Annotated in this window: 109 protein-coding genes, 2 tRNA genes and 2 pseudogenes (2 of these 113 running past the window's edge); 88 read left to right on the top strand and 25 right to left on the bottom strand. The window is 40.6% G+C overall.

Going from position 1 to position 115,343, the window contains the following annotated elements; translation table 11 throughout:
• Both dnaE and CVT00_RS07510 read left to right on the top strand, forming a co-directional pair.
• A protein-coding gene (gene dnaE, locus CVT00_RS07515; protein WP_107914649.1) for a DNA polymerase III subunit alpha crosses the window boundary here: on the top strand, nucleotides 1–123 show its 3' portion. Its footprint begins 3,489 nt before the window's first position; the window shows 123 of its 3,612 coding nt (coding positions 3,490–3,612); its start codon lies off the left edge, out of view; its stop codon occupies nucleotides 121–123.
• 15 nt (nucleotides 124–138) lie between these two features.
• Nucleotides 139–846: a DUF6882 domain-containing protein gene (locus CVT00_RS07510; RefSeq protein WP_103558808.1), complete on the top strand. Its 708-nt coding sequence runs from the start codon at nucleotides 139–141 to the stop codon at nucleotides 844–846.
• Nucleotides 847–880: 34 nt separating this feature from the next.
• On the opposite strand, the gene waaF is transcribed toward CVT00_RS07510, so the two are convergent.
• Together waaF and CVT00_RS07500 are read right to left on the bottom strand one after the other, a co-directional pair.
• The gene (waaF, locus tag CVT00_RS07505) at nucleotides 881–1,834 is read right to left on the bottom strand and encodes a lipopolysaccharide heptosyltransferase II (protein WP_103558807.1); all 954 of its coding nucleotides are present in this window, start codon (nucleotides 1,832–1,834) and stop codon (nucleotides 881–883) included.
• Complete coding sequence (locus CVT00_RS07500; RefSeq protein WP_107914646.1) at nucleotides 1,831–2,862, bottom strand: glycosyltransferase family 4 protein; 1,032 nt, start codon at nucleotides 2,860–2,862, stop codon at nucleotides 1,831–1,833. Before CVT00_RS07500 ends, waaF begins: the two co-directional genes overlap by 4 nt.
• A gap of 189 nt (nucleotides 2,863–3,051) precedes the next feature.
• Between CVT00_RS07500 and CVT00_RS07495 the strand changes: the two genes are divergently transcribed.
• Together CVT00_RS07495 and CVT00_RS07490 are read left to right on the top strand one after the other, a co-directional pair.
• The gene (locus tag CVT00_RS07495; RefSeq protein WP_107914644.1) at nucleotides 3,052–4,101 is read left to right on the top strand and encodes a glycosyltransferase family 4 protein; all 1,050 of its coding nucleotides are present in this window, start codon (nucleotides 3,052–3,054) and stop codon (nucleotides 4,099–4,101) included.
• Nucleotides 4,098–4,868, top strand: a complete 771-nt coding sequence (locus tag CVT00_RS07490; protein ID WP_107804771.1) for a polysaccharide deacetylase family protein — start codon at nucleotides 4,098–4,100, stop codon at nucleotides 4,866–4,868. The genes CVT00_RS07495 and CVT00_RS07490 overlap by 4 nt, the downstream gene beginning before the upstream one ends.
• Before the next feature lie 9 nt (nucleotides 4,869–4,877).
• Here CVT00_RS07490 and CVT00_RS07485 read toward each other — a convergent pair whose 3' ends face one another.
• From CVT00_RS07485 to waaC, 6 genes are read right to left on the bottom strand one after another with little or no spacing between them, the layout of a single operon-like run.
• A complete protein-coding gene (locus CVT00_RS07485; protein WP_107914642.1) occupies nucleotides 4,878–5,675 on the bottom strand; it encodes a polysaccharide deacetylase family protein in 798 nt (265 codons plus the stop codon).
• Nucleotides 5,672–6,745: a glycosyltransferase family 4 protein gene (locus tag CVT00_RS07480; RefSeq protein ID WP_107914640.1), complete on the bottom strand. Its 1,074-nt coding sequence runs from the start codon at nucleotides 6,743–6,745 to the stop codon at nucleotides 5,672–5,674. Before CVT00_RS07480 ends, CVT00_RS07485 begins: the two co-directional genes overlap by 4 nt.
• Nucleotides 6,742–7,812 carry a putative lipopolysaccharide heptosyltransferase III gene (gene rfaQ / locus CVT00_RS07475; RefSeq protein WP_107914638.1) on the bottom strand — a complete coding sequence of 357 codons (1,071 nt, stop codon included), beginning with the start codon at nucleotides 7,810–7,812 and terminating at the stop codon, nucleotides 6,742–6,744. Before rfaQ ends, CVT00_RS07480 begins: the two co-directional genes overlap by 4 nt.
• Nucleotides 7,809–8,513 (bottom strand): glycosyltransferase family 2 protein, encoded by a 705-nt coding sequence (locus CVT00_RS07470; protein ID WP_107914636.1) that lies wholly within the window; start codon nucleotides 8,511–8,513, stop codon nucleotides 7,809–7,811. Before CVT00_RS07470 ends, rfaQ begins: the two co-directional genes overlap by 4 nt.
• On the bottom strand, nucleotides 8,507–9,400 hold the full coding sequence (locus CVT00_RS07465) for a lipid A biosynthesis lauroyl acyltransferase (protein WP_107914634.1): 894 nt from the start codon (nucleotides 9,398–9,400) through the stop codon (nucleotides 8,507–8,509). Before CVT00_RS07465 ends, CVT00_RS07470 begins: the two co-directional genes overlap by 7 nt.
• Nucleotides 9,393–10,367, bottom strand: a complete 975-nt coding sequence (gene waaC, locus CVT00_RS07460) for a lipopolysaccharide heptosyltransferase I (RefSeq protein WP_107914632.1) — start codon at nucleotides 10,365–10,367, stop codon at nucleotides 9,393–9,395. Before waaC ends, CVT00_RS07465 begins: the two co-directional genes overlap by 8 nt.
• 63 nt (nucleotides 10,368–10,430) lie before the next feature.
• Here waaC and CVT00_RS07455 point away from each other — a divergent pair, with 63 nt between their 5' ends.
• The 4 genes from CVT00_RS07455 to CVT00_RS07440 are packed head-to-tail and all read left to right on the top strand — an operon-like array spanning nucleotide 10,431 to nucleotide 13,947.
• A complete protein-coding gene (locus tag CVT00_RS07455) occupies nucleotides 10,431–11,441 on the top strand; it encodes a 3'-5' exonuclease (protein ID WP_107914630.1) in 1,011 nt (336 codons plus the stop codon).
• Between the two features lie 20 nt (nucleotides 11,442–11,461).
• Entirely contained in the window at nucleotides 11,462–12,520 is a 1,059-nt protein-coding gene (locus CVT00_RS07450; RefSeq protein WP_107914628.1) for an NAD-dependent epimerase, read from the top strand.
• Nucleotides 12,521–13,099 carry a DNA-3-methyladenine glycosylase I gene (locus CVT00_RS07445; protein WP_107914626.1) on the top strand — a complete coding sequence of 193 codons (579 nt, stop codon included), beginning with the start codon at nucleotides 12,521–12,523 and terminating at the stop codon, nucleotides 13,097–13,099.
• Entirely contained in the window at nucleotides 13,099–13,947 is an 849-nt protein-coding gene (locus tag CVT00_RS07440) for a DNA ligase (protein WP_107914856.1), read from the top strand. The genes CVT00_RS07445 and CVT00_RS07440 overlap by 1 nt, the downstream gene beginning before the upstream one ends.
• On the opposite strand, the gene CVT00_RS07435 is transcribed toward CVT00_RS07440, so the two are convergent.
• The gene (locus tag CVT00_RS07435) at nucleotides 13,944–14,984 is read right to left on the bottom strand and encodes an LLM class flavin-dependent oxidoreductase (RefSeq protein WP_107914624.1); all 1,041 of its coding nucleotides are present in this window, start codon (nucleotides 14,982–14,984) and stop codon (nucleotides 13,944–13,946) included. The two genes, CVT00_RS07440 and CVT00_RS07435, sit on opposite strands and share 4 nt — an antisense overlap.
• Before the next feature lie 195 nt (nucleotides 14,985–15,179).
• On the opposite strand from CVT00_RS07435, the gene galE reads away from it, so the two are divergent.
• The 26 genes from galE to CVT00_RS07305 all read left to right on the top strand — a co-directional run bounded on the left by galE (nucleotide 15,180) and on the right by CVT00_RS07305 (nucleotide 43,439).
• On the top strand, nucleotides 15,180–16,163 hold the full coding sequence (galE, locus tag CVT00_RS07430) for a UDP-glucose 4-epimerase GalE (protein WP_103558792.1): 984 nt from the start codon (nucleotides 15,180–15,182) through the stop codon (nucleotides 16,161–16,163).
• Nucleotides 16,164–16,171: 8 nt separating this feature from the next.
• Nucleotides 16,172–17,494, top strand: coding sequence for a UDP-glucose dehydrogenase family protein (locus CVT00_RS07425; RefSeq protein ID WP_103558791.1), 1,323 nt, complete (start codon nucleotides 16,172–16,174; stop codon nucleotides 17,492–17,494).
• Nucleotides 17,491–17,934: an ecotin gene (locus tag CVT00_RS07420; protein ID WP_103558790.1), complete on the top strand. Its 444-nt coding sequence runs from the start codon at nucleotides 17,491–17,493 to the stop codon at nucleotides 17,932–17,934. The genes CVT00_RS07425 and CVT00_RS07420 overlap by 4 nt, the downstream gene beginning before the upstream one ends.
• A complete protein-coding gene (locus CVT00_RS07415; RefSeq protein ID WP_002939912.1) occupies nucleotides 17,931–19,163 on the top strand; it encodes a nucleotide sugar dehydrogenase in 1,233 nt (410 codons plus the stop codon). Before CVT00_RS07420 ends, CVT00_RS07415 begins: the two co-directional genes overlap by 4 nt.
• An 8-nt stretch (nucleotides 19,164–19,171) precedes the next feature.
• On the top strand, nucleotides 19,172–21,301 hold the full coding sequence (locus tag CVT00_RS07410) for an STT3 domain-containing protein (RefSeq protein ID WP_107914622.1): 2,130 nt from the start codon (nucleotides 19,172–19,174) through the stop codon (nucleotides 21,299–21,301).
• On the top strand, nucleotides 21,301–22,818 hold the full coding sequence (locus CVT00_RS07405) for an MATE family efflux transporter (RefSeq protein ID WP_103558788.1): 1,518 nt from the start codon (nucleotides 21,301–21,303) through the stop codon (nucleotides 22,816–22,818). The genes CVT00_RS07410 and CVT00_RS07405 overlap by 1 nt, the downstream gene beginning before the upstream one ends.
• Nucleotides 22,819–23,580 carry a glycosyltransferase family 25 protein gene (locus tag CVT00_RS07400; protein WP_103558787.1) on the top strand — a complete coding sequence of 254 codons (762 nt, stop codon included), beginning with the start codon at nucleotides 22,819–22,821 and terminating at the stop codon, nucleotides 23,578–23,580.
• A complete protein-coding gene (locus tag CVT00_RS07395; RefSeq protein ID WP_103558786.1) occupies nucleotides 23,581–24,513 on the top strand; it encodes a glycosyltransferase family 2 protein in 933 nt (310 codons plus the stop codon).
• The gene (locus tag CVT00_RS07390; RefSeq protein WP_103558785.1) at nucleotides 24,510–25,568 is read left to right on the top strand and encodes a glycosyltransferase; all 1,059 of its coding nucleotides are present in this window, start codon (nucleotides 24,510–24,512) and stop codon (nucleotides 25,566–25,568) included. The genes CVT00_RS07395 and CVT00_RS07390 overlap by 4 nt, the downstream gene beginning before the upstream one ends.
• On the top strand, nucleotides 25,565–26,608 hold the full coding sequence (locus CVT00_RS07385; protein WP_107914620.1) for a glycosyltransferase: 1,044 nt from the start codon (nucleotides 25,565–25,567) through the stop codon (nucleotides 26,606–26,608). The genes CVT00_RS07390 and CVT00_RS07385 overlap by 4 nt, the downstream gene beginning before the upstream one ends.
• Complete coding sequence (gene pglJ / locus CVT00_RS07380; protein ID WP_107914618.1) at nucleotides 26,605–27,729, top strand: N-acetylgalactosamine-N,N'-diacetylbacillosaminyl-diphospho-undecaprenol 4-alpha-N-acetylgalactosaminyltransferase; 1,125 nt, start codon at nucleotides 26,605–26,607, stop codon at nucleotides 27,727–27,729. The genes CVT00_RS07385 and pglJ overlap by 4 nt, the downstream gene beginning before the upstream one ends.
• Nucleotides 27,722–29,821 carry an STT3 domain-containing protein gene (locus tag CVT00_RS07375; RefSeq protein WP_107914616.1) on the top strand — a complete coding sequence of 700 codons (2,100 nt, stop codon included), beginning with the start codon at nucleotides 27,722–27,724 and terminating at the stop codon, nucleotides 29,819–29,821. The genes pglJ and CVT00_RS07375 overlap by 8 nt, the downstream gene beginning before the upstream one ends.
• A 2-nt stretch (nucleotides 29,822–29,823) precedes the next feature.
• Entirely contained in the window at nucleotides 29,824–30,939 is a 1,116-nt protein-coding gene (gene pglA, locus CVT00_RS07370) for a N,N'-diacetylbacillosaminyl-diphospho-undecaprenol alpha-1,3-N-acetylgalactosaminyltransferase (protein ID WP_107914614.1), read from the top strand.
• A complete protein-coding gene (pglC, locus tag CVT00_RS07365) occupies nucleotides 30,932–31,537 on the top strand; it encodes an undecaprenyl phosphate N,N'-diacetylbacillosamine 1-phosphate transferase (RefSeq protein ID WP_021091777.1) in 606 nt (201 codons plus the stop codon). The genes pglA and pglC overlap by 8 nt, the downstream gene beginning before the upstream one ends.
• On the top strand, nucleotides 31,524–32,114 hold the full coding sequence (gene pglD / locus CVT00_RS07360; RefSeq protein ID WP_107914612.1) for a UDP-N-acetylbacillosamine N-acetyltransferase: 591 nt from the start codon (nucleotides 31,524–31,526) through the stop codon (nucleotides 32,112–32,114). Before pglC ends, pglD begins: the two co-directional genes overlap by 14 nt.
• Before the next feature lie 48 nt (nucleotides 32,115–32,162).
• The gene (pglE, locus tag CVT00_RS07355) at nucleotides 32,163–33,254 is read left to right on the top strand and encodes a UDP-N-acetylbacillosamine transaminase (protein WP_107914610.1); all 1,092 of its coding nucleotides are present in this window, start codon (nucleotides 32,163–32,165) and stop codon (nucleotides 33,252–33,254) included.
• Nucleotides 33,255–35,036, top strand: a complete 1,782-nt coding sequence (pglF, locus tag CVT00_RS07350; protein ID WP_107914608.1) for a UDP-N-acetylglucosamine 4,6-dehydratase (configuration-retaining) — start codon at nucleotides 33,255–33,257, stop codon at nucleotides 35,034–35,036. It begins immediately after the preceding gene.
• 2 nt (nucleotides 35,037–35,038) lie between these two features.
• Complete coding sequence (locus tag CVT00_RS07345) at nucleotides 35,039–35,935, top strand: PDC sensor domain-containing protein (protein ID WP_009294679.1); 897 nt, start codon at nucleotides 35,039–35,041, stop codon at nucleotides 35,933–35,935.
• Nucleotides 35,932–36,543, top strand: coding sequence for an imidazole glycerol phosphate synthase subunit HisH (gene hisH, locus CVT00_RS07340; RefSeq protein WP_107914606.1), 612 nt, complete (start codon nucleotides 35,932–35,934; stop codon nucleotides 36,541–36,543). Before CVT00_RS07345 ends, hisH begins: the two co-directional genes overlap by 4 nt.
• Nucleotides 36,543–37,253, top strand: a complete 711-nt coding sequence (gene hisA / locus CVT00_RS07335) for a 1-(5-phosphoribosyl)-5-[(5-phosphoribosylamino)methylideneamino]imidazole-4-carboxamide isomerase (protein ID WP_107914604.1) — start codon at nucleotides 36,543–36,545, stop codon at nucleotides 37,251–37,253. The genes hisH and hisA overlap by 1 nt, the downstream gene beginning before the upstream one ends.
• A 63-nt stretch (nucleotides 37,254–37,316) precedes the next feature.
• Nucleotides 37,317–37,682, top strand: coding sequence for a chemotaxis response regulator CheY (locus CVT00_RS07330; protein WP_002939933.1), 366 nt, complete (start codon nucleotides 37,317–37,319; stop codon nucleotides 37,680–37,682).
• The gene (locus CVT00_RS07325; protein WP_107914602.1) at nucleotides 37,682–38,515 is read left to right on the top strand and encodes a 50S ribosomal protein L11 methyltransferase; all 834 of its coding nucleotides are present in this window, start codon (nucleotides 37,682–37,684) and stop codon (nucleotides 38,513–38,515) included. The genes CVT00_RS07330 and CVT00_RS07325 overlap by 1 nt, the downstream gene beginning before the upstream one ends.
• On the top strand, nucleotides 38,508–40,433 hold the full coding sequence (gene ftsH, locus CVT00_RS07320; RefSeq protein ID WP_021087314.1) for an ATP-dependent zinc metalloprotease FtsH: 1,926 nt from the start codon (nucleotides 38,508–38,510) through the stop codon (nucleotides 40,431–40,433). The genes CVT00_RS07325 and ftsH overlap by 8 nt, the downstream gene beginning before the upstream one ends.
• 1 nt (nucleotide 40,434) lies before the next feature.
• Entirely contained in the window at nucleotides 40,435–41,052 is a 618-nt protein-coding gene (locus tag CVT00_RS07315; protein WP_107914600.1) for a phosphatidylserine decarboxylase, read from the top strand.
• A gap of 1 nt (nucleotide 41,053) precedes the next feature.
• The gene (gene pssA / locus CVT00_RS07310) at nucleotides 41,054–41,785 is read left to right on the top strand and encodes a CDP-diacylglycerol--serine O-phosphatidyltransferase (RefSeq protein WP_103558772.1); all 732 of its coding nucleotides are present in this window, start codon (nucleotides 41,054–41,056) and stop codon (nucleotides 41,783–41,785) included.
• Nucleotides 41,786–41,924: 139 nt separating this feature from the next.
• Nucleotides 41,925–43,439: a 2-isopropylmalate synthase gene (locus CVT00_RS07305; protein ID WP_103558771.1), complete on the top strand. Its 1,515-nt coding sequence runs from the start codon at nucleotides 41,925–41,927 to the stop codon at nucleotides 43,437–43,439.
• Nucleotides 43,440–44,227: 788 nt separating this feature from the next.
• On the opposite strand, the gene CVT00_RS07300 is transcribed toward CVT00_RS07305, so the two are convergent.
• Nucleotides 44,228–44,875 carry a tRNA threonylcarbamoyladenosine dehydratase gene (locus tag CVT00_RS07300; protein ID WP_107914598.1) on the bottom strand — a complete coding sequence of 216 codons (648 nt, stop codon included), beginning with the start codon at nucleotides 44,873–44,875 and terminating at the stop codon, nucleotides 44,228–44,230.
• Nucleotides 44,865–45,641 carry a 5'/3'-nucleotidase SurE gene (surE, locus tag CVT00_RS07295; RefSeq protein ID WP_107914597.1) on the bottom strand — a complete coding sequence of 259 codons (777 nt, stop codon included), beginning with the start codon at nucleotides 45,639–45,641 and terminating at the stop codon, nucleotides 44,865–44,867. Before surE ends, CVT00_RS07300 begins: the two co-directional genes overlap by 11 nt.
• A gap of 102 nt (nucleotides 45,642–45,743) precedes the next feature.
• On the opposite strand from surE, the gene lpxB reads away from it, so the two are divergent.
• From lpxB to CVT00_RS07170, 25 genes are all read left to right on the top strand, one after another.
• Entirely contained in the window at nucleotides 45,744–46,778 is a 1,035-nt protein-coding gene (gene lpxB, locus CVT00_RS07290; protein WP_107914595.1) for a lipid-A-disaccharide synthase, read from the top strand.
• Nucleotides 46,779–46,781: 3 nt separating this feature from the next.
• On the top strand, nucleotides 46,782–47,267 hold the full coding sequence (gene greA, locus CVT00_RS07285) for a transcription elongation factor GreA (protein ID WP_012001423.1): 486 nt from the start codon (nucleotides 46,782–46,784) through the stop codon (nucleotides 47,265–47,267).
• Between the two features lie 63 nt (nucleotides 47,268–47,330).
• Nucleotides 47,331–48,122, top strand: a complete 792-nt coding sequence (locus CVT00_RS07280) for a UDP-2,3-diacylglucosamine diphosphatase (protein ID WP_107914593.1) — start codon at nucleotides 47,331–47,333, stop codon at nucleotides 48,120–48,122.
• Nucleotides 48,122–49,075: a chemotaxis protein gene (locus tag CVT00_RS07275; RefSeq protein ID WP_107914591.1), complete on the top strand. Its 954-nt coding sequence runs from the start codon at nucleotides 48,122–48,124 to the stop codon at nucleotides 49,073–49,075. Before CVT00_RS07280 ends, CVT00_RS07275 begins: the two co-directional genes overlap by 1 nt.
• Before the next feature lie 8 nt (nucleotides 49,076–49,083).
• A complete protein-coding gene (locus CVT00_RS07270) occupies nucleotides 49,084–51,435 on the top strand; it encodes a hybrid sensor histidine kinase/response regulator (RefSeq protein WP_107914589.1) in 2,352 nt (783 codons plus the stop codon).
• Between the two features lie 10 nt (nucleotides 51,436–51,445).
• Nucleotides 51,446–51,943, top strand: coding sequence for a chemotaxis protein CheW (locus tag CVT00_RS07265; protein WP_021087872.1), 498 nt, complete (start codon nucleotides 51,446–51,448; stop codon nucleotides 51,941–51,943).
• Between the two features lie 8 nt (nucleotides 51,944–51,951).
• On the top strand, nucleotides 51,952–52,578 hold the full coding sequence (gene serB / locus CVT00_RS07260; RefSeq protein WP_103558764.1) for a phosphoserine phosphatase SerB: 627 nt from the start codon (nucleotides 51,952–51,954) through the stop codon (nucleotides 52,576–52,578).
• A gap of 4 nt (nucleotides 52,579–52,582) precedes the next feature.
• On the top strand, nucleotides 52,583–53,575 hold the full coding sequence (locus CVT00_RS07255; RefSeq protein WP_103558763.1) for a transaldolase: 993 nt from the start codon (nucleotides 52,583–52,585) through the stop codon (nucleotides 53,573–53,575).
• Nucleotides 53,575–54,735 carry a type IV pilus twitching motility protein PilT gene (locus CVT00_RS07250; protein ID WP_103558762.1) on the top strand — a complete coding sequence of 387 codons (1,161 nt, stop codon included), beginning with the start codon at nucleotides 53,575–53,577 and terminating at the stop codon, nucleotides 54,733–54,735. Before CVT00_RS07255 ends, CVT00_RS07250 begins: the two co-directional genes overlap by 1 nt.
• Before the next feature lie 67 nt (nucleotides 54,736–54,802).
• On the top strand, nucleotides 54,803–55,339 hold the full coding sequence (locus CVT00_RS07245) for a 50S ribosomal protein L25/general stress protein Ctc (protein WP_002939542.1): 537 nt from the start codon (nucleotides 54,803–54,805) through the stop codon (nucleotides 55,337–55,339).
• 11 nt (nucleotides 55,340–55,350) lie between these two features.
• A complete protein-coding gene (gene pth, locus CVT00_RS07240; protein ID WP_103558761.1) occupies nucleotides 55,351–55,899 on the top strand; it encodes an aminoacyl-tRNA hydrolase in 549 nt (182 codons plus the stop codon).
• Complete coding sequence (locus CVT00_RS07235; RefSeq protein ID WP_103558760.1) at nucleotides 55,896–56,960, top strand: LptF/LptG family permease; 1,065 nt, start codon at nucleotides 55,896–55,898, stop codon at nucleotides 56,958–56,960. Before pth ends, CVT00_RS07235 begins: the two co-directional genes overlap by 4 nt.
• A gap of 55 nt (nucleotides 56,961–57,015) precedes the next feature.
• Entirely contained in the window at nucleotides 57,016–58,239 is a 1,224-nt protein-coding gene (gene lysA, locus CVT00_RS07230) for a diaminopimelate decarboxylase (protein WP_103558759.1), read from the top strand.
• On the top strand, nucleotides 58,223–59,302 hold the full coding sequence (gene pheA / locus CVT00_RS07225; RefSeq protein ID WP_107914587.1) for a prephenate dehydratase: 1,080 nt from the start codon (nucleotides 58,223–58,225) through the stop codon (nucleotides 59,300–59,302). Before lysA ends, pheA begins: the two co-directional genes overlap by 17 nt.
• Entirely contained in the window at nucleotides 59,302–60,399 is a 1,098-nt protein-coding gene (gene hisC / locus CVT00_RS07220; RefSeq protein WP_103558757.1) for a histidinol-phosphate transaminase, read from the top strand. Before pheA ends, hisC begins: the two co-directional genes overlap by 1 nt.
• A gap of 4 nt (nucleotides 60,400–60,403) precedes the next feature.
• Nucleotides 60,404–62,101 (top strand): flagellar basal-body MS-ring/collar protein FliF, encoded by a 1,698-nt coding sequence (fliF, locus tag CVT00_RS07215; protein WP_103558756.1) that lies wholly within the window; start codon nucleotides 60,404–60,406, stop codon nucleotides 62,099–62,101.
• Nucleotides 62,101–63,132 carry a flagellar motor switch protein FliG gene (gene fliG / locus CVT00_RS07210; RefSeq protein ID WP_012001435.1) on the top strand — a complete coding sequence of 344 codons (1,032 nt, stop codon included), beginning with the start codon at nucleotides 62,101–62,103 and terminating at the stop codon, nucleotides 63,130–63,132. Before fliF ends, fliG begins: the two co-directional genes overlap by 1 nt.
• Nucleotides 63,129–63,995, top strand: coding sequence for a flagellar assembly protein FliH (gene fliH, locus CVT00_RS07205; RefSeq protein ID WP_107914585.1), 867 nt, complete (start codon nucleotides 63,129–63,131; stop codon nucleotides 63,993–63,995). The genes fliG and fliH overlap by 4 nt, the downstream gene beginning before the upstream one ends.
• A complete protein-coding gene (gene dxs, locus CVT00_RS07200; RefSeq protein WP_103558754.1) occupies nucleotides 63,988–65,814 on the top strand; it encodes a 1-deoxy-D-xylulose-5-phosphate synthase in 1,827 nt (608 codons plus the stop codon). Before fliH ends, dxs begins: the two co-directional genes overlap by 8 nt.
• A 71-nt stretch (nucleotides 65,815–65,885) precedes the next feature.
• Nucleotides 65,886–66,296, top strand: coding sequence for a Fur family transcriptional regulator (locus tag CVT00_RS07195; RefSeq protein WP_009294652.1), 411 nt, complete (start codon nucleotides 65,886–65,888; stop codon nucleotides 66,294–66,296).
• 134 nt (nucleotides 66,297–66,430) lie between these two features.
• On the top strand, nucleotides 66,431–67,837 hold the full coding sequence (locus CVT00_RS07190; RefSeq protein ID WP_230853737.1) for a CHAD domain-containing protein: 1,407 nt from the start codon (nucleotides 66,431–66,433) through the stop codon (nucleotides 67,835–67,837).
• A gap of 13 nt (nucleotides 67,838–67,850) precedes the next feature.
• Nucleotides 67,851–68,573: a bifunctional demethylmenaquinone methyltransferase/2-methoxy-6-polyprenyl-1,4-benzoquinol methylase UbiE gene (gene ubiE, locus CVT00_RS07185; RefSeq protein WP_103558753.1), complete on the top strand. Its 723-nt coding sequence runs from the start codon at nucleotides 67,851–67,853 to the stop codon at nucleotides 68,571–68,573.
• Entirely contained in the window at nucleotides 68,566–69,732 is a 1,167-nt protein-coding gene (gene xseA, locus CVT00_RS07180) for an exodeoxyribonuclease VII large subunit (protein ID WP_107914584.1), read from the top strand. The genes ubiE and xseA overlap by 8 nt, the downstream gene beginning before the upstream one ends.
• 2 nt (nucleotides 69,733–69,734) lie before the next feature.
• A complete protein-coding gene (serC, locus tag CVT00_RS07175) occupies nucleotides 69,735–70,814 on the top strand; it encodes a phosphoserine transaminase (protein WP_107914582.1) in 1,080 nt (359 codons plus the stop codon).
• Entirely contained in the window at nucleotides 70,814–72,274 is a 1,461-nt protein-coding gene (locus CVT00_RS07170; protein ID WP_103558750.1) for a class I SAM-dependent methyltransferase, read from the top strand. The genes serC and CVT00_RS07170 overlap by 1 nt, the downstream gene beginning before the upstream one ends.
• A 30-nt stretch (nucleotides 72,275–72,304) precedes the next feature.
• Here CVT00_RS07170 and CVT00_RS07165 read toward each other — a convergent pair whose 3' ends face one another.
• Complete coding sequence (locus CVT00_RS07165; protein WP_103558749.1) at nucleotides 72,305–73,045, bottom strand: sulfite exporter TauE/SafE family protein; 741 nt, start codon at nucleotides 73,043–73,045, stop codon at nucleotides 72,305–72,307.
• A gap of 144 nt (nucleotides 73,046–73,189) precedes the next feature.
• Between CVT00_RS07165 and CVT00_RS07160 the strand changes: the two genes are divergently transcribed.
• Nucleotides 73,190–74,461: an anthranilate synthase component I family protein gene (locus CVT00_RS07160; RefSeq protein ID WP_103558748.1), complete on the top strand. Its 1,272-nt coding sequence runs from the start codon at nucleotides 73,190–73,192 to the stop codon at nucleotides 74,459–74,461.
• A gap of 265 nt (nucleotides 74,462–74,726) precedes the next feature.
• Nucleotides 74,727–74,942, top strand: coding sequence for a hypothetical protein (locus tag CVT00_RS07155; protein WP_230853736.1), 216 nt, complete (start codon nucleotides 74,727–74,729; stop codon nucleotides 74,940–74,942).
• Between the two features lie 388 nt (nucleotides 74,943–75,330).
• On the opposite strand, the gene ychF is transcribed toward CVT00_RS07155, so the two are convergent.
• The 6 genes from ychF to rpiB are packed head-to-tail and all read right to left on the bottom strand — an operon-like array spanning nucleotide 75,331 to nucleotide 79,814.
• Nucleotides 75,331–76,434 carry a redox-regulated ATPase YchF gene (gene ychF, locus CVT00_RS07150; RefSeq protein ID WP_009294641.1) on the bottom strand — a complete coding sequence of 368 codons (1,104 nt, stop codon included), beginning with the start codon at nucleotides 76,432–76,434 and terminating at the stop codon, nucleotides 75,331–75,333.
• Nucleotides 76,434–77,885, bottom strand: coding sequence for a leucyl aminopeptidase (locus CVT00_RS07145; protein WP_103558747.1), 1,452 nt, complete (start codon nucleotides 77,883–77,885; stop codon nucleotides 76,434–76,436). Before CVT00_RS07145 ends, ychF begins: the two co-directional genes overlap by 1 nt.
• Complete coding sequence (locus CVT00_RS07140; RefSeq protein ID WP_021083652.1) at nucleotides 77,866–78,471, bottom strand: DedA family protein; 606 nt, start codon at nucleotides 78,469–78,471, stop codon at nucleotides 77,866–77,868. Before CVT00_RS07140 ends, CVT00_RS07145 begins: the two co-directional genes overlap by 20 nt.
• A 1-nt stretch (nucleotide 78,472) precedes the next feature.
• The gene (gene apt, locus CVT00_RS07135; protein ID WP_103558746.1) at nucleotides 78,473–79,021 is read right to left on the bottom strand and encodes an adenine phosphoribosyltransferase; all 549 of its coding nucleotides are present in this window, start codon (nucleotides 79,019–79,021) and stop codon (nucleotides 78,473–78,475) included.
• 20 nt (nucleotides 79,022–79,041) lie between these two features.
• Nucleotides 79,042–79,374 (bottom strand): hypothetical protein, encoded by a 333-nt coding sequence (locus CVT00_RS07130; RefSeq protein WP_002939538.1) that lies wholly within the window; start codon nucleotides 79,372–79,374, stop codon nucleotides 79,042–79,044.
• Nucleotides 79,371–79,814 (bottom strand): ribose 5-phosphate isomerase B, encoded by a 444-nt coding sequence (gene rpiB, locus CVT00_RS07125; protein WP_103570293.1) that lies wholly within the window; start codon nucleotides 79,812–79,814, stop codon nucleotides 79,371–79,373. Before rpiB ends, CVT00_RS07130 begins: the two co-directional genes overlap by 4 nt.
• A gap of 109 nt (nucleotides 79,815–79,923) precedes the next feature.
• On the opposite strand from rpiB, the gene CVT00_RS07120 reads away from it, so the two are divergent.
• Nucleotides 79,924–81,309 carry a DUF4139 domain-containing protein gene (locus CVT00_RS07120; RefSeq protein ID WP_107914580.1) on the top strand — a complete coding sequence of 462 codons (1,386 nt, stop codon included), beginning with the start codon at nucleotides 79,924–79,926 and terminating at the stop codon, nucleotides 81,307–81,309.
• 18 nt (nucleotides 81,310–81,327) lie between these two features.
• Here CVT00_RS07120 and CVT00_RS07115 read toward each other — a convergent pair whose 3' ends face one another.
• From CVT00_RS07115 to folD, 3 genes are read right to left on the bottom strand one after another with little or no spacing between them, the layout of a single operon-like run.
• Complete coding sequence (locus CVT00_RS07115; protein ID WP_107914577.1) at nucleotides 81,328–81,984, bottom strand: site-2 protease family protein; 657 nt, start codon at nucleotides 81,982–81,984, stop codon at nucleotides 81,328–81,330.
• Entirely contained in the window at nucleotides 81,971–82,876 is a 906-nt protein-coding gene (lepB, locus tag CVT00_RS07110) for a signal peptidase I (protein WP_107914575.1), read from the bottom strand. Before lepB ends, CVT00_RS07115 begins: the two co-directional genes overlap by 14 nt.
• A gap of 4 nt (nucleotides 82,877–82,880) precedes the next feature.
• Complete coding sequence (gene folD, locus CVT00_RS07105; protein ID WP_107914574.1) at nucleotides 82,881–83,732, bottom strand: bifunctional methylenetetrahydrofolate dehydrogenase/methenyltetrahydrofolate cyclohydrolase FolD; 852 nt, start codon at nucleotides 83,730–83,732, stop codon at nucleotides 82,881–82,883.
• An 83-nt stretch (nucleotides 83,733–83,815) separates the two neighbouring features.
• Between folD and CVT00_RS07100 the strand changes: the two are divergent.
• The 22 genes and pseudogenes from CVT00_RS07100 to CVT00_RS07000 all read left to right on the top strand — a co-directional run.
• Nucleotides 83,816–84,151 (top strand): annotated as a pseudogene (locus tag CVT00_RS07100) (c-type cytochrome); the annotation flags it as partial.
• Between the two features lie 269 nt (nucleotides 84,152–84,420).
• Nucleotides 84,421–85,704, top strand: coding sequence for a glutamate-1-semialdehyde 2,1-aminomutase (gene hemL, locus CVT00_RS07095; RefSeq protein ID WP_107914572.1), 1,284 nt, complete (start codon nucleotides 84,421–84,423; stop codon nucleotides 85,702–85,704).
• Nucleotides 85,704–85,985: an AtpZ/AtpI family protein gene (locus CVT00_RS07090; RefSeq protein ID WP_107914570.1), complete on the top strand. Its 282-nt coding sequence runs from the start codon at nucleotides 85,704–85,706 to the stop codon at nucleotides 85,983–85,985. Before hemL ends, CVT00_RS07090 begins: the two co-directional genes overlap by 1 nt.
• Nucleotides 85,969–86,487, top strand: a complete 519-nt coding sequence (locus CVT00_RS07085; protein WP_230853735.1) for a hypothetical protein — start codon at nucleotides 85,969–85,971, stop codon at nucleotides 86,485–86,487. Before CVT00_RS07090 ends, CVT00_RS07085 begins: the two co-directional genes overlap by 17 nt.
• On the top strand, nucleotides 86,477–87,721 hold the full coding sequence (locus CVT00_RS07080) for an MFS transporter (RefSeq protein ID WP_107914566.1): 1,245 nt from the start codon (nucleotides 86,477–86,479) through the stop codon (nucleotides 87,719–87,721). Before CVT00_RS07085 ends, CVT00_RS07080 begins: the two co-directional genes overlap by 11 nt.
• Nucleotides 87,722–87,724: 3 nt before the next feature.
• Nucleotides 87,725–89,371 (top strand): flagellar hook-length control protein FliK, encoded by a 1,647-nt coding sequence (locus CVT00_RS07075; protein ID WP_107914564.1) that lies wholly within the window; start codon nucleotides 87,725–87,727, stop codon nucleotides 89,369–89,371.
• Nucleotides 89,368–89,634, top strand: coding sequence for a FlhB-like flagellar biosynthesis protein (locus CVT00_RS07070; protein WP_223227339.1), 267 nt, complete (start codon nucleotides 89,368–89,370; stop codon nucleotides 89,632–89,634). Before CVT00_RS07075 ends, CVT00_RS07070 begins: the two co-directional genes overlap by 4 nt.
• Nucleotides 89,635–89,700: 66 nt before the next feature.
• On the top strand, nucleotides 89,701–91,401 hold the full coding sequence (locus tag CVT00_RS07065; RefSeq protein WP_107914562.1) for a methyl-accepting chemotaxis protein: 1,701 nt from the start codon (nucleotides 89,701–89,703) through the stop codon (nucleotides 91,399–91,401).
• 34 nt (nucleotides 91,402–91,435) lie between these two features.
• Nucleotides 91,436–92,002: a CheB methylesterase domain-containing protein gene (locus tag CVT00_RS07060; RefSeq protein WP_021092891.1), complete on the top strand. Its 567-nt coding sequence runs from the start codon at nucleotides 91,436–91,438 to the stop codon at nucleotides 92,000–92,002.
• A complete protein-coding gene (locus tag CVT00_RS07055) occupies nucleotides 91,992–92,816 on the top strand; it encodes a CheR family methyltransferase (protein WP_107914560.1) in 825 nt (274 codons plus the stop codon). Before CVT00_RS07060 ends, CVT00_RS07055 begins: the two co-directional genes overlap by 11 nt.
• 88 nt (nucleotides 92,817–92,904) lie before the next feature.
• Nucleotides 92,905–95,526, top strand: coding sequence for a DNA gyrase subunit A (gene gyrA / locus CVT00_RS07050; protein WP_087581027.1), 2,622 nt, complete (start codon nucleotides 92,905–92,907; stop codon nucleotides 95,524–95,526).
• A gap of 44 nt (nucleotides 95,527–95,570) precedes the next feature.
• The gene (locus CVT00_RS07045) at nucleotides 95,571–96,071 is read left to right on the top strand and encodes an LPP20 family lipoprotein (RefSeq protein ID WP_087582583.1); all 501 of its coding nucleotides are present in this window, start codon (nucleotides 95,571–95,573) and stop codon (nucleotides 96,069–96,071) included.
• Complete coding sequence (locus CVT00_RS07040) at nucleotides 96,047–96,439, top strand: hypothetical protein (RefSeq protein WP_084041423.1); 393 nt, start codon at nucleotides 96,047–96,049, stop codon at nucleotides 96,437–96,439. The genes CVT00_RS07045 and CVT00_RS07040 overlap by 25 nt, the downstream gene beginning before the upstream one ends.
• 12 nt (nucleotides 96,440–96,451) lie before the next feature.
• Nucleotides 96,452–97,606 carry a sigma-54-dependent transcriptional regulator gene (locus tag CVT00_RS07035; protein ID WP_107914558.1) on the top strand — a complete coding sequence of 385 codons (1,155 nt, stop codon included), beginning with the start codon at nucleotides 96,452–96,454 and terminating at the stop codon, nucleotides 97,604–97,606.
• Nucleotides 97,607–97,676: 70 nt separating this feature from the next.
• A complete protein-coding gene (locus CVT00_RS07030; RefSeq protein ID WP_107914556.1) occupies nucleotides 97,677–98,702 on the top strand; it encodes an aspartate-semialdehyde dehydrogenase in 1,026 nt (341 codons plus the stop codon).
• A 93-nt stretch (nucleotides 98,703–98,795) separates the two neighbouring features.
• On the top strand, nucleotides 98,796–99,302 hold the full coding sequence (locus CVT00_RS07025; protein ID WP_107914555.1) for a YqhA family protein: 507 nt from the start codon (nucleotides 98,796–98,798) through the stop codon (nucleotides 99,300–99,302).
• 92 nt (nucleotides 99,303–99,394) lie between these two features.
• Nucleotides 99,395–100,417, top strand: a complete 1,023-nt coding sequence (hemE, locus tag CVT00_RS07020; RefSeq protein WP_107914553.1) for a uroporphyrinogen decarboxylase — start codon at nucleotides 99,395–99,397, stop codon at nucleotides 100,415–100,417.
• On the top strand, nucleotides 100,407–101,321 hold the full coding sequence (locus CVT00_RS07015) for a radical SAM protein (protein WP_107914551.1): 915 nt from the start codon (nucleotides 100,407–100,409) through the stop codon (nucleotides 101,319–101,321). The genes hemE and CVT00_RS07015 overlap by 11 nt, the downstream gene beginning before the upstream one ends.
• Nucleotides 101,322–101,324: 3 nt before the next feature.
• The gene (locus CVT00_RS07010; RefSeq protein WP_107914549.1) at nucleotides 101,325–102,143 is read left to right on the top strand and encodes a pyridoxamine kinase; all 819 of its coding nucleotides are present in this window, start codon (nucleotides 101,325–101,327) and stop codon (nucleotides 102,141–102,143) included.
• A gap of 148 nt (nucleotides 102,144–102,291) precedes the next feature.
• A pseudogene (locus CVT00_RS10500) lies at nucleotides 102,292–103,086 on the top strand (cache domain-containing protein); the annotation flags it as partial.
• A 15-nt stretch (nucleotides 103,087–103,101) separates the two neighbouring features.
• Nucleotides 103,102–104,256: a methyl-accepting chemotaxis protein gene (locus CVT00_RS10495; RefSeq protein ID WP_430516361.1), complete on the top strand. Its 1,155-nt coding sequence runs from the start codon at nucleotides 103,102–103,104 to the stop codon at nucleotides 104,254–104,256.
• Between the two features lie 210 nt (nucleotides 104,257–104,466).
• Nucleotides 104,467–104,541 (top strand) — tRNA-Asn (locus CVT00_RS07000).
• A 185-nt stretch (nucleotides 104,542–104,726) separates the two neighbouring features.
• Here the strand turns inward: CVT00_RS07000 and CVT00_RS06995 are convergent.
• Complete coding sequence (locus tag CVT00_RS06995; protein ID WP_107916027.1) at nucleotides 104,727–105,515, bottom strand: hypothetical protein; 789 nt, start codon at nucleotides 105,513–105,515, stop codon at nucleotides 104,727–104,729.
• A gap of 363 nt (nucleotides 105,516–105,878) precedes the next feature.
• On the opposite strand from CVT00_RS06995, the gene CVT00_RS06990 reads away from it, so the two are divergent.
• The 4 genes from CVT00_RS06990 to CVT00_RS06975 are packed head-to-tail and all read left to right on the top strand — an operon-like array spanning nucleotide 105,879 to nucleotide 109,044.
• Entirely contained in the window at nucleotides 105,879–106,364 is a 486-nt protein-coding gene (locus tag CVT00_RS06990; protein ID WP_103559104.1) for a PepSY domain-containing protein, read from the top strand.
• Between the two features lie 46 nt (nucleotides 106,365–106,410).
• Nucleotides 106,411–107,025 (top strand): hypothetical protein, encoded by a 615-nt coding sequence (locus CVT00_RS06985; protein WP_103559105.1) that lies wholly within the window; start codon nucleotides 106,411–106,413, stop codon nucleotides 107,023–107,025.
• Nucleotides 107,026–107,057: 32 nt separating this feature from the next.
• Nucleotides 107,058–107,717 (top strand): response regulator transcription factor, encoded by a 660-nt coding sequence (locus CVT00_RS06980; protein ID WP_103559106.1) that lies wholly within the window; start codon nucleotides 107,058–107,060, stop codon nucleotides 107,715–107,717.
• Nucleotides 107,701–109,044 carry a sensor histidine kinase gene (locus CVT00_RS06975; RefSeq protein WP_103559107.1) on the top strand — a complete coding sequence of 448 codons (1,344 nt, stop codon included), beginning with the start codon at nucleotides 107,701–107,703 and terminating at the stop codon, nucleotides 109,042–109,044. Before CVT00_RS06980 ends, CVT00_RS06975 begins: the two co-directional genes overlap by 17 nt.
• A gap of 74 nt (nucleotides 109,045–109,118) precedes the next feature.
• On the opposite strand, the gene CVT00_RS06970 is transcribed toward CVT00_RS06975, so the two are convergent.
• The 3 genes from CVT00_RS06970 to CVT00_RS06960 form a co-directional block, all read right to left on the bottom strand.
• Nucleotides 109,119–109,194, bottom strand: a tRNA-Phe gene (locus CVT00_RS06970).
• A 126-nt stretch (nucleotides 109,195–109,320) separates the two neighbouring features.
• The gene (locus tag CVT00_RS06965) at nucleotides 109,321–114,624 is read right to left on the bottom strand and encodes a hypothetical protein (protein WP_107916025.1); all 5,304 of its coding nucleotides are present in this window, start codon (nucleotides 114,622–114,624) and stop codon (nucleotides 109,321–109,323) included.
• 105 nt (nucleotides 114,625–114,729) lie between these two features.
• On the bottom strand, nucleotides 114,730–115,343 hold the 3' portion of the coding sequence (locus CVT00_RS06960; RefSeq protein ID WP_107916023.1) for a hypothetical protein. The gene runs 1,270 nt beyond the window's last position; 614 of the gene's 1,884 nt are visible here — the last part of the coding sequence; its start codon lies beyond the right edge, outside the window; the stop codon is at nucleotides 114,730–114,732.

Raw genomic sequence — 115,343 nt, 5'->3', positions numbered from 1 at the left:
CAAAAACGGCTAATCTTGAAGATAAAAAATGAAACGACAGGCGAAATTTTCATCTATAAGACTGAGTTTATCATAAGCGACGATGTGGGCGAAGAGATAGAAAAGCTCGCTGCTTCAGCGTAAATTTAAGGACAAGAAATGTTTGATATTTTTAGAAAAAAGAGCCATTTTTTAGATGAGCTTGGCATAGATAAAAGTAACTGGAGCGAGCTTTTTAGCGCTTGCCTTGGCAGAGCGAAGCTGCTTCAAAAACGGCTTTTTAAGCAAGTGGTTGAGGCTAGCAAGTGGCAGGCTGACTTTGAAAGTGGCAAAATTTGCTTTGACAAGCAGGAGTTTTATATGCAGTTTATCGGCTCTGAGAGCTTTTCGTCAAACACTTGGCTTTGGGGATATGAAAATATAAATGGCTTTGATGAGCGCTTGCTTAGCCTTGCAAACAGGGCGCGCAAGTTTGGCGAGAAATTTGGACTTGAAGCGTTTAGCACGGCGCAGTTTGAGCTAGATGAAGAGATAAATGGTCACACGATTAGCTTGGTTGCTTGCGTGGCGCTTGGCGAGGAGCTAAGCTACTATAAGATCGATTACGACGGAGGCGCGGCATACGTTGCATTTAGGGCTGAGGCTATCTTTAAAGAGCCAGTTTTAGCAAATGAAGTAATAAGCGTAGTAAATGAGTGTATAAGTGCCTATGAGCTTGATCACAAGCTTTTTATAAAAGGGCTTTTGCTGGGTTGTGAGATAAAATTTAGTGAAAACAAGGATGAGATAGTAGCTAAGCTTAAAGATGAATTTAGCTTTAAATTTGATGATCTTAATAGGCTAACAGATATCTCCGCGAAGTTGTAAGCTTATATTTTGGCTGGGTTATTAGGCGCTTAGCTTAGTAGCCCAGCTCTTTTCTTAGTAAATTTATCTCATCTATCACCATTTGTGGCTTTAGCTCTTTCATGCAAGCATGCGTTTTTAGTGGGCAAACTCGCTTCATACAGGGCATGCACTCTAAGTTTAGATGTACTATTTTTGCAAATTCATTTCCCCAAGGCGAGGTTTCGCTAAATTTTGTCGGTCCAAAAAGAGCGATAGTTGGCACATGAAAGGCGGCAGCTACGTGCATAGGGCCGCTATCGTTTGTGATGAAAATGCCATTTTTACTAAGCCCAGCTATGCGTTCACAAAGCTCTTTGACGCTTGTTTTGCCAGCTAAATTTTGGCAAGCAATGCCGTTTTCTTTTAAAATTTGCTCAATTTTCTCGCAAATTTCTTGCTCGCCTTTGCCACCAAAGATTACGATCTCAAACTCATCTTTGTAATTTAGCGCCACCTGCGCAAAATACTCTGGATACCATCTTTTCGCACTTCCGTAGCTCGCACCTGGATTTAGTGCTAGTGTTTTTTTAGCTGAAATTTTAGGGGTAAAATATAGCTTTAAATCGGTATAAATTTCGCCCAAGCCAAGGGCGTTTTTTACAAAATTTGCATATTTTAGCACCTGGTGAAGGACGGTTTTGCTCTTTTTAAAGATGGCTTTTTGTCTAGCGTTTATAAAAAATAGCATAAATTTGCTAGCAAATGAGCTTCTAAAGCTAAGCGCTAGATCAAATTTGCCAAGACTTTTAGCACTTTTTGCAAGTGATAAAAATCTAAATTTTGCCTTTTTGCTCTCATCAACGACCACTTTTTCGCAGTTTGGATGGTTTTTGTAAAGCTCGCAGGCTACAAATGAGCCAAAAAAAACGATTTGTAAATTTTTCTCATTTTGCACCAAATTTTCTATCGCAGCGCTTGCCATCACGCTATCGCCAAGCCAGGTTGGAAGCTCGATAAAAACTCTCATTTTAAAAGACTTTGTATTACTTTAAGAGTGAGCTCGGCGTTTTTCTCGATACTAAAATTTAAAGAAAGCTGGTAGGCCTTCTCTTGCAGGCTCGCCAAAAGCTCGTGGTTTGTGAGAATTTCATCTATAAACTCCAGCGCGCTCTCGTCGTTTGGATTTTGAAGCACAAATTTATCTTCAAGTATCTCGCTAGCTCCATTTTGAGCCGTCGTAAAGACCACGTTTTTAAAGCTAAGTGCCTCTAGCACGACATTTGAAAATGGTTCATAGTGCGTTGGAAAGATGAAAATATCGCTCGCTTCATAAAATTTCGCCGTGCTCTTTTGCTCGCCGACAAAATAGGCGTTTAGCCCAAGTTTTTTAGCTAGGCGTTTGTAGCTTGAGATGTTTTTGTCTTTGCCGACAATGAGCGTATTTACGGGCGTTTTTAGCTTTGAGGCAAGGAGTAAAAACTCTTTTAGCCCCTTTCTTTTAAAGCCATTTCCCACAAAAAGCAGGGTCGCAAGCTCAAATTTAAGTCCAAATTCCTCACAAAGTGTGAGCTTTGCCTCGGCTTTTTGCACCCTTTGGGGTAAATTTACGCCGTTATAAATGGTCGTGATCTTTTCAGGCTCTATGCCGTAAGTCGCGATGATCTGCTCTTTGATGAAATTTGAGTTTGTGATGATCTTTTGGGAGTTTTTAAAGCACTTTTTCTCTAAGTATGGATAGACGAAATTTAGGGGGTTTAGCCACCAAAAGCTTTTTGTCGCCCTATAAACCTTATGCACGCCGTCTCCAGCCCTGTAGATGTCAGCACAGCTTACTCGCTCTAGGCTAAAATAAAACTCGTCCTCTCTTTTTTGGCGTTTTACTTGGCGGTTAAAATTTAGAGCTTTTTTCCAAGAAGAGACGCTGGTGTCTCCAAGATACGAGCGAATCTCAGTTTGGATACCAAGCTCATTTAGGGCTTTAACAAGCCTTCTTAAGTATCTTTCAGCACCTCCAACTGCGTTTGGATTAGTTCTTAAAAATACTATTTTTTTCATCTATAACTCCTAAAGCCAGTGCCCAGATAGGTAGTATTAATAATTATTAATAAGGCATTTGATTTTTATTTTAAGGGATTTATTTTATCAAAAACAAATAGTAAAATACTTAAAAATAAAATTAAAAATTTTTTAGCTATAATGCCCTAAAAATCGCTAATTTAAGCGGTATTAAAGCTAGGAAAAATAATGATAAATATACTTGAGCTTGAAAGCTCTCTTGGATTTGGCGGGCAGGAGCACCGCACACAGCGTGTGATAAACGGACTAGATAAGAGCAAATTTAAGGTTTTTTATGGGCTAAACCCTGGCTCAAAAAGCCTTGAAAAGCAAATAGAGTGCGAATTTGTCGAGTTTAACCTTAAAAGGTCATTTAATATCTTTGAAATTTTAAAAATTTGCAAATTTGTAAAACAAAATAATATAAAAATCATCTCAACTCACTCAGGCAAAGACGGCACAATAGGCGCACTTGTGGGCAAAATTTGTGGAGTTAGCGTGGTTCGCACTAGGCATTTGCAGCTACCTATAAGCTCTCCCATACCTTACAACCTAAGCACCAAAGTGGTTGGCGTTTGCAACTCAGTTTGCACTGATCTTATCAAAAGAGGTGTGAAAAAAGAGAAGGTGCTAAAAATCTACACAGGCATCGACACGCAAAAATACACGCCAGAATTTAAGATAAATATGAAAAAAGAATTTGGCCTAAGTGATGATGTAGCGGGCGTTTGCATCGTTGCAGTGCTAAGAGCTGCTAAAAATCATAAGCTCTTAATCGATGCATTTAGCGAATTAAATTTAGAAAAATCAGCCCTTTTTATCGTGGGAGACGGTCCTCAAAATAAAAATTTACACGAGTATATAAAAGATAAGAAAAATATCTTCATGCTTGGCAACAGAACCGACGTGAGCGACTTTTTAGGCTCGCTTGATATCTGCGTGCTCCCATCAGACATGGAGGCTATCGGCGGAGCGTTACTTGAGGCATCTTCGTGCAAGCTAGCTACCATTGGGAGCAATGTGGGCGGTCTTGGTGAGGCAGTGAGTAATGGCAAAAGCGGATTTTTATTTGAAAATGGCAACAAAGAGGAGCTAAAAAAGGTGCTTGAAAGGCTCATTTTGGATGAAAATTTAAGAAAGCAGATGGGTGAATTTGGCAGAGAGTACGTCAAAGAGACATTTAGTATCGAAAAAATGATAGAAAACACACAAAATTTATATATGGAGCTTGTAAAATGAGCGTACCAGTTTTGATGTATCATCACGTGCTTGAAAAGAGCGGATTTATCGCTAGTAGCGTTGATGAGTTTAGATCGCACATGAAATTTCTAGCCGAAAATAGCTATAAAACGCTAAGTATAAATGAATTTATCGCATACAAAAAGGGTGAGCTTGAGGTGCCTAAAAAGAGTGTTTGCATAACATTTGACGATGGCTGGATGGATAACTACATCTATGCCTATCCTATCGTGAAAGAATTTGGACTAAAAGCAAATATATTTATAATAACTGGCTGGATAGAGGCAGCGCAAAAGGCCCATGAGTTGAGGCCTGCTAGCTTTTTAAACGTTGATCACAACGAGTGTAAGAGGCTTGCTCCAAGTAGGCCGCAAGATGTGATCTTAAATTTAGAGCAGATCGAGAAGATGAGTGATTGTTTTAGCTTTCATTCGCATACGCACGGGCATTTTGATGGATATTTTGGGCAGCTTAGCTTGGATGAGGAATTTGGTCTTTGCCGTGAGTTTATGAAGAAAAATTTTGGCTTTGAAGATGACACACTTTGCTGGCCAAGAGGCAAATATAATGACGAGTATCTAAATGCTGCTAAAAAGCATGGCTACAAGGCATTTTTCACGACAAAGCGCGGCATAAATAAGGCCGATGGCAACCTTGAGGAGATAAAACGCATAGTGACAAAGCGCGATGAAAAATGGCTTAAAAAGACTATGTTTATCTATCAAAATGACTTTTTGGGATCTATTTATGCTTTTCTAAGGAGTTAGGACTAAGTGCTATTTAAAGCTTCTATTTCTAAAGTCTGAGTAAATTTTGCCTATAAATGGCGTTGAATAGATAAAAAGCTTCTTTTTGATCCTAAAAATGTAGTCGCTCTCACTCTTTGCGTTGTTTGAGATATCGATACGCCTTATCTTAAATTTATCATCTCTCACGCAAAATCCGCCATCTATCACGCTAAAAGCAAAGCCATAATACTCTCTAACTATCCTTTGCGAAAGTTCGTTAAAATGCCCTTTTGGAAAGCAAAAGCCAAATTCTTTTTTTTCTGGAAATAGCTCTTTTATCTTGGCAAGCGAGCTAGAAAACTCCTCTCTTAGCTTTGCCTCATCGTCACTTCTGCAAGAAAAGTGGCTCGCTGTGTGGCTATCAAATTCAAAAAGCCCACTCTCTTGCATCTGCCTGATCTCATCTAAATTTAAAAAATACTCTGCGTCTTTGTCGTAGTCGATCTCTTTGTGTTTTTTAAATGAAAAATCGTAATCCTGCCTTTTAAAATCCTTGATCTTATCTGTTATCAAAAAGCAAACGGCTGGGATGTTTAGCTCTTTTAAGATAGGAAAAGCAAATTTGTAATTATCAAAATATCCATCATCAAAAGTTAGCAAAATGCTCTTTTTATGAGCCTTTGCTCTGCCAGCCACGATATCTTTAAATTGGGCATAATTTATAAATTTATAGCCCTCGTCAAGTGCCATGAGAATCGCTTTTTTAAATAGCTCTGGCTTAATGGCAAAGTCGTTTTCATTGTTATTGCAGTGGTGCATCGTTAGCACGCAAACTGGGTGGTTCATTTTTGCTCCAGTAAATTTCTTATAGCCTCTTTTAGTGCCTTGTGGCTAAAGTTTTCATCCACAAATTTAAAGGCGTTTTGAGAGTAAATTTTGGCTTTTTCAGGCTCATTTATCAGTTCTAAAATGCACTCTTTTAGTGAAGCTTCATCTAAATTTCTAGCACAAAGCCCACGCTCTTTATCTTTAACTAGCACATTCATCGGGGCATTATCATAGACTACTACTGGCACCTTTGAGCTCATCGCCTCAAGTAGTACTGTGCCAAGCCCCTCAGAGTGCGAGGCAAATACGTAGATATCAAAGCTTTTTATAACATTTGCCGCGTCATTTCTAAAACCAGTGAAGATGATCTTATCTTTTTCGTCAAACATAGAGGCGATCTGCTCTTTTGTGCCGTCACTAATGTTGCCAGAAAATACAATAGTCGCATCCTTTGTCTTTAAAATTTCTTTTGCAGCACTTGCAAAGTCAAAGACGCCTTTCTTGCGGTAAAGTGAGGTAAAAGTGCCGATGACTAGCTCATCTTTGGCGATATTAAACTCATCTCTAAAAGTGCTTTTTGTGCTACCAATCTTTTCAACATCAACCGTGCTTGGCATAAAAAAGAGCCTATCTTCGCTAACGCCGATGCTTAGAAGATACTCTTTGACGCTACCTGAGATATATAAAATTTTATCAAAAAGCTTTTTATGCATAAATTTAGAAAGAAACCCCTTTATAGGGAAAAGATTATGTCTTTCTTTATAAAATTTAACACCTCTTTTGCGGTACTTTAGCCCAGCTATGGCACCAACCCAGCTATCAGTCGAGCCATGCGTGATCACGACATCTATCTTGTTTGAGTTTATCGCCTCACAAAGTGCTGGTACGCTTTTGTGAAAATTTTTCTTATTCATCTCTTGTGTGATGACCTTAAATCCATCTTCTTTTGCGATGCTTTCGATCTGCGAATTTGGGTTGCAAAAGAGCATCACTTCATGACCCATTTCACGCATGAAACGCATCTCATTTAGCGTCTTGTTTTGCTCGCCACCCCAGTTAAAAAGCGTCTGCGTGTGGAGGATATTCATTGCGCTAGCTCCAAATTTGATCTTATTTTCGCCTTTATATGTCCCATTTCATCGCTAAAGTCCATTAAAGTCTTCTCGATGCCGTGCTCTTTTATGCCCTCTTTGTCGCAAGGCACAAAGTCCCAATCTTTTTGATATACGATATGCTTGCCCATGCTTTGGATGCCATTTTGCGCTGTGTAGCCATTTTGCATCAAGCCATTGTCCCAAGGTCCCCATTCAAAAGCGTTACTTGGGCCAAAAAAGGCGATCACTGGCACGTCATTTGCAGCGGCTATATGCATGATCGCAGTATCGACGCCGATAAAGAGACTTGAGCGCTTTGAGAGGGCGATCGTTTGTTTTAGGCTTAGCTTGCCACCTAAATTTATAGGCTCGCTTTTGCAAATTTTTAGCACATTTGCAAGCTTATTTAGCTCATTTTCTTTGTTGTCGCTTGTTAGCACGACCTTTACATTTAGCTCGTTTTCGCAGTAGTCGATGAGCTCTGCCATACTCTCGTCGTTTGCGCATTTAAACATCCAGCGGCTTGTTAGATGCACGTGTACAAAGCGTTTTGGTAAATTTAGATGCTCCATGCTCTCGTCTGAAAAAACGCTCACTTTTTTACTCACTGGCTCAAAGCCCAAAGCCCTTAGCGCGTTTAAATTTAGATCAACCGTATGAGAGAAATTTTCGTAGTATTTTGCCTTTACGCTTAAAAGCTTGTTTATCGCATTGTGCTTGCCTAAAAAGCCAACTATCTTTTTGATCTTGGCGTATTTTGAGATGATGACTCCGCGGTCTCCAGTGGTCGTTTGCACCGCCATATCGTACTTCTCTTTTTTGATCGCTCTTATAAATTTTAGCTCGGTAATTAGCTTTTTAAAAAAGCCAGAATTTGCACTTTGCCTATCGTAAATGTGGATTTTATTTATATAAGGATTGCCTTCTATCATCGCTTCTGTGCCTTTATTTAGGGCGAAGTCGATGGTCGCATCTGGGTAGTAGTGGTGCAAATTTTCAATGAGTGGCGTTGTCAAAAGTACGTCGCCGATGTTTCTAAATTTAATCACAAGTATTTTCATTTTATATATTTCCAAAATGTGTACTGGGCGTAAAGTCTAGCGATAACATAGCCTGCAAAGCCCTCTTTAAAGCCGCCTTTTAGCACGTAAAGCTTAAAAAATGTCCATGCCGGGCTTGTAAGCGCCTTTAGCAAATTTCTTTTTGCGCCCATGCTTGAGTAGCGATTTTGCTTGGCGATAAACTGCTCGATGCTCTCATACGCGTAGTGCAAGAAGTGATTTTTAAGCGCTCCAAGCCTTTGTGAGCTGTCATTTAAAACAACCTTTTCATGCACAGCTCTGCCATCAAATTTGGCAAAATTTTTGTTAAAAAGTCTCACCGTGTAGTCTGGATATAGCCCCATGTTTTTTATCGCTTTGCCAAAGAAAAAATTTAACCTAGCAACGTTGTAAGCCATAAATTTAGGCTCTTTTAGCGTGCTAATGATCTCATTTTTAAGCTCGTCTGTTATCACCTCGTCGCTATCAAGCACAAAGACCCACTCGTTTTTGGCTAGATCCACGCCCTTTTGCTTTTGCGCGCCAAATCCAAGCCAAGCTTGCTCGTGAAATTTCACATTGCTAAAGCCATCACAAATTTGCCTTGTGCTGTCTCGTGAGCCGCTATCAACCACGATGATCTCATCAGCAAATTTAGCGCTCTCTAGCACCTCTTTTAGGTACTTTTCGCTGTTAAAAGTCAAAATGACAACGCTTAGCATTTATACTCATTTTCGTAAAATCTCTTAAACCTTTGGTGAAACCAAAAGTATTCTTCTGGCCTTGCTCTAACCATCTCTTCGCACGCACTGCACTGCATCTGCGTCGCTTTTTGCACAGCATCTTCTTTGTCAAATGTGCTTATATCTATTGGCTGCTCAAAGCAAATTTCATTTAAATTTTCACCTTTTTGGTAGATAAATGCGTTTATGATAAGAGCATTTGTCTTTTGCGCTAGCACGCTTGCAGCTGGTGTGTGAAGCACATTTTTGCCAAAAAACTGCACCTTTATGCCATCTTTTGGTGCGGTATTTTGATCGACTAAAATTCCTACTATTCGCCTAGCTTTTAGCGCTTTTAAGATATCTTTTGCGCCGCCATTTTTGTCGATTAGCTCCACGTCAAACTGCGCTCTGTTTGCCCTTAAAATTTTATCCATGACGCTGCTATCAAGCTTTCTGCCAAGCACTGAAGATGGCCCAAAATGCGCTGCAACTGCTAGAGGAAATATCTCCCACTGCCCAAAGTGCGCAGTCGTGACGATGATAGGTCTGTCAGATTTTATCGCGTCAAGTAAAAAGTGCTCATTTTTAAAAACAACTTGTTCAAGTATCTTTTGCTTTGTCGTGTTTTGATTGAGGATGAAATTTATACCAAGATATTTTGCAAAGTTGTAGTAGCATTTTTTGGCGATCTCTAGCTTCTCTTCTTTAGTTTTTGTCTCGCCAAAAGCGAGGTCTAAATTTGTCATCACGATGTGAAAACGCTTTTTTTTAAGCTTCATAAACGCAAATGCTAAAAATTTAGCAAGCAGGTTTTGAAGCGAGCTTGGCAATATAAATATAAGAAATTTCAAAGTATAAAAGCCAGCTAGATATAGCCTATCCATTTAGCAGCCTTTTTGCGAAATTTGCAACCGTTTCAGGGTAAATTTCTCTTATGCAAAAGTCGTTTTTATCGATGCTTCTAGCATCTATCTCCTTACCCATATCAACGACAAGATTTTTGTCTGTGACGTAGGCATTGCGGTGGCTTGGTCGGTTACCAAAAAGCGTGATAGAAGGCCTATTTACAGCCCATGCAAGGTGCGTTAAGCCGCTATCGTTGCCGATTACTAGATCGCAGCTTGCGATAAAATCTATCATATCTTTTATGCTTAGCTTTTCAAGCAGTTTTGCAAAAGTGCCTGAAATGATCGCCTCAGCCCTTGTTTTTTCGCTCTCACTCCCGTAGCAAAGGTAAATTTCGCATCCCTCAAGCAGTCTGATCACATCTTTAAATTTATCATAAATTTTGCTCTCTTCGCTTGCAAAGGCAGCGATTAGTACGCGTTTTTTGCCGCTTTCATTTTTAAATTTTTTGCAAATTTCAAAGCAGGGCGATTTTTTTAAAATTTCACTTTTGTCAAAGCTAAAATTTAAGGCGTATCCAACAAGGCTTAGGTTTCTAACTATGATATTTTCATTGTAGTCGATCTTAAATTTATGCCTATAAAGCCTGGCTGCGATCTTTTCTTTGACGCTCTCTCTGCTAAAGCCATAAATTTCTTTGCCTAGTAGTTTTGCGACGACGGCTGATTTGAAAAGTCCTTGCAGGTCGATGATCTTGTCAAATTTGCCAAGTGTTTTTATGATCTTGTAGCTCTTTTTAAAGCTCTCTTTAAGTGGCAAAATGACTAGTTCGTCGATTAGGGGATGATCTTTTAAAAGGCTTGCAAAACGGGCATCAACCAGCCATGTGATGTGAGTATTTGGGCAGTGCTTTTTGATAAACTGAAGCACGATGGCTGCATGGACGATGTCCCCAAGTGCCGAAAGCTTTACGATGGCTATTTTTAGTTGATTTTTATCTTGCATAAAACACTTTAAATATAAATTTTTGGTATGATTTTAAAAAAAAATGCTTAAAAAAGGGCTAAAATGGCGAAAAGTTACATCTGCGTCTTTGACTGTGAGACGATACCTGATGCAAATTTGATAAGAAAAATTTACGGCATCGACGGAAGCGACGAAGATGTGAGCGTGCAGGCGATGGCCTTGCAAAAAGAGGCTAGTGGGAGTGAGTTTTTGCCTGTGATGTTTCATAGAGTGGTCGCGATCTCTGCGGTGATGGCCGATGAATACGGCAAATTTTTAAAAGTTAGCACGATGGAGGGCAAGGATGAGCGCGAGATCATCGCTAAATTTTTAAAATTTATAAATGATTACAACCCAAGGCTCGTTAGCTTTAACGGCCGTGGCTTTGACCTGCCAATGCTTATGGTGCGTGCGATGCGCTACAACCTAAACGCAGCGGCATATTACGAGAGCGAAAACAAAGAGCTAAACAAAAACAAATGGGAAAATTATAGGGCAAGGTATTCGCCTAAATTTCACCTTGATCTGCTTGATTTTATAAGCGATTTTGGAAGTGTTAGAGGGCTAAAGCTTGATACACTTTGTGCTAGCTTAAATTTACCTGGCAAATACGACGTGCACGGCGATCAGGTGCTTGAGCTATACTACGCAGGCGAACTTGATAAGATAAACGAATACTGCGAAAGTGACGTGCTAAACACATACTGGCTATTTTTGAAATTTGAGCTTTTGCAGGCAAATATCTTGCAAGATGACTACATAAATCACCTAAATGTGATGAGCGAATTTCTAGCTAAAAACTGCGCTCACAGGGGATACACTGAGGTCTTTTGCTCTGCGATAAGCGACGAGCTAGCAAGGCTTAGCGGACAGCTAGACTACGAGATAAAGATAGATAAAGAGGCTTTGGAGTTTAGCGAATTTGATGATGTAAGGCCCATTAGCAAAGAGGAGCTAAATCGCGATATGCTGGGCGGTCTGCTTAAAAAAGCAAGCGATCTAAAGCCAAAAGAGCCAAAGAGCAAGACACTTTTTGAAGAGAAAGTGCCTGAGATAAATTTAGACGACGAATAAGTCAAAATGAAAGGAAAAATATGAAAATTTTAGTAACTGGAACAGCTGGATTTATAGGATTTCACCTTGCAAATGCCCTTGTGGCTCGTGGGGATGAGGTCGTTGGGTATGACGTGATAAATGACTATTACGACGTAAATTTAAAGCTTGCACGCCTAAAAACGGCTGGCTTTGACGTGAGCGAGATAGACTACGGCAAGCTTATCGTCTCAAAAACGCATCCAAATTTAAAATTTATAAAAGCAGACCTTGCTGATGAAAAGACGATGAAAGAGCTTTTTGAGAAGCAAAAATTTGATGTAGTGGTGAATTTAGCCGCACAAGCTGGCGTTCGCTACTCGCTCATAAACCCAAAAGCCTATATAGACAGCAACATCACAGGCTTTATGAACATCCTCGAGTGCTGCCGCCACAACGAGATCAAAAACCTAGTCTATGCAAGCTCTAGCTCGGTTTATGGCCTAAATGAAAACATGCCATTTTCTACGCACGAGGGGGTCAATCACCCTATAAGCCTCTACGCAGCGACCAAAAAGAGCAACGAGATGATGGCGCACACTTATAGCCACCTATTTAACGTGCCAACGACTGGACTTCGCTTTTTTACGGTTTATGGACCATGGGGACGCCCTGATATGGCGCTATTTTTGTTTGTTGACGCGGCACTTAAAGATAAAACCATCGACGTCTTTAACTACGGCAAGATGAAGCGCGACTTTACCTACGTAGACGACATAGTAAAGGGCATAATTAAGTGCATCGACAACCCAGCTAAACCTAATCCAGCTTGGGACGCAAAGCACCCAGACCCTGCCACCTCAAAAGCGCCGTTTAAGGTCTATAATATCGGCAACAACAGCCCAGTCGAGCTCATGGACTACATCAAGGCAGTTGAGATAAAGATCGGCCGTGAGATCAAGAAAAATTTTCTCCCACTTCAAGCAGGCGACGTGCCAGCGACATTTGCTGATGTGAGCGACTTGGTAGCTGACTTTGACTACAAACCAAATACAAAAGTAAACGACGGTGTGGCTAAATTTGTCGAGTGGTATAGCGAGTTTTACGGGATCAAGATCTAAATGAGACGTTGCGAGTGGGCCAAGGGCGAGCTTGATATAGCCTACCACGATAATGAGTGGGGCAAGGTCATAAAAGATGATAGAAAATTTTTTGAGATAATAGTTTTAGAGGGCTTTCAAGCAGGACTTTCGTGGCATGGAGTGCTTCAAAAAAGAGAGGCTATGAGAGTGGCATTTGACGGCTTTGATCCTGAAAAGATCAAGCTTTATGGCGAGGCCGAGATAGCTAAATTTATGCAAAACGAAGGGTTGATGCGCAATAGACTAAAACTAAAATCGCTTGCCACAAACGCACTTGCTTTTTTATCAGTAACGCAAGAATTTGGCAGCTTTTATGACTATTTGTGGGGGCATCTGCTAAGAAAATTTGATCCCAAATTTGACGGCAAACAGATCATCAATCACTATCAAAATATCAAGCAAGTGCCGGCAACCACGCCGATGTCTGACTTTGTGGCAAAGGAGCTAAAAAAGCGAGGGTTTAAGTTTCTAGGCTCTGTTAGCACCTATGCCTTTTTGCAAAGTGTGGGCGTGGTGGATGATCATATGGATTATTGTTTTTGCAAGGCAAAAGGCTGATTAGGATAGTTTTTGCACTTTTGGTGCTTTTAAATTTTGCATTTTCTCTTGAACTGCTGCGCCTTAGCGAATTTAAAGATCAAAATGTCTCAGGTTGGCTAGCTAGCGAGAAGCTTGATGGCGTGCGTGCCTACTGGGACGGAGAGAATTTGCTCTCAAGGCAGGGCAAAAAGTTAAATGCACCACTAAGTTTTACTAAAAATTTCCCTAAATTTGCACTTGACGGTGAGCTTTACGCAAAGGAGCTTAAATTTGAAGAGATTCAAGCAAGCGTGATGGATAAGCTGCCAGATGAAAAGGCGTGGAGCAAGCTTAAATTTCACGTTTTTGACGTGCCAGAGGCAAGTGGCGGCTTGCCTCGTAGGCTTGAAGTTTTGGCTAAATTTCTAAAAAATGAGCCAAATGACAATTTAATCATCATAAAGCAGATAAAAATGCGCGATAACGCTCAGTTTTTAAAATTTACTGAAAGTATCATCGCAAAAGGCGGCGAAGGAGCTGTGGTGCGTGAGCCAAATGCGCCATACGAGCGAAAACGAAGTAAAAATGCGCTCAAATTTAAGAAATTTAAAGACGCCGAGTGTGAGGTTATCACTATAAATAAAGGCAGCGGCAAATACGCAAATCTTGCTGGCTCGCTCACCTGCAAGGCACTTGGTAGCAAAGATGATAAAGAAAAAGCTGGCGAGCCAAAAGAGGGCACTATCTTTAAAATAGGCTCAGGACTAAGCGATAAAAACCGTCAAGATCCCCCAAAGATAGGCTCTATCATCACATATAAATTTCAAAATTTAACCGCCAACGGCAAGCCAAGATTTCCTATATTTTTAAGGATTAGAGAGGATTAAATTTCGTCCGCGATCTCTTTTAACGCCCTAAAAGAGTCAAGCTGCGCCTCCTCATCAAAGATGAAACTTTGAGCCATGATCTCATCGACTTCAAGTCTGTTTTGAAACTCTAAAATTTGCTCTTTAACGCTTTGCTTTGAGCCTATGAAAGAGCACGCCATCATCTCTTCTGTGACGCTTCTTTCTCTATTTTTTAGCTCTATTTGCCTAAAGTCGATCGGCCCAAAATGCGGAGCCTTGGCACCTGTTTTGTAAGACGCAGCAAAGACCTCGTCGTTATCCTTTTTTGGCGGCTGCAAATACTCTTTTTCGCCAGTTACTACGTTTAAGAAAAACTGCGTTTGCGTAGTTGCCAAGCTCTTTGCTAGCTCGTCACTTTGGGCTATTATCACATTTGCTCCTGCGATGATATAGGGCGCTTTTAAAAAAGGCGATGGTTTGAAATTTTGACGATAAATTTCTACCGCTTTTTCTAGCGCACGTGGTGCAAAGTGCGACGCAAAGGCGTAAGGCAGACCAAACTCAGCCGCCACGTATGCGCTATATATGCTTGAGCCAAGTATGTAAATAGGCGGAAATTTTTCAATTTTTGGATAGGCTTTTACGGCTCTTTTGGCGTTAAAATAGTCCATTAGGTCGTTTATTTGCATATCAAATTCTATCTCTCTGGCACCGCGTCTAAGCACTGCAGCTGTCTCTTGGTCAGTCCCTGGAGCTCTGCCAAGCCCAAGATCGACGCGGTTTGGAAATAGCGTCTCAAGAGTGGCGTACTGCTCTGCGATGGAGTAGGGGCTGTGGTTTGGTAGCATCACTCCGCCAGAGCCCACACGCAAACTTTTTGTATGCTCTAAGATGTGCGCGATGATGAGCTGCGTGGCTGAGCTTGCTAAATTTTGCATATTGTGATGCTCTGCGACCCAGTAGCGATTTATGCCGATATCCTCGGCAAATTTAGCCAGTCTAACGGCTGCGTCTATGGCGGCTTTTGCGTCACCGCCTTGTTTTATCGGTAGTAAATTTAAGATTGAGAGATTCATTTTTTATCCTTTTTTATTTTGTAGATGAGAGATTATAAAGATTAAATTTAAAATAGATTGTAAGTCTATTTTAAATTTATAAAGGCAAAGACCTATCCACGCAGCCTTCAAGCAAATTTTAAAAACTAACCTTGCTTTACTTTTGCTTTACTCTATTTTTGATAAAATTAACCACTTTTAATGAAAGGCTTAAACTTGAAAATTTTAGTAACAGGTGGAGCTGGATATATCGGCAGCCACGTAGTAAAAGCACTTTTAAAGCAAGGCAAAGATGAGATAACCATCATCGACAATCTCTGCAAGGGCTCACAAAAAGCACTTGAGGCACTCCAAAAGATAGGAAATTTTAAATTTATAAATGCAAATTTAGAAGATGATCTAAGCGAAATTTTTGCAAATGGTAAATTTGATGCGATCATCCATTTTGCAGCGTTTATCGAGGTCTTTGAGAGCATGAGCGAGCCGCTAAAATACTATCTAAACAATACCGCAAACGTCGCAAGGGTGCTAAAATACGCAAAAACTTACAACGTAAATAAATTTATATTTAGCTCAACTGCCGCAGTTTATGGCGAGCCAGACGTGGCAGAAGTTAGCGAAACAACGCCTACAAACCCGATAAATCCATACGGCAGAAGCAAGCTCATGAGCGAGCAGATCATCAAAGATTACGCCGCTTCAAATGAAAATTTCAAATTTGCGATTTTGCGCTATTTTAACGTCGCAGGCGCAGACGAGGAGGGGCTTATCGGTCAAAACTATCCAAACGCCACGCACCTTATCAAAGTAGCCGTCCAAACAGCACTTGGCAAGCGCGAGAGCATGGGTATCTTTGGCGATGACTACGCGACAAAAGATGGCACATGCGTTAGAGACTATATCCACGTTAGCGACCTAGCAGACGCTCACATAAGCGCGCTTGATTACATCAGCCAAAACGATAGCGAAACTTTTAATGTGGGATATGGCAGGGGATTTAGTGTAAAAGAGGTCATCGAGACCGCAAAAAAAGTAAGCGGAGTAAATTTTAAAGTGCTAAATGCGCCAAGAAGGGACGGCGACCCAGCTATCCTCATCTCAAACGCAAGTAAACTGCGCTCGCTAACAAGCTGGAAACCAAAAAGAGACGATCTAGCGCTCATCATAAAAACCGCCCTTGAGTGGGAAAAGAGAATTTAAGGATAAGCATGAAAATAGCAGTAATTGGAACTGGATATGTTGGACTAGTAAGTGGTGCATGCTTTGCGAAAATGGGCAACAGCGTGATCTGCGTCGATGTCGATAGTAAAAAGATCGAAGCGCTAAAAAACGGCGTCGTGCCGATATATGAGCCTGGGCTTGCTGATATTGTGAGTGAGTGCTACAAAAATGGCTCGCTTAAATTTAGCACGCAGATAACCGAGGCGCTAGAGCATGCAGATGTGCTATTTATCGCGGTTGGCACGCCTATGGGCGCTGATGGACAGGCGGATTTAAAATACGTCCTATCAGTTGCCAAATCTATCGGAGAAAATTTAAGCAAACCGCTAATTGTAGTCGATAAATCAACCGTTCCAGTAGGCACTGGAGCTAAGGTGCACGAGGTGATCGAGGCTGAGCTTAAAAAGAGAAATGTAGAGATCAAATTTGAAGTAGTTTCAAACCCAGAGTTTTTAAAAGAGGGCGCGGCGGTTGAAGATTTTTTAAAGCCAGACCGCGTAGTTATCGGAGCTAGCAGCGAGTGGGGCTTTAGCGTGATGAGAGAGCTTTATGAGCCATTTATGAAAAATCACGACAGGCTCATTTGTATGGACGTAAAATCAGCCGAGATGACAAAATACGCTGCAAATTCGATGCTAGCAACCAAAATAAGCTTTATAAACGAGATAGCAAATATCTGTGAGCGCGTAGGAGCTGATGTAAATTTAGTAAGAAAAGGCATCGGCAGCGACTCAAGGATCGGATATAGCTTCATCTACCCAGGCTGCGGATACGGCGGTAGCTGCTTTCCAAAAGACGTCGAGGCGCTCATCTACACAGCTAGACAAAATGGCTTTGAGCCAGAGCTTTTAAACGCGGTTGAGTCAAGAAATAAGGCTCAAAAAAGAGTTCTATTTGATAAAATTTATAACTTCTTTGGCGGCGATCTAAAGGGCAAAACGATCGCACTTTGGGGGCTTGCATTTAAGCCAAATACCGATGATATGAGAGAGGCTAGCTCGCTAACTTTGATAAAGCTTTTGGATGAAGCTGGCGCAAAAGTGGTCGCTTACGATCCAAAAGCAAGCGAAGAAGCGAAAAAATATATGCCAAATATAGATGTGAAATACGCTAAAAATAAGTATGACGCTCTTGATAACGCCGATGCTATGGTGCTTGTGACAGAGTGGAGCGAGTTTAGATCGCCTGATTTTATGGAGATCAAAGAGAGGCTAAAAAACGCCGTCATATTTGATGGACGCAACCAGTATAACGCTAAAGCTTTAGCCGAGCATGGATTTAAGTATTTTCAGATAGGCGTCAAAGCATGAAGCAAATTTTATCTCTCATAGCTTGTTTATTGCCTTTTGCGCTTTTTGCTAGCGATGAGGCAGGCAAAAGCGAAGCAAAGATGCAAGAGCAGGTTTTTGAGTTGCCCATCTCAAAGATGCCGAATGATTATTTTAAATATGAAGCTGCATTTTTTAAAGAGGTGCAAACGGATTGCGAATTTGCTATGCTAGAGGGCGGACATTTAGATAAAAAAGGGGATAAAAGCGGGGTTTATTATGAATTTAGCGCAGAAGATGTGCCGCTTAAACCTTGTGGCGGCAAAAGTAAAAAGAGGCAAATTTATTATGAATTTACTCAAATTTTGCCTGGCATTAGCCCCATTAAGATCGTAACCCCACAAGGCGTGGGCGCAGAGATAAGAATTTATGAACGTTTAAAAACGATAAAACCAAAAATTTTAAAAAGGAAAGAGAAATGAAAATAGCAGTAGTAGGACTTGGATATGTGGGACTTCCACTAGCAGCAGCTTTTAGTGAAAAGTACGAAGTGGTCGGCTTTGACGTAAATGCAAAACGTATAGAAGAGCTTAAAAGTGGCTATGATAGAACGCTTGAGCTTAGCAACGAGCAGATGAAAAAAGCGATCGATAATGGCATGAAATTTAGCCTAAATTTAGATGACATCAGAAGTTGCAACTTCTTCATCGTAACCGTCCCAACTCCGATAGATAAGAACAAACGCCCTGATCTAACCCCAGTGGTAAAAGCGACTGAGAGCGTGGCAAAAGTGCTTAAAAAAGGAGACATCGTTGTCTATGAAAGCACCGTTTATCCAGGCGTTACAGAAGAAATTTGCGTGCCACTTCTTGAAAAGAGTGGGCTTAAATTTAACAAAGACTTCTTCTGCGGCTACTCTCCAGAGCGCATAAACCCAGGTGATAAAGAGCACACTGTTACAAAGATCAAAAAGATCACAAGTGGCTCAACTCCAGAGATCGCTGACAAGGTCGATGAAATTTATCGCTCGATCATCACAGCTGGCACTCACAAAGCTTCAAGCATCAAAGTAGCAGAGGCAGCAAAGGTCATCGAGAATACTCAGCGCGACATCAACATCGCCTTTATAAACGAGCTTGCGATGCTGTTTGAAAAGCTCCACATCAACACTATCGACGTGCTTGAGGCTGCAGGTACTAAGTGGAATTTCTTAAATTTCCGTCCAGGTCTAGTCGGCGGTCACTGCATCGGCGTAGATCCATACTACCTAACTCACAAAGCTCAAGAGGTAGGCTACAACCCTGAAATGATCCTAGCAGGTCGCCGCATCAACGATGATATGGGTAGATATGCAGCCGATCAAGTGATAAAACTAATGATAAGAAAAGGCGTGCTTATCAACAAAGCGCGCGTGCTTGTTCTTGGTATGACATTTAAAGAAAACTGCCCAGATATAAGAAACTCTCGCGTTATAGACGTGGTTGATGAGCTAAAAGACTTTGGCTGCAAGGTCGATGTGACTGATCCTTGGGCTGATAGCGCTGAGGTAAAACACGAGTACGGCTTTGATCTAGTAAAAGAGTATAACCTAGACGACTACGACTGCATCGTGATCGCCGTAGCTCATAATGAATTTAAAAAGCTTAACCTAAAAGGCCACTTGGTTTATGATATAAAAAATATCTACCCAGAGGCTGACGCTAGGCTGTAAGGAATTTAGTGCACAAAGTAAGCGTAAATTGTAAAATTTTACTTATCTTTCTAGCTGCTTATCTGTTTGGATTTGCAGCTAGGATGCTTTGGGTATTGTGGGCAAAGGATATGCCAGAGTTTTACTTTAATGGCGAATTTATGCTTACGACAAATGACGCATACTATTACGCAGAGGGCGCTAGAGATATGCTTGCTGGCTTTCATCAGCAAAGTGACTTTAGCCCCTTTAATCACCCAATCTCAACAATAGTTTTTTATATTTGCAAAATTTTACCTTTCAAGATCGAAAGCGTGATATTTTATATGAGCGCGCTTTTAGCACCACTTATCGCGCTTCCAGTTATCTTGATATCAAATGAGTTTAAAGCTCTAAAAGCTGGAGCTGTGGCGGCATTTATGAGTGTTATCTTGCCAGGTTATCTTGTAAGAACGTCGCTTGGCTATTTTGATAGCGATATGCTAAATGTTACGTTTGCGCTTTTCATCATCTATCTTTTGATCAGACTTTTAAATGCAAATGAACAAAAATTTATCGTTTTGCCTGGAGTTTTTGTATCGCTTTATCTTTGGTGGTATCAAAGCTCTTATGCTCTTATTTTAAGCATTATCTTTATCTTTTTTATCTACACGCTTGCTTTTATGCGAAGCAGGATAGAAAACTACCAAGCGATATTTTTTATGTTTATAAGCATCGTTAGTTTCAATATTTTTTCAAAAGATCCACTCATCGCAAATAAAATTTTGATTTTAAATTTAGCGGTTATTGCTTCATTTTACGCCATTTTTTGCAAATATAAAAAACTACTTTCACCTAGAAATTTAAGCATTTTTCTAGCTATTATGCTAGCTATTTTTATCTATTTTGGTGGTTTTGATCTTATCATCTCAAAGATTGGCAGTTACGTTTTAAAAAGCAGTTCAGAGGTTGCAAGTAAATTTCACTTTATAAGCGAATACACGCTAATTGATGAGGTAAAAAGCGCTAGCCCTTTATACTTTGTCTATTTCATGGCTGGAAATATCCTTATTTTGCTAGCTGCAGCGGTTGGATATCTAGCGCTTTGCTTTAAATTTCGACCATTTTTACTTAGCTTGCCACTGCTTGGACTTGGCGCTTTATCGCTATTTGGCGGAGTTAGATTTGCCATGTATGTAACGCCACTTGTTGCACTTGGTTTTGGGTATTTCTTACACTTTTTTTTAAATTTATTTGACCTTAGAAATTCTCTTAAAAATTTATCCTTTTTTATCTTTGCAGCTGCTGCGCTTGCTCCAAATTTAGAGATCGCTTACTCTTATAGACCGCATACTTTGATCACGCACGATGAGGCAATGGCACTTGATCAGTTAAAAAAAGCTGCTAAGCGCGATGATTACGTGCTTTCGTGGTGGGATTATGGATATGCGGTAAGATACTTTGCTGATGTTAAGACACTAAATGATCCTGGCAGGCAAGGCGGTGAGAACGGCTATTTTGTTAGCCTTGCATTAAGAAAAGATGAGGCAAGCTCGGCTAAGCTTGCAAGAGTAGTGAGCGAGTATAACGACATATCGTTTGAGAAAAAGAGTAGAGTGCTAGAAGAAATTTTAAAAGATCACAATACAAGCGATCTAAATCTCTTTTTAAGCCAGCTTGAAAGCACAAATTTCACTCTGCCAGCGGCAAAAAAAGAGGTTTTTTACTATCTTGTGCCAGATATGATAGATATCGCTCCAAACATCTTTAGATATAGCTACATTGATGTTATGAGCGGTGAGAGGCCAAAAGAGGAGTTTTTTTACTACATTAGCCCTATAAATAGCATTAGCGAGGCTGGCATAGATCTTGGAAATGGCTATATCTTGCCGCTAAAAGAGCCAAAATTTATCACACAAAATGGCGAAAAAGTGGCGGTAAAGTCCTTTTATAAGATAAAAGGCTCTGGCAAAGAGCTACAAATAGATGAAAAAACTATCGACAACAAGGCGAAAATTTCTGTTTTGTTTTTGGAGGACTATGCACGCGTGGTTTTAGTTGATGAAAATGCCTTAAATTCAGCCCTTGTGCAGCTTTTTATATTTGAGCGAGCAGATGAGCGATACTTTGAGCCATTTGTCATCTCAAGTGGCGTAAAAATTTACAGGTTAAAAGTCTAATGCTAATCAATCTAATAAGCTCGATCGTCGTTTTTGTCGTATCAATGGGCATAAATTTCTTTCTTACGCCATTTATCTTAAAAAGTCTTGGCAACGAGGCATTTGGTTTTGTGGGACTTAGTAACGCCATCGTTAGCTACGCAGCAGTCGTGAGCGTGGCGATAAACTCAGTGAGCGGGCGCTTTGTCGCTCATGCGTGGCACAAAAAAGACCTAAACCTTGCAAACACCTACTACTCATCAGTGCTTGTTGTAAATATCTTCTTTTGCGCCGTAGTCGTAGTGCTTAGCTCTGTTTTTATACTAAATTTGCAAAGCTTTTTAAATGTCCCTGAAAATTTACTCTTTGACGTGAGAATGACCCTTGTTTTTTACTTTATAAATTTCTGCGTTGGGCTATTTAACGGCGTTTTGACGGTTTGTGCTTTTGTGACAAACAAGCTCTACTTACTCTCCATCAGAAACGCCATCTCAAGCGCGATCCTAGCAGCTCTCATCGTGGCGCTCTTTTTCTTTTTTAAGCCATTTATCTCATACATCGCCATTTCAGCGCTAGTTGCTAGCCTTTTTGTCTTTTTTAGCACCATTTTTATGTCAGCTCGCATCACACCGGAGCTAAAATTTAGCCTTAGTAAATTTGACTTTTCTAAGATAAAAGAGCTTTTAAGCTCTGGCATTTGGAACAGCTTTAATGCGCTAAACCGCATACTTTTAACAGGCATGGACCTTTTTATCTGCAATATTTTCGTAAGTGCAAACGCCACTGGCCTTCTTTCAGTCGCCAAGGCCGCTCCTATCATACTTGAGAGCTTTGTAGCGCAGCTTAGCGGTATCTTTGCGCCAAAATTTGTCGAGCTTTACTCTAAAAATTTGATCACGGACCTCATAAAAGAGGCTAAATTTTCAATGAAGGTGATCGCCTTTGTGATGAGCGCTCCGGCTGCATTTTTCGTCGTTTTCGGGCTTGATTTTTACACGCTTTGGCTACCTTTTAAAAGCGCAGAAGAGGTTAAATTTATCTACAACGTCTCGATGATCACGCTAGTGCCGATCGTCTTTATAAGCTTTGTTTTTTCGCTTTTTAACCTTGATAGCGCGACAAACAAGCTTCGCCGACCAGCCATTGCCAACACTATCCTTGGTGTTAGCACGATCATAGCGCAGATCGCACTGCTTAAATTTAGTGGCTACGGCGTTTATGGTATCGTCATCGTCGCAGCCGTTTTTTATAGTATAAGAATTCTTGGCTTTGACCTCATAAATGCCGCCTTAAATTTAGAGGTGAAACTCACCACGTTTTATGGGGTTTATTTTAAAAATTTAGCCGTTTTTGCGCTCTGTGTGCTTGCGATGTTTGCCTGCAAGGACTTTGTGAGCTTAGATAACTGGCTAAAATTTGCTATCTTTGCTGCGATATACGCCGGCGCAGCTTATGTTTTGGGATATTTTTTGTTTTTTAATGCCTTCGAGCGAGGCATAGTCTGGCGTAAAATTTTAAAAAAATTTAAAAGGTCTTAAATGAATGAAATTTATCTGATCTCTTTGGCTAAAGACACCAAAAGGCGCGAGCTTTTGCAGCAGAAATTTGGCTCTTATGATAGCTTTAATCTAATAGACGCAGTTGATGGCAGGGAGCTAAACGCGAGGGAGTACTATAAGATCATTTCGCCATCGTTCAAAGCTTACGGCAAGGTTCTAAGCCCTGCTGAGGTTGGCTGTTCGCTCTCGCATGTGAAAGCCTATGAGGCTTTTTTAGCAAGTGATGCGAAATTTGCCCTCATCTTTGAAGATGACGTGATCGGAGATGATGAGGCGATAAAAGAGGCCTTTTTAGCAGCTAGCAAAATACCAGAAGAGAGCGTGCTCATATGTGGCATGCAAGATGGGCTAGAGGGCAGGTTTAGCGCCTTTGGCAAAAAGGTGGATACTAGCCTAAGCAAGCCACTTTGGCAGGTCTCAAAGCACTCATTTTCAAGCATTTATAGAGCTGGGGCTTATGTGCTAACTAAAAAAAGCGCTAAAAATTTGCTTGAAATTCATAAAAATGCGCTTTGCACGACCGATGTTTGGGACTATTTGCTTGGCGTTAATGATATGCAGATGTATTTTTGCGACCTTTTTGCACATCCAACTGATCTAAGCGGCTCAAACATCGAGGGCGAGCGCCTTGAGAGAGGATACAGCGCAAATTTAAAGGCCTATATAAAAACATTTAAATTTATACTTTTCTCACGGCTTGAAAAACTTCAAGGCTATGAGAGAATTTTTAAAAGGGGCTAAATGAGCGAGCCATTAATCAGCATCGTAACAGCGACCTACAAGCGTCCAGAGCTTTTAAAAAAGGCCATAAAAAGCGCTCTAGCTCAAAGCTATAAAAATTTAGAAATAGTTGTGACCGATGACGGCGATGACGAGAGTGCGAGTGAAATTTGCAAGAGTTTTAACGACGCAAGGATCAAATTTGTAAAAAACAGCGCTCACAAAAAGAGCCCAAATGGCAATAAAAATAACGGCTTTGACAACGCAACTGGCGAGTTTGTCTGCTTACTTGACGATGACGATGAGCTTTTACCAGAGGCGATTGCTTTGTGCTATGAAATTTTAAAAAGTGGCGAGTATTCGTGCGTTTTTGCAGACGCGATCTGCGAAAAAGATGGCGTGATGACAGAGGTCGTGGCTGGTAGAAGCCCATATAGCAAGAGTGGGGCGATGAGCAAGGTTGATTACCACTGCGGGCGGATAAATGGCGAGTATTTTAAGCTTTTTTCGCGTGAATTTATAGATGATTTTAGGTTTGATGAGAGCATTTTTGGCGGCGAAAACGAGCTTTACATCCGCTTTTTTGAAAAAAATGTCTTCTACCTTAAAAAGCCACTTTACATCTACCGCATAGCAAGAAGCGATAGTGCGACGTTAAATGCTGGCAAGCACGCGCTAAACGTGGCAAACGCTTACATCAAAACAGCAAATTTGCACTACGATATCGCTATAAAAAATGAGCCAAAATTTCTAGCTATGCAGTATAAAAACGCCGCTTACTACGCCAAAATAGCAGGCGAATATGGCCTTATGCTAAGGTGTATCTTTAAAAGTCTTAGCATTAAATTTAGTAAAGAGGCGTTTATATTTTTGCTGCTTTGCCCGCTTCCAAGTGGCATTTTACCAGCACTTTCAAGGCTTAGAGTGAAGATCAAACAAAGGTTTGGCGTATGAGGATATTATTTGTCACATCAACACTTAGAAGTGGCGGTGCGGAGAGAGTTTGCGCGGTGATCGCATCAAGATTTAGCATGGATCACGAGGTAAGCCTTGTTAAATTTGACAAAGATGAGCCATTTTACGAGCTAGCAAGTGGTGTGAAGCTTATAAATTTAGGCGTTGGGGCTGATGAGCTTGGCTTTGTTGGAAATTTAAAAAAGAGAGTTTCAAAGGTGCTTGCTTTAAGAGCGCTCATACGAGAGGGCAAATTTGACGCTGTGATATCATTTTTAGATGCCGTAAATACCTTGGTGCTCTTTAGCTCAGCTGGGCTAAAAACGCCTATAATCATAAGCGAGCACACAAACTATCTTGCACCAAAAAGAGCCATTTTTAAGGTGCTAAGACGCATAAGCTATCCATTTGCTAACGCACTTAGCGTATTAAGCGACGAGGATCTTAGCTACTACTCGAAATTTTGCAAAAATGTGATGAAAATTTACAACCCACTCTTTGAAGAGGTGCGCAGTGAGAGTTTTGATAAAGAAAATTTAGTCATCTTTGTTGGCAGACTAAATAAGATAAAAAACTGCGAAATGTTTGTAAGAGTGGCTGCAAGCCTAAAGCAAAGCGGCTATAAATTCGCTGTCGCTGGAGATGGCGGCGAGAGAGCAAATTTAGAAAATTTAGCTAAAAATTTAGGCGCTGATGTCCAGTTTTTAGGCAATGTAAGTGACATCGCCTCGCTTTATAAAAGGGCAAAGGTGCTGCTCTCTTGTTCAAATTTCGAGGGTCTTGGAAACACATTGATAGAGGCGATAAACTACGACTGTGTGCGGGTTGCGACAAGAACTAGCGGGGCAAAAGAGCTTATAAAAGATGGTTTTGATGGCTTGCTTTGCGAGATAAATGACGCTGATCAGATGAGCGAAAAGCTTGCAAATTTGCTGCAAGATGAAGCAAAAATGGGCGAATTTACCAAAAACGCAAGAGCTAGACTTGATGAGTTTAGCGTGGAGCAAATTTATAAAAAATGGCTGGAGCTTTTAAAGCTTGGAGGTGTGAAGTGAAAATTCTTTTTGTCATAGCTGCGCTTAGAAACGGCGGGGCTGAACGTGTGCTAAACGTGCTTGCAAATGAGCTTTGCAAAGACAATGAGATCACTATCGCTATTCTTGAAGAAGACCTTGGGCTTTATAAATTTAGTGAAAAGATAAATATCATAAACCTTAACGTCACTGGCTCGGGACTGGCTTTAAAATTTAAGAAAATTTTGGCTCTTAGAGCGCTTTTTAAAGAGCAAAGGGCTGATCTCATAATTAGCTTTATCGACTGGACAAACGTCGCTTGCGTGCTGGCAAATGCTGGGCTAAAGAGCAAACTAATAGCAACCGAGCACCACGAGCACAGCTACTTAAAAAGCAAAATCGCAAGTGCCATGCGTGATATTAGCTACCTCTTTGTAGATGGCTTAAGCGTGCTAAGTAAAAGCGACTACGACTACTATAAATTTGCCAAAAATCGCGAGGTCATCCACAACCCACTTTTTATCGATGTGCCTGAAAATTGCGAGAAGCAAAATGTCATCTTAAGCGTGGCAAGGCTGGAGGTGGTAAAGGGCTATGATATCTATTTTGAGGCGCTTAGCAAGGTGGATAAGAGCTTGCTTGATGGCTGGGAGATAAAGATCGCAGGCAGTGGCAGGCAAGAAGCCGAACTGAAGCAAATGGCGTCAAATTTAGGGCTTAACGTCAAATTTCTAGGTCACATGAGCGACGTTAGCAAGCTTTATAGCGAGGCAAAAATTTTTACTCTTAGCTCACGAAGTGAGGGGCTTTCAAATGTGCTAATAGAATCAGGCGCTTTTGGTTGCACTAGGCTAAGTAGCGACACTGTGGGCGCAAGAGAGCTTATAAATGATGGCATTGACGGGCTTATCTTTAAAAATGGCGACAGCAATGATCTAAAAGAGAAGCTTGAGATGCTTTTAAAAGATGAAAATTTAAGGCAAAAACTAGCAAAAAACGCCAGCGAAAGTGCAAATTTATTTAGCAAAGAAAATATCATCAAGCAGTGGCGAGAATTTATAAAAAAGGTTGTTAGCAAGTGAAAAAATTAGCCGTTTTTTTATACTCGATGGGGCCTGGCGGGGCTGAGCGAAATGTGGCAAATTTACTGCCATTTTTGATCAAACGTTATGAAGTTCATCTCATCTTAATGAGCAAGGTCATCGCCTATGAGATCCCAAACGAGGTGAAAATCCACTTTATAGAAAATAGCGATCCTTATGAGAGCGGGCTAAAGAAGCTTGCAAGGCTCTTTTTAGCGATGCCAATGCTTGCCTTTAAATATAAAAATCTTTGCCAAAGCTTAAACATCGACACGCAGTTTGTGCTGATGAACCGCCCTTGTTATATCGCTGGGGTTGCTAGGATTTTAGGGCTAAAGGCTAGGCTGGTTATCAGCGAGCGAAGTTGTCCATCGATCCTATATAAAGACGATCTAAGCGGCAGGGTTAATAAATTTTTACTCACTCATCTTTATAAAAAGGCTGATCTAATCCTCGCAAATGCAGCTGGCAACAAAGAGGATCTGGTGCGAAATTTTGGTATGAGCGAGGCAAAAACAAAGGTGCTTTATAACGCCCTTGATCTAAAAACTATAAATTTGCTAAAAGATGAGCCACTTGAGAGCGACTTTAAGCCATTTTTCATAAACATAGGTCGCCTTGATAGCGGTAAAAATCAAGCCATGCTAATAAAAATAATCGCATCAATCAACGACCCTTGCGCCACGCTTGGCATCCTTGGCAAAGGGCCTTTAAAAGACGAGCTGCAAAATTTGATAGATAAATTTGGCGTGGGCGAGCGAGTAAAGCTTCTTGGCACTGATAAAAACCCTTTTAGGCATATAAAAAACGCCTCTTGCTTGCTTTGTGCCTCGCGTTTTGAGGGCTTTTCAAACGTCTTGCTTGAAGCGCTAGCATGCGAAAAAACTATCATCTCAACCGAGCATAAGAGCGGCGCAAAGGAGCTTTTGGGTGAGAGCGAGTTTGGCATTTTAGTACCTGTTGATGACGAAAATGCTATGAAAGAGGCGATGATAAAAGTGCTTAATGAGCCAAAGATAAGGCAAAATTTTGAAAATGTTGCGTATAATCGGGCTAAATTTTTTGATAGTGAAAATATAGCGAGCGAGCTTATAAAATTTTTGGAAAATCCTAATGAATAGAAATTTGTTTTTTAAAAATTACTCTTTATACCTTATGATATTTGTCGCAGTCATCTTTGGCATGGTTTGCAGGCTTTACTGGGTCTTTTGGGCGAGCGAATATCCGGTATTTTTCTGGAACAACGAGCTGATGATCAGCACAAACGACGGCTACGCATTTGCCGAGGGCGCAAGGGATATGCTGGCTAGCTTTCACCAAGAAAACGACCTTAGCTACTACGGCTATCCACTCTCGACACTTACTTACTGGATCGTGAAATTTCTAGGCGTCAAGCTTGAGACGGCGATGATTTATATGAGCGTCTTTTTCTCGTCGCTTGTGGCTGTGCCTGTTATCTTGATCGCAAATGAATACAAAGCAAAAATGGCTGGCTTCATTGCTGCACTTCTTGCAGTGATCGCAAATAGCTACTACAACCGCACTATGGCAGGATATTACGACACTGACATGCTCATCATCCCACTTAGCGTTTTTGTCGTTTGGGGGCTTGTTAGAGTGCTTGAGAAAAAGGACGCAAAGAGCCTGATAATAGCACCTTTAAGCGTGCTTATCTATATGTGGTGGTATATGAGCGCCTTTTCGCTTATTAGCATTTTAACTGGACTATTTTTACTTTACACGCTCATTTTTGATAGGAAAAATCCACTTTTTTACCTTGAAATTTCTCTGCTTTTACTTGCTATCTCAAACCTTGATCTAACTCTTAAATTTATCGTTGTCATCGCTATTTATGCACTTTGCTTACTTAAAAAAGATGTGATAAATTTAAAATTTGTTCTTAGTGTTTTGGCGGTTATATTTATCGTCTTTGTCATCCGTGGCGGGCTAAATCCGATAATCTTTCAGCTTAAATTTTACGTCTTTAGAGATGCGCCTGAAGTTGGCGGCATGAGCTTTCACTTTTTTAATGTCAATCAAACCATCCAAGAGTCAAGCGTTGTTGATTTTACGCTATTTTGCGAGAGGATCAGCGCAAATGTCATCACATTTTTGATCTCGCTTGCTGGCGTCGCTCTTTTTTGCTACAAGCACCGCTCATTTGCCGTCTCGCTTGGCATGCTCGCACTTGGCTTTTTGGCCTTTAAAAGCGGCCTTAGATTTACCATTTACGCCGTGCCTATCATGGCGCTTGGCTTTGGCTACTTAGTGGAGTTTGTGCTTACAAATTTAAAGCTAAAAGGAGCCGTGCTAAATCTCATAAGAGCCTTCATAGCGGCCCTAGTGCTTGCTCCAGCACTCATTCACATCTATGGCTACAAGGCTGAGCCAGTCTTTGTAAATAAAGAGGTTGAAATTTTAAATAAGCTAAAAGGCATCGCAGGACGCGAGGACTACGTGGTTGCATGGTGGGACTATGGATATCCGATTAGATATTACAGTGATGTTAAGACGCTAATTGACGGCGGAAAGCACCTTGGACGTGAAAATTTTGCCGTGAGCTTTGCGCTTGGAAGCGACGAGATGAGCTCGGCAAATATGGCAAGGCTCGATGTCGAATACACTGAGCGAAATTTCAAAGAGCACTTTAATGGAAACTTGGCTCAAATTTTAAAAGATAGAAATTTAAGCGTTGATCAGTTTTTTAGCGAGATAAAAGAGGCAAATTTTAGCCTGCCAGCAAAGAGCAGAGAGATATATTATTACCTGCCAGATAGGATGCTTAGCATTTTCCCTACGATTTTGCAGTTTAGCAAGATCGATCTAAAAAGTGGTAAAAATTTAAACAATGGACTTTTCATCACCACTAGAGCGATCTCGCAAAGCGAAAAGGGCATTAGGCTAAGTGGTGGATTTACTCTAACAAGTGATGTCACAAATTTGATCTATGATGGCAATGTCTTACCACTAAGATCTTTCATAGAGACCGACTACAACGAGGCTGGCAAGCTAAATGTAAAAGAGTATAAAAATAATGAAAGTTCAAACATTTCTGTCATTTTTATGAGGGATTATGGTAGATTTATCATCCTTGATGAGAGCATTTTAAATAGCGCCTACATCCAGCTTTTCGTGCTCGAAAGATACGATCCAAAGGTCTTTGAGCCAGTCATACTTGATGGGGCGGCAAAAGTTTATAGGCTAAAGAGGTAGATATGGCAAGGATAGGATTTTTAAGCCATGCTGATATGAGCATACACTTTTTTAGACGCCCTATAATGCAGGCTTTAAAAGATATGGGGCATGAGGTTTTTGCTATCGCTCCAAAAGGAAATTTCACTAATGAGCTTGCTAAAAGCTTTCACACCGTCACCTACGAGCTTGACAAGGCGAGCCTAAATCCACTAACCGTGATAAATAACTCAAAAAAACTATCTCAAATTTTAGGCGAGCTAAATTTAGACCTGCTTCAAACTGGCGCTCACAAGTCAAATGTCTTTGGCACATTTGCTGCTAAAAACGCTGGCATAAAGCACGTGATAAATTTGGTTGAAGGCCTTGGTAGCTTTTATATCGATGATGATATTAAGACAAAGGCCGTGCGTTTTGTCATGGAGAGCCTTTATAAGCTCTCTTTTGCAAAGGCTGATGCTTGCATCTTCGTAAATGACGCAGATCCAGACTATCTGATCTCTAAAAATTTGATAGATAAAAGCAAGGTGTACCGCATAAAAAGTGTCGGCGTCGATACTGCTAAATTTGACCCAGCTATCACGCAGGCGGCGGACTTGGGTGAAAAAAAGGTGGTTCTCATGATAGCCAGAGCCATGTGGCACAAGGGTGTTCGTGAATTTTATGAGGCAGCAGAAATTTTAAATGGCTATAAAAACTGCGAATTTGTCTTTGTGGGCGAGGGCTTTGCTGGTAATAAATCAACCGCCAACGAGAGCTTTTTAAAAGGTGGCAAAGTGCGATATCTTGGTGCTAGAAACGACATACCACAGCTTTTAAAAGCTTCTTACTTACTGGCTTTGCCAAGCTACAAAGAGGGCTTTCCAAGAACGGTTTTAGAGGCGATGAGCATGGCTAAAGCAGTCGTTGCAAGCGACGTGACAGGCTGTAATGAAGCTGTAAGAGAGGGCTACAACGGACTTTTATGCAAGGTAAAAGACGCAAGCGATCTTGCTAGTAAGATAAAAATTTTACTTGATGATGAGGAGCTTTGCGCTAAGCTTGGAGCAAATGGCAGAAACTGGGCGGTTAGCGAGTTTGACGAGAAGCAAATCGCAAAAAGATATATAGAAATTTATAGGAAATTTATAGATGTATAGAAATTTTTTAAAGAGGGTGATTGACATTTTGGGAGCTTTGTTTTTGCTCATTTTAACATCACCTATCATCATAGCAACGGCGATTTTTATCTACTTTAAAGTAAGCCGTGATGTCATTTTCACGCAGGCAAGACCAGGGCTAAATGAGAAAATTTTTAAAATTTATAAATTTAAGACGATGAGTGATGAGCGTGACGCAAATGGCGAGCTTTTGCCAGATGAGCAGCGTCTTGGTAGATTTGGCAAACTTATCCGCTCTCTTAGCCTTGATGAGCTACCACAGCTTTTTAACGTGCTAAAAGGCGATATGAGCTTCATTGGACCAAGACCGCTTTTGGTTGAGTATCTACCCATCTATAACGAAACGCAAAAGCATCGCCACGACGTGCGCCCTGGTATCACAGGCCTAGCACAGGTAAATGGTAGAAACGCCATAAGCTGGGAGAAAAAATTTGAGTACGACGTCTATTACGCTAAAAATTTAAGCTTTATGCTTGATGTAAAGATCGCCTTGCAGACTATCGAAAAGGTGCTAAAACGAAGTGGTGTAAGCAAAGAAGGGCAGGCGACGACGGAGAAATTTAATGGCAAAAACTAAGAAAATTTACATCTACGGAGCGAGCGGTCACGGCCTTGTAGTCGCTGACATCGCTAGAAGTAACGGCTATGATGAAATAGTTTTTTTAGACGATGCTAGTGAGCGTAAATTTAGCCCAGAGCTTGAAAAAGCTGACATCATAATAGCCATAGGCGATAATAAAACAAGGCAAAAGATCAGCCAAAAGGTGGAGGTCGCTGGCTTTGAGATAGTAAATTTGATCCATAAAAGTGCGGTTGTGAGCGAGAGTTCTGTGATAGAAAAAGGCGCAGTGGTCATGCCAAATGCCGTGATAAACGCAAAAGCTTGCATAAAAGAGGGTGCTATCATAAACTCTGGCGCGGTGATAGAGCATGAGTGCGTGATAGGCAAATTTGCTCACATCAGCCCAAATGCAGCCCTTGCTGGAAACGTTAGCGTGGGAGAATTTACGCACATTGGCATTGGCTCAAGCGTCATTCAAGGCATAAGCATCGGCAAAAACTGCATTATTGGTGCTGGAAGCGTAGTAGTTAGAGATATAAAGGATGGCATAAAGGCTTACGGTGTGCCTGCATGCGAGCGCGCTAAGATATAAATTTAAAAATAAGTGCTAAAATCGCCAAAAATCACGAAAGGTATGAAAATGGATAGGGTTTTTTTATCTCCACCAAACATGAGTGGAAAAGAGCAGGAATATATAAAAAAAGTTTTTGAAAGCAACTACATAGCGCCACTTGGCGAATATGTCAATAAATTTGAAGATAGCATAAAGGCTTATACTGGAGCCAAAGATGCGCTTGCACTATGCGCTGGAACTGCGGCACTTCACCTAGCACTTCGCGTCCTTGGTGTAAAAGAGGGTGATCTTGTGCTAGCTTCTAGCTTTACTTTCATGGCTTCAGTCTCGCCGATACTTTATGAAAAGGCAACTCCAGTCTTTATAGATAGCGACGAGAGCTGGAATTTAAGCCCAGAACTACTAAAAAAAGCGATATCAAATTTACCTAAAAAGCCAAAAGCATTAGTGCTCACTCATCTTTACGGCCAAGCTTCAAAGATGAAAGAAATTTGCGAAATTTGCCAAAACGAGGGTATCGCTTTGGTCGAAGATGCAGCTGAGGCACTTGGTGGATTTTACGGTGGCAAGGCGCTTGGCACATTTGGCGTGATGGGCGGATATAGCTTTAATGGCAATAAGATCATCACCACTTCAGGCGGCGGTATGCTAGTTGGAGATAGCGAATTTGTAGAAAAAGCTAGATTTTACAGCACACAAGCAAGAGAGCCGCTGCTTCACTACGAGCATAAAGACTACGGCTACAACTACCGCTTAAGCAACGTCCTAGGCGCTATTGGCGTGGCTCAGATGGAAGTTTTAGAAAAGAGAGTCGAACAAAAGAGAAAAGTCTTTGATATCTATGAAAAAGAGCTTGGCGATATTTTAGAATTTATGCCAGAGCTGCCAAATTCTCGTGGAAACAGATGGCTTACAACCGGCGTTTTTGCTAAAAAAGATGCACATTTAAAAGTTATAAAAGCACTAGCTGATGCAAACATCGAGAGCCGCCCACTTTGGAAGCCTATGCACATGCAGCCAGTATTTAAAGGCGCGCTAAGTTTTGTTGATGGATATAGCGAAGATCTATTTTCAAGAGGAATTTGCTTGCCAAGCGGTAGCGATATGAGCGAGCAGACACAAGAAAGAGTGATCAAAATAGTCAAGGAAAATGCGTAAATGTTTCATGCAACGAAGTTAAAAAGGCTCGTATTTTTCCTTCTTGGTGATGTTTTTATATTTGTTTTTTCGATATATGCAGCATATCTTTTAAGATTTAACGCCGACATCCCAGATATCTACGTGCAAGGACTTTTTGTAACGGCTGGATTTTTGATCGTATTTAAGCTCTTTTTCATGTGGATGTTTAAAATTTACAAGGTGCCGTGGAGATTTTTTGGCTTAAATGAAGCTCGTAAAATTTTCCTAGCTCACGTTTGCGCGGCGATCTTATTTACGATCGTATTTTTCATCATACAAGATTTTTTAAATCCTTATCCAAGAAGTGTTATCTTTATCGACCTTCTCATCTCGTGCCTACTTATCGGGCTTTTGAGAATTTCAAAGCGTATGGTGCTTGACTTTTCAAACAGACCTCACAAAGGTGAGCCTTGTATCGTTATAGGCGCAACCTCAAAGGCGCTTCACGTATTACGTGGCTTAAAACAGGGTTATCTTGACTACTACGCAGTTGGTGTGGTAGATGGCAGAAGCGACCTTGTTGGCACATATTGTGATGGATTTTTAGTTCAAGATAAAAAAGATATACCAAGCCTTATAAAAGACTACGACGCAAAGACTGCTATCATCGCACTTGCGCTCGATCAAGACGAACTTCAGGCCTTAGTTGATGAGCTAACTGGATATGGCATAAGAGATATGAAACTCTTTTCGCTTATCGAAAATGAGCCGATCAAAGATATCTCGATCGAAGATTTGCTCGCTAGAAAGCCAAAAGACCTAAACCCAGAGGCTATTTCAAATTTCTTAAAAGATAAAAGAGTGCTTGTCACTGGAGCTGGCGGTAGTATAGGAAGTGAAATTTGTAAGCAGTGCTTGAAATATGGCGTAAATGAGCTTATAATGGTCGAGCACAGCGAGTTTAACCTTTATAAAATAGGCGAAGATACAAGAGATAAAAGAACTGTTAGCAAGCTTGTAAACATCACAAATTTAAAAGATTTTGAAGAGGTTTTTGAAGAATTTAGACCAGAGATCGTCATCCACGCAGCAGCTTACAAACACGTGCCACTTTGCGAGCTAAACCCTCGCTCAGCAGTTGAAAACAACATCCTTGGCACAAAAAATGCAGTCGATCTTTCGAAAAAATATGGTGCTAAGAAATTTGTCATGATCTCTTCAGACAAGGCTGTGCGCCCAACAAATATCATGGGCACAACTAAGCGTGTTTGCGAGCTTTATGCGCTAAATTCAAACGAAGCAGGTGTCTGCGAGATAGTTTGTGTACGCTTTGGTAATGTCCTTGGCTCAAGTGGCTCAGTCATACCTAAATTTAAGGCGCAGATCGCTGTAAACAAGCCACTAAGCGTCACTCACCCAGAGATCACAAGATACTTTATGCTTACATCTGAAGCGTGTCAGCTAGTCCTTCAAGCAGCCTCTATCGCAAAAGGCGGAGAGCTTTTCGTGCTTGACATGGGCGAGCCTGTTAAGATCGTCGATCTTGCTAAAAAGATGCTTCTGCTTTCAAACAAAGAGCATCTGGGTATCGAATTTGTAGGGCTTAGACCTGGCGAGAAGCTTTATGAGGAGCTGCTTATCAACAAAGATGACGTTCAAACTAAGTATGAGTCGATCTTTGTGACACACTCGCAGCCTTATGATCTAACTCTTTTAAACTCACAGATAAATGGGCTTTTGCAGCTTGAAGATGACGAGGTAGCACCTGCTCTTAAGGTGATCGTGCCAGAGTTTAATCATGCATTAAATTTAAAAGGCTAGTTTTGGTTATAAAAGATATTAAGAGATTTAGTGACACGAGATATAAGGCAAGGGCGTATATCTGCTATTTATTTAGTAGAAATTTGCCAAACAGACTGCCTGGAGTGTGCTTAGAAAACATAAAAGCTGGTTTTGATAAGATCAGCCACGAGATAGAAAATTTTGACGCACTATACATTTTGGACGAAAATGGCATACAGATCGAAGACTCGATCAGCCTAAATGAAAAGTATAAAATTCCAAAAGGCGAAAACCGCGCAAATAAGGCATACTACTACACCGCTGTGCGCGAGAAAAGGTGCGTTTTAAGCGATCCATATCCATCAAGTCTAAATGGAGGTTTATGCGTCACAGCAAGCGTGCCTATCTATAATGAAAAAAATGAGCTTAAATTTATCGCCTGCATCGACATAAGCCTAGAAAATATCTTAAATATGGTCGATAGTGGCTTTGTCGAGGAGCATTTTGGTAGATTTTTAAAGACAGTATATGCGCTCTTTTGCGCATCGCTTTTTATGATCTGCGCCTTTTTGTTTTGGCACGGCGTAAAGAGCTTTATCTCAAAGAGTATCGAGCATATAAATGTTGAAGAAATTTTTGAATCAACCATTATTTTAACGCTAGCTCTTGCCATTTTTGACCTTGTTAAGACGATATTTGAAGAAGAGGTGTTAGGTAAAAATCACGAAGAAAATAGCGTTATTTATAAGACGATGGTGAGATTTATCGGCTCTATCATCATCGCACTTGCCATCGAAGCGCTTATGCTTGTGTTTAAATTTGCTATCACCGCACCTGAAAATATCATAAACGCTATCTATCTAATAGGCGGCGTGGCTATGCTAATGGCGGCACTTAGCTTTTATCTCTTTAGTGTAAAAAGACAAGAGAACAGATGATTGCTATTATTGATTATGGCGCGGGCAACATCAAAAGCGTGATAAATGCTTTTAAATTTCTTGGGCAGGAGTGCGTTTTAGTAAGTGAGCCTGAGAGTTTAAAAGGGTACTCACACATCGTTTTGCCAGGCGTTGGAGCTTTTGGTGAGGCGATGAAAAAGCTAAAGATGAACGGCATGGATGAGGCGATAAAAGAGGCTGTAAAAAGCGGAAAAGCCTTTATAGGAATTTGCCTTGGCATGCAGCTTTTGTTTGAAAAAAGCTTCGAATTTGGCGAGCATGAGGGGCTTTCTCTTTTGCCAGGAGAGGTTGTTAAATTTGATGAAGCCAAATTTGATAAGCCACTAAAGATCCCACACGTTGGCTGGAATACACTCGAGTTTAAACAAAATAGCCCTTTAAGATTAGGACTAAAAGAGCTTGAGTATTTATACTTTGTGCATAGCTATCACGTGGTTTGTGATGATAAATTTGCGCTTGCAAAGACAACTTATGGATATGAATTTACAAGCGCGGTGCAGCATGAGAATCTCTTTGGCTTTCAGCCTCATCCAGAAAAAAGCCACGAGGTCGGGCTTAAAATTTTAGAAAATTTTGCGAGGTTGTAATGGAAATTTTCCCAGCGATAGATCTAAAAGAGGGGCAAGCAGTTAGGCTTAGTAAAGGGCTCATGCAAAGTGCTAAAATTTATAGCAGTGAGCCAAGTGAGCTTGCTAAGAGGTTTGAAGGTTACGGCGCAAAATGGCTGCATGTGGTTGATCTTGACGGAGCATTTGCAGGAGAAGCTATAAATTTTAACACGATAGAAAAGATAGTAAAAGCTACAAATTTAAAGGTGCAAGTGGGCGGCGGCATAAGAGATGAAGAGCGTATAAAGCGCTATTTGGACCTTGGAGCTAGCAGAGTGATCCTTGGCTCGGTTGCTCTAAAAGACCCAGAATTTACAGCAAAAATGGCTGGAATTTATAGGGTCGTAGTTGGCATAGATGCCAAAGATGGCTATGTGGCAGTACAAGGCTGGGGCGAGGTTTCAAGTATAAAAGCGGTCGATCTTGCAAAAAAATTTGCTGATGTGGGTGTAGAAGCTGTGATTTGCACCGATATTAACAAAGATGGAATGCTTGGCGGAGTTAATGTTGATTTTAGCTTGCAAATAGCTAGAAGCAGCAAGCTTGAGACCATAGCAAGTGGCGGTGTGAGCGATATAAACGACATTTTGGTACTTAAAGAGACAAATGAGATAGCTGGTGTGATCGTTGGTAAAGCTTACTATGAGGGACGACTTGATTTAAAAGATGCTTTCAAACAAGTTGGCTAGCGTTAAAGCTTTTATAAATTTTAATTAGCTAGAATAGGGCAATTTTTACTAAAAGGATATTATGTGAAGATTTTGGTTGTAGATGACAGCTCAACAATGAGAAGGATCATAAAAAATACTTTGCAAAGGTTAGGACATCAAGAAATTCTCGAGGCTGAGCACGGTCTTGAAGCTTGGAATATCTTGACACAAAACGAGGGTATTGAGGTTCTTATTACTGACTGGAACATGCCTGAGATGAACGGTCTTGAGCTTGTTAAAAAGGTAAGGGCTGAGCAAAAATATGTCGATATGCCTATCATAATGGTAACAACAGAGGGCGGAAAAGCCGAGGTTATAACAGCTTTAAAAGCAGGTGTTAATAACTACATCGTTAAACCTTTTACGCCACAAGTTTTAAAAGAGAAGCTTGAAGACGTTCTTGGTTAATGAAAGATAAATTTTACGAATTAAGCATCAAAACATCAAATTTTTATGATGAAATTTTAGAGTTAGTTTTTTCTTTTGGGGTCACCTGTGTAGAAGAGCTAGACCATGAGATCATCATCAGGGAAGAGTGTGATCTAAAAGATATAGCTTGGGGTGTCGAAGAGTATGCAAAAGGGCTCTCTATCGTTCGTAAAATTCCAAATGATTTAAAAATTTCTCTTAATTTAAAAGAAAATAGAGACTGGCTAGGCGAATATAAAAAGGCAGTTAAGCCTATTTTGGTTGATAAAATTTATATTAGACCTAGCTGGGAAGAGCCACTTAATGGCGTAACAAATATCATAATCGACCCAGCTCTAGCCTTTGGCTCAGGGCACCACGAAAGCACAAATTCTTGCTTGCAACTTTTACAAAAATATGCAAAAAGTGGCGATACTGCTTTAGATGTGGGATGTGGAAGCGGGATATTAAGCATCGCTTTAGCAAAGCTTGGCTGCAAGGTCGATGCTTGCGATACAGACGAGCAGGCCACGCAAAGCTCGCTTAGCAATGCCCAGCTAAATGAGGTTAAATTTAATAAAATTTGGACAGGTTCTATTGCAAATTTAGAGCAAAAATATGATATCGTCGTAGCAAATATCATTGCTGATGTCATTTTTATGCTCTCAAATGACTTGAAAAAATCGCTTAAAAAAGGCGGCTATTTAGTATTGTCTGGAATTTTGAACAAATACGAAGATAGGATTAAAGATACGTTTAAGGATTTGGAGCTAGTTGAGATAAAACAGGCTAATGATTGGGTTAGCTTTGTTTATAAGGAAATCGATGAATAATCAAAATAATAACCAAAATAATGGCGATAATAACGGGTTTTTCAACAAAAATCCCATCTTTATCTTTGCTATTTTTGCGATAGTTATAGTTCTAGCTTTTAGAAGCTTTAGTGGTGACGGACTAGGCGGTACTTTTGGGCTTGGTAGTAACGCTCAAAGCAAAATGATAGCTTATTCTGAATTTAAGGATATGCTAAAGAATAAGCAATTAAATGAAGTTGCGATATCTGAAACCACGATAAAAGGCGTTGGTAATGACAAAACCATCTACCTCGCAAAGCGCATAAATGATCCAACGCTCATTGGCATACTTGAGCAAAACGGCATAACTTACAGTGTTTATAGCGAAAATAACTGGTTTGGAGATCTTATATTTTCATGGATCATACCGGTATTTATATTTTTTGCTATTTGGATGTTTATCGCTAGTCGTATGCAAAAGAATATCGGCGGTGGCATACTTGGCATAGGAAGTGCGAAAAAACTTATAAATTCTGAAAAGCCAAAAGTTAAATTTGACGACGTTGCAGGCGTTGAAGAGGCGAAAGAAGAGGTTCAAGAGATAGTTGACTATCTAAAAAGCCCAGATAAATACCTAAGACTTGGAGCTAAAATTCCAAAAGGTATTTTGCTAGTTGGCCCTCCAGGCACTGGTAAAACACTTCTTGCTAGGGCAGTTGCAGGCGAGGCTAGTGTGCCATTTTTCTCTATGTCAGCATCAAGTTTTATAGAGATGTTTGTTGGAGTTGGTGCAAGTAGGGTTAGAGACCTTTTTGAAAATGCCAAAAAAGAGGCTCCAGCGATCGTCTTTATAGATGAGATCGATGCGATCGGTAAGAGCAGAAATTCTGGTCCCATGGGAGGAAATGATGAGAGAGAGCAGACACTAAATCAGCTTCTTTCTGAGATGGACGGCTTTGATGCGGATAAGTCACCAGTTATTGTTATAGCAGCTACAAACAGACCTGAGGTTTTGGATGCTGCGCTTTTAAGACCGGGTAGATTTGATAGGCAAGTGCTTGTTGATAAGCCTGATTTTAAGGGACGTTGCGACATTTTAAAAGTTCATATGAAAGATGTAAAGATCGGCAAAGACGTTAATATCGAAGATATCGCAAGGCTTACTACTGGTTTAGCAGGGGCTGATCTTGAAAATATCATAAACGAGGCAGCTCTTCTTGCAGGACGTAAGTCAAAGACTTTTGTTGAGCAGGCTGATCTAGTGGAGGCTGTCGAGAGATCGATAGCTGGTTTAGAGAAAAAATCACGCCGCGTAAATCCAAAAGAGAAAAAGATAGTCACTTACCATGAAAGCGGCCATGCCTTGGTAGCTGAGCTAACAAAAGGTGCAAAAAGAGTGACAAAAGTCTCAGTCGTGCCACGCGGTCTTGCAGCGCTTGGCTATACGCTAAATACACCTGAAGAGAATAAATTTATGATGCAAAAGCATGAACTACTTGCAGAAGTCGATGTTCTTTTGGCTGGTAGGGCTGCTGAAGAGGTCTTTATAAAAGAGATATCAACTGGAGCTAGTAATGACCTAGAACGTGCAACTGATATCATAAAAGCTATGGTTAGTATGTATGGTATGAGCGATGTTGCCGGTCTTATGGTGCTTGAAAAGCAACGCGCGACATTTTTAAATGGTGGACAAAGCATAAAAGACTATAGTGACAAAATGGCCGAAAAAGTCGATGAATTTGTAAAAGCGCTTCTTCATGAGAGATATACAGCTGTGCTTGGTCTTCTTGAAATTTATAAAGGTGCCATTGAAAACATGGTTTCGGCACTTTATGAAGAAGAGACTATCGAGGGGAAAAGAGTTAGAGAGATCATCAAAAACTACGAAGAAGAAAATGGTCTTGAAAGCAGGCTTGTAGAGCTTGAAGAAGAGGAAAAAGGCAAAAAAGAGGAATAAAATGAGTGGTTACATCGCTAAAGCAGGGTATAAATTTATATTATTCTTTTTGATTTTATTTGTTATATCTGTTTTATTTGGTATTGCGCCGCTATTTTTTATAGCGTTACTTCTTTTAACTCTTTATTTTTTTAGAGATCCTGAAAGAGAGCCTTTTACTGACGATAAACTAGCCTTGCTTTCGCCTATAGATGGCAAGATAAAAGAGATCAGTGTTTCAAATTTTGATGATAAAGAGGTAGCTAAGATAGTTATCTCAAAGCCCTTTTTTGGCGTAGGCACGCTAAGGGCAGTTAGTGACGCTAAGGTCGTTGATATCAAAAGAAGGCACGGACTATTTTTATGTCAGGCTATGAAAATTTCAGAGATGCTAAACGAAAGAGCGATAATTCGTTTTGAAAAAGGAAATATCAAATTTGCTATGAAGATCATAGCTGGAGTTTTTAGCAGAAGTTTGGAAATTTATAACATTACTAGTCTAAAAGCCTCTAGAAAATTTGGCTTTTTAGGAAGCGGAGAAGTGATTTTATACTTGCCAAGAGATACTAAAATTTGTGTAAGTGTTGGCGAGAGCGTTAAAGCTGCTTCACTTCTTGGATACTTTGAAGAGGAAAAATAAAATGAATAGCTTACAAAAAATGCAGTTAATGTATATCTTGCCAAATTTATTTACCGCAGCAAGCGCTTTTTTGGGCGTTATAAGCATTATTTCATCTATTCAGGGGAACTATTTTAAAGCTATTATTTACATCATTCTTTCACTGATATTAGACGGACTTGATGGGCGCGTAGCAAGACTTACAAAGACTACAAGTAAATTTGGCGTGGAGTTTGATAGCCTTGCGGACCTTGTTGCATTTGGTGTGGCTCCAGCGATTTTATTTTATCTAACAGTTGGTGCAAAATTTGGCAGATTTGGCGCACTTATAGCAGCCATGTTTGTAGTCTTTGGAGCTATTAGACTTGCTCGCTTTAACGTCACCACCGGCACATACGAACCAAATGTATTTATCGGACTTCCTATACCATCAGCAGCCATCATCGGAGTGCTTTGGGTTGGTATTTATCTAAAGCATGATTTTTTATATGGCTTTGAGTGGTGCTTGATACTACTTGAAGCGGTTTTGGCTATCTTGATGGTTAGCAACATCCGCTACCCAAGCTTCAAAAAGATGAACTTAAAACAAACTCATGTTATAAGAATTTTAGTAGCACTCGTGGTTGTATTTTCTATGCTTTATCTATATCCTTACGAGAGCGCGACATTTTTGATGAGCGTTTATATGCTTTATGGTATTATTAGAGCGGCTATAATGTTTAGCAAAAATCACAAAAAAAAGGAGAGCGAATGAGCGAAAATGGCATCATAAAATCGCGTAAATTTTTACCAAAAATCGAAATCAAAAACTCTCTACTGCTGCTACTTAGGTAGCAAATTCTTCTTTACTTAACTCATTAAATTTAAATATAAAAATAATAAAAGGACAAAAAATGGATAAAAATAAAATTATAATCTTTGATACGACTTTAAGAGATGGCGAACAAAGCCCAGGAGCTTCTATGAACACAGCTGAAAAGCTACAGATCGCACTTCAGCTTGAAAGGCTTGGTGTTGATGTGATGGAGGCTGGATTTGCAGCGGCTAGCCCAGGGGATTTTGAAGCGGTAAATCAGATCGCAAAGCAAGCTTCAAACATCACTGTCTGCTCGCTTGCACGCGCAGTTGAGCGTGATATTAAGGCAGCTGGCGAGGCACTAGCTCCAGCAAAAAACAAAAGAATTCACACCTTCATAGCAACAAGCCCGATACACATGGAATATAAGTTAAAAATGAGCCCAGACGAGGTGATCAGGCGTGCGGTTGAGGCGGTACAATACTCAAAAACATTTTGCGATGACGTTGAATTTAGCTGCGAGGATGCATGCAGAAGCGAGATGAGCTTTTTAAAAGAAATTTGCGACGCAGCGATAAACGCAGGGGCAAAAACCATAAACATCCCAGATACGGTTGGCTACTTGTATCCAGAGGAGATCACAGCTCGCATTAGCGAAATAGTAAAATTTATAGGCGATAGAGCGGTAGTTTCGGTGCATAACCACAACGATCTAGGCATGGCTACGGCAAATTCGCTAGCCGCCATAAAAGCTGGTGCAAGGCAGGTTGAGGGCACGATAAATGGCATAGGTGAGCGCGCTGGAAATGCTGCGCTTGAAGAGATCGTGATGGCTATAAAAACTCGCCAGGACGTCTTTGCACCACTTTACACAGGCATCATCTCAAAAGAAATTTATCCAACTTCAAGGCTGATCGCTAGCATCACAGGCATCGAACCACAGCCAAATAAAGCAATCGTTGGCAAAAACGCCTTTGCGCACGAAAGTGGCATTCACCAAGATGGTGTGCTAAAACACAAAGAGACTTATGAGATCATCAGCGCTGAGAGCATCGGCTTAGAGAAAAACTCGCTCGTTCTTGGCAAGCACAGCGGCCGCCATGCGTTTAAAGATAAGCTTGCTAGCCTTGGATTTGACCTTGATAGCGAGGCGCTTAATAAGGCGTTTGAGAAATTTAAAGACTTGGCGGATAAGAAAAAAGAGATATTTGACGACGATATCAGGGCGCTTGTGGCAGAGGAGATCACCAAGATTCCACAAGCTTACGAGATCACAGACTTGCTTCAAAGTAGCGGTGGCAGCTTAGCAAGTGCTTCTATGAGCATCAGGCATAATGGCGAGATCGTTAGCGACTCAGCCCTTGGCAATGGCACAGCAGATGCGATATTTAAGGTAGTTGATCGCATTAGTGGCATTAGTGGCACGCTAAAAGACTACAAGGTCACAGCTGTTTCTCAAGGCAAAGACGCTCTTGCAAAGGTCGATGTAAAAGTCGAGTTTGAGGGTAAGACAGCCGTAATGGGTCACGGACTTGATATCGATACGATGATGGCAAGCGCTAAGGCCTATGTCGGCGCACTAAACAGCTACCTTCGCATCCATAAAAACTAAAATTTTAGCTGGCTGCTAAATTTGCAGCTGGCTAATTTAAATTTAGCTACTCTTTAAATTTACTGCGTTTTTCAAATTTCAAAACTTTCCACCACTAAGAATTAACTACTAAAATTTGGCTTCGCTTACCGCTTAGCTCAAATTTTAGAGCCGAAATTACTCGCTCATGAAATTTTAAAATTTGCCTGACGCCCACTGACATGCAAACGCATGCAGTGTGCCAGCGCTTAGGCATGCACCTCTAACGTGCGAGGGGATTGTGGGATCTAAAGGGAGATAAGGGGACGGCTTCGTAATTCAAGTCCCCTTGTCTCCCTTTTGAATAAAAGAGTTTATAAATTTAAAGCCTAGATTTCAAAAAATAGAAATTTACTATTTTGCAAATTTTAAACTTTCACTCACTCGCAAGAATTGACTACTAAAATTTGGCTTCGCTTGCAGCTTAGCTCAAATTTTAGAGCCGAAATTACTCGCTCTTGAAATTTTAAAATTTGCTGACACTTATCTAGACTGATAAAGTTATTTTGCAAATTTTAAAACTTTACTCACTCGCCTTAGCAACTTACTAAATTTAGGGCTCATAGTCATTTGCCACTAAATTTAGAAGCGTGATATGCTCGTTCATAAATTTTAAAATTTGACAGGAGCTTTTAATTGCATGCAGTGTTTTAGTGCCACTTTAATGTCGTCTTAGTTGGGATTAACTCTTTTGCTCCGTAGGCAGACCACTAAATTTAAAACCGCGATAGCTAGTTCTAATTTCAAAATTTGTTATAAATTTGGACCTACTATCCAACTATCTTTTTAATAGCTAGCGAGGCTAAATTTAGCCCAAAGCAGGCAGTCACGCCCATGAAGCTTCCAAGTGGTTTGCAAAGCGGCTCTTCTGTTGAAAAGACCACGTCAAATTTACCGCTAAAGCCTGATTTTTTAAGCTCATATCTATATTTTCTAGCTAGTGGATCGACCGATGTTTTCCAAACGCTAGCCACCTTTATCTTGGTTGGATCAACCCTTTTTGCCCCACCCATCGAGGCTATAAATTTGCTAGGATCTACCGCATTTGCAAGGGCGATCTTGGCGGTGATATCATCAATCGCATCAATCACCACGTCAAATTTACTAAAGTCAAATCCAGCAACAAACTCAGGTGTGATGAACGTCTGCATAGGCGTGACGCAAGGATAAATTTTGGCAAACTCCTCCACTTTTACGCCGCCTACATTTTCGCTGTAAATTTGGCGGTTTTGATTTGTCACGTCAAAGATGTCTTTATCGATTAGAGTGATGCTCCCGACTCCGCTTCTAGCAAGCGCATCCACGCACATCCCGCCAACGCCTCCAGCTCCGCAAACTAGCACTTTTGCGCTTTGAAGCTTGCTAAAACCATCCTCGCCAAATAGCCATCTTATCCTTGTAAATCTATCATTTTGCATCAAAATTCCCTTTTAGACTCTCCAAACTCTCGTATGAGGTCATATTTAGTTTTATGGGCGTTATCGTGGCAAAGCCCTCATTTACCTTGCTGATGTCGCTTGGCTCGCCTTTTTCGTATTCAAGTGCGGCATTTCCAAGCCAGTAGTACTCGATGCCTCTTGGATTGCGATTAAGCGTGGCGTGCGTGGCGTAGGTGCGTCTGCCAGCTGGCACGACGGCATAACCTTTGAAATTTTTGCTAGTTCTAGCTGGGATATTTACGTTTAGAAATTCCCTTGGATTTAGCGAAATTTCATCATTTAGCACCTTTGGAGTGATAAATTTCACCACCTCTTTTGCTAGCTCAAAGCCAAGTTCATTCAGTGAGTTGTTTTCATAAAACTGCGAAAAAGCGATGCTTCTAATGCCCTGTAAAACGCCCTCCATCGCCGCTCCACACGTGCCAGAGTAGGTGATGTCCTCGCCTAAATTTGCCCCGTGATTTATGCCACTTATCACCAGATCTGGCTTTTTATTATAAAGTGCGTGAAGTGCGAGATATACGCAGTCGCTGGGCGTTGCGTCGTCAAGTTTAAAAAAGTTATCATCAAGTTCTATAAATCTAAGTGGCCTTGTGAGAGTTAGCGAGTGAGCGCAGGCTGATTTTTCAGAGCTTGGAGCTACGATCGTGACATTTACACCATCTAGCTCGCTTAAAGCTTCTTTTAAGGCAAGCAGGCCAGTCGCTTCAAATCCATCGTCATTTGTTATCAAAATTTCTTTCAAATTTTATCCTTTAAAGGGTTGGATTTTATCACAGCTTTCTTAAAATTTTAAAGAATTTTTGCGTATAATGCCCCCAAAAAAAGACCTGATGAAAGTGTGTAAATGAAAATTTTAGTCTCCGCTCTTGAGCCATCGGCAAATTTGCATTTAAAAGAAATTTTGAGAAATTTCGAGGGCGAATTTGAGCTAATGGGAATTTTTAGCGAAGAGCTTGGCACGCCATATATGAAAAGTAGCGAGTTTTCAGCGATGGGCTTTGTCGAGGTTTTGCCGCTCATCTTTAAAGCAAAAAAGGCGATGAAAGTGATGAGTCAGATGGCAAAAGAGGCTGATGCGGTGCTGCTAATCGACAGTCCAGCCTTTAACCTGCCGCTTGCAAAGGCGATAAAAGAGGCCGGCGCAAAAGCAGCCGTGACATACTACATCTTGCCTCAAGTTTGGGCGTGGAAGCCAAAAAGAGTGAGCGTTGTGGAGAGGTATTGTGACAATCTTGCTTCGATCCTGCCATTTGATGCGAAATTTTATAGCCGCTCGACCTACGTGGGACATCCTTTGATGGATGAGATAAAGCTTAAAAAAACTAGTCTAAGTAGCAGCGGCAAAGTGGCGTTTTTGCCAGGCTCAAGAAGATCAGAGATTTCAAGGCTGATGCCAGTTTATAGAGAGCTTACTAAAAAAATAGATGCCAAGAGGCTGCTTGTCGTGCCACCATTTTTGCTTGATAAAGTGGGTGAAATTTATGGCGATGTGAGCGATTTTGAGGTCGTCTCAAACACGCCTGAAGCCTTGTATGAGAGCGACTTTGCCTTTGTATGCTCTGGCACGGCTACGCTTGAAGCAGCGCTCATTGGCACGCCATTTGCGCTAGCATACAAGGCAAAAGCGATAGATGTTTTCATCGCTAGAAAATTTGTAAAGATCAAGCACGCGGGACTTGCAAATATAATGTTTGACTTCATGGGCAAAGAGCCGCTTCATGAGGAATTTATCCAAGAGTTTGCAACGGCTGAAAATTTGCTAAAAGCTTATGAGAGCTGTGATAGGCAAAAATTTTTAAAAGGCTGCGATGAGCTAAGGGCTTACTTAGGGCATGGCAGCAGTAAAAATGTAGTAAAAATTTTAAAAAATATGGAGTAAAAAATGAGTGAACCAATGACAATGCACGGATATGAGAAGATAGAAGCTGAGCTAAAGGATCTAAGGCTGGTGCAGCGCCCTCAAATCGTAACAGAGATCGACATCGCAAGAAGCCATGGCGATCTTAAAGAAAATGCTGAGTATCACGCAGCAAAAGAGAAACAAGCCTTTATAGACGCTAGGATCGCTGAGCTTAGCGCGCTTTTGGCAAACGCCGAAGTGATCGATCCAAGTAGCTACGAGCATGATAGGGTGAGGTTTGGCTCAAGTGTGACGATAATGGACGAAGAGACTGAGGTTGAGCATACTTACACGATAGTTGGTGTGAGCGAAAGTGACTTAGACAAAGGTTATATCTCGATAAACTCACCTCTTGCAAAGCAGCTTTTAGGCAAGGCTGAGGGCGATGAGGTGGCGCTAAATTTACCAAAAGGCAGAAGCGACGTTGAGATCGTTAAGATCTGCTACAAGCCTATAAAATTTGACTAAAAAGATGAGGCGAAGGGCTAAAAACTGCTTTTTGGCTCTGCTAATTTTTAATTAAGGCAAAATTTGAGCGAATATCTATATGCCCCCGTTATAAAAGAAGGCGCGATCTTTTTGGCTGATGCGCATGAAAACATAAACCGCGATGGCTTTTTAAAATTCTTACGCGCTATTGATAGCGGAGAGATCAAAGAGCCGCCACAGATTTTCTTGCTTGGCGATATATTTGATTTTTTAACGGGCGAGGGCGAATATACAAGAGAATTTTACGCTGAACACTTAAGGCTTATAAATAAAATTTCACAAAAGGTGGAAATTTTTTACTTCGAGGGCAACCACGATTTTAGGCTTTCAAATTTATTTGATAAAACTAGAGATTTTTGGGACAAAGGCGAGAGGCTAAGCTTTGAAGGGGTAAAGGTTTATGACATTTGCGCTCAGCCAGTGAAATTTAGAACGATAAGTGGCGAGCACGTCCAGATCGCGCACGGAGATATATTTTTACCTTTTATAGATAAGTACGCACTTAGGTTTTTAAGGCTTAGATGGTTTTTGAAATTTATGAACGCGCTTGATAAAATTTTGGATTTTAAAATTTCAAAAGCGATACTAGCCAAACTTACTAAGAAAAATCTGCACTATAAAATTTCAAACTTCAAGGAGCTAATGAGCAAGCATTTGCAGGGCTTTGACGCAAGTATAGTGATAGAGGGACACTATCATCAAGGTGAGCTATTTGATATTTACGATAGATTTTATATAAATTTACCTTGTTTTGCATGCGAGCAAAGTTATTTTGTTGTAGAATACGCCCAGCAAAAGTTGAATTTGCTCAAAATGAGTTTGAAAGGACATTGATGTTTGGAGACAACGTACTAAAAACGGGCTCAAACGAGATGGAACTTGTTGATTTTCGTATCTTTAAAAAGGCCGAAAACAAAGTATATGAAGGAATATACGGAGTCAATGTCGCAAAGGTGCGGGAGATCATTAAGATGCCAAATCTTACCGAGCTTCCTGGCGTTCCTGAGTATATCGAGGGAATTTTTGATTTAAGAGGTGTGGTTATCCCTGTTATAAATTTGGCAAGATGGATGAATATCATCGAGCCAACTGAGGGTGTAGTTATAAAGCCACGTGTTATTATCGCTGAATTTAGCGGAATATTGATCGGTTTTATCGTCCATGAGGCCAAGAGGATCAGACGTATAAACTGGAAAGATATAGAGCCTGCAAATTTTGCTGCTGGAGCTGGCACTCTAGACAAAGGCAAGATCACAGGCGTAACAAGAATAGAAAATGACGAAGTACTTCTCATTCTTGATCTTGAAAGCATCGTTGAAGAGCTAGGAATTTACTCACCAAAGATCGAATTTGACGTAACAGACGATCAAAAGATTAAAGGTGCTGCTTTAGTTCTAGATGATAGCTCAACTGCTAGAAAGCTAGTAAAAGACGCACTTGAGAAGATGGGTCTTAGCGTAGTTGAAGCTAAAAACGGCGTTGAGGGATTAGAGAGAATGGAAGAGCTTTATCAAAGATATGGAGATAACTTAACAAAAGAACTTAGAGTTATCTTAAGTGATATCGAAATGCCACAAATGGATGGATATCGCTTTGCTTCAACTATTAAAAATGATGATAGATTTAAAGATGTTCCGATTGTGTTTAACTCTTCATTAAGCAACGAATTTAGTGAGGTTAAGAGTAAAGAAGCCGGTGGTGCTGCGTATCTTACAAAATTTGATGCTGGTGTATTTTATCAAGAGGTGCTAAAAGTGATTGAAGCACATTCTAAATCTGCGAAGTGAGGTGAAGTATGGATGATATGAAAGAAATAATGGAAGACTTTTTAATAGAAGCTTTCGAACTTATTGAGCAGATAGACCATGACCTTGTTGAACTAGAGGCAAACCCTGAAGATTTGGAGCTTTTAAATAGAATTTTCCGTGTTGCTCACACAGTAAAAGGTAGCTCAAGCTTTTTAAATTTTGATGTTTTAACAGAGCTTACTCACCACATGGAAGATGTTTTGAATAAAGCTAGAAAAGGCGAGCTAAAAATCACTCCGGACATCATGGACATTGTTCTTGAGTCAGTTGATATGATGAAGGGACTACTTGAGAGCATTAGAGATAACGGTAGTGACGCAGCCGCTGGCATTGATATCAAAAATATTTGTGTAAGACTTACTCAAATTTCTGAAGGTGAAGCACCAAGCGCAGCCGCAGAAGCTCCAGCCGCACCAGTACCTGAGCCAGTAAAAGAGCCAGAACCTGTCGCACCAGCCGAAGAAGCAGCTACTGAAGTAAGTGATGCCGAGCTTTCAAAGCTAAGTGACTCTGAGGTTGAAGCTGAGATAGAAAGACTTTTAAAAGTTAGAAAAGCAGAAGATCAAGCAAGACGTGCTTCAAAAGGCATAGCTCCAAAATCTCCTGAAGAGATAGCTCCAGCCACAAGCGCTGCGCCAGCACCTGCAGCAAGACCAGCTCCTAGTAGAGAAAGAGATGCAGATAAAAAAGTACCAGCAGCTAGTAGTAGCAGTGCGGTAGCACAAGAGCAAACGATACGTGTTGAAGTAAAAAGACTTGATCACCTGATGAATTTAATCGGCGAGCTTGTTCTTGGTAAAAACCGCTTGTTAAAAATTTATGATGACGTAGAAGAGAGATATGAGGGCGAGAAATTCCTCGAAGAGCTAAATCAAGTAGTATCAAGCCTAAGTTTAGTTACGACTGATATCCAGCTAGCTGTTATGAAGACAAGGATGCTTCCAATAGCAAAAGTCTTTAATAAATTCCCACGTATGATACGCGATCTTAGCCGCGACCTTGGTAAGCAGATTGACCTTGAAATTTCAGGTGAAGAGACTGAGCTTGATAAATCAATCGTTGAAGAGATCGGCGATCCGCTAGTTCATATCATCAGAAACTCATGCGATCATGGCATCGAAGATCCTGAGACAAGAAAGGCAATGGGAAAACCTGAAAAAGGCCTTGTTCAGCTAAAAGCTTACAATGAGGGCAACCATATCGTTGTTGAGATAGTTGATGACGGTAAGGGCTTGGATGCTGATATGCTTAAAGCTAAGTCTATAGAAAAAGGCATCATTACTGAGCGAGAAGCTGATGCAATGAGCGAAAAAGAGGCTTTTGGTCTTATATTTAAGCCAGGATTTTCAACTGCAGCCAAGGTTACAAACGTATCTGGTCGTGGTGTTGGTATGGACGTTGTTAAGACAAATATCGAAAAGCTAAATGGTATCATCGATATCGAGAGTGAAGTTGGAAAAGGCACAGTTATGAAGCTTAAAATTCCACTTACACTTGCGATCATTCAATCACTTCTTGTTGGAACACAAGAGGAATTTTATGCGATACCACTTGCAAGCGTTCTTGAAACTGTTCGCGTACCTATCGATGATATTTACACGATCGATGGCAAAAACGTTCTAAGACTAAGAGATGAGGTCTTATCTCTTGTTAGACTTTCAGATGTCTTTGGTGTCAATAAAGTCTTTGACGGCGGAGATCAAACTTATGTCGTTATCATTGGCGTTGCCGAGGCAAAACTGGGCATCATAGTGGATACATTAGTCGGTCAAGAAGAGATCGTTATTAAGTCAATGGGTGATTATTTGCAAAATATCCCAGGCATCGCTGGAGCTACTATAAGAGGCGATGGCCGCGTAACTCTTATCATAGACGTTGGTGCTATGATGGAGATGGCAAAGGATATTAAGGTAAATATTAGAGCCGAGATGGAAGATAGCACTAAAGTAAAAGAGAAACCAAGCGATTATAAGGTCCTAATCGTTGATGACTCTAAGATGGATAGAACTATCATGCAAAAATCGCTTGAGCCAATCGGCGTCACAATAATAGAAGCAACTAATGGAGTAGAAGCACTCAATATAATTAAATCAGGCGAGCATGCCTTTGATGCGGTGCTAATCGATATTGAGATGCCAAGGATGGACGGATATACTCTAGCTGGTGAAATTCGCAAATACTCTAAGTATCGCACTTTACCGCTAATAGCAGTAACATCAAGAACGTCTAAAACTGATAGATTGCGCGGAGTAGAGGTTGGTATGACTGAATATATCACAAAACCATATTCGTCAGAATACCTTGAAAACGTTGTTAGAAAAAATATTAAATTAGGTTAGGGGTTAGGCGATGAATGATAAACTAAACCAAGTTTTAAGCAAACAAAAACAGCAAATTGACGAGCCTGAGATAAAAAACAACGAAGATATAGTCCAACTTGTAGGCTTCGTTGTTGGCGAGGAAGAGTATGCGATACCTATTTTAAATATCCAAGAGATAATCAAGCCTATCGAATACACCCGTGTTCCTAGCGTGCCTGACTATGTTCTTGGCGTGTTTAACTTGCGTGGAAACGTTATCCCGCTTATTGATTTGCGAAAACGTTTTTCACTAAATGTTACAAAGCAAAGCTCAAATACAAGATATATCGTCATGAAAGATGAGGATAACATCGCAGGCTTCGTGATAGACCGCTTGACGGAGGCTATCAGAATAGACCGTAACAGGATCGATCCGCCGCCAGAGACTTTGGTAAAAGACAAAGGCATGATCTATGGTATCGGCAAACGCGATCAAAATATCCTTACGATTTTAAAGGTTGAGAGCCTTTTAAAGCGTGATTTTTAGGGCATAGCTTGATAAAACTTTGTGTTTTTGACTTTGACTCTACGATAATGGACGGCGAGACGATTGATATCCTCGCCGCCGCCAATAACGCCAGCGATGAGGTGGCTAGCATAACTAAGCGTTCGATGAACGGCGAACTTGATTTTTTTGAAAGTCTTACAGCAAGAGTAAAATTTTTAAAAGGAATGCCACTCTCAAAGGCAGATGAAATTTGTAAAAATTTACCTATCATGCCAGGAGCCAGCGAGCTTATAGACGCTTTAAAGCAAAAGGGTATAAAGGTTGTGATTTTTAGTGGTGGTTTTCACATCGCGACTGATAAGATGCAAGAAAAGCTTAAATTTGATGCAAATTTTGCAAATATTTTGCACCATAAAGATGGAATTTTAACAGGTGAAGTTGGCGGAGAGATGATGTTTGGTAGCTCAAAAGGTGAGATGATAGATCGCTTAAAGGGGCTATTAAATTTAGATAAAAGTGAGATCATGTGCGTTGGCGACGGCGCTAATGATGTATCGATGTTTAGAAAATGTGATCTAAAGATTGCCTTTTGTGCGAAAGAAATTTTAAAAAAAGAGGCGACGCATTGCGTGGATGTCAAAGATCTGCGTGAAATTTTAAATTTTATAAGGTGAAAAAATGTATGACAATGAAGCTAAATTTTCTCTTTGGTGTGACTTTATAGAGAGAGATTTTTTACAAAATGAATTCAACTCTTTGCTAGAAAGTGGCGTTATAAACGGAGCTACAAGCAACCCAGCTATCTTTAAAACAGCTTTTGCATCACCTGCTTACAAACAGATCATACAAAATAGCAACAAGCGTCACCCAAAAGACCTCTATGAAATTTTAGCGACCCAAGATATCAAGATAGCCGCATGTAAAATGCTAAAAAACTACGCAAATGGCGATGATGGCTTTGTTAGCATCGAGGTTGATCCAAATTTAAGTGGCGAAACAGCTGCTACGATAGAAGAGGGCATCAGGCTTCATAGCCTCATCTCAATGCCAAATGTCATGATAAAAATTCCAGCTACAAAAGAGGGTTATGAAGCGATGAGTGCACTCATGGCAAGAGGCATCAGCGTAAATGCGACGCTCATTTTCTCGCCAGATCAGGCTAAAAACTGCCTAGAGGCCTTTAAAGAGGGTAGCAAAGCTTATGCAAGCCGCTTTGTGGATACGACGATGCCAAAAGGTGTGATCAGTGTTTTTGTTAGTAGATTTGATAGAAAGCTTGATGAGACAATGTCTGCAAAGAGCCTACCAACTGGGCAGATTGGCATAATGAACGCTGCAAATATCTATCATATCATTGAGGATTTTGGCTTAGAAAACGTAAGGACACTTTTTGCAAGCACTGGCGTAAAAGGTGGTGGCTTAAGAGGGGATTATTACGTTAGAGAACTAATGTATAAAAACTCTATAAACACAGCTCCGATAGATACGATAAAAGAATTTATAAAAGAAAAAGCTGAGGCAAAAAATGCCCCTAGCAAAGAGAATATCTCAAGCTTTTTTCACATCATAAAAAATAATGAGATCGACATAAATGCTACTTATAAAGAGCTTTTAAATGACGGCTTAAAGCAGTTTGTTGCAGCATTTGACGACATTATGAAATCACTTTAATGACCAAACAAGACCTAGACTCATATCTATGCTCTTTAGTTGATAGAGGCGGCAGCGATCTTCATCTAAAGTCTGCAAGCCTTGTTTATGGTAGATTTAATGGTGAGATCATGCCACTTAGCGAAGAAAATTTAGACCCAAGTGATGCGGTGGCTATCGCAAAAGAGCTTTTGGGGGCTAAATTTGATGAGTTTATGGATAAAAAAGATATAGATTTTTCTTATAAACTAAATGATGAGTACTGCTTTCGTGTAAATATGTTTTTGCAGATAAATGGAATTTCTGCTGTATTTCGTGTCACTCCAACGAAAATCCCAACCATAAAAGATCTAAATTTACCAAGTGTGATAGAAAAAATTTGCACAGAGACCACTCGTGGCATCATTTTAGTGACTGGCCCAACTGGAAGTGGCAAGACGACAACGCTTGCAAGCATGATAAATTTCATAAACCAAACAAAAAGATCGCACATCGTGACTATCGAAGATCCGATTGAATACGTATTTAACGACGATAAAAGCATAATAAATCAGCGCTCTATCGGGGCAGATGCGTTAAATTTCTCAGATGCGCTAAGGGCTTCATTAAGAGAAGATCCTGACATTATCTTGGTGGGTGAGATGAGAGATCTTGAGACGATTGAGACTGCCATTAGAGCTGCTGAGACTGGTCACTTGGTGCTTTCGACACTTCACACACTTGATGCAAAAGAGAGCGTAAATAGGATAGTAAATAGCTTCCCTCAAGGCGAGCGAGATAAGGTCAGTCTTATGTTCTCTTCAGTCCTTGCTTGTGTCATCTCACAAAGGCTAGTTAAGACGCTTTTTGGCACAAGACGCCCAGCAGTCGAGATCATGAGAAAAAATACCCGCATAAAAGAGCTCATATCTGAAGAGAAATTTGATGAGATCGATCTTGCCATAGCTGAGTCAAAAAATACTTACGGCATGCAAACCTTTGATCAGCACCTGCTTGAGCTTTATGAAAATAAGATAATTAGTGCCGAAGTAGCGCTTGATAATGCTAGTAACAGGGGTGACTTGCAGCTTAAGATAAAAAGCTCAAATGTAGCAGGTTTTAGCTTTGAAAATGGTGTAAATTTTGGCAAACCTCAAAGCAAACAAGATCAACCTGAAGTGATCGCGCTTAAAGAAATTTAGTAAGCTTTATGTGAAATTTATAAAGCATTAGATAAAATCAGCACCTATTTTTTATGAAAGGAAAACGATGTTAGAAGGAATCGTTAGAGAGAGTATCGGTAAGAAGTCTGCGAAGGCTTTGAGAAGAGATGGTTATCTAATCGCCAACATTTATGGCAAGGGATTAGAGAATGTTGCAGCTGCTTTTAAAGTCAATGACTTTATTAAAGAAGCGCGCAAAAAAGAGAGCCTTGCTTTTGATGTAAAAGTAGGCGGAAAAGTTTATAATGTCGTTATTGTTGATTACCAAAGAGATGTTGTTACAAGTGATCTTAAACACGTGGATCTAAAAGTAGCACTTCCAGGCGTTTTATCAAAATATATGATCCCGGTTAAGCCAGTTGGAACACCTATTGGTCTTAAAAATAAGGGCGTTTTGATCCAGTCAAAAAGACGTCTTTGCGTAAAATGCACGGCTGAAAATTTACCAAATTCATTTGACGTTGATGTAAGCAAACTTGACATTGATGATACGATTTTGGTTCGTGATATCACAGCTCCTAAAGGCGTTACAATCATTGACGCTGACCGTGTTGCGGTACTTGGAGTTATTAAAGCTAAATAAAAAGGGCTTTTGTGACACTAATAGCGGGGCTAGGAAATCCTGGCCCCAAATACGAAAACACTAGACACAACATAGGCTTTATGCTTATAGACCTCCTAAAAGACTCAAATTTCAAAGATGTTAGCTCAGCTAAATTTCAAGGCGAAGTTTTTAAATTTAACGACATTATCTTGCTAAAACCAACAACCTTTATGAACCTCTCAGGTCAAAGTGTAAAGGCGGTAAAAGACTTTTATAAACCAGATAGGATAATCGTCATTCACGACGATCTTGACCTTAGTTTTGGCGCGGTTAAATTTAAAAAAGGCGGCAGTAGCGGCGGACATAACGGCATAAAATCTATCGACAATCTAATAGGCAACGACTACGAAAGGGTGCGTGTTGGTATCGGACATGAGGGCGATGCTAAAAATTTTGTCCTTGGCGAGTTTAGCGACGAGGAGAGAAAGGCTTTAGATGAAATTTTAGCCTATACAAAAAATGCGGTTTGTGAGCTACTAAAGAGCGATATCAACGAAATTTCACAAAAATTTACGATAAAAAAAGGTCTTATCAAATGAAACTATACGCCAGATACGTTGGCTGGGTCTATATAAAATCTTTTCTTATCGTATTTTTAGCGCTTGAGCTATTTTATGTTGGCATTGATCTGCTTACAAATTTAAAAGATCTGCCGCCATCTGCTAACCTTCAGCTACTCTACGTTGGCCTTACTGCACTAAGTGCCATTAGCTACGTTTTGCCACTTTCACTCATTTTTGCGCTAATAATTTTACATGTAAATATGGTCAGATCAAACGAGCTAATCAGCTTTTATGCTCTTGGCATCAGTAAAAACAAGCTCATTTTACCGCCATTTCTCATCGCACTTTTTGTGACGATTTTTTACGTTGGGCTAAATTTTACGCCATTTGCTTATGCGCATGACTATCAAAAAAGTATCGCTAAAAACACCGCTTTTTCAAAAAGTACAAATGACTCATTTTTGAAATTTGAAGGCAAATTTATCTACATAAAAGAGCTAAACTCAGCCAAGCAAAGAGCAAATGATGTGAGAATTTTTGACATTAATGGCACTGACTTGCTCTCGACAACCTTTGCTGACCACGCTAAATTTAAAGACAATGAGTGGGTTTTAGAGGATGTAAATCAGACCTTTTTGCCTCAAAGCTTAGAGCTTGGCGAAAGTGGCTTTAGCAAGGTAAAAAGCGAAAATTTAGATGCGTTAAGAGGCTTTAAGCCAAAGAGCATCGAGAGTGCTGCAAGCGTTGAAAACTCGAAATTTAACATACCTGATGCGATAAATTTTATAAAGACATTTAAAAACGAAGGCATAGGACTTGATAGCGCAAGGACTGCATTTTATAACCTTGCCATCACGCCATTTTTTGCGCCATTTTTATTGCTTATTTTCTACTATCATTTGCCAGTGACTGGCAGGTTTTTTAACCTCGCACTCTCAACATTTATCTTTGTTGTGATAACACTCGTAGTTTGGGGACTTCTCTTTATCTTAACCAAATTTGCTCAAACCTCAGTCATCTTGCCAGAGATCGGCATGGTGCTTCCAGTTATTTTGCTTTTTGCATACGCCATTTATCTCATAAAATCGCATCGTTAAGCCAAATTTTGGCAACTTTTTTGTAAAATCAAGCCATTTTAAAAAAGGCTATTTTATGGATTTTAAAGAGCTTGCAAGCAAATACAAAACCCCACTTTACGTTTATGATTTTAACTACATTAAAGAGCGCTATGAGGCGCTAAAAAACGCATTTTACGCTAGAAAATCTCTGGTTTGCTACGCTGTAAAGGCAAACTCAAATTTAAGTGTTTTAAAATTTCTAGCTGATCTTGGAGCAGGATTTGACTGTGTGAGCATTGGCGAGGTCAAAAGGGCGCTTTTAGCTGGAGCTAAGAGATATCAGATCATCTTTAGTGGCGTTGGCAAGAGCGATGAAGAGCTAAAAGAGGCTTTAGAAAATGAAATTTTGCTGATAAATGTTGAGAGCTTTGCCGAACTTTTAAGGCTTGAAAATATCGCAAAAGAGCTAAATTTAAAGGCAAGGATCAGCATCAGGGTAAATCCAGGCGTTGATGCAAAAACTCACCCATATATCTCGACAGGGCTAAATGAAAACAAATTTGGCGTCGATGCGCAGACAGCTAAAAAGATGTATATCCACGCTAAAGCTTCAGAGTTTCTTGAGCCAACTGGCATACACTTTCATATCGGCTCGCAACTAACTTCACTAAGCCCGATAATAGACGCTGCAAAGATCGTAAGCGAGCTTTTAAGAGAGCTAAGAGCGCTTGAGATTGATATCAAATTCTTTGACGTTGGCGGCGGACTTGGCATCATCTATAACGATGAAAAAGAGATAAATTTATACGACTACGCACAAGGAATTTTAGGCGCACTAAAAGGTCAAGATGTAACCATCGTTTGCGAGCCAGGACGCTTTATCGTGGGTAATGCTGGCTACTTTGTAGCAAGCGTTTTATATGAGAAATTTAACGGCAAAAAGAGATTTGTCATCACTGATGGCGCGATGAATGATCTCATAAGACCAAGTCTCTATGGCGCGCATCACAAAATTTTTGCTTACGGCAAGGATGAAAATTTAGGCACTTGCGACGTGGTTGGTCCAGTCTGCGAAAGTGGCGACTTTTTAGCAAAAGATATAGAGCTGCCAGAGTGTAAGAGTGGCGATATCATCGTGGTTAAAGGAGCTGGGGCTTATGGTTTTAGCATGAGTTCAAACTACAACACAAGAAACAGAGCCGCTGAAGTTTGCCTGCTTGATGGCAAAGATAGGCTCATAAGAAGACGCGAGAGTTTCGAGGACGTCGTGGCTTTGGAGAGAGAATTTTTGGAGAGCGCTGATGCAAGAGCTAAATGAGCTTAGAAAAGAGATCGATAGTATCGACGATCTCATTTTAAATAAATTAAATGAGAGGATGAAGCTTGTTGAGCAGATCGGCAAGCTAAAGCAAACGAGCGGGACGCCTATATATCGCCCTGAGCGTGAGCGAGCTATCATAAACCGCCTAACAAGCCTTAGTAAAGAAAAAGCCTTAAATAAGGCTGCGATCGAGGCTATTTATCTTGAAATTTTTGCTGTTAGTAGAAATTTAGAGATGCCTCAAAAGATCGTCTATCTAGGACCTGAGGGTACTTATACGCATCAAGCGGCGCAGAGTAGATTTGGCGCGATGAGTGCATATCTGCCACTTGCTACGATCGAGGCAGTTTTTACGAAACTAGCTCAAAAAGAGGCAAAATATGGCGTCGTGCCTATCGAAAACAACACCGAAGGCGCTGTTGGAGCTACGCTTGATTGTTTGGGTAAATTTGATGATATAAAGATAGTGGCAGAGCTCTACGTAGATATCCACCACAGCTTTGTTAGCATAAATGAAAATTTAAAAGAGATAAAGCGAATTTACTCGCATCCGCAAGGCTACAACCAGTGCCGTAAATTTTTAGAAGATCACCTGCTAAATGAGGTCGAATTTATCCCAGCCAAATCAACCGCCGCAGCCGCATATATGGCATCTATGGATAGAGAATCAGCCGCTATTTGCTCAAAAATCGCAGCTAAAATTTACAATGTGCCAATCGTTTATGAAACAATCGAAGATAATATGGCAAATAGAACGAGATTTCTCATTCTTAGCGATTTTAAAAACGCCAAGGTTGAAAACTCAAAAACTTCGGTACTAGCAAAGACCGATCACCGCCCAGGACGCCTTGCTGATCTGCTTTCTATCTTTAAAAATGAGAATATCAATATCACAAAACTTGAGTCACGTCCTATAAAGCAGCGCGAATTTAAGTCAATTTTTTATCTTGACTTTGAGGGGCATATCGACGATGAGAAGGTGCAAAACGCCTTTGAACTCGCAAAAGAGAGCGGCGCTGAGATAACGTGGCTTGGAAGCTATTTAAACGGAGATGAGTAATGAAATTTAATGACTTTTTAGATGATCTAGTAAATTACGAGGCTGGAAAGCCGATCGAGCTTGTAGTTAGAGAGTTTGGCATCGATGCAAAAGATGTGATAAAGCTAGCGAGCAATGAAAACCCTTTTGGCACTAGCAAACGCGTAGAAGAGGCGCTAAAAGAGGTCGCTAAAAACGCACATCTCTATCCAGACGATAGCTACTTTGAACTAAAAGAGGGGCTGGCTAAGAAATTTGGTGTAACTAGCAAAAATTTAATCATCGGCTCTGGAAGCGATCAGATCATAGAATTTGCACTTCACGCAAAGGCGAACAAGCAAAGCGGCGTTTTGATTGCTGGCGTGACATTTGCGATGTATGAAATTTACGCAAAACAAACTGGGGCTAAAATCTACCGCACAAAGAGCGTGGAGCATAATTTGAGCGAGTTTTTAGAAATTTATAACGCGCACAAAGATGAAATTTCTGTCATTTTTCTTTGCTTGCCAAATAACCCATTAGGCGAGTGCATCGATGCTGACGAGGTCTATAAATTTATAAAAAACATTGATGAAAACACGCTTGTGGTGCTTGATTGTGCCTACAACGAATTTGCTAAATTTAAAGATAGCAAAAAAGAGATAAAGCCAAGCGAGGTGGTAAAATTTAAAAACGTTATCTATCTTGGCACTTTCTCAAAGGCATACGCACTTGGTGGCATGCGCGTGGGATACGGCGTGGCAAATGAAGAGATCATAGGCGCTCTTTCAAAGCTAAGAGCTCCTTTTAATATCACAACACCGAGCTTAAGAGCGGCGATCGTAGCACTTGGTGATGATGAATTTGTGCAAAAAACTATGCAAAACAACTTCGAGCAGATGAAGAGGTATGAGGAATTTGCAAGGCAAAATGGCATTGAGTTTATCCCAAGCTATACAAATTTCATCACATTTAAATTTAATGAGCCAAAATCAAGCCAAATATGCGAAAAGATGCTAAAAAAAGGTATAATTTTACGAGATTTAAAAAGCTATGCCTTAAATGCGGTGAGAATCACCATTGGTCAGGCATGGCAAAACGATAGAGTTTTTGAAGAGTTAAAGCAAATTTTAAAGTAGGGATATGGATTTTAAGGCATTACTTCATCAAATAAGTCAAATTTATCAAAAGCTTTCACTAAAACAAAAGATCGTCGCGGGCAGCTCGATCGTCTTAGTTGTGGCTTTTTTGGTATTTTTAACGCTTTACAAAAGTAAAAGTGATAGCTTTGCAGGATATAGCGTCCTTTTTGAAAACATCAGCCCAAGCGACTCAGCCTTAATAGTCGATCAGCTAAACAAAGATGGTATAAAGTATAAACTAGCAAATGAAGGCACTATCCTTGTGCCAACAAGTGATGTTTATAAAGAGAGGATCGCGGTTGCGACGCTTGGCATACCAAAAGAGAGCAAGATCGGCTTTGAAATTTTTGACAAGCAAGAATTTGGAGCTACTGATGCCGAGCAAAGGGTTAAATTTCAAAGAGCGCTTGAGGGTGAGCTAGCTAGAACGATAGAGAGCCTCTCGTCTATCCAAAAAGCAACCGTAAGAATAGCCATACCTAAAGAGAGTGTATTTACCGAGCGCCAGTCGCTACCGACAGCATCGATCGTAGTCGAGCTAAAGCCAGGCGTCAGCCTAAATGCGAAGCAAATTTTTGGCATTAAAAACCTAGTCGCCGCCTCTGTTACAAATTTAAGCACAGAAAATGTAAAGATAGTAAATCAAGATGGCGTCGCACTTGGCGATGAAGATGGTGAGTTTGATAGTGATGCCATAGCTCAGCAGATCCGTTATAAGCGCGAGTTTGAAAATAATTACGAGCAAAAGATCGTAAATGTCCTAGCTCCTATAGTAGGCGGGGCAGATAAGGTCGTAGCAAAGGTAAATATCGACTTTGACTTTGATAAAAAAGATACAAAAAGCGAGGTTTATGACCCAAATAACGTCGTAAGAAGCGAGAGCAACATCGAAGAAAAGCGTCAAGGCTCAGCTCCAAATGAAGTGGGTGGCGTCCCAGGTGCGGTTAGTAACATAGGTCCAGTTCAAGGACTAGATGATAGCACTTTAAAAGAGCAGTACAACAAAAGCTCACAGCAGACAAACTACGAAATTTCAAAGAAAGTGACAAATGTCAAAGGGCAGTTTGCTAGCATAAACAGAGTAAGCGCAGCTGTCGTTATAGACGGACTTTATCAGAGCAAAAAGGACAAAGATGGCAAGCCAACTGGCGAGCTTGAATTTGCCCCACTTACCAAAGAGCAAAGAGAATCAATCACAAATTTAATCAAACAATCAATCGGCTACAATCAAAATAGAGGCGATGAGGTAAGCTTAGATAACTTCGAGTTTAAAACTGGCAAAGATGTCAGCACTGGCGAGAAGATGGATGGCTTTATGAATAACTACGTGATGCCTTTCTTGCCACTACTAAAATACATCTTTGCAGCACTTCTACTCTACATCTTCTACAAAAAAGTCATCGTGCCATTTATGCAAAAGATGCTTGAAGAGACGAAAGAAGAAGAGGAGCAAGCCCAGGACGATCTTGAAGAGATCGAGATGGATGCTGAAGATACGCTTGAGAAATTTAAAGCCGCTCGCAAGAAGGTCGAGGAGCAGCTTGGACTTAGTGGTGAATTTAACGAGGACGAGCTAAAATACGACGTGCTTCTTGAAAAGATGAAGATAGTAGTCACCGAGCGAAGTGAGGAAATTTCAAATTTACTCCAAGATATGGTTAAAAACGATAGTGACTTTAACATGCGTAAGGAAATTTGATGTCTATAAAACTAACCGATAAGCAAAAGATGATATATGACGATCTTTCGATGCCAGAAAAGATCGCTATTTTACTAATCCAGCTTGGCGAAGAGGCGACAGCTCTTATATTTTCTCATATGGATGTTGATGTCATCACTGAAATTTCAGGCTACATAGCAACTGCAAAAAATATAGACAAGCAAGTAGCAGGTGCTATCTTGGAAGAATTCTACGCTCTCATGCAGTCAAATCAATATATGAGAAGCGGTGGTTTAGAGTATGCAAAAGAAATTTTATACCGCACATTTGGCCCAGAGGCTGCTCAGAAAATTTTAGACAAGCTTGCAAAAAGCATGGAAAACTCAAAGAGCTTTGGCTATCTTGATAAGATAAAACCACAACAGCTCGCAGACTTCATCGTAAAAGAGCACCCTCAAACCATCGCGCTAATCCTTGCCCACATGGACTCAACAAGTGCTGCCGAGACACTAAGCTTCTTCTCAGATGAGCTAAGAAGCGAGGTTGTGATCAGGATGGCAAACCTTGGTGAGATCAGCCCATCAGTCATCAAGCGTGTCTCAACAGTGCTTGAGGGCAAACTTGAAAGCCTCACATCTTACAAGGTCGAGGTTGGTGGCCCAAGAGCCGTGGCAGAAGTGCTTAACAGACTTGGTCAAAAAGCTAGCAAAAGCACCATTGAACGCATCGAACAAAGCGACGATAAGCTTGCTACAACGATCAAAGAGCTTATGTTTACCTTTGAAGATATTATCAACCTTAACGCAACTGCGATTAGAGAAATTCTCAAAAACGTCGATAAAAAGGACCTTATGGTTGCATTTAAGGGCTCAAGTGATGGCATTAAGGATAAATTTTTATCAAATATGTCTCAGCGTGCAGCCGAAGCCTTCAAAGAGGAGATGCAATACCTTGGCGCTGTGCGTGTAAAAGACGTTGAAGAGGCGCAAAGACGCATCGTTGAGGTCGTTCAAGGTCTAGCTGATCAAGGTGTCTTCCAAGTTGGCGAAGCAGATGAGATGATAGAATGAAAAGTAGCGTAATAACAAGTGAGACCTCACCGGCCCACTTTATAGAAAATTATAGATTTAAGGTGCTTGGAAGTAACGAAAGAGCCCAAGATAGCACACCTGTTTTGATAGAAGAAAATAATCTTAGTGAAGAGCTAAATGAACAAAGCTTAGAGCAAGGTGGTGAAAATTTCGCACCTCAGATGCCGCACCCAGTGCAACCAAATATGCAAAATCACTTTGCACCTCAGTCTCAAAATAGCCAAGCTCACCAGCCTGGATTTGACTCTAGCTTTGTCGAGGAGCTGCTTAAAAAGACAGATGAGCTAAGCAGCAACATCATCAAGCTTCAAATGCAAATAGAAAATCAAGAGAGCGAATTTGCAAAGCGTCTTGAAGCTGAGATCGCCCGTGCAAAAGAGGATGGCAAAAACGAAGGCATAGCTCAAACAAATGCTGCAAATGAGGCAAAGATAAAAGAGCTTGAGGCTAAATTTAGTGCCTCAGCTGCAAAACTAGATGAGCAGTACGCTAAATTTGATGAGTTTTTGAAAAAGAGCGAGGAAGAGCTTGGCCAAACTGCGATAAAGATCGCAAAAGAGGTGATAGAAAAAGAGGTCTCAAGCGCATCTAGCCAGATCGCTCATCACCTAGCAAATTCGCTTATAAAAGAGCTAAGCGACGTAAAAAATATAGAAATTCGCGTTAATCCTGAAGATAGCGAGTATCTAAAAGAGCAGTTTAGTAAAAACGAACGCGTAAAAGTAAGCGCTGATGATGCCATAAGCAAAGGTGGCGTAGTGATAATAAGCGAGGGCGGAAACATCGATGCGACGATGCAAACAAGGCTTGAAAAGCTAAAAATGCTGGTAAATAATGAATAAAGACGTTAAAAGCCTAAATGTCGATGAGCTAAACGCGCTTTGCCACGACATCAGAGATAAAATTTTAGCTACCGTTAGTAAAAATGGCGGTCATCTTAGCTCAAATATCGGCGCAGTCGAGATCATCGTTGCGATGCATAAAATTTTTGACGTTACAAAAGATCCGTTTATATTTGATGTGAGCCACCAAAGCTATGCGCACAAGCTACTAACTGGGCGCTGGGATAGCTTTGATACGCTTAGGAAATTTAACGGTATCAGCGGCTACACAAAGCCAAGCGAGAGTAAATTTGACTACTTTGTAGCAGGCCACAGCTCGACGTCCATATCGCTTGCGGTCGGCGCTGCAAAGGCGATCAAGCTAAAAAATGAAGAGCGCTTGCCAGTGGCAGTCATAGGTGATGGCTCACTAAGTGGCGGCATGGCGTACGAGGCGTTAAATGAGCTGGGGGACAGAAAATATCCTTGCGTCATCATCCTAAACGACAACGAGATGAGTATAAGTAAGCCAATAGGCGCGCTTAGCAAGTATCTAAGTCAGATGATGGCTGGGCAGTTTTATCAAAAATTTAAAGGCAGGGTCGAGCGCTTTTTAAGCTACATGCCAGACTCCGCAGCCTACATGGCTAGACGCATGGAGGAGGGCATCAGGCTCATCACTCCTGGCATGTTTTTTGAAGAGCTTGGACTTGAGTATATAGGCCCAGTCGATGGGCACGACCTTTCAGCGCTTCTTAGCACATTTGAAACAGCCAAAAATATGAAAAAGCCAGTCATCGTGCACGTGCAGACGCTAAAGGGTAAAGGGTATGAATTTGCCGAGGGTTACTATGAAAATTGGCATGGAGTTGGGCCGTTTGATCTAAAAAGTGGCGAATTTATCAAAAGACAGTCAAACAAGTCAGCCACGGCGATCTTTAGCGAGCATCTTTTAAAGATGGCAAGAGAGCACAGCGACATCGTTGGCGTAACGGCTGCGATGCCAACAGGCACTGGCATGGACGCGCTCATACATGAGTTTCCAGACCGCTTTTGGGACGTGGCGATAGCCGAGCAGCACGCAGTTACCTCTATGTCGGCCATGGCAAAAGAGGGTTTTAAGCCATTTGTTGCGATATACTCGACCTTTATGCAAAGAGCCTACGATCAGGTCATTCACGACACTTCTATACTAAATTTAAACATAACTTTTGCGATGGATAGGGCGGGCATCGTGGGCGAAGACGGCGAAACGCATCAGGGTGCTTTTGATATTAGCTTTTTAAACGCTGTGCCAAACATGGTTCTTTTTGCTCCAAGGTGCGAAGAGAGCATGAAAAATGTTATGGAATTTGCCTACTCTTACAAAGGTGTCAGCGCGTTTAGATATCCGCGTGGGGCGTTTATCTTAAGAGGTGAGTTTAAGGCTAAGCCGCTAGAGTTTGGCAAGGGTGAAATTTTAGCTGACGCAAAGAGTGACATCGCGTTTTTAGGCTATGGCAACGGCGTTGGCAAGGCAAATTTGGTTAGAAATTTACTATTTGGCAAGCTTGAAGCTATCCTCGTTGATCTAGTCTTTGTAAAGCCACTTGATAGAGAGCTTTTACTGGATCTTGCAAAACGCACTAAAAAGTGGTATATCTTTAGTGATAGCGCTAAAAAAGGCGGTGTTGGCGAGATCGTAAGTGCATTTTTACAAGAAAATGGCATCTCAAATGTAAGCGTTGTTAGCTTTGAATATGACGATAAATTTATCCAGCACGGCTCGACAGCTGAGGTTGAAAAGAGCCTTGGCATAAGCGCTGAGCAAATTACCCAAAAATTACTAGAGAATAATTAATATCATTTAATAAAGAAACGTTTAATATTACTTTTGCTAGCATAAAGCAAAAATTTGTATAGGGGAAAATTATGCAATATGTATCGTTGCTAAAACAGTCTGGGCTTAAAGTAACGCCGCAGCGTCTTAGCGTTTTGAGAATTCTTGATCGTCACACACATCCAACGATCGATGAGCTTTATGATGAAATTTTGAAAGAAAATCCATCAGTTTCGCTCGCAACTGTTTATAAAAACCTAAACACTCTAAAAGATGAGGGTCTTGTGGTTGAAGTAAATATCGTAAATCAAAAGGCGAGATATGACATTTACGAGCATCCGCATATCCACGTGGTTTGCGAAAACTGCGGTAGCGTCGAGGATATGAGCTATGATGACTCAGAGCTTGGCAAATACCAAGAGGCGCTTGAAAAAAAGATCGGTAATATCATCGAGCGCCTAAATATCGTTGCTAGCGTAAAAAGCTGTAAGCACTGCCGATAAGGCAAAATTTATGTTGCATCACGCAACATAAATTTTTTTCTTCATAAAACACTTCAAACAAGCCTGAAATTAGCTTTTTCTCATTATTTTAAGCACTAACTTGCTAAAATAAACAAAAAATTTCGGAGAAAAATGTGGGTTTGGAGATAGAGCGTAAATTTTTACTCAAAAATTCTCAAATTCTAGATTTTCTAAAAGATGCTGGAGTAAGCTTTAAGCACCTTGAAATTTCTCAGTTTTATACCAAGATCACGCAAAATGAAGAGATCCGCTTCAGAAGTGAAGAGGGTAAATTTATAAAAACGATCAAGGTCGGCAAAGGTCTTATAAGAGAAGAAAATGAGGAATTTTGCGAAAAAGCGGAGTTTAAAAAGGCTCTAAAAAACCGCATTGGACGCGTCATCACAAAAGATAGATACATTTTTTGGCTAAACAATAATCCCTGCAACATCGATATTTTTAAAGATGACTTAAATGGGCTTTGCACGTTTGAGATAGAATTTAGTGATGAAAATGAGGCTGTATATTTTAAATTGCCATCATTTTTGGAGCAGTTTTGTAAGGCCGATGTTACCTGCGATAAAAGATATAAAAACAAATTTCTTGCCATTCACGCAAATGAAAATGAACAAATCGACTACAAAAGAGCCTACAATGTCTTTAAAAACAAAGAAATTTCACCAAATTTTACTGCGAATTTAAAAAGTGGCGAGGCACTTAGAGCTTTATTTTTAAGCATATATAAAGATATAAAGAGGCTAAAGAGTGACTATCTGCAAGATCACGACGAAGAAATTTTACACAACCTGCGAGTAAATTTAAGAAAAGTTAGGTCGCTACTTAAAATTTTTAACGGAGTTTTTGATGAGAAGGTGACGCTTTTTTTTGGAGAGAATTTTAAAATTTTGGCAAATTCAACCAACAAAAAGCGAGACTTAGACATATTTTTAGACTTTTTAAGCGAGCAAAAGCACGCAAATGAGCTTATTTACTTTGTGCAAAAGGCTCTAAATTTAGAGTATGAAAACGTTAAAAGTTACCTTAGCGACGAGGAAAACTACGCATTTTTAAAAGAGTGGGAGATATTTTTAAACGAGGGCGAGTTTTACAGGTCAAAGCTCTTTGACGTGAGCCTTTCGCGCCTTGGCTCGTTTAAGCTAAGAACGCTTCTAGTTTTGGCTCAAAAAAGACTAAAAAGCCTAGATCAAGACTGCCCAAATGATAGCTTTCACAAGATCAGGATCGAGCTTAAAAAGGTGAGATATGCCTACGAGTTTTTGAGTGAGATCTTTTATTTTGACGGGATTAAAAAGTATGAAGAGCGGCTAAAAGATATGCAAGAGATATTTGGCGCACTTCAAGACTATGATGTCTGGCTGGGCATCTTAGAGCGCTTGCCAGAGGTTGCCGGCAAAGAAAAACTTGAGAGCAAAATTTACAAACAAATTTACAAAACCAGAGAAGAGATACTAAAAAAGCGGCTTAAATTTATAAAAGCAACTCGCAAGATCTCGCGAAATTTAAAAATTTACTACATATAAAGGTCTAAAATTTATGCAAAAACAAGAAAAAATAGTTGATATGTTTAATCAGATCGCCCCGACTTACGACGTCGCAAACAGGGTGCTAAGCCTTGGCGTGGATGTGAGCTGGAGGAAATTTGCTTGCAGATATATGCTAGAAATTTTTAAAAATAAAAGCATAAATATCGTCGACGTGGCTTGCGGCACTGGCGATATGATGGGGCTTTGGAGTGAAATTTCAAAAGAATTTGATGTGGAGATAAAAAACCTAACTGGCATCGACCCATCAAGCGGTATGCTAAAAGAGGCGAGGGCGAAATTTCCAAATTTTAAATTTATAGAGGCATATGCTGATAATACGACGCTTGCAGGCGGTGAAGCTCAAATTTTAAGTATAAGCTACGGCATCAGAAACGTGGTCGAGCGAAAGGCTGCACTAAGAGAGTTTAATAGGGTCTTGGACAAGGGAGGCTACGTCGTCGTGCTTGAATTTACAAAGCGCCAGAAAAAGGGCTTTATAACTGCGCTAAGAGATTTTTACTTAAGTAAAATTTTGCCAAGTATAGGCGGCTTTATCTCGAAAAACAAAGAGGCATACGAGTATCTGCCAAGCTCGATAGAAAATTTCCTCGATGCAAAGAGCTTTTGCGATGAGCTTGTGGAGGCTGGCTTTGAGATAGAGCTTTGCAAGGGCTTTAGCATGGATATCTCGACACTATTTATCGCCAAAAAGGTCAAAGAGATCAATGCTTAGCGTATCTGAGCTAAACGAAAAAGCAAAGGCACTGCTTGAAGCTACGCTTGACTATGTCGAGGTAAGTGGCGAAATTTCGCGCCTAACAAAGCACGCTTCTGGGCACTGGTACTTCACGCTAAAGGACGAAAAGTCAAGTATCTCAGCTGTGATGTATCGTATGAATAACCAAAAGGTAAAATTCCTGCCAAAAGAGGGACTAAAGGTCAAAATTTATGGCAAAGTGACCATTTATTCGCCAAGTGGGTCGTATCAGCTAGTGGCTAGTGCTATGTTGCCAGATGGTGAGGGCGAGCTTGAGCTTGCGTTTAGACAGCTTAAAGAAAAGCTCGAAAACGAGGGGCTTTTTGACATCGGCGCAAAAAAAGAGATATCAAATTTACCTAAAAAAATAGCCCTTGTCACAAGCGCCACTTCAGCAGCACTTCAGGATATGCTAAAAGTCGTCACGAGCCGCTGGAGGCTAAGTGAAATTTATATATTTGACGCGCTAACTCAGGGCGAAAGTGCTCCAAGCTCGCTTATAAAAGCCTTGCGAAGGGCCGATAAATACGGCGTTGATGTGATCGTTTTGGCTCGTGGAGGCGGCAGCAAAGAGGATCTTTGGTGCTTTAACGACGAGGGTCTAGCACGTGAAATTTACGCTACCAAAACGCCAGTCATAAGCGCTATCGGACATGAGATCGACTACGTTATAAGTGACTTTGTGGCAGACCGCAGATCGCTTACGCCAAGTGCAGCCATGCTTGATCTATTGCCTGATGAAGAGGCGTTTTTCCAGTATCTTGATAGGCTCAGCGACGATCTTGATAGCGCATTAAATTTAAAGATCACAAAGAAGCAAAATCTGCTAAATTTACTACTTTCTAAATTTTCATCAAACGCCCTAAAAGCTAGGATCGAGCTAAAATTTAGCGAGGTGGCAAACAAGCAAAATGCCCTAACAAACGCCGTGCAAAGAAAGCTCTTGCTTCTTGGCTCAGCTCTTGGCTCGCTTGAGAAGGCTTATGAGATGAGGGAGCTCTTTTTTGAGAGCACGAAGGGGCTTATCGAGGTTAGAAAAGATGGCAAGAGGGCTGATCTTAGGGATTTAAATTTGAATGATGAGATCGAGCTTATCTCGCAAAATACACATAAAAAAGCAATTATCAAGGAGTAAAAATGAGTAGAAAAATCAACTTTAGCGCAGGCCCAAGCGCGATACCATTAGATGTTTTAGAGCACGCAAAAGCCGAATTTACCGACTACAGAGGCGAGGGCTACTCGATCATGGAGATCAGCCACAGAAGCAAGACCTTTGAGGAGATCCACTTTGGCGCGATGGATAAGATAAGAAAGCTTTATGGCATCGGCGATGAGTATGAAATTTTATTTTTGCAAGGCGGCGCACACTTGCAATTTAGCATGATACCGATGAATTTATATCAAGGTGGCAAGGCCGAGTACGCAAATACTGGCGTTTGGACAAACAAAGCGATCAAAGAGGCTAAAGTGCTTGGCGTAAATGTAGATGTCGTTGCAAGCAGCGAGGATGAGAATTTCTCTTACATACCTGAGTTTAAATTTAGCGATGACGCCGACTACGCCTACATCTGCTCAAATAACACGATTTATGGCACGCAGTATAAGGCTATGCCAAAGACCAAATCGCCCCTAGTTGTCGATGCTTCGAGCGACTTTTTTGCTAGACCGCTTGATTTTAGCAGTATTGGCTTGCTATACGGCGGCGCTCAGAAAAATGCAGGCCCAAGCGGCGTGACTATCGTCATTTTAAGAAAAGATCTAGTTGATCGCGTGAGCAGCCAAAACGTCCCTATGTTTTTACGCTACAAAACGCACGTAGAGGCAAACTCACTTTACAACACACCGCCAACTTTTGGAATTTATCTTTTAAATTTAACCATGCAGCACCTACTAGATCTTGGCGGACTTGCCGAGGTTGAGAAGATAAATGCCAAAAAAGCAAGCACGCTTTATAGCATAATAGACGGCTCAAATGGCTTTTACGTGGGACATGCCAAAAAATCAAGCAGATCAGATATGAACGTGAGCTTTACGATACCAAAAGATCATGCGCTTGAGCCAGTTTTTGTCGAAGAAGCGCTAAAAGAGGGCATGCTTGGACTAAAAGGTCACAGACATCTTGGCGGCATAAGAGCCTCTATCTATAACGCCGTTAGTCAAAGCGACGTCGAGAAACTTGGCGAGTTTATGAGAGAATTTGCCAGAAAGCACGGCTAATGAATAAGGCAAAAAAAGCTTACGATGAAATTCCTTATTTCTCAGCTGCATTTAGCGACTGCTCGCCTGTTAGGATAGAGGCGGTTGCTAAATTTCTAGGGCTAAAGGCGGCAAATTTAAAAGACGCTAGAGTGCTTGAGCTTGGTTCATCATACGGTGGCAACATCTTGCCATTTGCAGCTTCGCACAAAGAGGCAAAGGTCGTTGGCATCGACATCTCAAGCCACCAAGTAGAAGAGGGCAACAAGATCGCAAAGAAGATGAATTTAGAAAATTTCACCCTTCTTGAGCGCGACTTTTTGCATATGAATGAGCACGATATCAAAGAGCTTGGCGAGTTTGACTACATCATCGCTCACGGCGTTTATAGTTGGGTGAGCCCAAACGTGAGAGACGCGCTACTTGCAACGATAAAGGCGCTACTTAGCAAAGATGGCATCGCCTACGTCTCTTATAACACCTACCCAGGCTGGAAGAGCCTTGATATCTTAAGAGATTTCATGCTCTTTGCGAGCGCAAATAGGGGCGATAAAGACTCACTTCCTCACGTCAAAGAAGAGTTAAATTTCTTGCAGGATTATTTGAAATTTAGCCTGCAAAACCAAAGCGACGTTGTCTATAAAGACAGCATGAAGCTACTTTTGACGCAGTTAAATTTCTTGCAAGGCATCATCGCAAAGGGTAGCGACTACTATATCTTGCACGACTTTTTGGAGGCGAGTAACGAGCCAACTTACTTTCATAAATTTGCTAGACACATCGATAAACACGGACTTTGCTACGTCATAGACGCCTCACTAAACGATATCTTTGCAAGCTCGACCGGGATTTACCGATTTGACGCGCACATCGAGCAAAGCTACAACACTCGTATCAAAAAAGAGCAGCTAAACGACTTTTTGTTTAATAGATCCTTTAGAAAAAGCCTCATCGCTCACAAAGAAAGGCTAAATGGCACTGATGACTTTGACGCGGTGCTTGGAGAGAGCGAGCTAAATAGCCTAAATTTTGCCTACTTTAGCGAGCAACCAAGGACAAAAACGCAAGAAATTTTAAGCAAAGCTTATCCACAAAGCCTAAATTTAGACGAGGTCAAAGCCGCTCTTGGTGAAAGCGAGAGCGAGGGCTTTATGGGACTACTTGAAATTTTAAATGATCAAAACACTAAAATTTCATCATCAAAACTTATTACGCTTGATTATGAGCCTAAAAAAACTAGGCTAAAGCCTATGGCAGCGGCATATCTGGGCTATTTTCTAAATACTAGCTCGTCAGTCATCTCGCTCGCTAATGAGCTAAATGGCAAGCTTAGCTTAAGCGTTGAAGAGATCAAAGCCGCCTTGAAATTTGACGGCAAGGCTAGCTTTAAAGAGATTGCAAAGGGCGTAAATTTAAGCGAAGATGAGCTAAAAGAGCTTGCTTTTAAACTAAGCGAAGCCTACTTTTTTGAAGAAATTTAAAAAAAGAGCGTGGCAAATTTAGCCATGCTCTTACTCAAAAAACATATCTTTTAATATCAAACATATCATCGCTATGTAAAAGACCAAAAACCATTTTTTAAGTGTTTTTTTGTCGGTATTTTGCGTCTTTTTGGTGCCAAAGTATGCGCCTATTAGCGAGCCAAGGCCTAAAAATGCGCCCTCAGCGTATGAGATATGGCCATTTAGCGAGAGTGAGATGAAGCCCGCGATGGCTGCAAACATAACGAAAAATACGCCCATTGAGACCGCTTTTTTTAGCTCGTAGCGTAAAAAGCCTACCAAGATAGGAGCGATAAATACGCCTCCGCCGATGCCGATACTAATGGCAAAAACGCCAACAAAAACGCCAACTAAAAATAGCAAAAAGAGCGAATTATTTGCATTTGAGCCGTCGCTGTTTGGTGAAAAGTATAGTTTTATAAGCGAAAAGACAAATGTTGCTAGAAGCATAGACTCAAGTAAGAGTGCAGGCGCGTGCGATACGATGATACCACTAAAACTTGCTCCCACAAGACCCCCAAGCCCCAAAAATACGCCGCGGTTTAGCTTTAAAAGTCCAGCTTTGTAGTTTAGATACGAGCCAAATGTCGCGCTAAAGATCATCTGCATGACGCTTATGCCAATGGCATCTTTGACGCCGTATCCAAAGGCAACCATGATAGGAACGACGACTGTGCCGCCACCGATGCCAAAAAATCCAGCTATGTAACCAACGCCGATACCTAATATAAAAAGTTCTACAAAAAGCATTTTTTCTCCCTTGACTGGTGCAAATTTTAGCCAAGGGGCTCTTAAAAAAATAGTAAAAAAGGCGTAAATTTAAAAATTTAGCCAAAATTCTAAAAAATAAAAGCGAAAATTTTTTATAATCAATAAAAATTTAAAAGGAAAAAGATGCTCTTAGAACAACCACTTTTTTATTATGAAGCGATCAGAGAGAAATTTAAAAATAGCTACCTTGCTGAAGACAAGACACAGACGATAATCGGCATCGACTGCGAATATATCGACGAAAAAGATATGGACTTTTACGGACTTAGAAGCTACTTTGATACTAATCGTAACAAATCGCTCGCACCCTTTGCTGGGCTTTTTGGCGTTTTTGCTTATGATGGCGTGAGATATTTCGAGTATATCGGCGAAGGGAAAACTAAAAAATATGAATTTCCAAAATTTATCTATGCCGATGCTAAAGCATATCTGCACTTTGATAAGATGAGTAAAATTTACACTTTTTATGGAGATAAAGAGAGGTATTATGACTTTTTGTTAAATTTAAAGGCAGAGCACAGGGGCGAAAAAGAGTGTGAATTTAGCATAAAAACTGATCTTAGTGAAGAAAAGAAACACTTTGAAAAAATGGTTGAGGTGGCAAAAGAGTATATAAGAAGCGGTGATGTCTTTCAAGTGGTGCTTGGCGAGCTACTTGAAATTTCAACGAATATGAGCAGTTTGGACTTTTATAAAAGGCTAGCCACTGCAAATCCAAGCCCATATATGTTTCATTTTCCTACGCCTTATGGCGATGTGGTTGGCTCGTCGCCTGAGCTTGTTTTTGAGATGAAAGGGGAGCAAATTTTTGTAGCGCCGATCGCTGGCACAAGGCCAAGAGGCGGTGACGCAAACGCTGATGCGGCACTTGAAAATGAGCTTTTAAGTGACGAAAAGGAGCTCGCTGAGCACAAGATGCTAATCGATCTTGCCAGAAACGACATCGGCAGGGTTTCAGAGCCAAAGAGTGTGGTCGTGAAAAATGCGATGCATATTCAGAAATTTGAAAAAGTGATGCACATCGTTAGCGACGTCTATGGCAAGTGCGCTAGAGAGCTTAATCTCTTTGACGTGCTAGCTAGCATCTTCCCGGCTGGCACGTTAAGCGGTGCGCCAAAGATCAGAGCGATGCAGATAATCAATGAGCTTGAAATTTTTGAGCGAAATATCTATGGCGGAGGCATTGGATTTTTGCATTTTAACGGCGACGCACAAGTGGCGATCCTCATCCGCTCAGCCATCTTTGTGCCAGCTAAAAACGGCTTTAGCGACGTCTTTGTCGGAGCTGGAGCTGGCATAGTCTATGACTCAAAAAGCGAAAAAGAGTACGCTGAAATTTGCCACAAAAGAGCCAGCGTGGTAAATGTCTTTAAAAACAGCGCAAAAGAGGTTTAAATTTACAAAGTAGGAGGCTTTCATGCCAGGGCAAAATTTAATCCTAGCCATAACGATTTTTGTTTTTATATGTGCATGCTTTATGGCGTATAGGGACAATAAAAAGAATTTGCAAAAAGATAAATAATTAAATTTGCAAGGTGGCAAATCAATTTGCAAGAGCAAATTTGCGTTGTTTGGCTTTAAAAAGAATAACTAATGCTAAGATAAATTTATCCTAGCTGTAACGACCCTATTTTAGTAGGCACACTAAACCGCTAGCAAGATGAAATTTAGCTTTGATGATCGTATCCAGACAAATGTGGTGGCAAATTTCACGCAAATTTATGAGTATGAAAATTTACATATCAAAAAGGGCGAGCGTCTAGGAATTTCGAGCTTGGCTCAAACATTGTCATACTTGGCGAGAAATGCAACCAAGTATAATCTCTTTGAAAATAAAGAGCTAAAATTTACTGAGGCGATCAGACTTATAAAATAAATACGCTAAGCATATAGGTAAATTTTTATACTTGGTCAATGTTGTTTATTAGGATTGGTCTATTTGCCTAAACTTTGGTGGTGTTTTCACGTGTTCATTATATAAACCTAAAACAGTATCACAGTTTTTGATCCATAAACTCATAGTATTTAAAATTTATCATAGACGTGAAAGCTTGTAAGAGATAGTGAGCGCATTATTTTATCTATCGAAATTTCTCTAGGCTTTACTTTTTCTTAAGACTGAATTGGCTCATAAGATTATGACTTATCGTATTTTTAAAAGAATTTTATTAACTTGCAACAAAGAAGTTTAAATTTGCCTTGCAATCCAAGGCTTGAATATTTTATGTATAAATTTTAGCTATTTAGCCCAAAAAGGGCTAAATTTAGACATTAAACCTAAAGTGCATCACGTCGCCATCTTGCACGACGTAGTCCTTGCCTTCAAGTCTCATCTTGCCAGCCTCTTTAGCTCCGTTTTCGCCGCCATGTGCGATGTAGTCATCATAGCTTATCACTTCAGCTCTGATAAAGCCCCTCTCAAAGTCATTGTGGATGACGCTTGCTGCCTTTGGCGCTTTCCAGCCATTTGTGATCGTCCAAGCCCTAACTTCCACGACGCCAGCGGTGAAATAGCTTATCAAATTTAGCTTTGCAAAAGACGTTTTGATGATCTTTTCAAGGCCGCTCTCGCTCGTGCCAAGAGATGCTAAAAACTCATGTGCCTCTTCGTCGCTTAGACCTATTAGCTCCTCTTCGACCTTGGCGCAAAGCTTGATCACCTCGTGGTCTGAGGCCTTAGCATACTCTTTTAGCGCTTTTACAAATTTATTATCTTCGCTAAGACCCTCTTCATCGACATTTGCGCCATAAACTACCTCTTTAGCGCTTAGAAGTCTTAGCTCTTTGTTGAGCGCTAAAAATGCCTCGCTATCTCTTTGCTCAAAGCTACTTGCGCTTTTGCCATCATTTAGGTGAGCTAAAAGTAAATTTGCTATCTCAAGCGCTTCTTTAGCGCCCTTTGCGTTTGCTTTTGCTTCTCTTGTGAGCTTTTCTATCTTTTTGTTTAGCTGCTCGATGTCAGCTAGTATTAGCTCGGTTTGGATGATCTCTATGTCTCTTACTGGATCGACGCTGCCCTCGACGTGAGTGATGTTTTCGTCCTCAAAGCAGCGAACTATGTGCAAAATAAGCTCAGTCTCTCTGATGTTTGATAAAAATTTATTGCCAAGTCCCTCGCCAGAGCTAGCCCCTTTTACAAGGCCTGCGATATCTACGAATTCGATGGTTGAATATTGAATTTTATTAGGACTAACTATCTTTGCAAGCTCGTTTAAGCGTTTATCAGGCACTGGCACGATGGCTTTGTTTGGCTCGATAGTGCAAAACGGATAGTTCGCACTCTCGGCGTTTTGCGCCTTTGTAAGTGCGTTAAATGTCGTTGATTTGCCCACATTTGGTAGGCCTACTATTCCAACTGAAAGTCCCATCAATTCTCCTTGCTAAGTGCTTGTAAAAAGTATAAATTCATTCTCACGCCAGCCCCACTCGCACCTGCTTGGTTGTATCCCCAAGCCTTTTCGCGGTATGCTGGGCCTGCGATATCAAGGTGTAGCCACTTATCTTTATACTCATCTTTGATAAATTTAGCTAAAAACATGCTAGCTGTGATCGCGCCGCCATATCTGCTTGAGGCGCAGTTGCTAACGTCTGCGATCTGGCTTTTGATAAGCTCGCTAAGATAAGGGTTAAAATCAAGCGTAGTCGCTAACTCGCCGCTATCTTTTATCTTGTTTTTAAACTCGCTTTTTAGGCTCTCGCTGTTGCCCATGATGCCTGTTGTGTATTCGCCAAGTCCCACGACGCAAGCGCCAGTTAGGGTTGCCATGTCGATTAGGATGTCTGGCTTAAAGTCTTGTGCGTAGCTTAGGCAGTCAGCCAGCACTAAACGCCCCTCTGCGTCAGTGTTTCTCACCTCTATGCTAACGCCACTTCTTGAAATAAGCACGTCATCAGGCTTATAAGCGTTGCCACCGATCATATTTTCAGTCGCACCCAAAATGGCGTGAATTTCAAATGGTAAATTTAGCTCCGCTGCACCTTTTATGATGCCAAGAGCTGCTGCTGCACCGCTTTTGTCTGATTTCATAGTAAGCATATAATCAGCCGGCTTCAAGCTAAGGCCGCCGCTATCGTATGTTAGCCCTTTGCCGACAAAGATGATGCGTTTTTTAGACTTTTTAGGCTTGTAGGTTAGGTGGATGAGCCTTGGTTTATGCACGCTTGCGCGATTTACCGCCAAAAATGCGTTCATATTCTCTTTAGCTAGAAATTTCTCGTCATAGACCTCGCACTTTATACTTGCGATGTTTTTGGCTAAATTTAAAGCGTCCTCGGCCATCTTTTGTGGGGTATAAATTTCTGGAATTTCATTTACGATATCTTTTGTGAAATTTGTAGCACTTGCTATTATCTCTGCCTCTTTAAAGCCCTCATTTGCAGCTTTTAGATCGACTTTTTTGCCAGCAAATTCTTCAGTAGAAAAGATGATCTCTTTAAGGGTGTATTTCTCTTTTTTTTCTTTATATTTGTTAAATTCATAGCTTCCAAGCAAAAAGCCCTCAGCTAACGCCTCAAAGCTTAGCCTTTGGTACTCCGCTACGTAAGAAGCTAGCTTTATACTCTTGATGTTTAGTGATTTTAGTGCGTTATAAGCTTTAGCAGCTGCAACCCTAAGCTCGTCAAGATCAAGCTTAGAAAGTGGCACGTAAGCTCTTTTTGCCTCGCTTAGGACAAGGACGCTATCGCCTTTGTAATTGTTAAATTTAATAGCCTCTTTATCGCCTATAAATTTATGTTTTAACTCCTTATCTACTACGAAAATTAGTTCAATATCAGCTTTTATATCTTTTAATTTTTTATCAACTATTTGAAACTGCATGTCTTCTGTCTCTCCTTTCGTTTAAAATTTTATTTTCGATGCGCTTAAATGTATATATCAAAAGCCCCATAAATATAGCAACCACTGGGATAGCGACATACCAGTGCTCTTTTGCTTTTTGAAGCAGCACTAATATATGCTCGCCAAGTATCCAAGCAGGTATGGTGGTGATCGCCGCCCAGCACCAAGCGCTGATCAAATTTATAAAGGCGTATTTTTTAGCATCATAGCCGGTAAGTCCTATGCAAAGCGGTATGATGACACGAAAGCCATACATATAGCGTTGCAAAAAGATGATCGGCCAGCCGTATTTTTTCAGCATTATATGCGCCACTGCAAATTTTCTCCGCTGCGTGTGAAGCCTTTTGGCGATGTATTTTTTATTGTAACGGCCAAGGTAGAAGTAAATTTGATCTCCCACAAAGCCTCCAAGTCCAGCCACAAAGATAGCAAGCGCGATGTGCATGTGCGTGGTGTGAGCGAGAATTCCAGCCATTATTAAGGCCATCTCGCCCTCCATGATACACCAGACAAAAAGTATGATGTAGCCGTACTCTTTAAGCAGTTCTATAAAAAACTCTTCCATTCTAAACCTCTAAAACGCTGTAAATTTTAGTAAGCGACTTTAGCTTTTCGCTACCTTTTAGATCGACTAGATCTATGAGAAAGCAAGCTTCTACGCAGGTTGCGTTAGTTTGATTGATAAGCTCAACTGAAGCCTTTGCAGTGCCTCCAGTGGCTATGAGATCGTCCATTAAAAGCACTCTAGCGCCTGCTTTTTCTCCAAAAGCATCGATGTGAATTTGCACTTCATCTACGCCGTATTCTAGGCTATATTTTTGAGAAAGCGTGATAAAAGGCAGTTTTTTTGGCTTGCGAATAGGCACAAAAGGCAGCCTTAGCTTTGCTGCAAGCGCCGCACCAAAAATAAAGCCTCGTGACTCGATACCAGCAATATAGTCGATATTTGCGTCCTCATATCTAGCCACCAAATGATCTATCAAAAAGTTAAATGCCTCTTTGTTATTTAGTAGCGTCGTGATGTCGCGAAAAACTATGCCAGGCTTTGGAAAATCGTTTATGCAGCGGATAGAGTTTAGTAAAAATTCTTTGCCCTTTTGATCTAAAATTTTCATAAATTTCCTTAAATTTGAGGTTATAGTAGCGCTTCGATCTTGCCCTCAAGCTCACGTATGCGTTGTCTTAGCTTGTCGTTTTCTAGGCGGTACTGGGAATTTCTTGTGCGAAGTGAGGTTACGTCGTTTTTGGTTTTGTTTAGCTCGTCCGTCAAAATGTCGATGTTGCCTAGACTTCGTTGAAGTTGGATCTGAAATTTTCTTATGACGACCTCGGTATCTTGGAGGTTATTTTTCATAAAATCTTTTGTCGCACGCTCTTTTTTTAGAAGCGTTTTGAAGTAAAAAACCATGACGGTTAGGTAGATCGCAGCACAAACAAGAGCGGTAAAAACGATCCACTCGCCTATCATTTGCCTGCCTCAAGCTCTATTTTTTTGACTCTTCTTTCGTGTCTGCCGCCTGCAAACTCAGTCTTTAAAAAGGCTTCAACCGCCGAGATAGCCACGCCTGCACCGATAACTCTTGCGCCAAAAGCGATCACGTTTGCGTCGTTGTGCTCTCTTGCAAGTCTAGCGGTAAATTCGTCGTGACAAAGGGCACATCTTACGTTTTCGTGCCTGTTTGCAGCTATCGATATGCCTATGCCAGTGCCACAAACTAGCACGCCGTAGCAGTTAGGCTCAAGCTTGCTTACTAGCAAATGCGCATAATCAGGGTAATCAACGCTATTTTTATCGTTTGTGCCAAGATCAACCACTTCGTATCCAAGCCCTTTAATAGCCTCTTTAAGCTCGTTTTTTAGCTCAAAACCAGCGTGATCGCTAGCTAAGAAAACTTTGTCTATCTTCATGAAAAGTCCGTTAAATTTTTTGTTGATTATAGTCAAAGTTGCATTAAAATAAAATTTTACTCTCAGCCAAAATGAAGCTATAATTTACCAAAAATTTAAAGGAGAAAATGTGAAAAAAGTGCTCTTTTTAGCGGCTTCTACGCTAGCCTTTGCAAATGAAAATCTAATAGAGATCTACACAGATCAAACCATCATCACTCAAAAATTTAGTGACGCAAATAGCTCTTTTAGCGCCTTTGTGCCAGATGGTGTGCAAAGTGAGAACATCACTATAAATGGGGATTGTGACGCGAATGCTTATCTAAAAAAGATCAGCGAAGAAAATAGCCCAAGTTACATAAAATGGAAGCAAGAAGTCGCAAATTTAAATAACAAGCTTGAGGCGCTAAATGCAAGAGGTAGGTTTATAGAGCAAGCTTTGGTAGAAGAAAACAAAAGTAACGATGTGACAAAAAGGGCTGATGAGTTTTATAAATTTAGCCTAGAAAATATCGAGAAAATTTCAGCTACTAAAAGTGAGCTTGAAGCGCTTAAAGAAAATGAGCCAAAGAGCGAGATGGCTGGATTTTTGCAGCTTGATATGAAATTTGCTTGCGACCCAAAAGAGGCGACGCTTTCATATATGGATGATGAGGCCCCAAAGACGCTAAATGAAATTTATGCAGACACAAAAAACAAAAATATCTTGATAAAACAAGAAATTTTGCTCACAAACCCATTTGCAAGTGAAGTTAAAAATTTAAAGCTCACCATCTATCCAACCAGATATCAAAAGGCACTTGCTCCAAGTAAATTTTACCCTTGGTATGAGGAGAGTGAGGCGGAGGCTGATGGTTACGGCGCTTCAAAAAATATGCTAAGAGCTGCGAAAGTCGCTGCTGAGGTCGCTGATATGCGCGTGCAAAGAGATGAAAATGAGTTTGCCAAAATTTGGAAGATAGATGGGATAAATTTAGCAAAAGGCGAGAGCAAATATATAACTTACGATACACAAAAAATGGATGCAAATTTTAGCGTTTTTGCTGATTTTTACGGCTCACTAAAGGCATATAACGTAGCTAGCTTTAAGCTAAATGACGATCTAACTCCAGCTAAAACGCAGTTTTATGTTAATGGTGTGAGTGTTGGTAGTCCAAGTGAGTTTGAGATGAAAGCAAAAGATGAGCCAGTGCAGTTATTTTTAGGACAAAACGAGCTAATCGAGCTTAAAAAAGAGCGATTAAATAAATTTAAAAAGAGCTCGCTTCTTGGCAAAGACCGCATAAGCGAAGAGGGCTACGAAATAAGTGTCAAAAATAACTCAAGTAAGAGTGTCGATGTCACTTTGGTTGATCGCGTGCCAGTATCTGCTGACGAGGCGGTAAAGGTCGAGACAAAGGGCTTTGATAAAAAAGATATCAGCAAAGATGGCAAGGTGGAGCTTAAATTTAGTCTTGCACCAAAAGAGGAATTTAAAAAAGAGTACTCTTATAAGATCACAAAGCCAAAAATTTAGAGCAAATTTGCTCTAAATTTAGCTATTTATAAAGGCGCTTGCGATATCTAAAACGTATCTTGTTGGATAAAAGATAGTATCTTTTAAAGGCGAGACGAGGATGATGATAAGGATGACAAAGCCATATCGCGAGATACCCTCAAGCTTTTCTGCCAGTGCGTGAAAGCCAAAATTTCTAAGCGCATACTCGAGCGCGTGAAAGCCGTCAAGTGGCGGGATCGGATAGAGGTTAAAGATGGCTAACATCAAATTTAAAAGCGCAAGCGTAAATAAAAACTGAAGTAAAATTTCAAAGGTTTCTATGTTTAGCAAAGCTTTTAACACAAAAAGCGACAAGATGCCTAGGATGATGTTGTAACAAATGCCAGCTAGACTTACGTAGATAGCTGCCTTGTATCCGCCATTTCGCACGACTGTGTAGGTATTTACAGGCACTGGTTTTGCCCAGCCAAACATCATGCCAGTGCTTAGATAAAGCACCAGTGGCACGATGATAGTGCCAACAAGATCGATGTGTTTTATAGGATTTATGCTAAGTCTGCCAAGGCTTTTTGCGGTGTTGTCGCCAAATTTATAAGCGACATATCCGTGCGCGATCTCGTGACCGACGATGGCGATTATTAAAGAGATGACGATAGTGGCGACTTTTATGGGGTCAAAATTAGTGAAGTCCATCAACTTCTCCCTCTTTTAGAGCTTGTTTTGTGAAAAACTCATCATTTTCTATCGTATCTACAAAGCGTCCGATACGCTCCCAGCGCACATTGTAGTTATTGTCCCAGCTAAAATAAATAAACCAAGGCTGACCGACTATGTTCTTGTAAGCCACACTTCCCCAAAAACGGCTGTCGTTTGAGTGATCGCGGTTGTCGCCTATCATAAAGTATTCATCTTTTGGCACTTTTACGTAAAATGCATTAAAGTTAAAATTTGGATTTTGCGGTAGTGAGCTAATGAGCGCTGGCTTCATAAAAACGTTTGATTTGTTTGTATTTAGCATGAAAACCATCTGCTCAAATAAATTTACATTTTCGTCGTAATGGATGCCACTAAATCTATACGGCTCTTTTATGAAAAGTTTGCCATCAAGCTCGGCTATGTCGCTGCATGAGTAGCCAAATTTGCTCTCTTTGCCATTTAAATTCTCTCGGCAGTTTGCCTTTATGAAGCTATCTCCCTCTTTTGGGCGCAGATAGAGGGCTTTTTCAGTAAAAACGATCTCATCCTCGCTAGTTGCAAAGCAGCGCTTTACAAAGTGAGTTTTCTCATCGTTTGGATAGCGAAATACGACTATATCGCCCCTTGCAGGACCATCACCTGTGATGAGGTGTCCATTGTCATTTAGCTCAGGTAAAATTTTCACCTCAAGCCAAGGAATTCTTGGTGTTGGTATGCCATAAACATACTTTTTAGCAAATAAAAAATCCCCAACCAAAAGCGTATTTTTCATCGAACCAGACGGGATCACAAAGGCTTGAGCTACAAAGAAAATGACAAGCAAAACGATGATAACCGTGCCTGTCCAGCTCGAGCAAAAGTCATAAAATTTAGTAAAAGCTCTCTTCATTATCTCACTCTTTAATTTTTTTTGCCTGTGCAGCAAGGATGGTGTTGTTTAAAAGCATGGCTATGGTCATAGGTCCCACGCCGCCAGGAACAGGCGTGATATATGAGCATTTTGGTGCGACCTCTTCAAAATCCACATCGCCCACAAGCCTGCCATCATCAAGTCTGTTTATGCCTACATCAACGACTACCGCGCCATCTTTTACCATATCAGCCTTTAAGAAAAATGGCTTGCCAATGGCTGCAACTATGAGGTCAGCATTTTTGCAAATTTCTTTTAAATTTTTAGTCTTGCTATGCGTCACAGTAACCGTTGCAGAGGCATTTAGGAGTAAATTTGCCATAGGCTTGCCAACGATGTTGCTTCTGCCGATCACCACTGCATTTAGCCCAGCCACTTCTATGCCATACTCTTTTAAAATTTCCATCACGCCAAGCGGTGTGCAAGGCACGAAGCCGTCAAGCCCGCTAACAAGCTTGCCAACATTTACAGCGTGAAAGCCATCTACGTCTTTTCGTGGATCGATCGCTGCGAGCACGACATTTGTATCGATGTGCTTTGGTAGTGGCAGTTGAACCAAGATGCCGTGGATGCTATCGTCTAAATTTAGCACGTTTATAAGTGCTAGAAGCTCGTTTTGGGTTGTATTTTCGTTTAGACGGTGAGCCACGCTTTTTATGCCGTATTCGTTGCAGGCTTTCTCTTTGGCTCTAACGTATGTTTGAGATGCCTTATCTTCGCCGACCAAGACGACGGCCAAGGTTGGCTCGACACCAAATTTCTTTAGCTCATCGGCTCTTACTTTTACGCTTTCTTTGACCTTTAAAGATACGGCTTTTCCGTCTAAAATTTTCATATTTGATCCTTACTTAAAAGCTTTTTTAATCACAAGGGTGGTATCATACCTAAAAATAAATTAAATTTTTAAAAGAGAGGTTTATGAGGTCTGTTTTTTTGATTTTGCTTTTTTGCGTGGCGATTTTTGGTGCTGATTTTATCACAAAGACCGAGTACGCCAAGATGCTCTACCTAAATCCACGCGGCATAGGATGCGACAAATGTCACGGCGCAAAGGGCGAGGGCAGCCTGATCTCTAAATACAAGCACTTTGATAAAAAGGCAAACAAAACGGTCGATGATGAGCTTAGAGCACCAAAGATAAATGATATAGACTTTGAAAGCTTTAAAGCAGCTCTTACAAAGCCAAAAGGTGTCATGCCAAGCTACTTTTTGACAGACGAGGAGACGACTATACTTTATGAATACATCACAAATCAGATGAAACCTCCTGCAAAAGCGGCAAAAGTAGCACCTAAAAATTTGGCTAAGCCAGCAGCACCTGTCGCTACGCAAAAACAGCCAGAACCTGCTAAAGTCGCCCCAAGCGCAAAAGCAGTAGAGCCAGATAAGAGCGCTCCTGCAAAACCAGCTGAGCCCGCAAAGCCAGCTAACACGCAGGCACCAAAGTCACCAGCAAAGCCAGCAATAAATCAAAAAGATAATCAAAAGACAAATTTAAAAACACAAAATCAAAAGGATAAAAAATGACAAATAAAGAGGCATTTAGCGAAGCTAAAAAATATATCCCAGGCGGCGTAAACTCACCAGTGCGCGCATTTGGCAGCGTTGGTGGCGAGCCTGTGATGATAGATCACGCTAGGGGAGCTTATCTATACGACGTCGAGGGCAAAAAGTACCTTGACTTCATCCAAAGCTGGGGTCCGCTCATCTTTGGTCACTGCGACAAAGATATCGAAGAGGCGATCATCTCTGCTGTAAAACAAGGCGTCTCTTACGGCGCTCCCTCTCCAAAAGAGACCGCTCTAGCAAAACTAATATGTGATGAGTTTAAACAAATAGATAAAATTCGCTTCGTTAGCTCTGGCACGGAGGCTACTATGAGCGCTATCAGAGTGGCTAGAGGATATGCTAAAAAAGACGGACTTATCAAATTTGAAGGCTGCTACCACGGACACAGCGACGCACTTCTTATCAAAGCAGGAAGTGGCGCTACGACATACGGCAACGCTTCAAGCGGCGGCGTGCCACAAGACGTTGTGAAAAATACATTTTTAGCTATTTACAACGATATAGAGAGCGTAAAAGCCATTTTTGAGAACAACAAAGACAAAATAGGCGTCGTCATAATCGAGCCTATCGCTGGAAATATGGGGCTTGTGCCAGCTGATAAGAAATTTTTACGTGAGCTTAGAGTGCTTTGCGATAAATTTGGCGCAGTGCTCATTCTTGATGAGGTTATGAGCGGTTTTAGAGCTTCTCGCCTTGGCTCATATCCATTTCACGAAGTAGATGCCGACCTTGTCACATTTGGCAAAGTTATAGGCGGAGGCATGAACGTCGCTGCATTTGGTGGTAAGGCCAAGATAATGGACTGCTTAAGTCCAGAGGGTGCAGTATATCAAGCAGGCACGCTAAGTGGCAACCCAGTGGCGATGAGCGCTGGTATAGCGGCAATTTCAAAGATAAATAGCGACATAAATTTATACGCTAGACTTGAAAAACTAGCTAAAAAACTAATGGAAGGCTTCAAAGAGGCAGCAAAAAGCGCTGGCATCGCCATTCAAACCGAGGTTCGTGGCTCTATGTTTGGCTACTTTTTTACAGATCACGTGGTAAAAAACTACGACGATGCGCTAAAGAGCGACACAAAACTCTTTGCTAAATTTCACCAAGCGATGCTTAAGCGTGGAATTTATCTTGCACCTAGTCAGTTTGAGACTGGATTTATCTGCGATGCGATGAGTGAAGCTGATATCGATCTAGCGGTAAATGCAGCTAAAGAGGCATTTTTGGAGATAAAAGCTTAATGGCAAAATTTAAGATAAAAGATATCGTAGCAGGGGCTGAGCAGCTAAGCCTTGGCGTTTCAATCGTAGTTGCGATCTTGCTTGGCACTGGGCTAGGATATCTTGTAAAAAAGGCTACAAATTTCACGCCAGCGCTTTGGATAGGCTTTGCCATTGGCATCGCAGCTGCCATTTTAAATGTCTATAAAGCCTATAAAGCGCAGGTTAAAAGCCTAGATGAGCTAAAGGATGAGACAAGGTATAAAGGCTACACAAAAGACAATGATGACGAGGACGATTAGCAGGCTTTTTATTTGCTACTTTGCGCTTTGGCTAGCCCTTAGCGTGGTTGGCAAATTTATATCAAATCAATTTTTTATAAGCTCGCAAATTTCATTTTTTGCCTCGCTTATCATCCTAACGGCTAGTTTTTTTGCCTATAAAAACCGCATAAATTCAAGGCTAGAAAATGCAAGAGATGAAATTTTAGCCAAGATAGAAGAAGAGGACGAAGAAGATGATGAAATTTTGCCCCAGAATGAGGCAAAAGAATTTAGCCTAAAAGATGAAAAAGCAAGGCTAAAAAAGCAGAAATTTTCATTTAAAGATAGAAGCTTTGTGGCAGCCTTTATGCCTTATCGCTTGGTTGCGTATGCGATACTTTTTTTTGGATTTATATTTTTAAAAAATGAAAATTTACTAAACGTGCCTGGCTTTTTAGTGGGGCTTGCTCCGATGCCTATTGGAGCTTTTATCTTTGGGATAATGCAAAATAATTTAAGAAAGGACGCAGATGGCAAGTAGTTTTAGGATCATTCGCTCGATGGGACCGCTATTTTTGGGCATGAGCCTGCTTTTTATAGGAAACGGCCTAGTTATCGCCTCTTGTAGTGCGCTACTTAAGCAAAATGGCGTAGGCGAGCTTGCGATTGGACTAATTAACACTGGATTTTTCATAGGAGCGTTAATTAGCACGATCACAGCGCACAGGATCATCTCAACCACCGGCCACATCAGAGCTTTTGCTATCTTTTCAGCTATCTTTGCAGTCTCAGCCATGCTTCACGCCATAAGTGAAAATTTGATATTTTGGGCGATATTGCGAGCCTTTTTGGGATATTGCTACTACGCACTTTTGATGGTTATAGAAAGCTGGCTAAACGCTAAGATCCCAAACAAGATAAGATCGCGCGTCATCGCTTTTTACGAGTGCGTTTTTTACACGAGCTTTGGACTTGGAATTTTGATCTTAGCGCTTGATCTTAGCGCATTTGAAATTTTCATCATCAGCGCAGCCTTTATCATGCTCTCAAGCATACCTTTAAATTTAATCCGCATAAACCAGCCTCAAATCCCGCAGCGCCAACCTATAAACATCCCTAAAATTTTTGGCATCGTCCCACTTGCCCTTGTGGGAGCGCTAGTTGCTGGCTTAGCGATAAATGGCTTTTTTTCGATGGCAAGCCTCTTTGTCTTGCTTCAAGGATATAGCGCAAAAGAGGCGTCATTTTTTATGACCATAGCGATGGCTGGGGGCTTTTTAGCTCAAACATTTATCGGAGGCTTTTCAGATAAATATGGCAGACGCCCAGCGCTCTTGCTTTGCAGCGCCGTGGCATTAGTTAGCGCAGCACTCTTTTTGCTAAATGGCTCAAATTTGATCGTTCAATACATACTTTCATTTTTCTTTGGCGGCGGAATTTTTTGCACATACGGACTTTCGCTTGCTAGGGCAAATGACGAGATCACAGACAAGACAAAGAGCGTCCAAGTGGCACGTGCGCTACTTTTTAGCTACTCTTTTGCCTCACTTTTCTCGCCGCTTCTTATGAGCTATGCGATGAAAATTTTTGGCGCATTTGGCTTTATCTATGTCTATTTGGTGCTTTATGTTGGGCTCATTTTATTTGCACTAACGCAAAAGACTATACCACAGCACATGAGAAAAGAGTACAACGACAGGCTCGTTGCAAGGACGGCTGGGATCGCTACTATTCAGCAAAATGGCAATTTTGCCGATAGAGAAAATAAAAAGTAGAAAATGGACGTAGCAAATTCTCTAAACATATCAAACACCTCGGTTCAAACTGGGCAAAACGCCACCCAAAACGCGCCTGTCCGTAAAAACGAGGGTTCACTTTTTAAAAATCAGCCAGCTGCGACGCCAAGCGAACAGAGCGTTTCAAATGCCCTTGATAACGTTGGCAAGCTAGTTGCAAGGGTGCTTGATGATCTAAAAAGCGCTTCAAGTCTTAGCAAAGCTGAGCAAATTTTATCTCAGGCAAAAGATACGAAGATCGCTCCAAATTTAGCTAGCGAGCTCTCAGACCTTGCAAAAAGCTTAGAGGCAGAAGCGGCGCAAAATGAAAGCCCTGAGATAAAGAGCCTTGCTCTAAAACTAAAAGAATTTCTAAAGCCAATAGCCGATCTAAAAGCTGGCTCGCTAAATGATCAGATCAAAAACTCTGGTGTCATGCTTGAAGCAAATTTAAAAGATGCGCTTACTCCAGAGAAGCTGCCAAGCTCGATACAAAAGCTACTAAGCGATATAAAAAATCTCTCAAATCAAAATTTACTTAGTCAAATTTTAACTCTAAATGATGAGAGCTTGGACAATCAAAACTCATTTATGAAGCTTACTTCTATGCTTGAAAAAGCGAGCGGTGATGCTAAAAACATCCTTGATAACTCAAGCATAAAAACGCTTTTAAAAGATGTGGATAAGCTTGATAATGTGGCTAAATTTCTGGATAAAAACTTCTCAAAAGAGCAAAGTGCAGACGCTGTTAAAAATCAGACCAGTAAGATGGAGAATTTCATCTCAAATTTAAGCGAGAAGGTAGGAAATTTAGCGAGTGAAAAACTAAATCAAAGTGTGGCTTTTAGCTCAAATCACAAAGAGCTAAAAGCTATCCTTGAGAGCCTAAAAAAAGATCTAAAAATGCTAAATAACATAGGCGATGAGGCTGGACTTGTAAAGGCATTTAATGAGGTTAGCGACGTCTCGAAAGAGGGTAGCTTACAAGATAAGCTCCAAAGTGCGGCCAGACGCCTAGCTCACAGCCTTAGCCTAGCAGACCCAGAAGCAAGCACAGCTAAAAGCGATCTAACTGAGAGTAAGGCGCTTTTAAAACAGCTAAAACTTGCTACAAACGACATAAACAACATCACGACAAAGAGCCAGAGTGAAATTTCAAAGGTGCTAAATCAAGATGTAAAAAGCACGCTTTTAAACATAAGCGAAAAGAGTCAAAACGCCCAAACTGTAAATGCTGCAAACAAGATGATCTCGCAAATAGAGATGCACCAAATGGTCTCAAGCTTGCAAGGAGGCATACAAACTTATATGCCTTATATCTGGGACGGCGTGGAGGGCGGAAATGTCGCATTTAAGCAGGGCAAAAAGGATAAATTTTATGCCCAGATCGATCTAAATTTTAAGAAATTTGGACAGATAAATGTGATGGTTGGACTTGTGGATAAACGCTATATCGATCTATCGGTGGCAACGCAGACAAATGAGTTTAAAGAGCTTATCTTAGGAAATTCAAGCGAGCTAAAGCAGGCTATCTCAAAGCTTGGACTGATCGTTTCAAATTTTAACATCAAAACCTTGCCAAAGGTGAAGCTAAACGATAGATTTAAAAATTTTGGCGGCCTTGATGTGGGCTTTGATAAGAAAATTTGATGCAAGTAAATAAGAAAAAAGCCGTCGCTCTTGGCTACAACAGATCGCAAGATAACGCTCCAAAGGTGCTTGCAAGCGGTGCTGGCGAGATAGCAAATAAGATAATAAGCCTTGCAAAAGAGCATGACATACCGATCAAAGAGGATCCTGATCTCATTGAAATTTTAAGCAAGGTCGAGGTCGATCAAGAGATACCGCCAAATTTATATAAAGCGGTGGCCGAGATATTTAGCTTTTTATATAAGATTACAAATAAAAAGTAAATATTGCACTTTAATAGTGCTATAATCTCAAAATTAAGGAAATTTAAACATTAAAAAGGAGGTATTATGAAAATTTCATCAAAAGTGACGATGATGATCGTCTCGTCCCTACTGGTGCTTGGAGCCATCTTAGTCTTTCTAAACATTTACGAGCAAAACAAAGCGATAGAATTTTCTACCAAACAGCTAACTGAAACGGTCTTAGCCGATAAAAGGGCAGCTTTAAGTGAAGAGATGGATATTGTTTCAAACATTTTGCTAAAAATTCAAGAGGTCTATGACGACGCAAACGAGACCATAGAAGATCAGAAAGAAGATATCATCGACTATCTCTCAAGGGCTAGATTTGGTGATGGTAAGCTTGGTTACTTTAGTCTCTCAACAATAGATGGTGTGGTTATTGCAAACCCTGGTATACCTGAATTTAATGGACAAAATAGGCTTGATGCAACTGATGCAAATGGCTATAAATATGTAAAAGAGCTTATCGAAAAGGCTAAGCAAAATAGTAATGGAGACTTTGTAAATTTTGTTGCGAAGTCAAAGGATGGCAATATCGTAAGAAAGATAGCGCGCGGGCAGAAGCTAAATTTATTTCATGAGGATGTGCTTTTGATGTCTGTTGTTGATCTTGAGGGCATGTATAAAGAGATAGATAAAATTTCAGCTACCATGCAAGATGACGCTAAGGCAAACACTACAAATTTCATCGTCATAGCCGTAGTAGTTTTAATCATCTCACTAATAGTTGCCATGCTCTACTCTAAATTTTCTATCACAAAACCGCTAAATGAGCTAATCATGCGAGCTACAAACCTCTCAAGCGGCGATGGCGATCTAACAAGAAAACTAGAAGTTGTAGGAAAAGATGAGATAGCAAAAGCCAGCGAAGCCATAAATAAATTTATAGAAAAAGTAAGGGTTTTAATCTCGGAGGCAAAAGATATCTCAAATGAAAATAGCTCCATCGCAAACGAGCTTAGCTCAACCTCAGTCCAAACTGGTCGCGGGGTAGAAAACTCAAGTAAAATAGTTGAGGACGCTGGGAAGGATTGCACTGAGATACAATCATATATGAAAGAGTCAATCGAAGTTGCAAAAGGCGGCAAAGATGATCTTCAAAAGGCGCTAAGCTACGTTGATGAGACGCTAAATACCATCTCAAATTTATCTTCAGAGATCGCTCAGACATCTGATATTGAAAATCAAATGGCTGGCAAGATCGAGCAGCTTAGCCGTGATGCCGAGCAGGTAAAATCAGTGCTTGTGGTTATCAATGACATAGCAGATCAGACAAATTTACTAGCTCTTAACGCTGCCATTGAAGCGGCACGTGCAGGTGAGCATGGACGTGGCTTTGCAGTCGTTGCCGATGAGGTTAGAAAGCTTGCTGAGCGCACTCAAAAGAGCCTAACAGAGATAAACGCAACTATCAATGTCATCGTTCAAGCGATAAATGAAAGCAGCGAGCAAATGAGTATAAATTCTAAGCAAATAAGCGAGCTAACAGGCGTGGCAAACAACGCGCAAAACACCATAAGAGATATGAGCGATATCATGAGATCAGCCATAGGACTATCTGATAAAACTATCGAGGACTATATAAAGACTGGCAAGGATATTGACGATATAGTAAAAAGCATGGAGGGCATAAGTCAAATTTCATCTCAAAGCACAAGAAGCGTAGAAGAGATAGCTTCAGCTGCTGAGCACCTAAATAAGATGACAGATACGCTAAATGCAAAACTTGGCGAATTTAGAACTTGATTTGTGTAGTAAATTTTAAATTTAAAGGCAATTAGTGGCTCAAAAACTGGTCTTAATAGGGGCTTCAACAGGAGGTCCAGGTCATATAAAAAAACTATTAAAAGATATAAATTTAAATGGTGCGATGGTCGTCATCGCTCAGCACATGAACAAGATGTTTATAAACTCATTTGTCACGCAAATGGGCAGGGAGTGCAACATAAATGTTGAAATTTTAAGCGAAAAGACAAATTTAAGAGAAAATATCGTCTATATCTGTGATCAAAATTTTGAAATTTCAGCGACTTTGCCAGTTAGCGCAAAGCCACAACCTGAGATAAAAACGATATATACGCCAAATGTCGATGTGCTTTTTAACTCAGGCACACAGATCGCCAAAAATGTAAATTTACTTGCGATCTTGCTAACTGGCATCGGCGATGATGGTGCAGCTGGGCTTGATAAGCTCTACAAAGCAGGCGCAAAATGCATAGCTGAAAACGAAGAGAGCGCCATAGTTTATGGCATGCCAAAGCGTGCTAAGGAGCTAAATCAAAATTTAAAATCGTTAAATTTAATGATGATAAGAAAAGAGCTTGAGGAGTTTTTAAATGCTTTTTAACAAAGTGGATAAACAAAGCGAAGTTTTAGAGGCAAAAGCACCAAGCGACATGGATGGATTTAACGAATTTATGAGCACTATAAAGACGCTTTGCGGGGTCGATCTGGAGCCAAAGAGGGACATCACTCTGCAAAGAGTTAGTATATTTGCCAAAAATCGCCAGATAAAAAGCTTTAAAGATCTAGTTTCGATGATAAGATTTGACACGCTGTTTAGGCAAGATCTTTTAAATTTAGTCACCGTAAATGAGACATATTTTTATAGAGAGCTAGCACAGCTAAAAGACGTGATCTACTACGCAAAAGAGCTTGGGGAGGCTAGAATTTTATGCGCGCCTTGCTCAACTGGCGATGAGGTCTATTCGCTTGCTATGCTTGCTTATGAATTTGGTCTTAAACAAAGTGATATCCAGCTAACTGGCATCGACATAAACTCAGAAGCCATACAAGCTTGTAGCGTCGGAAGCTATGGCGAGAGGAGCTTACATAGGCTAAGCGAGTTTCAAAAGGAGAGATTTTTTATAAAAAAAGATGACAAATTTTTCATCAAAAAAGAAATTTTACCAAGGTGTGAGTTTAAAATTTTAAATGTTTTTGACGATGCGATGTTTAATCTTGGTAAATTTGACATCGTCCTTTCAAGAAATATGATGATATATTTTGACGACGAATTTAGACTAAAATGCGTCGAGAGGCTGCACAAGCTACTTAAACCAGAGGGGAGGCTCTACGCAGGACACGCTGATCTTGTGCCATACACCCCACTTTACACAAAGCGTTTTTCAAACGGAGCTACATATTATGAGCGTGCTTAAGGGTTAAATTTAACCCAAGCCGCTTTGCCCTTAGCAAGTTTTTATCAATTTTTAGCTAAAATCCCTCAAGCTAAATTTAAGGATAAAAATGAAAGACAATCTACTTGAATTAACTCAAGATATCGCTTCAGTTGATATCGAAGATTCTATAAAAAATAGCTATCTTGACTACTCTATGAGCGTCATCGTTGGACGTGCTTTGCCTGACGCTAGAGACGGACTAAAGCCAGTTCATAGAAGAATTTTATACGCTATGGATAACCTAGGCGTTGGCAGCAGAAGTGCTTATATGAAGTCAGCTCGTATCGTCGGTGAAGTCATCGGTAAGTACCACCCACACGGCGACACAGCGGTTTATGACGCACTTGTTCGTATGGCTCAGAAATTTTCTATGCGCTATCCAGTTGTTGATGGACAAGGAAACTTTGGCTCTATTGACGGCGACAGCGCAGCTGCGATGCGTTATACAGAAGCTAGAATGACTATGCTTACTGAAGAGCTTTTAAAAGATATCGACAAAGACACGGTTGATTTTGTACCAAACTACGATGATAGAGAGGTCGAGCCAGATGTTTTGCCTAGCCGTGTGCCAAATTTATTATTAAATGGCTCAAGCGGCATTGCTGTTGGTATGGCGACAAATATCCCGCCACACAGCCTTGATGAGCTAATAGACGGTCTTTTGCTACTTCTTGAAAACAAAGAGGCGACACTTGAAGAGGTGATGGAATTTATAAAAGGTCCAGACTTCCCAACTGGCGGTATCATCTTTGGTAAAAAGGGCATCATAGAGGCCTACCGCACAGGTCGTGGCAGGGTCAAACTAAGAGCCAAAACTCACATAGAAAAAAAGCCAAACAAAGATGTCATAGTAATCGACGAGCTGCCTTATCAAACAAACAAAGCAAGGCTCATCGAGCAGATCGCTGAGCTTGTAAAAGATAAACAGATAGATGGCATCAGCGAGGTTAGAGATGAGTCTGACAAGGACGGCATCCGTGTAGTCATCGAGCTAAAACGCGACGCTATGAGTGACATCGTGCTAAACAACCTATTTAAATCAACCACGATGGAGAGCACTTTTGGCGTTATTATGCTTGCTATTAATAACAAAGAGCCAAAGGTATTTAACCTTATCGAGCTACTTAAGCTATTTTTAAATCACAGAAAAACCGTTATCATTAGAAGGACGATATTTGAGCTTGAAAAAGCACGCGCAAGAGCCCACATCTTAGAGGGCCTAAAGATCGCACTTGATAATATCGACGAGGTGATCGAGCTTATTAGAAATAGTGCTGATACGGCGGTTGCTAGAGAAGGCTTGATGAGTAAATTTAACCTCTCAGAGCTTCAAGCAAACGCTATCCTTGATATGCGTTTAAGCAAGCTTACAGGCTTAGAGAGAGAAAAACTAGAGGCCGAGCTAGCCGAGCTTATGGCTGAGATCGCAAGACTTGATGAAATTTTAAAGAGCGAGACATTGCTTGAAAATTTGATCAAAGAAGAGCTTCTTGAGATCAAAAATAAATTTAAAGTACCAAGAGTGACTGAGATCGTTGATGACTACGATGATATCGACATTGAAGACCTCATACCAAATGAAAATATGGTCGTAACCATAACTCACCGCGGCTACATCAAGCGTGTGCCAAGCAAGCAGTATGAGAAGCAAAAACGTGGTGGCAAGGGCAAAGTAGCGGTCACAACATATGATGATGACTTTATAGAGAGCTTCTTTACTTCAAATACTCACGATACGCTTATGTTTGTGACTGACCGCGGACAGCTATACTGGCTAAAAGTCTATAAGATCCCAGAGGGAAGCCGCACAGCAAAGGGCAAAGCAGTTGTAAATTTGATCCAGTTGCAGCCTGATGAGAAGATCAAAGCGATCATCCCAACGACTGACTTTGACGAGAGCAAATCGCTAGCGTTCTTCACTAAAAATGGCATCGTAAAACGCACAAATTTAAGCGAATTTAAAAACATCCGCTCAGTTGGCGTAAGAGCTATAAGCCTCGATGAGAACGACGAGCTAGTAACTGCGCTCATCGCTCAAACATACGATGATATGCCGGTCACCGATCCTGAAAACGAGCTAAGCGTTGAGACAGAGGTGCTTGAAGTTGAAGAGCTTCAAAACGAGATCGACGAAGATAGTGTAAATGCCGAAGAAGACGCAAACTCAGGCGATGAGACAATGCTATTTGTCGTTACTAAAAAGGGTATGTGTCTTAAATTTAAGATCAGCAAGGTTCGCCAAATGGGTAGAACTGCACGCGGCGTAACTGGCATTAAATTTAAAGAGCCAGGCGATGAGGTCGTAGGTGCAGCAGTCATCGAAAGCAATGACCAAGAAATTTTAAGCATATCTCAAAAAGGTATCGGCAAGCGAACAACCGCTGACGAGTACCGCTTGACAAACCGCGGCGGCAAAGGCGTCATCTGCATGAAGCTAACAAGCAGAACAGGCGATCTAGTGGGCGTTGTGATGGTTGATGAAGAGCAAGATCTGATGGCTCTAACATCAAGCGGCAAGATGATAAGAGTTGATATGCAAAGCATCCGCAAAGCAGGACGTAACACAAGCGGCGTGATCGTGGTAAATGTAGATGGCGATGATGTTGTAAGTATTGCAAGATGCCCTAAGGCAGATGATGGCGAAGATGAGGATGAAGCACCAAGCGAAGATATGGGGCTTTTGGAATAAATTTTGCTATTAAATTTTAAATAAAAGCATAAAAAAGGTTGTTTATGAAGGTTAAAATTTTATCTTTTGCTTTGATGGTTGCTATTTTTGGTGGTTGCTCATTTAATGGCTTTATGGGCGAGCCAACTAGCACATCAAACCGCAACGTAGTCATCCAAAAGGTCGATAAAGACGATCTTAGAGAGGTGATGAAAAAAGAGAAGATGATATATGATAGCGCTCCAAGAGAGACCACTTTTAGAGCCACAGGCGAGGGCATAGCTCCGCTAAATTCGCTCTCATACGCTCAGTCTGTTACACTTGCGAAAAGAGCGGCGATGGCTGATGCTTATTCGCAGCTTGCAGGCAAGCTTTACGGCGTAAAGATCAATGCTGAAGACACCGTAAGAGATGCGATGCTAAACGACTCATCTATCACTTCAAAGGTTCAAGGTCTTGTCAAAAATGCAAGGATCGTGAATGAAAATTTCAAAGACGGGCTTTATAAGGTAAATATGGAGCTTAAGATAGACGAAGATAAGTGGCGAGAAGTCTTTTCTTACTAACGATACTTTTAAATTTCGCCTTTTGCCTGGAGGAGTTTATCTTCTGGGCGAAGGTCGATACGAAAAATCAAATAGTTGCCTTTGAGGAAATTTCATTTTCAAAGGCGATGACTTTAACACCTAATCCAAAACCAAAATTTCTTTGCCAAATAGACGCTTTTAAAGATGAAAATACCACAACTCTTGGCTTTTTAAATTTACACAAAGATGAAATTTTTGACTGCTTTGCCTTAAAAAAAGTGATGATAAAAAATGAGCTAAATGTCAAAAATGCACAGGTCACAAACGCTTCAAATTTGAAAATTTTGCCAGTTAGATTTATGGTGGAATTTAAGCCAAAATCCGCTATCATCGGCACACTTCAATAAAAAAGAGATCAAATGAATATCGTCATAGTAGAAGATGACATCAATATGCGAAAGTCGCTTGAGATCGCACTTGGCGAGTATGAAGAGCTAAACATTAAAAGCTACAAGAGCGCAGTTGAAGCTCTAAAAAAGCTAAGCGACGACGCTGATCTAATAATCACTGATATAAACATGCCAAAGATGGACGGACTTGAGTTCATTAAAGAGTTAAATGGCAAATTTGACGTCATCATAATGACTGGAAACGCCACACTTAACAAGGCGATCGAGAGCGTTAGGCTCGGCGTGAAGGACTTTTTAACCAAGCCATTTGACGTCTCAACTCTATATGAAGCGATAAAAAGGGTAGAGACGCTAAAACAAAAAACTCCAAAAAGCATAAAAAAAGTTGAAACTAAAAGCGAAAATAACGGCTTTTTAGCCACTTCAAAGGCGCTTGAAGCCACGCTAAATATCGCGCTAAAAGCTGCAAGAACAGACGCCTCAGTCATGCTTAGTGGCGAAAGTGGCGTTGGTAAGGAGGTCTTTGCTAAATTTATCCACGCAAACTCACCTAGAAAAGATGCGGCATTTATCGCTTTAAATATGGCTGCGATCCCTGAAAATTTGATAGAAAGTGAGCTTTTTGGCTTTGAAAAGGGCGCCTTTACAGACGCAGCGACTACCAAAAAAGGGCAGTTTGAGCTGGCAAATGGCGGAACGCTATTTTTAGATGAGATCGGCGAGATGCCTATAAATTTACAGCCAAAATTGCTTCGTGCCTTGCAGGAGCGCGAGATAACAAGGCTTGGTGCTACAAAGAGCGAAAAGATAGACGTTCGCATCATCTGCGCTACAAATGCAAATTTAGAGCTTGCTATGAAAGAGGGCAGGTTTAGAGAGGATCTTTTCTACCGCCTAAACACGATCCCGCTTTTTATACCGCCACTTCGCGAGCGAAAAGACGAAATTTTACCTATCGCGCAGGATGCTTTGGACAAATGCTGCAAAGAGTATGGCTTTGAGGCTAAAAATTTCTCAAAAGCAGCCAAAGAGGAGCTTTTGGGCTATGACTACCCAGGCAACATAAGAGAGCTCATCTCGGTCGTGCAGCGTGCGGCGATACTAAGCGAGGGCGATGAAATTTTACCAAAAGATCTATTTTTGCAAGCAAGAAGTAAAAAATAGGTAAAAATTTAAGTTTTTGGCTAGTAAAATTATGCAAATTAAGAAAATTAAAAGAAACCAAGGAGAGCAGATGAGAAAATTTAACGTAGCGGTCGTTGGTGCTACTGGAGCGGTAGGCGAAGAGCTTTTTAGAGTTATGGAGGAGGTTGATTTCCCAGTTGGTGAGCTTTTGCCACTTGCAAGTGCAAAGAGCGTTGGCATGGAGATCGAATTTAAGGGCAAACACTACAAAGTAAAAGAGCTAACCGAGAAAGTTTTTAGCGAGCACGAGATCGATATCGCATTTTTTAGCGCAGGCGGCTCAGTTTCAGAGAAATTTGCCAAATTTGCAGCCGACAGCGGCGCGGTAGTTATCGACAATACTAGCCATTTTAGGATGGATAAAGATATCCCGCTTGTCGTGCCTGAGTGTAATCCTAGCGACATCGCTATGTGGAAAAACCGCGGCATCATCGCTAATCCAAACTGCTCAACCATCCAAATGGTTCAAATTTTAAAACCCCTAAACGACGCTTTTGGCATCAACAGGGTCGATGTTTCTACCTATCAAGCAGCAAGTGGCGCTGGCAAAGAGGGTATGGAGGAGCTTGTTGTGCAGATGCAAAAGTTTTTTGAATTTAAGCTTGATGAGTGCGAGCCAAAGGTCTTTGCACACCGCCTAGCGCTAAACGTGATCCCACACATCGACGTTTTTTTGGATAACGACTATACAAAAGAAGAGATGAAAATGGTCAATGAAACGCAAAAGATTCTTCACAAAGATATCGAAGTGAGCGCTACTTGCGTGCGTGTGCCAGTGCTTAGAAGCCACTCTGAGGCGATCACTATCCACTTTGATAAGGACGTGAGCGCAGATGCGGCAAGAGAGGTTTTAAGCAAAGCTCCAAGCGTCGTCGTAGTCGATAATCCAGCAAAAAAAGAGTATCCGATGCCTACTATCTCAAGCGATACAAACGAGACTTATGTTGGCAGGATCAGGGTTGATAACTTTAGATCAAATGTGCTTCACCTTTGGTGCAGTGCCGACCAGATCCGCGTTGGAGCTGCGACAAATGCCGTCAGGATCGCACAAAAATGGACCACGATGCATGAGTAGTTTGCACTAAAATTAATTGCGATTTTGCGCCTAAAATTTAAGGAAAAAACTATAAAATACCCCCTTTTTTAAATTTCATAAAAAGGGTTTTTATTGCGTAAAATATTCGAGAGAATTTTGCTTGCAAGCAACAGCTTCACGCTTTTTCCAGTGATCTTTGGACTTTTAGGTGCGATCGTGCTTTTCATCATCGCAAGTTATGATGTCGGCAAGGTGCTTTTAGAGGTTTATAAATATTTCTTCGCTGCAGATTTTCACGTTGAAAATTTCCACTCAGAGGTCGTTGGTGAGGTCGTTGGAGCGATCGATCTATACTTGATGGCGCTTGTTCTTTATATATTTAGCTTCGGAATTTACGAGCTTTTCATCTCAGAGATCACACAGCTAAAGCAGTCAAAGCAGAGCAAGGTGCTTGAAGTGCATTCGCTTGATGAGCTAAAAGACAAGCTTGGCAAAGTGATCGTCATGGTTTTAATCGTAAATTTCTTCCAAAGAGTGCTTCACGCAAACTTCACAACACCGCTTGAGATGGCCTATCTTGCGGCTTCTATCCTAGCGCTTTGCCTTGGACTTTACTTCCTTCACAAGGGAGATCACTAAAATTTTAAGCGTTTTTACGCTTAAAATTTCTCCTACATCTTTTCTTTAGCTATTTTTGGATAATATCCATTTAAAAATTTAAAGGAAATTTGATGATTTTCATAGACGCTTGTTTGAAAAAACCGACCCAATATACGCCTGTTTGGATGATGCGCCAAGCTGGTAGATATCTGCCAGAGTATATGGCTGTAAGAGCTAAAGCAGGGGACTTTTTATCACTTTGTAAAGACTATAAAAAGGCTAGCGAGGTCACGCTTCAGCCAGTTGAAATTCTTGGCGTTGATGCGGCCATTTTGTTTAGCGATATCCTTGTCGTGCCTCTTGAAATGGGCATGGATCTGCGCTTTGAAAAGGGCGAGGGACCAGTTTTTACAAAGCCTTTGCGTGATGAGACCGCACTTGATGCGCTTAGTATCGAAAGATCGGTTAAAAGCTTAGCATACGTCTATGACACGATCAAGCTTACAAGAGAAAATTTGGCTAAAGATAAGGCGCTCATTGGCTTTTGTGGCGCGCCGTGGACGATAGCTACATATATGATAGAGGGTGGCGGCAGCAAAAACTATGCGGTCTGCAAAAAAATGCTCTACCAAAATCCAGAATTTTTACATCAAATTTTAGAAAAAGTGACGCAAGCGCTCATCCTTTACGTCAAAGAGCAGATAAAAGCTGGCGTAAATGCGGTGCAAATTTTTGACAGCTGGGCGGCTGCACTTGAAGAGCAGGCATATTTTGAGTTTGGATTTAACTATATAAACAAAATAGTTGATAGCGTAAAGGCTGAGTTTCCAGAGATCCCAGTCATCGTTTTCCCAAAAGGTATAAGCGGATATCTGGATAAAATTTCAGGTAAATTTGACGTTTTTGGAGTTGATTGGAGCACGCCGATCGAACTAGCGAAAGAAAAACTTAGCCCAAGATACGTCCTTCAGGGCAACATGGAGCCAACAAGGCTATATAGCAAAAAAGCGATCGATGAGGGAGTTGATAAAATTTTAAGCACGATGAAAGGCGCACCGCACATTTTCAACCTTGGTCATGGGATCTTGCCAGATGTGCCAGTTGAAAACGCAAAATATTTCATAAAAGAGGTTCAAAGAAAAAGTGCAAGATAGCACTATCGTCTTTGGGCCGATAAATTCGCGCCGTTTTGGCATGAGCCTTGGCATCGATCTAAGCCCAAAGCAAAAATCATGCAATTTTAACTGTGTTTATTGCGAGCTAAAGGGCGCAAAGCCAGTTGAAGAGATAGAAAATCCACCAAGTGTTAATGAAATCATAAGCGCTTTAAAAGAAGCTTTAAAAGTTCATCAAAACATCGATGTCATCACGCTTACAGCAAATGGCGAACCAACTCTTTATCCGCACTTAAAAGAGCTGGTGGAAAAAGTAAATGAGATAAAAGGCAAGGCAAAAACTCTCATCCTAAGCAACGGCTCAGGCGTAAGAGATCAAAAAATTTGTGAAGCCTTGCAAGGGCTTGATATAGTTAAATTTAGCCTTGATAGCGCTGTGCAAAGCACATTTAAAAAGATAGACCGCAACAAAAGTGGCATAGAAGTTGGCGAGCTTGTAAAAGCAATGGCTAAATTTCGCAAGGAATTTAATGGCGAGCTTGTGCTTGAAATTTTGGTCGTGGCTGGATTTAACGACAAAGAAGAGGAATTTATAGCGCTTAATGAGGCTATAAATGAGATAGCTCCGCACCGAGTGGATGTGGGCACGATAGATCGCCCGCCAGCTTACAATGTAAAAGGCGTTGATGCTAGTAGGCTTGAAGAGCTAGCAAGCAAGATAAAAGGCGTGCCAGTCACCATAGCTAGGGCTCACAAGATAGAGCAAAAGTATGAATTTAATAAGAGCGAAATTTTAGCCATGCTAGAGCGCCGTCCGCAAACTACGGCAAATGTCGAAGAAAATTTCTCAGAGCACTCAAAGCAAATTTTAAACAGCCTTTTGCAAGACGGCGTGGTTTTTCAAACTAACGTCGCTGGCGTTAAATTTTATAAATTGAGATGATAGATGAAGCGAATTTTAACTATACAAGACATCTCGTGCGTGGGCAAATGTTCGCTCACAGTCGCACTTCCCATAATCAGCGCCCAAGGCATCGAGGCGTGCATCTTGCCAACGGCACTGCTCTCAACACACACTGGCTTTAAAAATTTCACTTTTCGTGATTTGACTGATGAATTTGACGCTATAACGCAGGTTTGGCACAAAGAGGGCATCAGCTTTGATGGAATTTACACTGGATTTTTGGGTAGTTTTAGGCAGCTTGAGCTTATAGAGAAGGTCTTTGCTGAATTTGATAGCGGCTCTTTGCTAAGGCTTGTAGATCCTTGTATGGGCGATAATGGCAAACTTTATCACGGCTTTGATGAGAAATTTGTGGCAAAGATGAGGGAGCTTTGCACAAAGGCTCACGTCATCACGCCAAACATAACTGAGGCAAGTTTTATGTGTGAAAAGTCATTTTTAAGCGAGGGATACGGCGAGGATTACATTTTGGAGCTGCTTGATGGCTTGGCTAGTTTTGGTGCGCAAAAAGTCGTTTTAAAGGGCATTAGATACAAGCAAAATGAGTGTGGCATCATAGCATATGACGCAAAGACGAAAGAAAAAGTGGAGTATTTTCATGAGTATTTACCGTTTCATGCAAGTGGCACTGGCGACATTTTCGCTTCAGTGCTTTTTGGCTCGCTCATAAATGGCGAAAGCATGCAAAATGCTATCAAAAAGGCAGCAAATTTTGTGCTTGAAAGCATCAAGATCACGCTAAAAGATGATAATCGCACAAGATATGGTGTGCAGTTTGAAAAATTGCTTAGAAATTTTTAGCACTTTATGGCAGGAGGTGATTTAAATTTGTGTCATTATAACCCCTCAAAGTGACATAGTTAAAACAAAATTTCAGATTTATTTAAATTAATTTTACTTTTATATAAAAAGTTGAATAATTACGTAAATATTGATCAAGGAGTGATTTATGAAGTCTTTAAGGATTAAAATTTCTGTTATTTTGACAGCTGTGATCGTGCTGCTACTAATCGGCGTTAGCCTCATTAGTTATAACATAGCTCGCAATCTATATACAGAAAAAGTTGTGAAAGATGAGCTACCACTAGCTGTCTCAAACGTTGCAGGTGAGATCGGCTATGCCATAGACAAGATCATCAACACCTCTTATCAGATGACCAAAAATGACTATCTTCTAAAGTGGATCGACGAAGGCGAGCCAAAGGACGGACTAGCAACGCTTTTTAACTACAACACCGACCTTATGAAGGCGTTTAACCTCTCAACGGCGATGTTTGTCTCTGATAGAACACTAAATTACTACACAAATGACAAAATTTTAAAGCAGCTTAGCAAGGACAATCCACGTGATAGCTGGTATTTTGACGTTAAAAACGGCAAAGAGGTAAATTCTCTAAACATCCAAGTCTCAGAAGCTACTGGCTCGCTAACGCTTTATGTAAATAGTAAGGTTGAAAAAGACGGCAAATTTTATGGCGTCAGTGCGATAGGCATGAACCTTGATGACATCGTAAATTTAGTCACTTCAAAAACCATGGGCGAGGGCAGTAAATTCCTAATGGTTGATTCAAGTGGCGTTGTAAAGATAGAAAAGAGCGACAGGGTCGGCAAAGTAAATGTAAAAGACGTCCTTGGCAAAGAGAAATTTGACGTCTTGATGAATAAAAATGGCGGCGTCATCCATCACTTTAACGGCACGAGAAATTTGATAATTGGCTCAAAATATATCCCTAGCCTTGATTGGTACCTATTTGGCGAGATGGACGAGGATGTGCTTTTAAAAGATTTACATACGCTATTTTACTCAGCTATCGGCGTTATCTTAGCAGCGATCATCATCTCTGTGATAGTGTCACTTCTAATGTCTTCTTACCTCCTAAAAATCATCCTCAAACTAAAAACAGGCCTACTATCTTTCTTTGATCTACTAAATCATAAGACAAATAAAGCAGAGCCTATAGAGATAACATCTAAAGATGAATTTGGTCAAATGGCAGAGCTAATAAACAAAAATACAAAGGCCATTGAAGATGGTATGAAAGATCAAAGTATCTTCATCCAAAAAGCCAACACCTTTGTAAATGAGATAAAAGATGGTAACTATGAAGCAAGCTTAGAAGCTGATACAAACAACCCAGCTCTAAATCAACTAAAAAGTACATTTAAAGATCTACAACTTGCTCTTAAAAATGCAATATCAAGTAATGGTAAAGATGTACTTGATCTACTAAACACTTATAAAAACCAAGACTTTACAAAAAGACTTGATGATGATGGTAAGATAGCAAGTGGTATAAACTCTCTAGGCATAGAAATATCTAAAATGCTAAATGACAATCTAAACCAAGCTCAAGTACTAGAAGAAAAAGCTAAACTTCTAGCAAGCTCAGTTTCTAAAGTAGCAAGCTCAGCAAACACTCAAGCAAATAGCTTACAAGAAAGTGCTGCTGCAGTTGAACAAATGTCTAGCTCAATGAATGCCATCTCTCAAAAGACAGCTGATGTTATAAGACAATCAGATGAAATTAAAAACATCATAACTATCATTAGAGATATAGCAGATCAAACAAACCTTCTAGCTCTTAATGCTGCAATTGAAGCTGCACGTGCAGGAGAACATGGTAGAGGATTTGCCGTTGTTGCTGATGAAGTAAGAAAGCTAGCTGAGAGAACTCAAAAATCTCTAGGTGAGATAGAAGCAAATACAAATGTATTAGCTCAATCAATAAATGAGATGAGTGAATCAATCAAAGAGCAAAGTGAAGGCATAAATATGATAAATCAATCAGTTGCTCAAATAGATAATCTAACAAAAGAAAACGTAGTAATTGCTAACCAAGCAAACGAAGTAACATCAGAAGTAGATGAGATGGCTAAAGCTATAGTTGAAGAGGTTAGGAAGAAGAGGTTTTAAAAACACTTATTCTTTAGAGTTTTAAATAAGCTCTTATTTAAATAAAACTACCAAAATAAAACGATCTTGCTTTGGTAAAACTCTAAACCACTCAGGCAATTTGCTTGAGTGGTTTTAAATATATATTTTATTAGAAAAATGGCTAAAATTTTTAGTTATTTAAGCTATTTTTAAATGATTGCTAACTATAATACGACTTCTTTTAAGTGTTCCGGATTAGCTCAGCGGTAGAGTAGGTGACTGTTAATCACTTGGTCGCTGGTTCGAACCCAGCATCCGGAGCCATTCTTCTTTAAAAATCTTTTTAAAAACCCGATTTTAACTATGTTTCAGGAACTTTAAGTTTTCTTTTTTTTGTAATTTTCCCCTTTATTTCCCTTCGGTTTTATTTAATATTTTTAAAATATCTATCCATGATATTAAGGAAATGCAATATAGAAGTATGATCATAATTCTGGTATAAAAGAAGCTTACTCCTCTTTTCTATTCTCTGGTAAAACTAAATGACCATTTTTATCTATTAGGGAGTATTGGACTAATACTATATAAATTAGATCGTGGATTTTATAATTACCATAATCACCAGTATAGTCATCATATTTTCTTAAAAACTCAGCATAAGGATTTTTATCTGTCTTTTTAATACCATTTAGCTCTACTTCTGAATAAAGTATCGGCACATATTTTAAAGTATCTTCAAATACCTCTTTAAAATGTTCATAATCTTCGCCGTAAATTCTTTTAAATAGCTCTTTATCGTTCTCATAAAGCATCAGTGCAAGCTTAGCCATATAGCTTCTATAATATGACCTAGAGCAATGAATAGCACCAGATATGCTAAATGTTAATTTACAATTTTGTTTAAACTCTTTTGAAAATTTATTTATACACTCTTTTTTAGTTTTAGCTATTCTCTCTCTTGCTATCTTTTGAGCTTTTTCTTTTAAATTTGGATTTTCTTTTACGATTAGATTATAAAGATCAGCAAAATAGTTATCTCTAAAAGCAGTACTTCTTGACTGACATATAAAATCTTCTAAAGAGTACTCTTTAAATTTATATTTCTCTTTATCGTCATAGCATTTAAAGCTAGGAGTAATAAAGTCGGTACCATAGTCTGCATCACAAAAAGCTCCACCATCAACCTGCCCATAATCATCGCTAGCCTTTTTGGTAGCTATACTAGGGTTCATAGGCTCAAAAGCACTTAAATTAAGGCTTATTAGAAAGCTTATTAATAGTATGGTTTTAAATTTCATCTTTTATCCTTTATAAATTTATCTTACTCGTGATCGATAATGAAAATTCAGCTATAGCAGAATATTTTTATTGTCTAGCAATAAAATCAAAATCATAGCAGAAATTCTGATTACTCCTTCTTAGTATGTTTGCTTAGTTTGGTGTAACAAGTTGATAAATGCTAAGCTGTAATCTTAAACCAACTTTTTTACTGCTTTATAGTTTTCTTTGATTATTTCTAGGTAAAAACATTTATAGCTAGAAATTTTGTCAGTAGAGTGGTCTTAAAATAAATTTCCATTCATTCATCCTAGCTTCATTTAAGGTTTTTATAATGCGCTCATCCAAACGAAAGTTGGAAATCATAAATAAAAGGATCAAAAATGAAAAAGGTATTAAGCGCGGCAGTTTTAGCAGTAGTTTTAGGAGCGACAAGCTTGCAAGCAGCTATCACATCAAAAGAGGCTTTAAGCATAGCTGAGAAAAACTTCCCAGGCTCAAGCGTCAAAGATATCGAGATGAACGTCAAAAAGGGCGTGACATTTTACAAGATAGAGTCTTTTAAAGACGGAGTCAAACAAGATATCAAGATCGATGCCAACAGCGGTCAGATCGTTAAAGTAGAGAATAAAAATAAAAAACATATCTTGCCGATCGAAGCGGTAGATTTTTCAAAATTTGCTCTTAGCATCGACGAGGCTGTGGCTAAAGCTCAAGCGCTCGAGGCTGGCTGGAGCCTTGATGAGGCAGAGCTTGATAATAAAAATGGTGTTTGGATATACAAAGTAGAGCTTAAGCGCGACAGGAGCGAGAAAAAAGTGATCATAAACGCTCAAACAGGCGAGATAATCAGCAACTACACAAAGTGATCTAGCGCCCTTTTTGGGCGTTAAATTTTTATAAAGATGAAAAAAGATGAGTGAAAATTTAGAGAAAAATTTAAACGATAAAGTTGGCGATCAGGGTTTAGAGAAAAATTTGAACGAAAATTTTAGCCAAAGCGCGAGAGAAAATTTAAGTGAAAATACTGCTAATAAAAATAGTTGCGAAAATTTAGGAGAGAGCGAGCAAAGCCCTGAAAATTTAGATAAAAATTTAAGCCAAGCAGCTCCAAAATGCAAAGCTCAAAATTTCTTTAAAAAAACGCTTGAGCTTTCGCTTCAAGGTGTAGCGGATGCGCTTACCTACACTGGCAAGGCTGGAGTGTGGCTATCAAACGCTTCAAACCACCTAAAAGACGAAACGCAAAGGGCGGAGCTATCAAAGATAAATGAAGAGCAGTCCAAATTTGAAGGGCTAACTCACATCTTGCCAGAAAGAGTTAAAGAGCTCATCTTAGAGCGCCTAAAAGTAGAACCAGAAGATGTGGAATTTGAGCCGATCTATCTAGCGAAAAAACAAAGTTTTGGCACATTTTGCACGGAGTATTTTTATGAGGCAAGGGCTAAATTTAACGGCTTTTTATATGATTTTAAGATAGGCGCAGCAAATGGCGAAATTTTAAATCTAAAAATAAAAAGCCAAATTTGATAAAATAACTGGCAAAACCAAGTGAGGCAAAGATGAAAATTTTAGTCGTCGAGGACGAAAAAGACCTAAATAGCGTCATCACAAGGCACCTTAAGAAAAACGGATATAGCGTCGATAGCGCGTTTAATGGCGAGGAGGCGATGGACTTTACTGCGGTGGCGCACTACGATCTCATCGTGCTTGATCTTATGATGCCAGTGATGGACGGACTTACATTTTTGCAAAAGTCTCGCGCCGCAAAGCTAGCGACCCCTGTGCTGATACTAACGGCAAAAGACGATGTGGACGACGTTGTAAAGGGGCTTGACGCGGGCGCGGATGATTATTTAGTAAAGCCATTTGACTTTAAGGAGCTGCTAGCTAGAGTGCGCACGCTCATTCGCCGAAATAGCGGCAATGCGACTAGTGAAATTTACGCAGGTGAGCTAAAGATCGACCTTTCTAAAAAGTCTGTAGAATTTAGCGGCGAGCAGATCGAGCTAACTGGCAAAGAGTATGAAATTTTAGAGTTTTTGATGCTAAACAAGGGCAGAATTCTAACTCGCGACCAGATCAAAGAGCACGTCTGGGACTTTGACTACACGGGCGGTTCAAACGTCATCGACGTGCTTATAAAAAACATAAGAAAAAAGCTTGGCGAGTGTGATATGATCCAGACTAAAAGAGGACTTGGCTATGTTGTTAAGGATTAAGCAAACGCTTGCAAACATCCCAATAACGGCGCGCGTAACGCTTTGGTACTCGTTTTTTATCATCGTTATCGTATCAGCTCTTGTTGCCATCTCTGCGGTCGTGGCGGATGAAGTTTTTGAGGATGTGAGCCAAAAAAAGCTAGCCAAATCAGTCACCAAAATAGCCAATGATATGGATGAGTTTGAGCCATATGATGATGGGATATTTTTTATAAAATATAACGCAAAAGGCGATGTAGTCGGTGGTCTAGCACCAAAACACTTTCAAATTTCACTTAAAATGAACAGCGGTGCGGTGCGCCTTTATGAAAACGGCGAAAACCGCTTTTACTACTACGATATCGCAGCTAAAGGCAAAGAGCTCTGGGTCAGAGGCGTGATAAATGCGGAGAAATTTTTCAAAAAAGAGGGGCTATTTTTACTAGCGCTTGGCGTTTTTGTGCCGGTTTTATTTGCCTTTGTGCTTTATGGTGGCTATAAAACGATAAAAAACGCGATGAAGCCAGTTTCTACGATGTCAAAAACTGCCCTTGAGATAGGTAGTAACCAGGACTTTTCAAAGCGCATAGACCTGCCTGCTGGCAAAGACGAGCTACACGCACTTGCAAGTGTTTTTAACCAGATGCTTGACTCCCTCGAAAAGGTCTATCAAAGCGAAAAGCAGCTCACCTCAGACGTCTCTCACGAGCTGCGAACGCCGCTATCCGTCATCATGGCTGAGAGTGACTATGCCGCGAGCTACGCGCAAAATTTAGACGAGGCCAAGGAATCACTGGAGGTCATCTCTAGGCAGTCAAGGAAAATAACCTCGCTGATAGATCAAATTTTGGAGCTTTCAAGACTGGAAGCTGGCAGAAATTTGGAGCTAAAAGGTATAAATTTAAGCTCAATCTTGCAAAATTTAGCCAGCGACTATGAGAAGCTAGCAAATGCAAAGGGGCTGAAATTTAGCTACGAGATCGCACCAGAGATTGAAATCTTAGGCGATGAGCTGATGATATCTAGGCTGGTGGATAACCTTTTAAGCAATGCACTAAAATTTGCAGAAGCTAAGATTGAGCTAAATTTAACCCTCACAAAAACGCATGCATTTTTGTCTGTAAAAGACGATGGCTTAGGCATCTCTAAAAAAGATATCGAGCTAATCTGGAATAAATTTTATCAAGTTGAAAGCTCAAGAAATAAAAGCCAAAACAGAGGTAGCGGTCTTGGTCTTGCCATCGCTGCAAATATAGCTAAAATTCATGGCGCAAAGCTTGGTGTAAAAAGCGAAGCAGGAGCTGGAAGCGAATTTTGGGCAGAATTTGAGCTTGTAAATTTAAAATAAGTGTAAAATTAGGCTTTTTAATAAAACTATATTTGATAGAAGTAAAAATGATTGATTTTGAAAGAAAGTTTAAATGGTGGTTAGAGGCAGAATCGAACTGCCGACACGCAGATTTTCAGTCTGCTGCTCTACCGACTGAGCTATCCAACCACCTTGATAAAAGAAATTGGATTATACATTTTAAATATTTAAACTAAGTTTAAAAATATACAGGAAGCTTTTGTTTTTAAGAAATTTAAATCTAAAACTATAAATTTTAGCCTGACAGAGTTAAATTTAATGCACCAAATTTACTACACTTACATCTTTATCTATCTCGATAAAAAATGTTTGTGCGCCAGTTCCGCTACCATATACGCCTTTATAGACTTGATTTAGCGCATGTCCGCTACCATCAATCGCCACTTGGTTGTGCGTATCACCTAAAGCGCTATGCTTTAAATTTAGTGCTGCCACTTCGCTGTCTGTTGCTTGCGTGAAGATAGTGCCTTTGCCCTCTAGCGCCACTTTGTCATTATTGTCGCCTTTGATCTTTAGCACGGTATTTACGCTTTTTAGCCCACCATCTGTTACTTGTGAGTCTATGATATCAAGCACGCTTTTAGCATCCAGTCCTATCGAGACCGCCTGAGTGCTCTTGCTACCAAGCTGTAAAGCTTCAAAGCTCTTTAATTTATCGTTTTTTAGGTCAGCCACTCTGCTAAGATCGATATTTTCAGTAAAGATGAGCGTATCAGCGCCATCTTTTGCGTCTATCTTGTTGCCTTCATAGGTAAAGGTATTGTTTTGATCATCTCCCTCGTGAGTGATCTTGATATTTTTATCTATCTCAACGAAAAATGTTTTTGTGCTAGTTCCATCGGTGTATGTGCCTTTGTAGACGTGATTTACTGGAGTGTCGTAGGAGTCGATAATTGGCTTACCGTTTGCATCTTTATATGTTTTCCATACATCTGGGTTATGCGTTGGATCTGGCTGGAATTCTCTTACATGTCCGTTACCATCAGTTTCTACTTTATTATAGCTACCACCTATGGCTTTGCTGTGCTTCCAGTTTAGCAAAGTGACCTCTTCGTTTGTTGCTAATTCAAATTTATTTGTGCCATCGTTTATTAGTTTTACGATATCGTTGCTATCTCCTAGTATCTTTAAAACAGTATTTATGCTTTCAGTGCCAGATACGGTTGTTAGGGTTGAGTATTCGCCCTCTGTTATTCTTGTTGTTCTAGAGTCTATTATGTCAAGAACATTTTTTGTGTTAAATGATATTGAAACAGCTTGATTTTCTGTGCCTAATTGCAGGCGTTCGAAGCTTTTTAGATTATCATTTAAATTACTCACCTTTTCTAGTTTTGTATCTTCAACAAATATCAGCTTATCAACGCCACCTTTTGCGTCTATATTCTTGCCATTGTAGATAAATACATCGTTTAGGTTGCTACCTTCAAGGCTATCATTATTGTGTTTTAGATGTATTACTTTGTTGAAATCATCCGCATCATCACCAAAATATTTTGCTGGTTTGCTTGTATCTTTTTCTTGATTTATTAAACTTCTATACCCCTTTTTACCAGCTATAAGACCATCTTTTTCATCGCTAACATATCCTTTATCATGTAGAGCTTTTACATAGCTATCACTAAAAAGGTGTGTGCCGCTTCCTTGTGAGCCTATGATTTTATAGTCGCTAGCATTTTGTGACCTTTTTTTGATCATTATGTCTAAAAATGTATCTTGCGTCCTATCAACATAATCAACCTCTATCCTATAAAATCCTTTTTTAAGATTATAAATATGATTGCCTCCGTGAGGACCATTGTCGCCTGAACCAAACCAATATGCCCACTTTCCAAAACTTTCATCTGCTATTTTTACATCCACCATATCTTGAAAGTGTTTTGCAGCTATATTGTATTGGCCATCTTCTTTTATGTATATCCAACCTTTCATTTTCATGATCAGATCAGTTCCTATAGGCTCCGCCTCCTCAAGGACGTAGTTTCCTGTCTTGTTTAGATTATAATGCGCCCCAGTGTGATCGGTATCGCTTGCTTCTGGAGAGTGTCCTACTTTTGCTATATCGTTTGTGTTTAGCTCACCTGCGTGTGGTCTTGTTGATTTTAGCTTCCAGTCTTTACCTCCTTGAAAAGAAAGCTCATTATAAGTTGTAGTAGCACTTACGCCAGTTCCTGCCCATTTGGTCCATGCCTCATAGTGATTTGCTACGTGGTATCCATACCCTCCAGGAGAGATATTATCCGCTCTTGGACCAGTCGTAACTGCTGGGTCGTATGACCAAAATTCTGTATTTGTGCAGTCAAAAAACCACATATCAACATCAAGGCCTTTGTTTGCCACCATAGTCACGGTTTGAACGGCTAAATTTCCCGCATCATCTAGTCTTTCAACGATGTAGTTTTTGCTGCCAGTGTTTTGCGCTACGTTAAAGCTTCCAGAGTAGCTTAAATTTCTATCAAGTGTAAGTGTCGTCTTCTCAGATGTCTCAGCGTCTATGACCTCTACATCTTTTGATTTTTCATCGTGTGGATTGTTTGCAGCTTCGCCTTTACCGCTAAAATTTATAGCGTAGTTGCCAGAGCCGTTTTTTATATTATCAAAGTCAGATTCTATTAGCTTGTCAGGCTTTGAGTCAAGATCGACTGTGATAGTTAGGTTATCATCTCTTTGAGGCACGCCGTCAGTCCCCACGTAGGTGGCGTCTATGATATGGTGCGTTCTATCTAGCTTCTTGCCAGCTTTTTCAAAGTCTGCTATGACGGTGTTGTTCTCGATCTTGGCTATAAAGCTATCACTTACATTTGCGTTTTCGTCTTTTATCTCGATTAGCACGTAGCCTTTGCCGTCACTTGTGGTGTCAGGCTTATTTATACCAAATTTAATGTATGGCTGTTCGTCATTTGTAAGAGCGATGTTGTAGTTTATCTTTTGGGCCAGATTTGACTCATACTGGCTTGTCGAGATGATATGCTCGTAGTCCTCTTCGTTTAGGTATTTTGCGGAGTGGATATCAGCATTATCTATCTTTGTAACAAGCTTTACATCGTCTATGTAGTCCAGCACGCCAAAGGCAAATAGCCTGCCACTTGAAGTGCCAGAGATTGCACTTCCATCATCTTTTATAAGGGTTGCATCGACTAAGGTCGGACGCTTGCTACTTACTATCACATCTGGTATGGTGATAGCTCCATCACTTATCACTTTTATATCGCTTGGGTCTTTTTTGTTTATCATATGCACGCCATCATCGTCTAGGATGTAGCTTACGGTTGATTGTTTGTTGGTAAGCGGGTTTAGGATGCTTATCTTTAGCTCATCTTTTGGCACTGCGCTACTTGGGAGATAGACCTTTACATCAGAGGTCGTTATGGCTCCAGTGGTGTCATCTATGAGCCCATCTCCGTCAGCGTCTTTGACAAATTTCGCCACTGGGCTGTCACTAAATTTTATCTCATTTGTGTCGCTCTCGCCTTTGTTGCCAGCCTTATCCATCATAGTCGTCGTTATACTTGTGGTTTTGCCATGCTCTATTGGCACTGTGATCTTAAATTTACCATCATTTAGCGGCACTTCATTGTGATCAGGGGCGATTATCTTGCCGTTAGTATATGTGTAAATTTTGTGCGTTTTGCTGCCGTCTGGGTTGGTGACATCGATGGCTATCTTATCGCCTTCTTTTATCACGCTTGGGATTTTTATAGAGGCCTTGGTTTTTGTTGGGTCACCGTCATTGTATCTGTTTTCTGAGGTATCTATCCTGCCATCTGGTGTTCTATTGTTATGTCCTAGGTCACTATCAAAGCTTATCTTGGCTGATTTTACAGGAGGAGCTACTACGACGCTTGGGGTGGTTTGGCTACTTGTGCCATTTGGTTTTGGCGTGCCATGCTCGTCATTAACCGTTGTGCTTATAGATACACTTGAGCCAGGTGTCACTGGCACGCTTACGCCTGGCACTTCAAATTTACCATTAACTATTGGCACTACTACGCTTGGGTTATTTTTATCATAGACGCTTGTGCCATCGTCGCTTACTACAAATTCTTTTGGCGAGCCACCTATGTTTATAGAGACGCTCTCTTTTGGCTTTATAGTGCGAGGTAAATTTATCTCAACCTTTGAAGTGCCGTCTCCTATCTCGTTGCTACTTATTAGCCCATCGCCGTTTTTATCAGCTGTTAGCGTCACTTTGACGGTGTCACTTACATTGCTGCTTGGTGTAGTGCTTGTGGCTGAGACGTTGCCAAATTTATCAACTACGCCAGTTTCTATGCTGCTTCCTGCCGTGATGTTTGCGATATTTGGCACGCTAAAGCTAACCGCGCCATTTTCATCGGTAGTAAATGTATAGGTATTGCCGTCCTCGTCAGTTGCTGTGCCATTTTCTTTATCTAGCGTAAATTTCTTCTGGGTTGGTGGTTTGCCCGGTTCATTTAGCTTAAACGTGATCTTATCTCCAGTGCTAAGCTCGTCAGGCACTACAAATTTCATACCGCTAGTTTGCGTGCCGCTGCCATATCCTAGCTCGGTCGCATCTATCACGCCGTCGCCATTTTTATCAAGATCAAGCGTGGCTGTCACTTTTGAGATGGCTGGCGTGTCGTTTAGCTCATAGGCAGTTGGCGGCGCGGTAAATGTTCTGCCTCCAGTGGTGTATGAGCTTGTCACGGTCGTTTTGCCATGGTTTAAAATTTCAACCCCAGTGATCTCTGCTTTGCCATTTACGATAGGTATAGGAGGCGCTCCAGTGGGCATGCCGGTGCTATCAACTGGGATTAGCTCGTTTGTTATCGTATTCACTTTGTAGTTGCTAGTTTTGCCACCACCTTTCATGTTTGTCTTTATCGTGATGATGTCACCATTTTTAGCAACGTCTGGGATATCAACGCCTATGCTTGTGATGATTTTCTTGCCATCAGGAGTTTTTGGTAGTGAGTTTAGCTGCGCTCCTCCTAAAAAGCCCTTTTTCTCGCCAGTGTCGCTTGTAAGGTTAAAATTTAGCACGATGTTTGGCTCTGGTGGTGTAAAATTTAGGTTTTCGGCGCCAAATCCAGCGTATGAGACCCCGCCGATTTTTGCCTCGCCAACTGGCCATTTGACCTCGTCATGCCTAGCTTCAAGAGCGCGCAAACCAGTGTAGAAGTCATAGATATTTGAGTAGTGGCCACCTAGTTCAAATTTGATGCCACCACTGCCCACTGAAGCAGAGTATTGCGATGATGAGCCGTGAGGAGATAGCTCTTGATGGGAGATTTGATCATCGTCATTTGCGTGTTCTTTATGGTTTTCAAGGATGTTTGCGTTTTTTGGGATGACTAGCTCGCCTTTGTGCTCAGCAAAGACATTTATAGTGTGAAATACCGAGCTAAAGCCGACATAAGCCTTTTCACCGTCATCAAAAGCAATGGTAAGGTTCGAGTTTTCGCTCGTTTTTATATCATCACCAAGGTAAATTTCATCGCCTTTGTGTAGCACCCTCATAGTGCCGTCCCTGCTTATGGCGATGGCTTCACCCTTGATCTTTTTGATAACGCCGATCCTTATGGCGTCAAAATTTGGCATTTCTTCATCCCTGTAAAATGTGTGTATTGTAATATCGGAAAATCTCTTAAAATTTATATAGTTTTGTGGCTTTTTGGGATGAGGTCTTTAGCTCTTGTAAATTTACTACATCACCTCGACATGCACGTTTTTATCTATCTCGACAAAAAATGTCTGCCCAGCGTTGTTTTCGCCTCTATAGACTTGATTGACCGCTTCGCCACTTGGCTCTACTGCAAGCTTGTTATCATCAGCTCCGATGACGCTATTTTTTGCATTTAGGGCGGCTACTTCGCCATTTGTGGCCTTTACGAAATTTCCAACTAGCTGCACCACGTCGTCACTATCGCCTGAAATTTTAAGGATGGTGTTTAGGCTCTCTAAGCCATCAGGCCCTTTGGTAGGGTTGGAGTCTATCATGTCGCTTATGTTTTGCCCGTTTAGCTTTAGCTTTACTGCCTTTGTGCCGTCAAGCTCGATGCGCTCAAAGCTCTCAAGGCGCTTATCTAGCTCCTCTATCTTTGTTAGATCCACGTTTTGGGTAAAAAGTAGCGTGTCTTTACCACCTTTTGCGTCGATATCGTGTGAGTTAAAGATAAATTTGTCATCATCGTTGCTGCCAACGTCTTTAGTGCCTTCAAATTTTAGGTCAAATGGCTTATCAAAGTCGCTTGCATTATCGCCAAATTTCACACCATTTATTTCTTTTGCCTTATAGAATGTATCGCTCTCTTTTGTTA

The organism is Campylobacter concisus, assembly GCF_003048675.2.
GTDB lineage: Bacteria > Campylobacterota > Campylobacteria > Campylobacterales > Campylobacteraceae > Campylobacter_A > Campylobacter_A concisus_F.
This window is presented reverse-complemented; position numbering and strand designations above follow the sequence as displayed.

Excerpts from the sequence above, each read along its gene's own strand:
- CVT00_RS07465 (WP_107914634.1), bottom strand. The coding sequence starts at position 9,400 with ATGGATAGGCTATATCTAGCTGGCTTTTATACTTTGAAATTTCTTATA.
- CVT00_RS07030 (WP_107914556.1), top strand. The coding sequence starts at position 97,677 with ATGAGAAAATTTAACGTAGCGGTCGTTGGTGCTACTGGAGCGGTAGGC.
- CVT00_RS07445 (WP_107914626.1), top strand. The coding sequence starts at position 12,521 with ATGAGACGTTGCGAGTGGGCCAAGGGCGAGCTTGATATAGCCTACCAC.
- CVT00_RS07425 (WP_103558791.1), top strand. The coding sequence starts at position 16,172 with ATGAAAATAGCAGTAATTGGAACTGGATATGTTGGACTAGTAAGTGGT.
- lepB (WP_107914575.1), bottom strand. The coding sequence starts at position 82,876 with ATGAAGAGAGCTTTTACTAAATTTTATGACTTTTGCTCGAGCTGGACA.
- hemE (WP_107914553.1), top strand. The coding sequence starts at position 99,395 with ATGATTTTCATAGACGCTTGTTTGAAAAAACCGACCCAATATACGCCT.
- greA (WP_012001423.1), top strand. The coding sequence starts at position 46,782 with ATGAGTGAACCAATGACAATGCACGGATATGAGAAGATAGAAGCTGAG.
- ftsH (WP_021087314.1), top strand. The coding sequence starts at position 38,508 with ATGAATAATCAAAATAATAACCAAAATAATGGCGATAATAACGGGTTT.
- hisC (WP_103558757.1), top strand. The coding sequence starts at position 59,302 with ATGAAATTTAATGACTTTTTAGATGATCTAGTAAATTACGAGGCTGGA.
- CVT00_RS07085 (WP_230853735.1), top strand. The coding sequence starts at position 85,969 with ATGACGAGGACGATTAGCAGGCTTTTTATTTGCTACTTTGCGCTTTGG.
- hemL (WP_107914572.1), top strand. The coding sequence starts at position 84,421 with ATGACAAATAAAGAGGCATTTAGCGAAGCTAAAAAATATATCCCAGGC.
- CVT00_RS07010 (WP_107914549.1), top strand. The coding sequence starts at position 101,325 with ATGAAGCGAATTTTAACTATACAAGACATCTCGTGCGTGGGCAAATGT.
- CVT00_RS07160 (WP_103558748.1), top strand. The coding sequence starts at position 73,190 with ATGCTCTTAGAACAACCACTTTTTTATTATGAAGCGATCAGAGAGAAA.
- CVT00_RS07500 (WP_107914646.1), bottom strand. The coding sequence starts at position 2,862 with ATGAAAAAAATAGTATTTTTAAGAACTAATCCAAACGCAGTTGGAGGT.
- CVT00_RS06990 (WP_103559104.1), top strand. The coding sequence starts at position 105,879 with ATGAAAAAGGTATTAAGCGCGGCAGTTTTAGCAGTAGTTTTAGGAGCG.
- apt (WP_103558746.1), bottom strand. The coding sequence starts at position 79,021 with ATGAAAATTTTAGATCAAAAGGGCAAAGAATTTTTACTAAACTCTATC.
- CVT00_RS07270 (WP_107914589.1), top strand. The coding sequence starts at position 49,084 with ATGGATGATATGAAAGAAATAATGGAAGACTTTTTAATAGAAGCTTTC.
- CVT00_RS07090 (WP_107914570.1), top strand. The coding sequence starts at position 85,704 with ATGGCAAAATTTAAGATAAAAGATATCGTAGCAGGGGCTGAGCAGCTA.
- lysA (WP_103558759.1), top strand. The coding sequence starts at position 57,016 with ATGGATTTTAAAGAGCTTGCAAGCAAATACAAAACCCCACTTTACGTT.
- CVT00_RS07245 (WP_002939542.1), top strand. The coding sequence starts at position 54,803 with ATGTTAGAAGGAATCGTTAGAGAGAGTATCGGTAAGAAGTCTGCGAAG.
- CVT00_RS07265 (WP_021087872.1), top strand. The coding sequence starts at position 51,446 with ATGAATGATAAACTAAACCAAGTTTTAAGCAAACAAAAACAGCAAATT.
- CVT00_RS07130 (WP_002939538.1), bottom strand. The coding sequence starts at position 79,374 with ATGATAGGCGAGTGGATCGTTTTTACCGCTCTTGTTTGTGCTGCGATC.
- CVT00_RS10495 (WP_430516361.1), top strand. The coding sequence starts at position 103,102 with ATGGACGAGGATGTGCTTTTAAAAGATTTACATACGCTATTTTACTCA.
- CVT00_RS07080 (WP_107914566.1), top strand. The coding sequence starts at position 86,477 with ATGGCAAGTAGTTTTAGGATCATTCGCTCGATGGGACCGCTATTTTTG.
- pglE (WP_107914610.1), top strand. The coding sequence starts at position 32,163 with ATGGATAGGGTTTTTTTATCTCCACCAAACATGAGTGGAAAAGAGCAG.
- CVT00_RS07250 (WP_103558762.1), top strand. The coding sequence starts at position 53,575 with ATGACCAAACAAGACCTAGACTCATATCTATGCTCTTTAGTTGATAGA.
- CVT00_RS07115 (WP_107914577.1), bottom strand. The coding sequence starts at position 81,984 with ATGGACTTCACTAATTTTGACCCCATAAAAGTCGCCACTATCGTCATC.
- rpiB (WP_103570293.1), bottom strand. The coding sequence starts at position 79,814 with ATGAAGATAGACAAAGTTTTCTTAGCTAGCGATCACGCTGGTTTTGAG.
- CVT00_RS07390 (WP_103558785.1), top strand. The coding sequence starts at position 24,510 with ATGAGGATATTATTTGTCACATCAACACTTAGAAGTGGCGGTGCGGAG.
- CVT00_RS07155 (WP_230853736.1), top strand. The coding sequence starts at position 74,727 with ATGAAATTTAGCTTTGATGATCGTATCCAGACAAATGTGGTGGCAAAT.
- pssA (WP_103558772.1), top strand. The coding sequence starts at position 41,054 with ATGAATAGCTTACAAAAAATGCAGTTAATGTATATCTTGCCAAATTTA.
- CVT00_RS06965 (WP_107916025.1), bottom strand. The coding sequence starts at position 114,624 with ATGCCAAATTTTGACGCCATAAGGATCGGCGTTATCAAAAAGATCAAG.
- CVT00_RS06980 (WP_103559106.1), top strand. The coding sequence starts at position 107,058 with ATGAAAATTTTAGTCGTCGAGGACGAAAAAGACCTAAATAGCGTCATC.
- CVT00_RS07140 (WP_021083652.1), bottom strand. The coding sequence starts at position 78,471 with ATGGAAGAGTTTTTTATAGAACTGCTTAAAGAGTACGGCTACATCATA.
- CVT00_RS07325 (WP_107914602.1), top strand. The coding sequence starts at position 37,682 with ATGAAAGATAAATTTTACGAATTAAGCATCAAAACATCAAATTTTTAT.
- CVT00_RS07055 (WP_107914560.1), top strand. The coding sequence starts at position 91,992 with ATGCTTTTTAACAAAGTGGATAAACAAAGCGAAGTTTTAGAGGCAAAA.
- hisH (WP_107914606.1), top strand. The coding sequence starts at position 35,932 with ATGATTGCTATTATTGATTATGGCGCGGGCAACATCAAAAGCGTGATA.
- CVT00_RS07035 (WP_107914558.1), top strand. The coding sequence starts at position 96,452 with ATGAATATCGTCATAGTAGAAGATGACATCAATATGCGAAAGTCGCTT.
- CVT00_RS07275 (WP_107914591.1), top strand. The coding sequence starts at position 48,122 with ATGTTTGGAGACAACGTACTAAAAACGGGCTCAAACGAGATGGAACTT.
- CVT00_RS07395 (WP_103558786.1), top strand. The coding sequence starts at position 23,581 with ATGAGCGAGCCATTAATCAGCATCGTAACAGCGACCTACAAGCGTCCA.
- pglF (WP_107914608.1), top strand. The coding sequence starts at position 33,255 with ATGTTTCATGCAACGAAGTTAAAAAGGCTCGTATTTTTCCTTCTTGGT.
- pglA (WP_107914614.1), top strand. The coding sequence starts at position 29,824 with ATGGCAAGGATAGGATTTTTAAGCCATGCTGATATGAGCATACACTTT.
- CVT00_RS07195 (WP_009294652.1), top strand. The coding sequence starts at position 65,886 with ATGCAATATGTATCGTTGCTAAAACAGTCTGGGCTTAAAGTAACGCCG.
- CVT00_RS07165 (WP_103558749.1), bottom strand. The coding sequence starts at position 73,045 with ATGCTTTTTGTAGAACTTTTTATATTAGGTATCGGCGTTGGTTACATA.
- CVT00_RS07510 (WP_103558808.1), top strand. The coding sequence starts at position 139 with ATGTTTGATATTTTTAGAAAAAAGAGCCATTTTTTAGATGAGCTTGGC.
- CVT00_RS07455 (WP_107914630.1), top strand. The coding sequence starts at position 10,431 with ATGGCGAAAAGTTACATCTGCGTCTTTGACTGTGAGACGATACCTGAT.
- hisA (WP_107914604.1), top strand. The coding sequence starts at position 36,543 with ATGGAAATTTTCCCAGCGATAGATCTAAAAGAGGGGCAAGCAGTTAGG.
- CVT00_RS06995 (WP_107916027.1), bottom strand. The coding sequence starts at position 105,515 with ATGAAATTTAAAACCATACTATTAATAAGCTTTCTAATAAGCCTTAAT.
- CVT00_RS07235 (WP_103558760.1), top strand. The coding sequence starts at position 55,896 with ATGAAACTATACGCCAGATACGTTGGCTGGGTCTATATAAAATCTTTT.
- fliH (WP_107914585.1), top strand. The coding sequence starts at position 63,129 with ATGAAAAGTAGCGTAATAACAAGTGAGACCTCACCGGCCCACTTTATA.
- serC (WP_107914582.1), top strand. The coding sequence starts at position 69,735 with ATGAGTAGAAAAATCAACTTTAGCGCAGGCCCAAGCGCGATACCATTA.
- CVT00_RS06985 (WP_103559105.1), top strand. The coding sequence starts at position 106,411 with ATGAGTGAAAATTTAGAGAAAAATTTAAACGATAAAGTTGGCGATCAG.
- folD (WP_107914574.1), bottom strand. The coding sequence starts at position 83,732 with ATGAAAATTTTAGACGGAAAAGCCGTATCTTTAAAGGTCAAAGAAAGC.
- waaF (WP_103558807.1), bottom strand. The coding sequence starts at position 1,834 with ATGAGAGTTTTTATCGAGCTTCCAACCTGGCTTGGCGATAGCGTGATG.
- CVT00_RS07470 (WP_107914636.1), bottom strand. The coding sequence starts at position 8,513 with ATGCTAAGCGTTGTCATTTTGACTTTTAACAGCGAAAAGTACCTAAAA.
- CVT00_RS07170 (WP_103558750.1), top strand. The coding sequence starts at position 70,814 with ATGAATAAGGCAAAAAAAGCTTACGATGAAATTCCTTATTTCTCAGCT.
- waaC (WP_107914632.1), bottom strand. The coding sequence starts at position 10,367 with ATGCAAGATAAAAATCAACTAAAAATAGCCATCGTAAAGCTTTCGGCA.
- CVT00_RS06975 (WP_103559107.1), top strand. The coding sequence starts at position 107,701 with ATGTTGTTAAGGATTAAGCAAACGCTTGCAAACATCCCAATAACGGCG.
- CVT00_RS07045 (WP_087582583.1), top strand. The coding sequence starts at position 95,571 with ATGAAGGTTAAAATTTTATCTTTTGCTTTGATGGTTGCTATTTTTGGT.
- pglD (WP_107914612.1), top strand. The coding sequence starts at position 31,524 with ATGGCAAAAACTAAGAAAATTTACATCTACGGAGCGAGCGGTCACGGC.
- CVT00_RS07495 (WP_107914644.1), top strand. The coding sequence starts at position 3,052 with ATGATAAATATACTTGAGCTTGAAAGCTCTCTTGGATTTGGCGGGCAG.
- CVT00_RS07300 (WP_107914598.1), bottom strand. The coding sequence starts at position 44,875 with ATGCAAAATGATAGATTTACAAGGATAAGATGGCTATTTGGCGAGGAT.
- pglC (WP_021091777.1), top strand. The coding sequence starts at position 30,932 with ATGTATAGAAATTTTTTAAAGAGGGTGATTGACATTTTGGGAGCTTTG.
- CVT00_RS07450 (WP_107914628.1), top strand. The coding sequence starts at position 11,462 with ATGAAAATTTTAGTAACTGGAACAGCTGGATTTATAGGATTTCACCTT.
- ubiE (WP_103558753.1), top strand. The coding sequence starts at position 67,851 with ATGCAAAAACAAGAAAAAATAGTTGATATGTTTAATCAGATCGCCCCG.
- pheA (WP_107914587.1), top strand. The coding sequence starts at position 58,223 with ATGCAAGAGCTAAATGAGCTTAGAAAAGAGATCGATAGTATCGACGAT.
- rfaQ (WP_107914638.1), bottom strand. The coding sequence starts at position 7,812 with ATGAAAATACTTGTGATTAAATTTAGAAACATCGGCGACGTACTTTTG.
- CVT00_RS07420 (WP_103558790.1), top strand. The coding sequence starts at position 17,491 with ATGAAGCAAATTTTATCTCTCATAGCTTGTTTATTGCCTTTTGCGCTT.
- CVT00_RS07400 (WP_103558787.1), top strand. The coding sequence starts at position 22,819 with ATGAATGAAATTTATCTGATCTCTTTGGCTAAAGACACCAAAAGGCGC.
- CVT00_RS07490 (WP_107804771.1), top strand. The coding sequence starts at position 4,098 with ATGAGCGTACCAGTTTTGATGTATCATCACGTGCTTGAAAAGAGCGGA.
- CVT00_RS07315 (WP_107914600.1), top strand. The coding sequence starts at position 40,435 with ATGAGTGGTTACATCGCTAAAGCAGGGTATAAATTTATATTATTCTTT.
- ychF (WP_009294641.1), bottom strand. The coding sequence starts at position 76,434 with ATGGGACTTTCAGTTGGAATAGTAGGCCTACCAAATGTGGGCAAATCA.
- gyrA (WP_087581027.1), top strand. The coding sequence starts at position 92,905 with ATGAAAGACAATCTACTTGAATTAACTCAAGATATCGCTTCAGTTGAT.
- CVT00_RS07145 (WP_103558747.1), bottom strand. The coding sequence starts at position 77,885 with ATGCAGTTTCAAATAGTTGATAAAAAATTAAAAGATATAAAAGCTGAT.
- CVT00_RS07435 (WP_107914624.1), bottom strand. The coding sequence starts at position 14,984 with ATGAATCTCTCAATCTTAAATTTACTACCGATAAAACAAGGCGGTGAC.
- fliF (WP_103558756.1), top strand. The coding sequence starts at position 60,404 with ATGGATTTTAAGGCATTACTTCATCAAATAAGTCAAATTTATCAAAAG.
- CVT00_RS07485 (WP_107914642.1), bottom strand. The coding sequence starts at position 5,675 with ATGAACCACCCAGTTTGCGTGCTAACGATGCACCACTGCAATAACAAT.
- CVT00_RS07305 (WP_103558771.1), top strand. The coding sequence starts at position 41,925 with ATGGATAAAAATAAAATTATAATCTTTGATACGACTTTAAGAGATGGC.
- CVT00_RS07065 (WP_107914562.1), top strand. The coding sequence starts at position 89,701 with ATGAAAATTTCATCAAAAGTGACGATGATGATCGTCTCGTCCCTACTG.
- lpxB (WP_107914595.1), top strand. The coding sequence starts at position 45,744 with ATGAAAATTTTAGTCTCCGCTCTTGAGCCATCGGCAAATTTGCATTTA.
- fliG (WP_012001435.1), top strand. The coding sequence starts at position 62,101 with ATGTCTATAAAACTAACCGATAAGCAAAAGATGATATATGACGATCTT.
- CVT00_RS07375 (WP_107914616.1), top strand. The coding sequence starts at position 27,722 with ATGAATAGAAATTTGTTTTTTAAAAATTACTCTTTATACCTTATGATA.
- CVT00_RS07415 (WP_002939912.1), top strand. The coding sequence starts at position 17,931 with ATGAAAATAGCAGTAGTAGGACTTGGATATGTGGGACTTCCACTAGCA.
- CVT00_RS07255 (WP_103558763.1), top strand. The coding sequence starts at position 52,583 with ATGTATGACAATGAAGCTAAATTTTCTCTTTGGTGTGACTTTATAGAG.
- dxs (WP_103558754.1), top strand. The coding sequence starts at position 63,988 with ATGAATAAAGACGTTAAAAGCCTAAATGTCGATGAGCTAAACGCGCTT.
- CVT00_RS07405 (WP_103558788.1), top strand. The coding sequence starts at position 21,301 with ATGCTAATCAATCTAATAAGCTCGATCGTCGTTTTTGTCGTATCAATG.
- CVT00_RS07075 (WP_107914564.1), top strand. The coding sequence starts at position 87,725 with ATGGACGTAGCAAATTCTCTAAACATATCAAACACCTCGGTTCAAACT.
- CVT00_RS07480 (WP_107914640.1), bottom strand. The coding sequence starts at position 6,745 with ATGAATATCCTCCACACGCAGACGCTTTTTAACTGGGGTGGCGAGCAA.
- xseA (WP_107914584.1), top strand. The coding sequence starts at position 68,566 with ATGCTTAGCGTATCTGAGCTAAACGAAAAAGCAAAGGCACTGCTTGAA.